The organism is Cognatishimia sp. F0-27, assembly GCF_020667845.1.
Classification (GTDB): Bacteria; Pseudomonadota; Alphaproteobacteria; order Rhodobacterales; family Rhodobacteraceae; genus JAFMPQ01.
The window spans coordinates 1-115,343 of record NZ_JAFMPQ010000012.1 but is presented as its reverse complement, the minus strand read 5'-3'; the positions used below and the strand labels follow the sequence as shown (position 1 = coordinate 115,343).

The 115,343-nt window shown below is 63.4% G+C and carries 97 protein-coding genes and 2 tRNA genes (1 of these 99 running past the window's edge); 50 read left to right on the top strand and 49 right to left on the bottom strand.

Features of this window, described 5'->3' with window-relative positions; all coding sequences use genetic code 11:
- A protein-coding gene (locus tag J1C49_RS08775) for a SufE family protein (protein WP_227445441.1) crosses the window boundary here: on the top strand, nt 1-34 show its 3' portion. Its footprint begins 377 nt before the window's first position; the window shows 34 of its 411 coding nt (coding positions 378-411); its start codon lies beyond the left edge, outside the window; the stop codon is at nt 32-34.
- A gap of 305 nt (nt 35-339) precedes the next feature.
- On the opposite strand, the gene trpE is transcribed toward J1C49_RS08775, so the two are convergent.
- From trpE to fabI, 7 genes are all read right to left on the bottom strand, one after another.
- Nucleotides 340-1,854 carry an anthranilate synthase component I gene (gene trpE, locus J1C49_RS08770; RefSeq protein WP_227445440.1) on the bottom strand — a complete coding sequence of 505 codons (1,515 nt, stop codon included), beginning with the start codon at nt 1,852-1,854 and terminating at the stop codon, nt 340-342.
- Between the two features lie 10 nt (nt 1,855-1,864).
- Nucleotides 1,865-3,712, bottom strand: coding sequence for a peptidylprolyl isomerase (locus J1C49_RS08765; protein WP_227445439.1), 1,848 nt, complete (start codon nt 3,710-3,712; stop codon nt 1,865-1,867).
- Between the two features lie 29 nt (nt 3,713-3,741).
- Nucleotides 3,742-4,941, bottom strand: coding sequence for an aminotransferase (locus J1C49_RS08760; RefSeq protein ID WP_227445438.1), 1,200 nt, complete (start codon nt 4,939-4,941; stop codon nt 3,742-3,744).
- 151 nt (nt 4,942-5,092) lie between these two features.
- Nucleotides 5,093-5,599, bottom strand: coding sequence for a xanthine phosphoribosyltransferase (gene gpt / locus J1C49_RS08755; RefSeq protein WP_227445437.1), 507 nt, complete (start codon nt 5,597-5,599; stop codon nt 5,093-5,095).
- 13 nt (nt 5,600-5,612) lie between these two features.
- Nucleotides 5,613-6,224 (bottom strand): LysE family translocator, encoded by a 612-nt coding sequence (locus tag J1C49_RS08750; protein ID WP_227445436.1) that lies wholly within the window; start codon nt 6,222-6,224, stop codon nt 5,613-5,615.
- Entirely contained in the window at nt 6,221-6,823 is a 603-nt protein-coding gene (locus tag J1C49_RS08745) for a LysE family translocator (RefSeq protein WP_227445435.1), read from the bottom strand. Before J1C49_RS08745 ends, J1C49_RS08750 begins: the two co-directional genes overlap by 4 nt.
- 6 nt (nt 6,824-6,829) lie before the next feature.
- Entirely contained in the window at nt 6,830-7,636 is an 807-nt protein-coding gene (gene fabI / locus J1C49_RS08740; RefSeq protein WP_227445434.1) for an enoyl-ACP reductase FabI, read from the bottom strand.
- Between the two features lie 121 nt (nt 7,637-7,757).
- On the opposite strand from fabI, the gene pdxH reads away from it, so the two are divergent.
- The 6 genes from pdxH to J1C49_RS08710 all read left to right on the top strand — a co-directional run bounded on the left by pdxH (nt 7,758) and on the right by J1C49_RS08710 (nt 15,047).
- Nucleotides 7,758-8,363, top strand: coding sequence for a pyridoxamine 5'-phosphate oxidase (pdxH, locus tag J1C49_RS08735; RefSeq protein ID WP_227445433.1), 606 nt, complete (start codon nt 7,758-7,760; stop codon nt 8,361-8,363).
- A gap of 150 nt (nt 8,364-8,513) precedes the next feature.
- Nucleotides 8,514-9,047 (top strand): cold shock domain-containing protein, encoded by a 534-nt coding sequence (locus tag J1C49_RS08730; protein ID WP_227445432.1) that lies wholly within the window; start codon nt 8,514-8,516, stop codon nt 9,045-9,047.
- Nucleotides 9,017-9,541, top strand: a complete 525-nt coding sequence (locus J1C49_RS08725; RefSeq protein WP_227445431.1) for a DUF192 domain-containing protein — start codon at nt 9,017-9,019, stop codon at nt 9,539-9,541. The genes J1C49_RS08730 and J1C49_RS08725 overlap by 31 nt, the downstream gene beginning before the upstream one ends.
- Nucleotides 9,542-9,657: 116 nt before the next feature.
- Nucleotides 9,658-9,734 (top strand) — tRNA-Pro (locus tag J1C49_RS08720).
- Between the two features lie 805 nt (nt 9,735-10,539).
- The gene (locus J1C49_RS08715; RefSeq protein WP_227445430.1) at nt 10,540-14,211 is read left to right on the top strand and encodes a vitamin B12-dependent ribonucleotide reductase; all 3,672 of its coding nucleotides are present in this window, start codon (nt 10,540-10,542) and stop codon (nt 14,209-14,211) included.
- A 593-nt stretch (nt 14,212-14,804) separates the two neighbouring features.
- The gene (locus J1C49_RS08710) at nt 14,805-15,047 is read left to right on the top strand and encodes a hypothetical protein (protein ID WP_227445429.1); all 243 of its coding nucleotides are present in this window, start codon (nt 14,805-14,807) and stop codon (nt 15,045-15,047) included.
- Nucleotides 15,048-15,145: 98 nt separating this feature from the next.
- On the opposite strand, the gene J1C49_RS08705 is transcribed toward J1C49_RS08710, so the two are convergent.
- The 4 genes from J1C49_RS08705 to J1C49_RS08690 all read right to left on the bottom strand — a co-directional run bounded on the left by J1C49_RS08705 (nt 15,146) and on the right by J1C49_RS08690 (nt 19,911).
- Complete coding sequence (locus J1C49_RS08705) at nt 15,146-15,766, bottom strand: YitT family protein (RefSeq protein WP_227445428.1); 621 nt, start codon at nt 15,764-15,766, stop codon at nt 15,146-15,148.
- Nucleotides 15,767-15,967: 201 nt separating this feature from the next.
- Nucleotides 15,968-17,179 carry a multidrug effflux MFS transporter gene (locus J1C49_RS08700; protein WP_227445427.1) on the bottom strand — a complete coding sequence of 404 codons (1,212 nt, stop codon included), beginning with the start codon at nt 17,177-17,179 and terminating at the stop codon, nt 15,968-15,970.
- Nucleotides 17,180-17,446: 267 nt separating this feature from the next.
- A complete protein-coding gene (locus J1C49_RS08695; protein WP_227445426.1) occupies nt 17,447-18,088 on the bottom strand; it encodes a DsbA family oxidoreductase in 642 nt (213 codons plus the stop codon).
- A gap of 293 nt (nt 18,089-18,381) precedes the next feature.
- Complete coding sequence (locus tag J1C49_RS08690) at nt 18,382-19,911, bottom strand: class I adenylate-forming enzyme family protein (RefSeq protein ID WP_227445425.1); 1,530 nt, start codon at nt 19,909-19,911, stop codon at nt 18,382-18,384.
- A 66-nt stretch (nt 19,912-19,977) separates the two neighbouring features.
- Between J1C49_RS08690 and J1C49_RS08685 the strand changes: the two genes are divergently transcribed.
- The gene (locus J1C49_RS08685; protein ID WP_255670634.1) at nt 19,978-20,601 is read left to right on the top strand and encodes a helix-turn-helix domain-containing protein; all 624 of its coding nucleotides are present in this window, start codon (nt 19,978-19,980) and stop codon (nt 20,599-20,601) included.
- A gap of 356 nt (nt 20,602-20,957) precedes the next feature.
- Here J1C49_RS08685 and J1C49_RS08680 read toward each other — a convergent pair whose 3' ends face one another.
- The 6 genes from J1C49_RS08680 to J1C49_RS08655 all read right to left on the bottom strand — a co-directional run bounded on the left by J1C49_RS08680 (nt 20,958) and on the right by J1C49_RS08655 (nt 26,963).
- Nucleotides 20,958-22,331, bottom strand: a complete 1,374-nt coding sequence (locus J1C49_RS08680) for a branched-chain amino acid ABC transporter permease (RefSeq protein ID WP_227445424.1) — start codon at nt 22,329-22,331, stop codon at nt 20,958-20,960.
- A complete protein-coding gene (locus tag J1C49_RS08675) occupies nt 22,328-23,338 on the bottom strand; it encodes a branched-chain amino acid ABC transporter permease (RefSeq protein WP_227445423.1) in 1,011 nt (336 codons plus the stop codon). The genes J1C49_RS08680 and J1C49_RS08675 overlap by 4 nt, the downstream gene beginning before the upstream one ends.
- A gap of 3 nt (nt 23,339-23,341) precedes the next feature.
- On the bottom strand, nt 23,342-23,776 hold the full coding sequence (locus J1C49_RS08670) for a hypothetical protein (protein WP_227445422.1): 435 nt from the start codon (nt 23,774-23,776) through the stop codon (nt 23,342-23,344).
- An 8-nt stretch (nt 23,777-23,784) separates the two neighbouring features.
- A complete protein-coding gene (locus tag J1C49_RS08665; RefSeq protein WP_227445421.1) occupies nt 23,785-24,612 on the bottom strand; it encodes an ABC transporter ATP-binding protein in 828 nt (275 codons plus the stop codon).
- 244 nt (nt 24,613-24,856) lie between these two features.
- Nucleotides 24,857-25,636 (bottom strand): ABC transporter ATP-binding protein, encoded by a 780-nt coding sequence (locus tag J1C49_RS08660; RefSeq protein ID WP_227445420.1) that lies wholly within the window; start codon nt 25,634-25,636, stop codon nt 24,857-24,859.
- 130 nt (nt 25,637-25,766) lie between these two features.
- Nucleotides 25,767-26,963, bottom strand: a complete 1,197-nt coding sequence (locus J1C49_RS08655; protein WP_227445419.1) for an ABC transporter substrate-binding protein — start codon at nt 26,961-26,963, stop codon at nt 25,767-25,769.
- 174 nt (nt 26,964-27,137) lie between these two features.
- Between J1C49_RS08655 and J1C49_RS08650 the strand changes: the two genes are divergently transcribed.
- Together J1C49_RS08650 and J1C49_RS08645 are read left to right on the top strand one after the other, a co-directional pair.
- Complete coding sequence (locus J1C49_RS08650) at nt 27,138-28,280, top strand: PQQ-dependent sugar dehydrogenase (protein WP_227445418.1); 1,143 nt, start codon at nt 27,138-27,140, stop codon at nt 28,278-28,280.
- A 141-nt stretch (nt 28,281-28,421) separates the two neighbouring features.
- The gene (locus J1C49_RS08645; protein ID WP_227445417.1) at nt 28,422-28,859 is read left to right on the top strand and encodes a hypothetical protein; all 438 of its coding nucleotides are present in this window, start codon (nt 28,422-28,424) and stop codon (nt 28,857-28,859) included.
- 39 nt (nt 28,860-28,898) lie between these two features.
- On the opposite strand, the gene J1C49_RS08640 is transcribed toward J1C49_RS08645, so the two are convergent.
- Nucleotides 28,899-29,405 carry a GNAT family N-acetyltransferase gene (locus J1C49_RS08640; protein ID WP_227445416.1) on the bottom strand — a complete coding sequence of 169 codons (507 nt, stop codon included), beginning with the start codon at nt 29,403-29,405 and terminating at the stop codon, nt 28,899-28,901.
- Nucleotides 29,402-30,430 carry a GlxA family transcriptional regulator gene (locus J1C49_RS08635; RefSeq protein ID WP_227445415.1) on the bottom strand — a complete coding sequence of 343 codons (1,029 nt, stop codon included), beginning with the start codon at nt 30,428-30,430 and terminating at the stop codon, nt 29,402-29,404. The genes J1C49_RS08640 and J1C49_RS08635 overlap by 4 nt, the downstream gene beginning before the upstream one ends.
- Nucleotides 30,431-30,695: 265 nt before the next feature.
- On the opposite strand from J1C49_RS08635, the gene J1C49_RS08630 reads away from it, so the two are divergent.
- On the top strand, nt 30,696-32,066 hold the full coding sequence (locus J1C49_RS08630) for a class II 3-deoxy-7-phosphoheptulonate synthase (protein ID WP_227445414.1): 1,371 nt from the start codon (nt 30,696-30,698) through the stop codon (nt 32,064-32,066).
- A 409-nt stretch (nt 32,067-32,475) separates the two neighbouring features.
- Here the strand turns inward: J1C49_RS08630 and J1C49_RS08625 are convergent, their stop codons facing one another.
- Nucleotides 32,476-33,198 carry a PAS domain-containing protein gene (locus J1C49_RS08625; RefSeq protein WP_227445413.1) on the bottom strand — a complete coding sequence of 241 codons (723 nt, stop codon included), beginning with the start codon at nt 33,196-33,198 and terminating at the stop codon, nt 32,476-32,478.
- A gap of 270 nt (nt 33,199-33,468) precedes the next feature.
- Between J1C49_RS08625 and J1C49_RS08620 the strand changes: the two genes are divergently transcribed.
- The 11 genes from J1C49_RS08620 to phoB all read left to right on the top strand — a co-directional run bounded on the left by J1C49_RS08620 (nt 33,469) and on the right by phoB (nt 44,492).
- Nucleotides 33,469-34,359 carry a YicC/YloC family endoribonuclease gene (locus J1C49_RS08620; protein ID WP_227445412.1) on the top strand — a complete coding sequence of 297 codons (891 nt, stop codon included), beginning with the start codon at nt 33,469-33,471 and terminating at the stop codon, nt 34,357-34,359.
- Nucleotides 34,349-35,014, top strand: coding sequence for a guanylate kinase (gene gmk / locus J1C49_RS08615; RefSeq protein WP_227445411.1), 666 nt, complete (start codon nt 34,349-34,351; stop codon nt 35,012-35,014). The genes J1C49_RS08620 and gmk overlap by 11 nt, the downstream gene beginning before the upstream one ends.
- Nucleotides 35,011-35,532, top strand: coding sequence for a gamma carbonic anhydrase family protein (locus J1C49_RS08610; protein WP_227445410.1), 522 nt, complete (start codon nt 35,011-35,013; stop codon nt 35,530-35,532). The genes gmk and J1C49_RS08610 overlap by 4 nt, the downstream gene beginning before the upstream one ends.
- Before the next feature lie 138 nt (nt 35,533-35,670).
- Nucleotides 35,671-36,858, top strand: coding sequence for a PLP-dependent aspartate aminotransferase family protein (locus J1C49_RS08605; RefSeq protein ID WP_227445409.1), 1,188 nt, complete (start codon nt 35,671-35,673; stop codon nt 36,856-36,858).
- A 50-nt stretch (nt 36,859-36,908) separates the two neighbouring features.
- The gene (locus J1C49_RS08600; RefSeq protein ID WP_227445408.1) at nt 36,909-37,967 is read left to right on the top strand and encodes a cell wall metabolism sensor histidine kinase WalK; all 1,059 of its coding nucleotides are present in this window, start codon (nt 36,909-36,911) and stop codon (nt 37,965-37,967) included.
- Between the two features lie 207 nt (nt 37,968-38,174).
- Nucleotides 38,175-39,212, top strand: a complete 1,038-nt coding sequence (locus tag J1C49_RS08595) for a substrate-binding domain-containing protein (protein WP_227445407.1) — start codon at nt 38,175-38,177, stop codon at nt 39,210-39,212.
- A 133-nt stretch (nt 39,213-39,345) separates the two neighbouring features.
- Nucleotides 39,346-40,809, top strand: coding sequence for a phosphate ABC transporter permease subunit PstC (gene pstC, locus J1C49_RS08590; protein WP_227445406.1), 1,464 nt, complete (start codon nt 39,346-39,348; stop codon nt 40,807-40,809).
- Entirely contained in the window at nt 40,806-42,161 is a 1,356-nt protein-coding gene (gene pstA / locus J1C49_RS08585) for a phosphate ABC transporter permease PstA (protein ID WP_227445405.1), read from the top strand. Before pstC ends, pstA begins: the two co-directional genes overlap by 4 nt.
- Nucleotides 42,162-42,233: 72 nt before the next feature.
- A complete protein-coding gene (gene pstB / locus J1C49_RS08580; protein ID WP_227445404.1) occupies nt 42,234-43,031 on the top strand; it encodes a phosphate ABC transporter ATP-binding protein PstB in 798 nt (265 codons plus the stop codon).
- Between the two features lie 6 nt (nt 43,032-43,037).
- A complete protein-coding gene (phoU, locus tag J1C49_RS08575; RefSeq protein ID WP_227445403.1) occupies nt 43,038-43,787 on the top strand; it encodes a phosphate signaling complex protein PhoU in 750 nt (249 codons plus the stop codon).
- 9 nt (nt 43,788-43,796) lie between these two features.
- Nucleotides 43,797-44,492, top strand: coding sequence for a phosphate regulon transcriptional regulator PhoB (phoB, locus tag J1C49_RS08570; RefSeq protein ID WP_227445447.1), 696 nt, complete (start codon nt 43,797-43,799; stop codon nt 44,490-44,492).
- A 45-nt stretch (nt 44,493-44,537) separates the two neighbouring features.
- On the opposite strand, the gene J1C49_RS08565 is transcribed toward phoB, so the two are convergent.
- On the bottom strand, nt 44,538-45,458 hold the full coding sequence (locus J1C49_RS08565; protein WP_227445402.1) for a LysR substrate-binding domain-containing protein: 921 nt from the start codon (nt 45,456-45,458) through the stop codon (nt 44,538-44,540).
- 123 nt (nt 45,459-45,581) lie between these two features.
- Between J1C49_RS08565 and J1C49_RS08560 the strand changes: the two genes are divergently transcribed.
- Nucleotides 45,582-46,805, top strand: a complete 1,224-nt coding sequence (locus tag J1C49_RS08560) for an acyl-CoA dehydrogenase (RefSeq protein WP_227445446.1) — start codon at nt 45,582-45,584, stop codon at nt 46,803-46,805.
- Nucleotides 46,806-47,406: 601 nt separating this feature from the next.
- Here the strand turns inward: J1C49_RS08560 and J1C49_RS08555 are convergent.
- Nucleotides 47,407-47,619 carry a DUF1127 domain-containing protein gene (locus tag J1C49_RS08555; protein ID WP_227445401.1) on the bottom strand — a complete coding sequence of 71 codons (213 nt, stop codon included), beginning with the start codon at nt 47,617-47,619 and terminating at the stop codon, nt 47,407-47,409.
- Between the two features lie 217 nt (nt 47,620-47,836).
- On the opposite strand from J1C49_RS08555, the gene xylB reads away from it, so the two are divergent.
- Nucleotides 47,837-49,276, top strand: a complete 1,440-nt coding sequence (xylB, locus tag J1C49_RS08550; RefSeq protein ID WP_227445445.1) for a xylulokinase — start codon at nt 47,837-47,839, stop codon at nt 49,274-49,276.
- A gap of 595 nt (nt 49,277-49,871) precedes the next feature.
- Here xylB and J1C49_RS08545 read toward each other — a convergent pair.
- A complete protein-coding gene (locus J1C49_RS08545; RefSeq protein WP_227445400.1) occupies nt 49,872-52,346 on the bottom strand; it encodes a hypothetical protein in 2,475 nt (824 codons plus the stop codon).
- A 281-nt stretch (nt 52,347-52,627) separates the two neighbouring features.
- Nucleotides 52,628-54,193 carry an ABC transporter substrate-binding protein gene (locus tag J1C49_RS08540; RefSeq protein ID WP_227445399.1) on the bottom strand — a complete coding sequence of 522 codons (1,566 nt, stop codon included), beginning with the start codon at nt 54,191-54,193 and terminating at the stop codon, nt 52,628-52,630.
- 382 nt (nt 54,194-54,575) lie between these two features.
- Here J1C49_RS08540 and aroQ point away from each other — a divergent pair, with 382 nt between their 5' ends.
- Nucleotides 54,576-55,019, top strand: coding sequence for a type II 3-dehydroquinate dehydratase (gene aroQ / locus J1C49_RS08535; protein WP_227445398.1), 444 nt, complete (start codon nt 54,576-54,578; stop codon nt 55,017-55,019).
- Nucleotides 55,016-55,780, top strand: a complete 765-nt coding sequence (locus J1C49_RS08530) for a LuxR family transcriptional regulator (RefSeq protein WP_227445397.1) — start codon at nt 55,016-55,018, stop codon at nt 55,778-55,780. The genes aroQ and J1C49_RS08530 overlap by 4 nt, the downstream gene beginning before the upstream one ends.
- Before the next feature lie 803 nt (nt 55,781-56,583).
- On the opposite strand, the gene tsf is transcribed toward J1C49_RS08530, so the two are convergent.
- The 5 genes from tsf to glgB all read right to left on the bottom strand — a co-directional run bounded on the left by tsf (nt 56,584) and on the right by glgB (nt 64,961).
- Complete coding sequence (gene tsf / locus J1C49_RS08525; RefSeq protein WP_227445444.1) at nt 56,584-57,459, bottom strand: translation elongation factor Ts; 876 nt, start codon at nt 57,457-57,459, stop codon at nt 56,584-56,586.
- A gap of 163 nt (nt 57,460-57,622) precedes the next feature.
- The gene (gene rpsB, locus J1C49_RS08520) at nt 57,623-58,423 is read right to left on the bottom strand and encodes a 30S ribosomal protein S2 (RefSeq protein ID WP_227445396.1); all 801 of its coding nucleotides are present in this window, start codon (nt 58,421-58,423) and stop codon (nt 57,623-57,625) included.
- A gap of 351 nt (nt 58,424-58,774) precedes the next feature.
- Entirely contained in the window at nt 58,775-60,079 is a 1,305-nt protein-coding gene (locus J1C49_RS08515) for a HupE/UreJ family protein (protein WP_227445395.1), read from the bottom strand.
- 212 nt (nt 60,080-60,291) lie between these two features.
- Nucleotides 60,292-62,679 (bottom strand): glucosylglycerol hydrolase, encoded by a 2,388-nt coding sequence (gghA, locus tag J1C49_RS08510; RefSeq protein ID WP_227445394.1) that lies wholly within the window; start codon nt 62,677-62,679, stop codon nt 60,292-60,294.
- 74 nt (nt 62,680-62,753) lie between these two features.
- Nucleotides 62,754-64,961, bottom strand: a complete 2,208-nt coding sequence (gene glgB, locus J1C49_RS08505; protein WP_227445393.1) for a 1,4-alpha-glucan branching protein GlgB — start codon at nt 64,959-64,961, stop codon at nt 62,754-62,756.
- A gap of 287 nt (nt 64,962-65,248) precedes the next feature.
- On the opposite strand from glgB, the gene J1C49_RS08500 reads away from it, so the two are divergent.
- The 3 genes from J1C49_RS08500 to J1C49_RS08490 all read left to right on the top strand — a co-directional run bounded on the left by J1C49_RS08500 (nt 65,249) and on the right by J1C49_RS08490 (nt 68,028).
- Nucleotides 65,249-66,178, top strand: coding sequence for a PfkB family carbohydrate kinase (locus J1C49_RS08500; RefSeq protein WP_227445392.1), 930 nt, complete (start codon nt 65,249-65,251; stop codon nt 66,176-66,178).
- 107 nt (nt 66,179-66,285) lie between these two features.
- On the top strand, nt 66,286-67,212 hold the full coding sequence (locus J1C49_RS08495) for a pseudouridine-5'-phosphate glycosidase (RefSeq protein ID WP_227445391.1): 927 nt from the start codon (nt 66,286-66,288) through the stop codon (nt 67,210-67,212).
- Between the two features lie 75 nt (nt 67,213-67,287).
- Complete coding sequence (locus J1C49_RS08490; RefSeq protein ID WP_227445390.1) at nt 67,288-68,028, top strand: DUF502 domain-containing protein; 741 nt, start codon at nt 67,288-67,290, stop codon at nt 68,026-68,028.
- A gap of 357 nt (nt 68,029-68,385) precedes the next feature.
- Here the strand turns inward: J1C49_RS08490 and J1C49_RS08485 are convergent, their stop codons facing one another.
- From J1C49_RS08485 to J1C49_RS08475, 3 genes are read right to left on the bottom strand one after another with little or no spacing between them, the layout of a single operon-like run.
- Complete coding sequence (locus tag J1C49_RS08485) at nt 68,386-69,426, bottom strand: patatin-like phospholipase family protein (RefSeq protein ID WP_227445389.1); 1,041 nt, start codon at nt 69,424-69,426, stop codon at nt 68,386-68,388.
- On the bottom strand, nt 69,419-69,769 hold the full coding sequence (locus J1C49_RS08480) for a pentapeptide repeat-containing protein (protein ID WP_227445388.1): 351 nt from the start codon (nt 69,767-69,769) through the stop codon (nt 69,419-69,421). Before J1C49_RS08480 ends, J1C49_RS08485 begins: the two co-directional genes overlap by 8 nt.
- Nucleotides 69,766-70,539 (bottom strand): 3-hydroxybutyrate dehydrogenase, encoded by a 774-nt coding sequence (locus J1C49_RS08475; RefSeq protein ID WP_227445387.1) that lies wholly within the window; start codon nt 70,537-70,539, stop codon nt 69,766-69,768. The genes J1C49_RS08480 and J1C49_RS08475 overlap by 4 nt, the downstream gene beginning before the upstream one ends.
- A 728-nt stretch (nt 70,540-71,267) precedes the next feature.
- On the opposite strand from J1C49_RS08475, the gene J1C49_RS08470 reads away from it, so the two are divergent.
- The 4 genes from J1C49_RS08470 to J1C49_RS08455 all read left to right on the top strand — a co-directional run bounded on the left by J1C49_RS08470 (nt 71,268) and on the right by J1C49_RS08455 (nt 77,655).
- Complete coding sequence (locus tag J1C49_RS08470; protein ID WP_227445386.1) at nt 71,268-73,088, top strand: extracellular solute-binding protein; 1,821 nt, start codon at nt 71,268-71,270, stop codon at nt 73,086-73,088.
- 437 nt (nt 73,089-73,525) lie between these two features.
- Nucleotides 73,526-74,218 carry a response regulator transcription factor gene (locus J1C49_RS08465; protein ID WP_227445385.1) on the top strand — a complete coding sequence of 231 codons (693 nt, stop codon included), beginning with the start codon at nt 73,526-73,528 and terminating at the stop codon, nt 74,216-74,218.
- Between the two features lie 40 nt (nt 74,219-74,258).
- Complete coding sequence (locus tag J1C49_RS08460) at nt 74,259-75,443, top strand: FIST N-terminal domain-containing protein (RefSeq protein ID WP_227445384.1); 1,185 nt, start codon at nt 74,259-74,261, stop codon at nt 75,441-75,443.
- Between the two features lie 4 nt (nt 75,444-75,447).
- Nucleotides 75,448-77,655: a PAS-domain containing protein gene (locus J1C49_RS08455; protein ID WP_227445383.1), complete on the top strand. Its 2,208-nt coding sequence runs from the start codon at nt 75,448-75,450 to the stop codon at nt 77,653-77,655.
- Between the two features lie 52 nt (nt 77,656-77,707).
- Here J1C49_RS08455 and J1C49_RS08450 read toward each other — a convergent pair whose 3' ends face one another.
- Both J1C49_RS08450 and J1C49_RS08445 read right to left on the bottom strand, forming a co-directional pair.
- Nucleotides 77,708-78,133, bottom strand: a complete 426-nt coding sequence (locus J1C49_RS08450; protein WP_227445382.1) for a thioesterase family protein — start codon at nt 78,131-78,133, stop codon at nt 77,708-77,710.
- A gap of 278 nt (nt 78,134-78,411) precedes the next feature.
- Nucleotides 78,412-79,713 (bottom strand): ATP-binding protein, encoded by a 1,302-nt coding sequence (locus J1C49_RS08445; RefSeq protein WP_227445381.1) that lies wholly within the window; start codon nt 79,711-79,713, stop codon nt 78,412-78,414.
- A 54-nt stretch (nt 79,714-79,767) separates the two neighbouring features.
- Here J1C49_RS08445 and J1C49_RS08440 point away from each other — a divergent pair, with 54 nt between their 5' ends.
- Nucleotides 79,768-80,679 carry an MBL fold metallo-hydrolase gene (locus tag J1C49_RS08440; RefSeq protein WP_227445380.1) on the top strand — a complete coding sequence of 304 codons (912 nt, stop codon included), beginning with the start codon at nt 79,768-79,770 and terminating at the stop codon, nt 80,677-80,679.
- A 74-nt stretch (nt 80,680-80,753) separates the two neighbouring features.
- Nucleotides 80,754-80,828, top strand: a tRNA-Asn gene (locus J1C49_RS08435).
- Nucleotides 80,829-81,387: 559 nt separating this feature from the next.
- On the opposite strand, the gene J1C49_RS08430 is transcribed toward J1C49_RS08435, so the two are convergent.
- The 4 genes from J1C49_RS08430 to J1C49_RS08415 all read right to left on the bottom strand — a co-directional run bounded on the left by J1C49_RS08430 (nt 81,388) and on the right by J1C49_RS08415 (nt 84,120).
- On the bottom strand, nt 81,388-81,984 hold the full coding sequence (locus tag J1C49_RS08430) for a hypothetical protein (protein ID WP_227445379.1): 597 nt from the start codon (nt 81,982-81,984) through the stop codon (nt 81,388-81,390).
- A 70-nt stretch (nt 81,985-82,054) separates the two neighbouring features.
- Nucleotides 82,055-82,534, bottom strand: a complete 480-nt coding sequence (locus J1C49_RS08425) for a hypothetical protein (protein ID WP_227445378.1) — start codon at nt 82,532-82,534, stop codon at nt 82,055-82,057.
- Between the two features lie 236 nt (nt 82,535-82,770).
- Nucleotides 82,771-83,220: a hypothetical protein gene (locus J1C49_RS08420; protein WP_227445377.1), complete on the bottom strand. Its 450-nt coding sequence runs from the start codon at nt 83,218-83,220 to the stop codon at nt 82,771-82,773.
- Nucleotides 83,221-83,295: 75 nt separating this feature from the next.
- Nucleotides 83,296-84,120 (bottom strand): class I SAM-dependent methyltransferase, encoded by an 825-nt coding sequence (locus J1C49_RS08415; protein WP_227445376.1) that lies wholly within the window; start codon nt 84,118-84,120, stop codon nt 83,296-83,298.
- A 282-nt stretch (nt 84,121-84,402) separates the two neighbouring features.
- Between J1C49_RS08415 and J1C49_RS08410 the strand changes: the two genes are divergently transcribed.
- Together J1C49_RS08410 and J1C49_RS08405 are read left to right on the top strand one after the other, a co-directional pair.
- Nucleotides 84,403-85,359 (top strand): LysR family transcriptional regulator, encoded by a 957-nt coding sequence (locus J1C49_RS08410; RefSeq protein WP_227445375.1) that lies wholly within the window; start codon nt 84,403-84,405, stop codon nt 85,357-85,359.
- A 300-nt stretch (nt 85,360-85,659) separates the two neighbouring features.
- Nucleotides 85,660-86,301: a sulfotransferase family protein gene (locus J1C49_RS08405; RefSeq protein ID WP_227445374.1), complete on the top strand. Its 642-nt coding sequence runs from the start codon at nt 85,660-85,662 to the stop codon at nt 86,299-86,301.
- A 59-nt stretch (nt 86,302-86,360) separates the two neighbouring features.
- On the opposite strand, the gene J1C49_RS08400 is transcribed toward J1C49_RS08405, so the two are convergent.
- The 3 genes from J1C49_RS08400 to J1C49_RS08390 form a co-directional block, all read right to left on the bottom strand.
- The gene (locus J1C49_RS08400) at nt 86,361-87,266 is read right to left on the bottom strand and encodes a LysR family transcriptional regulator (protein WP_227445373.1); all 906 of its coding nucleotides are present in this window, start codon (nt 87,264-87,266) and stop codon (nt 86,361-86,363) included.
- 77 nt (nt 87,267-87,343) lie between these two features.
- Nucleotides 87,344-87,637, bottom strand: coding sequence for a Dabb family protein (locus J1C49_RS08395; RefSeq protein WP_227445372.1), 294 nt, complete (start codon nt 87,635-87,637; stop codon nt 87,344-87,346).
- An 84-nt stretch (nt 87,638-87,721) separates the two neighbouring features.
- Nucleotides 87,722-88,696 (bottom strand): LysR family transcriptional regulator, encoded by a 975-nt coding sequence (locus J1C49_RS08390; RefSeq protein WP_227445371.1) that lies wholly within the window; start codon nt 88,694-88,696, stop codon nt 87,722-87,724.
- Nucleotides 88,697-88,796: 100 nt separating this feature from the next.
- Between J1C49_RS08390 and J1C49_RS08385 the strand changes: the two genes are divergently transcribed.
- Entirely contained in the window at nt 88,797-89,462 is a 666-nt protein-coding gene (locus tag J1C49_RS08385) for a sulfotransferase family protein (protein WP_227445370.1), read from the top strand.
- Between the two features lie 234 nt (nt 89,463-89,696).
- Here the strand turns inward: J1C49_RS08385 and J1C49_RS08380 are convergent, their stop codons facing one another.
- Together J1C49_RS08380 and J1C49_RS08375 are read right to left on the bottom strand one after the other, a co-directional pair.
- The gene (locus J1C49_RS08380) at nt 89,697-90,863 is read right to left on the bottom strand and encodes a CynX/NimT family MFS transporter (protein ID WP_227445369.1); all 1,167 of its coding nucleotides are present in this window, start codon (nt 90,861-90,863) and stop codon (nt 89,697-89,699) included.
- An 11-nt stretch (nt 90,864-90,874) separates the two neighbouring features.
- Nucleotides 90,875-91,288 carry an ester cyclase gene (locus tag J1C49_RS08375; protein WP_227445368.1) on the bottom strand — a complete coding sequence of 138 codons (414 nt, stop codon included), beginning with the start codon at nt 91,286-91,288 and terminating at the stop codon, nt 90,875-90,877.
- A gap of 198 nt (nt 91,289-91,486) precedes the next feature.
- Here J1C49_RS08375 and J1C49_RS08370 point away from each other — a divergent pair, with 198 nt between their 5' ends.
- Entirely contained in the window at nt 91,487-92,281 is a 795-nt protein-coding gene (locus tag J1C49_RS08370; protein WP_227445367.1) for a LuxR C-terminal-related transcriptional regulator, read from the top strand.
- 557 nt (nt 92,282-92,838) lie between these two features.
- Here the strand turns inward: J1C49_RS08370 and J1C49_RS08365 are convergent.
- Nucleotides 92,839-96,231, bottom strand: a complete 3,393-nt coding sequence (locus tag J1C49_RS08365) for an AAA family ATPase (protein WP_227445366.1) — start codon at nt 96,229-96,231, stop codon at nt 92,839-92,841.
- A complete protein-coding gene (locus tag J1C49_RS08360; protein WP_227445365.1) occupies nt 96,228-97,421 on the bottom strand; it encodes a DNA repair exonuclease in 1,194 nt (397 codons plus the stop codon). The genes J1C49_RS08365 and J1C49_RS08360 overlap by 4 nt, the downstream gene beginning before the upstream one ends.
- Nucleotides 97,422-98,219: 798 nt before the next feature.
- Between J1C49_RS08360 and J1C49_RS08355 the strand changes: the two genes are divergently transcribed.
- The 9 genes from J1C49_RS08355 (at nt 98,220) to J1C49_RS08315 (ending at nt 107,657) form a co-directional block, all read left to right on the top strand.
- Nucleotides 98,220-100,994: a DUF4114 domain-containing protein gene (locus J1C49_RS08355; protein ID WP_227445364.1), complete on the top strand. Its 2,775-nt coding sequence runs from the start codon at nt 98,220-98,222 to the stop codon at nt 100,992-100,994.
- Between the two features lie 267 nt (nt 100,995-101,261).
- The gene (locus J1C49_RS08350) at nt 101,262-102,182 is read left to right on the top strand and encodes a homocysteine S-methyltransferase family protein (RefSeq protein WP_227445363.1); all 921 of its coding nucleotides are present in this window, start codon (nt 101,262-101,264) and stop codon (nt 102,180-102,182) included.
- A 182-nt stretch (nt 102,183-102,364) separates the two neighbouring features.
- Complete coding sequence (gene pcaF, locus J1C49_RS08345) at nt 102,365-103,567, top strand: 3-oxoadipyl-CoA thiolase (protein ID WP_227445362.1); 1,203 nt, start codon at nt 102,365-102,367, stop codon at nt 103,565-103,567.
- A 24-nt stretch (nt 103,568-103,591) separates the two neighbouring features.
- Entirely contained in the window at nt 103,592-104,569 is a 978-nt protein-coding gene (gene paaA, locus J1C49_RS08340) for a 1,2-phenylacetyl-CoA epoxidase subunit PaaA (protein WP_227445361.1), read from the top strand.
- A complete protein-coding gene (locus J1C49_RS08335) occupies nt 104,566-105,036 on the top strand; it encodes a DUF3291 domain-containing protein (protein WP_227445360.1) in 471 nt (156 codons plus the stop codon). Before paaA ends, J1C49_RS08335 begins: the two co-directional genes overlap by 4 nt.
- Entirely contained in the window at nt 105,033-105,317 is a 285-nt protein-coding gene (paaB, locus tag J1C49_RS08330) for a 1,2-phenylacetyl-CoA epoxidase subunit PaaB (RefSeq protein ID WP_227445359.1), read from the top strand. Before J1C49_RS08335 ends, paaB begins: the two co-directional genes overlap by 4 nt.
- Entirely contained in the window at nt 105,317-106,096 is a 780-nt protein-coding gene (gene paaC, locus J1C49_RS08325; RefSeq protein WP_227445358.1) for a 1,2-phenylacetyl-CoA epoxidase subunit PaaC, read from the top strand. The genes paaB and paaC overlap by 1 nt, the downstream gene beginning before the upstream one ends.
- Nucleotide 106,097: 1 nt before the next feature.
- A complete protein-coding gene (paaD, locus tag J1C49_RS08320; protein WP_227445357.1) occupies nt 106,098-106,577 on the top strand; it encodes a 1,2-phenylacetyl-CoA epoxidase subunit PaaD in 480 nt (159 codons plus the stop codon).
- Nucleotides 106,578-106,589: 12 nt separating this feature from the next.
- On the top strand, nt 106,590-107,657 hold the full coding sequence (locus J1C49_RS08315; protein ID WP_227445356.1) for a 2Fe-2S iron-sulfur cluster-binding protein: 1,068 nt from the start codon (nt 106,590-106,592) through the stop codon (nt 107,655-107,657).
- Nucleotides 107,658-107,806: 149 nt separating this feature from the next.
- On the opposite strand, the gene J1C49_RS08310 is transcribed toward J1C49_RS08315, so the two are convergent.
- The 3 genes from J1C49_RS08310 to paaI all read right to left on the bottom strand — a co-directional run bounded on the left by J1C49_RS08310 (nt 107,807) and on the right by paaI (nt 110,326).
- The gene (locus tag J1C49_RS08310; protein WP_227445355.1) at nt 107,807-108,400 is read right to left on the bottom strand and encodes a TetR/AcrR family transcriptional regulator; all 594 of its coding nucleotides are present in this window, start codon (nt 108,398-108,400) and stop codon (nt 107,807-107,809) included.
- Between the two features lie 4 nt (nt 108,401-108,404).
- Complete coding sequence (gene paaK, locus J1C49_RS08305) at nt 108,405-109,715, bottom strand: phenylacetate--CoA ligase PaaK (protein ID WP_227445354.1); 1,311 nt, start codon at nt 109,713-109,715, stop codon at nt 108,405-108,407.
- A 185-nt stretch (nt 109,716-109,900) separates the two neighbouring features.
- Complete coding sequence (paaI, locus tag J1C49_RS08300) at nt 109,901-110,326, bottom strand: hydroxyphenylacetyl-CoA thioesterase PaaI (RefSeq protein ID WP_227445353.1); 426 nt, start codon at nt 110,324-110,326, stop codon at nt 109,901-109,903.
- Between the two features lie 223 nt (nt 110,327-110,549).
- On the opposite strand from paaI, the gene paaZ reads away from it, so the two are divergent.
- On the top strand, nt 110,550-112,586 hold the full coding sequence (gene paaZ / locus J1C49_RS08295) for a phenylacetic acid degradation bifunctional protein PaaZ (RefSeq protein WP_227445352.1): 2,037 nt from the start codon (nt 110,550-110,552) through the stop codon (nt 112,584-112,586).
- Between the two features lie 14 nt (nt 112,587-112,600).
- Entirely contained in the window at nt 112,601-113,389 is a 789-nt protein-coding gene (locus tag J1C49_RS08290; RefSeq protein WP_227445351.1) for a PaaX family transcriptional regulator C-terminal domain-containing protein, read from the top strand.
- An 829-nt stretch (nt 113,390-114,218) separates the two neighbouring features.
- Here the strand turns inward: J1C49_RS08290 and J1C49_RS08285 are convergent.
- Nucleotides 114,219-115,238 carry an Ldh family oxidoreductase gene (locus tag J1C49_RS08285; protein ID WP_227445350.1) on the bottom strand — a complete coding sequence of 340 codons (1,020 nt, stop codon included), beginning with the start codon at nt 115,236-115,238 and terminating at the stop codon, nt 114,219-114,221.
- Nucleotides 115,239-115,343: the final 105 nt, after the last annotated feature.

Below are 115,343 nucleotides of genomic sequence, written 5' to 3'. Positions count from 1 at the left end.
ACGGATCCGCAGCGACGCCAAGGCCGCCGCCTGAGCATCCGGCGCCATTCAGGCGCGGCCGGCCCTCGGCGCACATGACCGCCATCGGTCAGAACAGCCGGGAGCGGCGCTCCATCCCTCATGGCCGTGCAACCCGTCCCCATATCCCTGTCGCGCGGCCCCGCTGCCGCCCGCGCCGCCCGATGAGCGCGGTCCGACACGCCGCCGGCCAGCGGCACCGCTAGACGCAACAGGCAGCATCGCCCTCCCCAAGGCGGTTGCAGGGTTTCTTCTGTCTCGAAATACTCCGGGGGAGTCGCGGCTTGCCCGCGACGGGGGCTGGCCCCCATTGCCCGCGGATCAGATGTTGCCAGACCCGGTAAACCGCGCCGCATCCGCCGCCGCGCGCCGGATCGCGTTCGATTTGTGCACGGTCTCCTGGTATTCCGCTTCCGGATCGCTGTCATAGACCACGCCGCCGCCGGCCTGGATATAGAGCTTTTCGTCCTTCACGATCGCCGTGCGCAGCGCGATACACATATCCATGTCGCCGCCCGCACTGAAATAGCCGACGCCGCCACCATAGACGCCGCGCTTTTCCGGCTCCAGCTCGTCGATGATCTCCATCGCCCGCACTTTCGGGGCACCCGAGACCGTGCCCGCCGGCAAGCCTGCCAGCAGCGCGGACAAGGCGTCATGATCCTCGCTGAGCTCTCCCACGACGTTGGACACGATATGCATCACGTGGCTGTAGCGCTCGATGATGAACTCCTCGGTCGGGCGCACCGTGCCGATCCGTGACACCCGGCCGGTGTCGTTGCGGCCCAGGTCGAGCAGCATCAGGTGCTCGGCAAGCTCTTTCTGATCGGCCAGAAGATCCGCCTCAAGCGCGCGATCTTCCTCCGGCGTGGCGCCGCGCGGCCGGGTGCCCGCGATCGGGCGGATCGTCACCTCGCGATCGAACACCCGCACAAGGATTTCCGGGCTCGCGCCGATCACCTGGAACCCGCCGAAGTTGAAATAGAACATGAAGGGCGACGGGTTCGTGCGCCGCAGCGACCGGTAAAGCGCAAAAGGCGGCTGTGGGAAATCCTGCGTCCAGCGCTGCGAGGGCACCACCTGGAAGATATCACCCGCGCGGATATACTCTTTGGCGGTTTCCACCGCTTGCTTGTAGGCCTCATGGGTGAAATTCGACACCGGCGGCGCGGCCTCGCGCGCCTCACCCAGATCGCGGGCCTGCTGGGGCAGGGCGCGTTCGAGATCCCGCACCGCGTCCATCACCCGCTCCGCCGCCTGCGCATAGGCCGCGCGCGCCGAGAGGCCCGGCTGGACCCATGCCGGCGAGACCACCGTCACCTCGCCCTTCACCCCGTCCAGCACCGCCACCACGGAGGGACGCAGCAGCATCGCATCGGGCAGGCCGAGCGGATCGGGATTGATGTCGGGAAGGTGCTCCACCAGCCGGATCATGTCATAGCCGAGATAGCCGAAAAGCCCCGCCGCCGCCTGCGGCAGCCCATCGGGCAAAGCGATCCGGCTCTCCGCGATCAACGCGCGCAGCGCAGTGAGCGGATCGCCGTCCTGCGCCTCCCAGGCATCCGGATCAAACCGCGCCATGCGGTTCAACCGGCTCTCGGTGCCATGGCATTGCCAGATCAGGTCCGGTTTCATGCCGATGATGGAATAGCGCCCACGCACCTCGCCACCGGTCACCGATTCGAGCATGAACGCGTCTTTTGCCGCCCCGGTGAGCTTCAGCATGAGCGAGACCGGCGTGTCGAGATCCGCCGCCAGCCGCGCATAGACGACCTGGTTCTCGCCGGCGTCGAAGCCGGTCTCGAAAGCCTCGAAACGCGGTGTCAGGAGCGACATCGACCTCTCCTTACTGGAAGTTCACATGCACGGCGTTGATCGCCGCCTGGTCGATCTCCACGCCTGCGCGGGTCTGGATATCCGTGGCCAACGCCCGGAACAGATCCTGCGCCACCGAGGCCGAGGCCCGGTCCCGCAGGGATTGCGCCAGCATTTCGGCCTCTTCGCCATCGAGATCGGCCGGGGTAATCGCATCGAGACGGACAATCAGCGCCGTGCCGTCGCCGGGCAGAACGGTGGTCTCGCCCTCGCTCAGCGCGAACACCGCGTCGAGCACACCCGGCGGCAGATCCGAGGCAAAGGCGGTCCGGGTCAGGCCGGTTTCGGTCAGCGGCGTGAGCCCCGTCTCCTCGAAACCCTCGCCCGCATCGAGCCGCGCTGCAAGCGCCTCTGCATCGGCCACCAACGCGGCGACGCGCTGTTCCAGCTCCCACCCGGCGCGCACATCGGCGCGGGCCTCGTCAAAGGGCAGGGGCGCCGGTTCGCGGATCTCTTCGAGCCGAAGCGCAAAGACCCCGCCATCACCAAGCTCTGCAACCTGCGGAAAATCCTCCGCCGTGACCTGAGCCGCCGCGGCGCGGAACGCGTCATAGCCCGCAATCCCGTCGCTGCTCTGACGGGTCCATTCGATGGTCCCGAGGCGCAGATCGCTCTCGCGCGCGAGATCCTCCAGCGTGGCACCCGCGGCCATCTCATCGTCGAACCCCTGCGCCTGCGCCGCGATGACCCGCCGCGCACGATCGAGCGCCAGCGTGTCGCGGAGCATCGGCTGCGCCTCTTCGAAGCTAACATTCGACGCCGCAAGAATGCCGTTCACCCGGTAGAGGGCCGGCCCCAGATCGGACGGCGCGGGCCCGACCACATCACCAACCTCGGCGGCAAAGACTGCATCCGCCGCTGCCCCGAGATCTTCACGAGCAACATCGCCCATATCGGTATCGGCAAGGGCCAGGCCGCGGGACTCGACCTCCGCTTCAAAACTGCTCTCGCCCGCAACGATGGCGTCACGCGCCGCCGCCGCACTGGCCTCGTCGGAATAGACCAGACGCTCCACCAAGCGCCGCTCGGGCTGGTTGAACTCCGCCGCCTGCTCGTCATAGGCGGCGCGCAACGCGTCCTCATCCACCTCGACGCTGTCGACGATCATGTCGGGTGTGAGGGAGACATAGGTGAGAACCTTGGTCTCGGGCACCATGAACCGGTCGAGATTGGCCTCGTACCAGGCGGTCAGCGTCTCATCGGTCGGCTCCTCAAGGCCGGTATCGACCAGCGGCTGGGCCAGTTCCGCCCAGGTGAAGGCGCGCCGTTCGTTGGCATAGGCGATCAGGGTGTTCACATAGGTGTCGGGCAGGCGGGTGCCGGCCAGAACCGCGCCCTGCAACAGCGTTGCCGCGGATTCGGCGCGCAGCTGCTCTTCGAATTCCCGTTCGCTCAGCCCGGCATTCTGCAGCGCAAAGCGGTAGGCTTCGCGGTTGAAGCTGCCATCGGAGCCACGGAATGCGGAGATGTTCTGAAGATCGTTGGCAAGGGTTTCGTCGCCGACCGAAATGCCCAATGCGCCAGCCTCGTGATCAAGCGCCGCTGTCACCACAAGCTGGCTCAGGACCCGGTCGGGCAGACCCATGGCCTGCGCCTGCGGGAACGAGATCGCCTGACCGGTCTGCGCCTGCAAGGCGTTGATTTCATTTTGCAACGTGCGCGCGTAATCGGTGGTGGAGATTTCGCTGTCACCCACGGAGCCCACGCTGCGCACCGTGCCGGAGAAGCTGGTCGCGCCAAACCCCGCCAACCCCACGATCAACAGGGCCAGCAAGATCCAGACAAAGGTCTTGGAAATGGAGTTTGTCGCCTTGGCCATCGGTATCCTCCCGCTCGGTTCGGCCCTTGTTAGACGCGCGCGGCAGGCCCCGCAAGGGGCCGCTCGAGACTGGCCAGCCGCGCAAAGAGCGCCGCGATCCCGGCGCGGTCCACATTGGCAAAGGCAATGCGCAATTGCCGGGCGCCGGCGGGGTCGTCCGGCGGGCAGAACATCGTGCCGGGCAGGCACAGGACGCCGATCTCCCGCACCATGTCCGGGGCGAGATCTGCGGCGCTTTCGGCAAAGGGGTGCTCGAGATAGGCAAAATAGGCCCCGAGCCCCAAGAGCCGCCAGCCGCGCGCTTCCAGATCGGGCATCGCCGCCTCGATCGCCGCGCGGCGGTCGAGGATTTCGGCGCGCTCTCCGGCCACCCATTGGTCGAGATTCTCGAGCCCCCAGAGTGCAGCTCGCTGACCAAGCTGCGGCGGACAGATGGCGACGGTGTCGAGGAATTTCTCGATCTCTGCCAAAAGCCCGCGATCGGCGATCACCGCCCCGACCCGGTGGCCGGTCAGCCGGTAGGCTTTGGAAAAGCTGTAGAGCTGGATCAGCGTCTCGTCCCAGCCCGCGTGATCGCGCAGCAATCCGTGCGGCGGGGTCGGGCGGCTGTCGAAGTCGCGGTAGGTCTCGTCGACGATCAGACGCAGACCGGTTTCGCGCGCCAGCGCCATGAACGCGTCAAGCGTGGCAGCGGGGTACTCGACCCCGCCGGGATTGTTCGGGGTGACCAGCGTGATCGCGCGGGTGCGCGGGGTGATCAGGGCGCGCGCGGCCTCGGCATCGGGGATCAGGTCGCCGCCCGTCGGCAGCGGGATCGCGCTGACCCCGGCCATGTCGAGCCACATCTTGTGATTGAAATACCAGGGCGTCGGGAGGATCACCTCATCGCCTTCGGTACACAGGGCCGAGATCGTGGCGGAAAATGCCTGGTTACACCCGGAGGTGATCGCCACCTGATCGGGTGACACAGGGCCGTGATAATGCCGCGCCCAATGCCGTGCGAGCGCATCGCGCAGGGCCGGCAGGCCCAGCACGGGCCCGTAGAGATGTGTTTCCGGCAGGTCCAGCGCGTCGGCCATGGCCGCCCGGAGCGGGGCCGGCGGCGGGTCGACCGGAGCGGCCTGGCTGACATTGATCAGCGGCCGGTCGTCGCGGAACGGGACCCCCTCCAGCCAGCGCCGCGCCTCCATGACAGGCGGCGCGAAGGTGTTTTCCGTGCGTGTGGTCATGGGGCATGTCTCCGGTCTGGGTCCTGGGTCGTCACGGGTCGGTCTTGCGTCGGGCGCATCGTCGCGGGGGGCCAGCCCCCCGCACCCCCCGGGATATTTGAGGCCCAAAGAAGCCGGGCGCTGGATAGGCGGTCAGGGGCAGGCGTGGGGGTCAGTCATCGGACCCGTGATAGGGTTTGACATATTGCAGCGCCATGTCCCACGGGAAGAAGATCCACGTGTCCTGGCTGACCTCGGTCACGAAGGTGTCGACCTGGGGACGGCCCTGCGGCTTGGCGTAGACCGTGGCGATACGGGCCTTGGGCATGTGTTTGCGCACCACTTCGAGGGTGCGTCCGGTATCCACCAGATCGTCCACCACGAGGATTCCCGCGCCGTCGCCGACCACGTCCATATCGGGCGACTTGATCACCACGGGCTCGGACTGGGTCTGGTGGTTGTAGCTCTTGACGGAGATCGTATCGACGGTGCGGATATCGAGTTCGCGGGCCACGATCATCGCCGGCGCCATGCCGCCGCGGGTGATGGCCACAACCGCGCGCCAGGTTTCGCCCTCGGGCAGCTCCCCTTGCAGCCGCCACGCCAGTGCGCGGGCATCGCGGTGCAGCTGGTCCCAGCTGACATGAAAGCCTTTTTCATGGGGGAGACGGTCGGTCATGGGGCGAACTCCTTCAGGACAGGGCGATCTTGACGCCGAACAGGGCGATCAGCGTTCCGAACACGCGATCAAGCGTGGCCTTGATCCGGCCATAGACGGATCGGGCACGCGGGTGGGAAAAGACACGGGCAACCAACAGATACCACAGGGTTTCATTGGCAAAGACGATCAGCAACACCGCGCCGCGGTCGAGAAGCGACGCGTCCTGCGGCAGCAACCCGGCGAAGACCGCGCCGAAGAACACGGCGGTTTTGGGATTGCTGGCAAAGGTGGCAAAGCCCAGCCGCATCGCGGCCAGGGGCGTCTTCGGCCTGTCGGAACCGGCAGCCGGAAGGGGCGCGGTCGCATGGCGCCACATCATCGCGGCGATGTAGAGCAGGAACGCCGCGCCGATGATCTTGATGGCCAGAAAGAGCGCGGGCACCAGTTCGAAGAGCAGCGTCAACCCGGCCATCGCGGCACTGGCCCACAGCACCGCCCCGAGCCCGAAGCCGAGCGCAAGGGCGGCGGCGCTGCCGAACCCGTCGGTCACCGCAAGGCGCACACAGACCACGAAGCTGGGCCCGGGGCTCATGGCCGCGACCAGATGCACCAGCGCGACCGAGACAAAAGCCGCAAGCGTCATCGGCCCGCCAGCAGCCGCAGACCCAATGCCCCGAGGATCACCGCGGCCGCCCGGTCGATGCCGGGCTTCAGGCGCAGGTATCCGGACCGCGCCGCAGGCGTCGCAAGCGCCGCGGCAAAGACGGCATAGACAGTGAGTTCCACCAGCAAATGATTGAGCACGATTGCCAGCGTTTCGATCGCGCTCAACCCGGGAGGAAAGATCACGACAAGCACCGAGGCGGCAAAGAGCACCGATTTGGGGTTGGACAGGTTCACGAGCAAACCGCCGACAAAAGCGCGCCGCCCCGGTTGGGCGCTGTCGGCCACCGGCTGCGCCGCATCCCGCCAGAGTTGCACCGCCACCCAGATCAGGTAAAGCGCGCCGCCCACCCGCACCAGGACGAAGGCCCAGGGAAACAGCGCAAAGACCACATCGAGCCCAAGCAGCGCCGCCGCCGTCCAGCCCGCCGCAGCGCAGGCGAGACCGGCCCCGGTCGCAAGACCCGCGCGAAACCCGCCGGAGATGCTCTGACGCAGCGCAAAAAGCAGCGCGGGGCCGGGGGCCGCCATGGCCGCCAGCAGCGTCAGGTTGAACGCCAGGATATGGGTCCACTCCATCGCCGGTCAGTCCTTGGACATGTCCGGCGCATCCACCGCCTTCATGCCGACCACGTGGTAGCCCGCATCCACGTGATGCGTCTCACCGGTCACGCCGGAGCCGAGATCGCTGAGCAGATACAGCGCCGATTTGCCCACATCCTCGGTGGTCACGTTGCGGCGCAGCGGGGAGTTGTATTCGTTCCACTTCATGATGTAGCGGAAATCGCCGATGCCGGAGGCGGCCAGCGTCTTGATCGGCCCGGCGGAGATCGCGTTGACGCGGATGCCGTCCTTGCCAAGATCTTCCGCCAGATAGCGTACCGAGCTTTCCAGCGCCGCCTTGGCCACGCCCATCACGTTGTAGTGCGGCATGATCCGCTCGGCACCGTAATAGGTCAGGGTCAGCGCGGAGCCGCCTTGCGTCATCATCTTTTCCGCGCGTTGCATGACGGCGGTGAAGCTGTAGACGGAGATGTCCATCGTCATGGTGAAATTGGCGCGGCTGGTGTCGACATAGCGTCCACGCAGTTCTGACTTGTCGGAAAATCCGATCGCATGCACGACGAAATCGAGCCGGTCCCACCGCTCCTGCAATTGCGCAAACAGCGCATCGATCGACCCTTCATCGCCCACGTCACAGGGCAGCACGATGTCGGACCCGAGCTGCGCGGCCAACGGCTTGACGCGCTTGAGCAACGCGTCGCCCTGATAGGAAAACGCCAGCTCCGCGCCCGCATCGGCGCAGGCCTTCGCGATGCCCCATGCGATGGACTTGTCATTGGCAAGCCCCATGATCAGACCACGCTTGCCAGCCATCAATTCGTTTGACATCGGTGCCACTCCGCCCATTCTTCGATGCAGCGTGCTTAGGGTATCGCCCTTGCTTCATCAAGACATTAGGAACCCGAGGCACCGGTGATCGGGCAACGCGGCAAGATGAGGAAACAGGACCATGAGTGATCGCGACGGAATTTTTGAAGGCGACGATCCGTTTGCACTGGCGCAACGCTGGCTCAGCGAGGCCGAGGCCAGCGAAGTCAACGACCCCAATGCCATCGCCCTCTCGACGGTCGATTCGAACAGGTTGCCGAACGTGCGCATGGTGCTGCTCAAGGAAATCGAGCCTGATGCCTTCGTGTTCTACACCAATTACGAAAGCCGCAAGGCGCAGGAGATCGACCAAGCCGGCAAGGCCGCGTTTGTCCTGCACTGGAAATCGCTGCACCGGCAGATCCGCGTGCGCGGGCTGGTGGAAAAGGAAGACGGCCCCAAGGCAGACGCCTACTATGCTTCGCGCTCGCTCAAGAGCCGTCTCGGGGCCTGGGCCTCGGCGCAATCGCGGCCGCTCTCCTCGCGCGCGGCGCTGATGGCGGAGGTCGCAAAGGTCACCGCAAGCAAGGGCACGAACCCCGCCCGGCCGCCATTCTGGGGCGGCTATCGCATCTGGCCTCTCGAGATCGAGTTTTGGGCGGATGGCGCCTTTAGGTTGCATGACCGCTTCCGGTGGGAACGACCCACGGTTGACGCGCCTTGGACGATCTCCCGCTTGAATCCCTAAAATTCAGCATGTAGGCGCAGGGAAATGGCAGAATCGCGCTCGAATCCCGCGTTGGCACAAAAAAACCTTACCCGTTTGACGGGAAAAGGGCATTGTGGTTGTGCAAACCCGCGCCGGGGCGGGAGAGCGTTGGTAACCGGAAGTAATGGTGTGACGAGAGACACGACACAGCCCGTCCGCGTCGATGGGACGCTGAAATGGTTTGACCAGGTCAAGGGCTTCGGCTTCGTGGTCGCCGATGAAGGCGGACCGGACATCCTGCTGCACGCCAATGTCCTGCGCAATTTCGGCCAGAGCTCCATCGCCGACGGCGCGCGCGTGACAATCCATGTGCAGCAGACCGAGCGCGGCAGCCAGGCGACCGAAGTTCTCAAGATCGATCCGCCGCGCGATCAGGCCGGCACGGGCCTGTCGGATTTCGAAGAGATCGACCCCGCGGAAATCGCCGCCGCCCCGGTCGAGCCTGCCCGCGTCAAATGGTTCGACAAATCCAAGGGATTCGGCTTTGCAAATGTTTTTGGCAAGTCGGAAGATGTCTTCATCCATATCGAAGTGCTGCGCCGTTCCGGCTTGTCGGATCTGCAACCGGGCGAGGCGCTCGCGATCCGCGCCATCGATGGCAAGCGCGGGCGTATGGCCATGGAGGTAAGTGCATGGGAATCCGTGATCGAAAAACCGTCCTGACCGGCATCAGTGCCGCAATGGGAGCGGCGCTGCTTGGGCTCTTTGTTGTCACCAGTTTTTCAGCACCGCGCCCGGTGGCGGCATCCATCTCCTGTAGCGACAGCACGATCTGGTTGCGCGGGGCATTTGGCACGGCGCGCTTTTCGGTCGATGTGGCCGACGATCCAGAGGCGCGCGCGCAAGGGCTGATGTTTGTCGAGAGCATGCCGGCGTCCAAGGGGATGCTCTTTGTCTACCCCAGCCCGCGCAGCGTCGCGTTCTGGATGAAGAATACGCTGATCCCGCTCGACATTCTGTATGCCGATGCCGCCGGTGTGGTGCGTCACATCCATCCCGAGGCGATTCCGGGCGATGAGACCCCGCTTCCCGGTCAGCATGACGGCATCCAGTATGTGCTGGAGATCAACGGCGGTCTGGCCGAAGACATGGGGATCGGTGTCGGGGCGGAAATGCATCACCCGGCCATCTCAGACGCTGCCTGGCCCTGCGACTGATCGGGCAGGGGGCCACCCGGCCTCATCCGCTGCGACCCGGCTGCGGCAAACAACTTCGTCCAAAGGCCGGATTTGCTCTTTTCAAGCGCGGCGTGCGGCGCTAAACGGCTCCGTGTCGGGGCGTGGCGCAGTCTGGTAGCGCACCTGTTTTGGGTACAGGGGGTCGTAGGTTCGAATCCTGCCGCCCCGACCACTTTCAAGAAAATGCGATGCGGCGTGCCGGGCCGATTCAAGGGGCGGAATGCTTCCGGGTCAGGCGCCCGGCCTCGTTGCCCTGTCGTCAGAACCCGCACCAAGGCAACCGCGCCGGTGCGTGCCGGCGTGCCGGAGCGGCCCGCGCCGTGGTGCCCGGCGCCCACCATTGGGCCAGCCCGATGTCCGCGCTCCATCGCCCTTAACGCCGCTCGGAACCGGCTCTCCGCCAAAGGGCGGGAGATGCCATAGAACCGGTCTGCTTATTCCCGTGTTCGCCGTCATCACTGCTACGCAATGCACCGGCGGCGTGTCGCGCGCAGGCGGGGCGATTCTCTGTCTCACGCCACCGCTAATCGGTATGACGTGGAGATCTGGCCACAAGATGTGGTGTGTGTTTACGAATCCTAACAAAGGGTGAATCTTCACAGCAAAGATCAACACCTGTGGATAACCCTGTCGATAACCGTCAAAAATCCCGATCTTCGGCGTGAATTTCCTGCGGAGGAATCCGGGTATGAATCACCTCGCCAAACCGCGCTTGTCGCTCTGTCCCGCGTCAACACAAAATATGTAAAAAATGCCGTTGACCGAACCGCCTCTGCGCTTCAGTTTGTGGCTTGTCGAAAGGGACACCACTAAATGTAGTGGCGGTTCGGCAAAGCGAGAAGAGACACCGCCTGCATCGCGTTCGGGCGGACCATGGATATCGCCGCAGGGTCACCTTGCGGCGCCACGGAAGTCGTGTCTCCGCGCCGCAGACCGCCGCATGCAGGCAAAGCAACGCTTGGAAAAGGGCGACGGGGATGAAGATCGAAAGAAAATACACCACCGCAGGGCAGGATGCTTACGAAGGTGTTGAGTTTCTCACCACCACTTCGGAGATCCGCAATCCGGATGGCACCACCGTCTTCAAGCTGGACGCGCTCGAAGTGCCGGCCAAGTGGAGCCAGGTCGCCTCGGACGTGATCGCCCAGAAGTATTTCCGCAAGGCGGGCGTGCCGACCGCGCTCAAGAAGGTTGCCGAAAAGGGCGTGCCGGAATTCCTCTGGCGCTCCGTGCCGGCCAAGAAGGACACACCGCGCACCGGCGAGACCTCCGCCAAGCAGGTCTTCGACCGTCTCGCCGGCGCCTGGGCATACTGGGGCTGGAAGGGTGGCTACTTCACCACCGAAGAAGACGCGCGCGCCTATTATGACGAAATGCGCCACATGCTGGCCACCCAGACCGCCGCGCCGAACTCGCCGCAATGGTTCAACACCGGTCTGCACTGGGCCTACGGCATCGACGGTCCGGGGCAGGGCCACTACTATGTCGATTACAAATCCGGCAAGCTGACCCGCTCGACCTCCGCCTATGAACACCCCCAGCCGCATGCCTGCTTCATCCAGTCCGTCTCCGACGATCTGGTGCAGGATGGTGGCATAATGGATCTCTGGGTCCGCGAGGCGCGCCTGTTCAAATACGGCTCCGGCACCGGCACCAACTTCTCCTCCCTGCGCGCGGCCAACGAGCCGCTGTCGGGCGGCGGCAAGTCCTCCGGCCTGATGGGCTTCCTCAAGATCGGCGACCGCGCCGCCGGTGCGATCAAGTCCGGCGGCACCACGCGCCGCGCCGCCAAGATGGTCATCTGTGACGTCGATCACCCCGACATCGAGGAGTTCATCAACTGGAAGGTAATCGAGGAGCAGAAGGTTGCGTCCATCGTGGCCGGATCCAAGATGCACGAGAAGATGCTGAACGCGATCTTCGAAGCCATCCGCAGCTTTGACGGCTCCGAAGAGGGCGCGGTCGACCCCAAGGCCAACCCGGCCCTGAAATCGGCGATCCGCGATGCCAAGCGCGTGATGATCCCCGAGACCTATGTGAAGCGGGTGCTCGACTACGCCAAGCAGGGCTACGCCTCGATCGAATTCCCGACCTATGACACCGATTGGGACAGCGAAGCCTACGCCTCGGTGTCGGGCCAGAACTCCAACAACTCGATCCGGGTCACGGATGCCTTCCTGAAGGCGGTCCGCGAAGACAAGGACTGGGAGCTGATCCGCCGCACCGACGGCTCGGTGGCCAAGACCGTCAAGGCGCGCGACCTGTGGGAAAATGTCGGCCACGCCGCCTGGGCCTGCGCCGATCCGGGCATCCAGTTCCACGATACCGTGAACGCGTGGCACACCTGCCCCGAAGACGGTCAGATCCGCGGCTCGAACCCGTGCTCGGAATACATGTTCCTCGATGATACGGCCTGTAACCTGGCCTCGATGAACCTGCTGACCTTCCTCAAGGACGGCAAGTTCGACGCAGAGACCTATGTGCATGCCACGCGGCTCTGGACCCTGACGCTGGAAATCTCCGTCACCATGGCGCAGTTCCCGTCCAAGGAAATCGCGCAGCTTTCCTATGACTTCCGCACCCTCGGCCTTGGCTATGCCAATATCGGCGGTCTGCTGATGAACATGGGCTATGGCTATGACAGCACCGAGGGCCGCGCGCTGTGCGGCGCGCTGACCGCGATCATGACCGGCACCTCTTATGCCACCTCCGCCGAGATCGCCTCCGAGCTGGGCGCGTTCTCCGGCTACGAGCGCAATGCCGACCATATGCTGCGGGTCATCCGCAACCACCGCAACGCCGCCTATGGCGCCAGCGAGGGATATGAGGACCTGGCCGTCAAGCCGGTGCCGCTCGACCACGCCGGATGCCCGGATGCGGAGCTGGTGGAACTGGCGATGAAGTCCTGGGACGATGCGCTGCGCCTTGGTGAGAAGCACGGCTACCGCAACGCCCAGACATCCGTGATCGCGCCCACCGGCACGATCGGCCTCGTGATGGATTGCGACACCACCGGCATCGAGCCCGACTTTGCGCTGGTGAAGTTCAAGAAGCTCGCGGGCGGCGGTTACTTCAAGATCATCAACCGCTCCGTGCCGGCCGCGCTGGAGAAGCTGGGCTACGGTTCGGCCCAGATCGAGGAGATCGTCTCCTACGCGGTGGGTCATGGCACTCTTGGCAACGCGCCCGGCATCAACCACACGGCCCTGATCGGCCACGGCTTCGGCCCGGCGCAGATCGAGAAGGTCGAGGCCGCTCTGGCCACCGCCTTCGACATCCGCTTTGTCTTCAACCAGTGGACGCTGGGCGAAGAATTCTGCCGCGATGTGCTTGGCATCCCTGCGGCCAAGCTGGCCGATCCGACCTTTGACCTGCTCAAGCATCTGGGCTTCTCTAAGGCCGATATCGACGCCGCAAACGACCATGTCTGCGGGACGATGACGCTGGAAGGCGCGCCTTTCCTCAAGGAAGAGCATTACAGCGTCTTCGATTGCGCCAACCCCTGCGGCAAGAAAGGCAAGCGGTTCCTCAGCGTCGAGAGCCACATCCACATGATGGCCGCCGCGCAGAGCTTCATCTCGGGCGCGATCTCCAAGACGATCAACATGCCCAACGATGCCACCATCGAGGATTGCCTGAAAGCCTATGAGCTGAGCTGGTCGCTCGGCACCAAGGCCAATGCGCTCTACCGCGACGGCTCCAAGCTGAGCCAGCCGCTGGCCGCCGCGCTGGTGGAGGACGACGACGAGGCGCTGGAGACTCTCGAGAGCGGCTCACCGCATGACAAGGCCACCGTTCTGGCCGAAAAGATCGTCGAGAAAATCGTGGTCAAGGAGGTCGAGCGCGCGCAGGCCCGCGCCAAGATGCCCGAGCGCCGCAAGGGTTACACCCAAAAAGCGATCGTTGGCGGGCACAAGGTCTATCTGCGCACCGGCGAATACGAGGATGGCAATCTCGGTGAGATCTTCATCGACATGCACAAGGAAGGGGCCGGCTTCCGCGCGATGATGAACAATTTCGCCATCGCCGTGTCGGTTGGCCTGCAATACGGCGTGCCGCTGGAGGAGTTTGTCGATGCCTTCACCTTCACCAAGTTCGAGCCCGCGGGCATGGTGCAGGGCAATGACAGCATCAAGAACGCCACCTCGATCCTCGACTATATCTTCCGCGAGCTGGCGGTGTCCTATCTCGACCGCACCGACCTTGCCCATGTGAAACCCGAAGGCGCAAGCTTCGACGATCTCGGGCGCGGCGAGGAAGAGGGCGTGAGCAACGTCAAGGAGCTCTCCGAGAGCGCAGCAAGCAAATCGCTCGAAGTGCTCAAGCAGATCAGCTCGACCGGCTATTTGCGCAAGCGTCTGCCGCAGGAACTGGTGGTGCTGCAGGGGGGCGGCATGCAGGCGACGGGAACCGATCCGGCGGCGTCACTGAGCACGCTGGTGCCGGAAACGGGCGGCGGTCTGAGCATGACCGCGACCACGTCCACGGTGGCGGTCTCCAGCGGGACCCTGTCGATGGATGAGCGCACCAAGGCGCGCATGCAAGGCTATGAGGGCGATCCCTGCGGCGAGTGCGGGAACTACACGCTGGTGCGCAACGGCACCTGCATGAAGTGCAACACCTGCGGCGGCACGTCCGGCTGTAGCTGATCCGGATCGGACAGGCGCCAAGCGGCGCCTGTCCACAGGGTTTGGTTCCGGGGGCGGTGAGCCGCCCCCTGACGAGGACAAGGCCGCAGGCAGAAAACAAACGGGCGGTATAATCACGAGCCTTGTCAGCGAACCTCTACAAGGGCCCCTTCGGGGCCCTTTTTTTTGGAATCGAGGCAGGGACCGTGGCCAAGCGTTTGGCGACCGGTTGGCGCACTGGGGCACCGGCTGGGGGCGCTGCCCCCAGACCCCCGGGATATTTCCAGCCCAAAGAAGACCTGGCGTGGGGGCGGGCCGGGTGCGTGTTGGCGTTCGGGGCGGCGTTCAGGGCGGTGCGTGGGTCGGCCTTTGGGGCGGAGGTGATCCGCGCGGGCGTGGTGGCCGGTTTCCGCCCGTTTGACCGGCCGGGCACGGCAAAGCTCTGCCGGACGGCGTCTTGGTGGTTTGGGTGAGCGGAGCTTGTCCCATGTCGGGGCCCGATTCCGGCGAGACGGCGCCCGTTTTGCGAGATATTGGACAAGTCTGTTCCCGCATAGGCAGCGTTGCGGCACGGTCTGACGGTGTCTTGAACAACCACTCACGGAGGACAGACAATGACTGCTTGGACAACCACGTTCTACGCGCTGATCGGCCTTGTGGCCGCACCGGCCATTGCCATGGCACAGACAGCGCTGGATGGCGATGGGGACGGCATGGTGACGCTTGAGGAGCTGCAGGCGGTGCATCCGGATGTGACATCCGATGCCTTCATGCAGGCCGATACCGATGGTGACGCCATGCTCAGCGCCGAAGAGTTGGCAGCGGCGCAGGATGCGGGGGTGATCCCCGGCGCCTGATGCCAAGGCGCCCCGCCAGCCTGGCAGTGGGCGGGGCGCCCGTATCGATCCGCATGGGCCACAAGGGGACTGGCCGGGTCCGGACGCGGCAGGCGGGATCAGGAGCGCGCGATATAGCGGTCGCGCCGGTGGTTGATCGTGATGATGGCATTCAGGATTACCGCGCCAAGGAGCGACCACGCCACCACGCGCCAGTCAAACAGTGCAAGCGCCGCAGCGAAGACGCACAGGTCAAAGGCCAGCTGCGTGTTGCCGGCCTTGATGCCGCGCCGATCCTGAAGCCAGAGCGCCACGATCCCCACACCGCCCAGCGTCGCGCCGTGACGGAAGAGCGACAGCAAACCCACGCCCGCACAGACCCCGAAGAGCGCAGCCCCGACCGCCGGGTGCAGCGGCTCCACCGTCAACACCAGCGGCAAGGCATCGGCCATGCTGGACATCACCGTCACCGCCGCAAAGCTCTTGAGCGTGAAGGTCCAGCCCATCTGGCGGATCGCCAGCAGGTAGAAGGGCAGGTTGAGCACGAAGAAAAGCGCGCCGAAAGACCATCCGGACGGGTAGCTGATGATCAGGGCAAGACCGGCGATCTGGCCGGTAAACAGGTCTGCGGCGCGCAGGAACTGGATTGAGACGGCAACCAGTGTCGCGCCAATCAGGATGCCTTGAATGTCTTCGCTGGCGCTGTGACGGTCGGCGGGAGGGGTATCGAGCAACAACATACGTCAGCAATTATGACCTTTATGCGCGATGTCAACCGGGAATGCGCGCGCGGGCGTCGCGGCGCGCCACCGCTGCACAGGGATTGAGCACATGGCACCAAGACCAGACTTTTGCCGCAGCGCCCGAGCAGTGACGGGGCGGTGACGGGGCGCACCAAAGGACCGGCCCGGCGGAAAGGCTCCGACACCTATTCGTCCCGCTCAGGCCGGGCCATCCAGGGCCAGTTCGGCCTGTTTCATCTGCATCATCAGAAGCACGCTGAGCGCGGAGAACAGGAGAATCGCCAAGGCCAGCGGCAACGGTGTGCCATCGAACATCAACCCGACCGGCGCGGCAAAAAACACCGCGATCACGGTGGCAAAGGAGCCGATGATCGAGGCCGCCATGCCCGCGATATGGCCCATGGGCTCCATCGCGATGGCGTTGAGATTGCCGATCGTCATCCCGGCCTGAAAGAACACCGTGAACTGCCAGAACAGGAAGAGCGCGAACAGCGCGGGCCCGCCAATGCCGCCCACCAGAACCACCGCCATGGCACCGCTGAAACACAGCTGGGCGATCAACATGCCGGTCACCATCCGGCGCATGCCGAAGCGCACCACCAAAGCCGCGTTGAGCAGGCTTGAGGAGGCTGCGCAAACGGCGATGACGCCAAACCAGAAGGGGAAGCTCTCCGCCTTTCCGAAGGTCTCCGAAAAGATCTGCTGAACAGAGGAGATCATTGCAAAAAGCGTCCCGAATCCAAGGCCTTGCACCGCGATGCTCAGGCGAACGACGGGGTGTCTGAGCATCTCGGCAATGGCGGCACGCAACGCTGCCGCGTTTAACGGCCGGCGGTCCTCGGGCGCGAGGGTTTCCGGCAATCTGCGCGCCAGCCACAGGCTCGACAGCAGCGAAAACACCAGAAAGACCCAGAAAATCGCATGCCAATCCGCGACGGTCAGCACAAGCGCCCCCATGGCCGGCGCCAAGGCTGGCACCGTGGTGAAAACGATCATGATGAAGGACAGGATGCGCGCCATGCCGCGCCCCTCGTAACGGTCGCGCACGATGGCAATGGCGACGACACGCGGGCCTGCCGCGCCCAGCCCTTGCAGCACCCGCGCGGCCAGCAGTGCTTCGAGCGACCAGGACAGCACCGCAAGCACGGTGCCGATGACGTAGATCGCGGATCCGGCCAGAACGACAGGCTTGCGCCCGTAGCGGTCCGAAAGCGGGCCCGTGAACAGCGTCCCGACCCCCATGCCAAGCACAAAGCTTGTCACCACCAGCTGCGCGCGGTTGATGTCCTCGGGCGTGAGATCGGCGGCGATCTCGGGCAAGGCAGGCAACATCCCGTCAATGCTGAGCGCGACCGTGGCCACCAACATCGCGATCATGGCGATGAATTCTGTGCGACCGGGAAAGGGCATAAGGGAATCCTGTGTGTTCAATCCCAAAGCGTTACCACCGGACATTGTGCCGGAACAGTGGGGTTTTCCTGTGCGTGTGCGTGCGGCGTAGGGCGCTTGGGGTCCGGGATCACGGCCGGGCAGGCATGGCGGCGCGAAAGCCCCCAGGTGTCGCGCGGCGGCAGACAGGCCGTGGCCCGCCGGGGCCACCCGGCCTTGTGCCGCAGGCAGCCCTGCGGAGGATCCGGTGGAGAGGGCGGGAGCCGCTCCGAGCCACGCAGGCTCTCGTCAGAGCACCTCGGCGCCTGCGCTCAGCTCCGCGATGACCTTGGCCCAGAGATCGGGCGGCTGTGCGCCGGGCACCGCGTGTTTGCCCGCCACCACGAAGGTTGGCACCGCCGTGACCCCCATGCCGCGCGCCGCGGCGTCGCGTTCGACGATCTCGCGCCGATCCTGATCGGAGGCAAACAGACGCTGCACCACCGCCGCATCGAGCCCGGCGCTGTCGGCCAGATCCGCCAGGACTTCCACATCGCCAATATCGCGGCCCTCGACAAAATAGGCCCGGAACAGCGCATCGACCACCTGCGTCTGGCATTGCTCAAGCTCGGCCCAATGGATCAGGCGATGCGCATCAATCGTCTGTGGCGTCCGCTGGATGGCTTCGAGATTGATCTCCAGCCCGGCGGATTCCGCGTGCTGAGACACCGGCAGATAAGCGGACACCGCGCCCTCCTTGCCGCCGAACTTGCGTTCGAGATACTCGCGCCGATCCATGCCTGCGGCGGGCATATCCGGGTTCAGCATGAAAGGCAGCCAGCGGATGCGAAAGGGGTTTTCCCCGTGCGCCTTCAAGGCCTTGTCGAGGTGAGCCTTCCCGATATAGCACCACGGGCAAATCGGGTCGGAGAAGATATCAAGCTGGATCATACGGTGTCCTTTCTGTCGCGTCTTTAACAGCATGATGCCGGGATGGCGAGCGTTGGCGACCCGACATCCGCGTGATCGGGCAACGCGCCGCAGTCTCGCGCCTCAACCTCGCGCCGCATGACACCAAAGCGGCACGCCGAGCGCCCCGCGGCGCGCCCGTCCGCACCGATGGCGGGGCGCATGGGCATGGGTGACCACAGACTGATGCGCAAAGCAGAGCGCGCGCCGCCCGCCCGGCCCGAAGCGCACGCCATCCGCGCCGGGCAAACGCCCCCCGACGCCCGCGCGCGGCCTCAGCCGGCGTAAAGCGCGCGCAACCCCTTGCGCAGGAGCTTGCCATTGGGATTGCGCGGCAGCGCCTCGACCCGCACCCAGGCGCGCGGGCATTTGTATCGCGCCAGCCGGTCGGCGGCCTGCGCAGCAAGCGCCGTCTCGTCCTGCGAAGCCTCCGACACGTAAAACGCCACAATGACCGAGACGTCATCCTTGATGCCGATCTCCGCCACGGCGACCTCGTCGACCCCCTCCAGCGTGGACAGCGCCGCTTCGACCTCCAGCGGCGACACCCGGTAGCCGCCCGCATTCATCATGTCGTCACCGCGCCCGTCATAGGCGATCTGGCCATCCGGGCGCATCACCGCCCGGTCTCCGGTCACGAACCAGTCCCCGGCAAAGCGCGCCGCGGTTTCCTCCGGCGCCTTGTGATATCCCAGCATCAGGCCCGGATCGCTGCGATGCACCGCGATGACCCCGGCCGCGCCGCGCGGCACAGGGTGGCCATTCTCGTCCAGAAGCGCGACGCGACGTCCGTCCTGCGGCCAGCCGAGGCAGCCGGGCGCGGCCTGACGTCCTGGCGGGGCGGAGATGAAGGTCGAGCATTCCGACAGCCCGTAAGCTTCGCAGATCACTCCGCCGCCGGTTGCTTCGGCCCAGCGGCCCCGGATCTGTTCGGACAGCTTCTCCCCGGCGGCAAGGCTGTGGCGCAGCTTGGGCAAGGCGAACAACGGATATTTCAGGATCTGCCGGAACACGCCCGGCGCTGCGGCAAAGATCGTTGCCTCGAACCGTTTGATCAACAGGCCAAGCTGCGCAGGATCGGTGCCCGCCGCCGGGATCAGCGCCGTCGCTCCGATTGTCCACGGATCCATCAGCCCGGTCCCGAGCGTGTAGGTCCAGTTGAAGGCGCCCGCATGCAGCACGCGGTCTTCCGCGCGCAGATCGTACCAGCCGTCCAACATCATCCGGCGCGCCCAGATCGCGCGATGCGCATGGGCGACCGGGCGCGGCCGTCCCGAGGTTCCGGAGGTGTAGACGATATAGCCCAGCCGCTCTGGATCGCCGCGATGCCACGGCGCGGCAGGCAGGTCGTGCCAGGATTCGAACGTGGCCGCGTTGATGACCGGGCAAGGGGCTGGCGGGCAGGCAACGCCGTCGCCACGCAGGATCGCCGCCGGGCCAAGCTCGTCGATCATGACCGCCACTTCGGGCGCCGTCAGCTGGGAGGAGGTTGGCACCGGCACCAGTCCCGCGGCCAGCGCGCCGAGATAGGCGATCGGGAAATCCACCGTGTTGCCGAGCCGCATCAGCACGATGTCGCCCGGTGTCAGCCCCGCTTCGATCAATCCCGTGGCGGTGCCGCGCACCGCCTGTGTCAGCCGCGCATAAGACCAGCGCTGCGCGCCGGTGGGCCGGACAACCGCCAGGGCGATCTTGTCCGGGGTCGCCTGTCCGGCGGCAAGCACGTGTTCGGCCATGTTGAACGGGGCCGGTGGGGGCGGGTAGCCCCCGTTGTCGTGGAGGGAGTCTGGGATCGAGGCTGTCATGCGCCCGTGTTTGGCCGCAGCGCGCGCGTCTTGCAAGGGGCGCCATCACCCCCTAAGACCGCGATCATGGCCAAAGATCCCAAATCCCTGATCCGTATCGCGCGGGAAAACGGCGACGCCGCCACCGAGGCGGAACCGCTCGATCTGGGCGGGCGCGTGCGCGACCTGCGCAAGGCCCGTGACCTCACGCTGGAACAGGCCGCGCGGCAAGCCGGTCTGGCACGCTCAACCCTGTCCAAGATCGAGAACGGACAGATGTCGCCCACCTACGAGGCGCTCAAGAAACTGGCCACCGGGCTGGAAATCTCCATTCCGCAGCTCTTTACGCCGCCGCAGGCGGAAAAGGTCAACGGGCGTCTGGCGGTCACGCGCGCAGAGAGCGGTCAGCATCACGCGACCACCACCTACGAGCATGACCTTCTGGCCGAGACTTTGACCAAGAAGAAGATGCTGCCCTATCGCGCACGGGTCCGCGCCCGCTCGCTGGAGGAGTTCGATGGCTGGGTGCGCCATGACGGGGAAGAGTTCCTCTACGTGCTGACAGGGATCGTGCGGCTTTACACGGAGTTTTACGAGCCCATCGAGATGCGGCGCGGCGACAGCGCCTATTACGATGCGACGATGGGCCATAACGTCGTGTCCGTGTCCGACGACGACGCGACCATCCTCTGGGTGACGTCGCTCGCCTGAGCGCGGCGGTGCTGGCGTTTCGGGAAGCGGGAGGCTGCGGCGGCTGCCGCTCCGGCACGGGAGCGCGCGTGCCGCGCGTCCCGCCAGTGCGTCTGATCGTGCCTTTGCGATTGTGACCGGCTGTCGCAGGGCTCGGGGACTCACCAAAGCGAAGTCTCGTCTTCGCGTCCCCGGCGCGCCGTCAACTGCCCCTGATGCCCTGACAGGCTGCGTGCCGTGCCGCAAGCACAATGGCCGTATCCCGCGTCGGGCGGGTTTCCCCGCCCAGGCGGGTCCCTCGGCAATTCTGCTTGCGGCCCGTCCCACTGCCCGTCCGGTCGGGGGCAGGCGACGGGCGGCTCCGAAGCGAAGACGGATCAGCGTTCGGGCAGCAACCCGCGCGGCGAGAAGCGCAAGACAACCAGCAGGATCACGCCCATGGTCAGAAGCTTGAGATGCTGCGCGCTGTTGGTGAGGTGGGCGGCGAGCGCGCTGTCTTCGGCCATGCCGGAGGTCACAGCCCCGACCAGCCATTGCGCCATCGGATCGACCTGCACCCAGAGGAACCAGATCACGAAGCCGCCCAGCACGGCGCCAAGATTGTTGCCCGACCCGCCGACGATCACCATCACCCAAACGAGGAAGGTGAAGCGCAGCGGCTGGTAGCTCGACGGTGTCAACTGGCCGTCCAGCGTCGTCATCATCGCCCCGGCGATGCCACAGATCGCGGAGCCAAGGATGAACACCTGCAGATGCCGCGCCTTGACGTCCTTGCCCATGGCCCGCGCCGAGGTCTCGTTGTCGCGGATCGCGCGCATCATGCGCCCCCAGGGCGAGTTCAGCGCCAATTGCGCGAGGATCAGGAGCACGATCAGCACCGAAGCAAAGAGCAACGAGTAGCCGAGCTTCACGGTGATCGTCGACGCCGTCGTCACATCCGTGCCCCAGCCCGCCGCGCGCTCGATGAACCCGGGGTCCTGCTGCAAGGTCACCTCGTAGGGCACCGGGCGGGGCAGGCCGGTCACGTTCTTGACGCCGCGCGTCAGCCAGTCCTCGTTTTTGAGCACGGCAATCACGATCTCCGCGATCCCCAGCGTGGCAATCGCAAGGTAATCCGAGCGCAGGCCGAGCGCCGTCTTGCCGATGATCCACGCTGCCCCCGCCGCCAGCAACCCGCCCGCGGGCCAGGCCAGCAGCACAAACAGATCCGCCAACGGCAGACCGTCCTCGGTGCGCGGCGAGCCGCCGAAATTCAGCCCGCCGAGATAGCCGGTGGACGCCGGGTTGATCGATTCAATCGCCTCAACGCCCGCGTCATAGACCGCCCGGAACACCACGAACCCGACCACCAGAAGCCCAAAGGTCATCCAGCCGCGCCAGCGTTTCGGCCCGCGGTTCCAGACCATCACAGCGCCCACGATCACCGCCGCGCCCACCGACAGGCCGCCCAGCACCCGCGCGCCGCCCGCGGCCCATGTCTCGCCCACCGGCGGCATGCCCATCAGCACGACGGCTAGTCCGCCCAGCGCCACGAAGCCCATCACGCCCACGTTGAAGAGCCCCGCGATCCCCCATTGCAGGTTCACGCCCAGCGCCATCACCGCCGAGATCAGCCCCATGTTGAGAATGATCAGCGCAGAGTTCCACGACTGCACCAGACCCGTTCCGACGATCAGCACCAAAACCAGCGCAAACATTGCCGCCGTGCGCGCAGGGCTTGCCCCCGCCGTATCGACCCGGTTCCCGCTCATACCGATTTCCCTTTTGTCAGACCCGTCGGCTTGAACAGCAGCACGATCACGAGGATCACGAAGCTGACGGCAAATTTGTAATCGGTGGACATCAGCTGCACGAGCCCATCCGGCTCAAGGCTCTCGGGCAGCGCATGGCCCAGCACCTTCTTCCACGCATAGGTGATCCCGACCTCGGAGAACGCGATCACGAACCCGCCGAGGATCGCACCCAGCGGGTTGCCCAGCCCGCCCACGATGGCGGCGGCAAAGATCGGCAGCAGCAGCTGGAAATAGGTAAATGGCTTGTAGGATTTGTCCAGCCCGTAGAGCACCCCCGCAATGGTCACGAGCGCCGCCACAATGAGCCATGTGACCCGCTCGACCCGCTCCGGGTTGATGCCCGACAAAAGCGCCAGATCCTCGTTGTCGGAATAGGCCCGCATGGATTTGCCGGTGCGGGTCCGGTTCAGAAACCAGAACAGCACCGCCACGACAATCACCGCCGTCACAACCGTGATGCCCTGCGTGGTGCGGATCGCCAGCCCTTCCTCCAACCCCGTCAGGTTGCGGAACTCCCGTGCGGAGATGATGAACCGCTCGCCATCGGCAAAACGCTGGTCGTCGGGGCCAAGGATCACCCGGGTCAGCCCGTTATAGATGAACATCACCCCGATGGAGACGATGACAAGGATCACCGGTTTGGCCTTCTGCGCGCGATAAAACCGGTAGACCGCCCGGTCCGTCCCGAGCACCAGCGCCGCCGTGGCCGCTATCCCGAAGGGAATGGCCAGCAACGCGGTCGGCAACGGCCCCAACGAGATCCCCCAGGACTGGAACAGCCATGTCACAAGGATCACCACCATGGTCCCGAATGCCATCGTGTCGCCATGGGCAAAGTTCGAAAACCGCAGGATGCCATAGATCAGCGTGACCCCGAGCGCGCCAAGCGCCAGCTGACTGCCATAGGCAATCGCCGGGACCAGCACAAAATTCGCCAGCGCCACAAAGGCGTTCAACAGATCCATTCCCTAGCTCCCCATCCGCACGCAGCGGCCCGTCAACGTCTCGCCCGGCCCGGTGTCGCTGTAGCGCGCAGCCCCGTCCGGCGCGATCACCAGCATCCTCTGACCCACGGCGCCCGCGTCCTCGTGAAACCCGACCGTGCCGTCGGGCATCACGAACGGCTCCGGCCGGAAGATCCCGCGCCGGAATTCCGCATCGCCCAGCACCCGTCTTGGCGGCTCGCCCTCGATGCCGGGAAACAGATCGCCGCGATCGAAGCCAAAGGTCAGAACCTCGCCCTCCAGATCGCAGGACCACCGCTCCTGCGCGCCCGCCATGCCGGTCCAGAGCGTGGCCCAGAGCGCCGCCGCGATCCACACCCACATACCCGAACCAAGACCGGCAAGGCGCCCATCGCCCTGTTTCTTCTTGGTCCAAATACCCCATCTGCCTTTTGCCACCCGCGCCTTCATCCGCCCAGAAAGCTCCGCCGCACGTCATCATCGGCCAAAAGCGCCTTGCCGGTGCCGGTATGCGCGTTGCGCCCCTGCACAAGCACGTAGCCCTTGTCGGCAATCTCCAACGCCTGCCGCGCGTTCTGCTCCACCATCAGGATCGAAATGCCGGTGCGGGCCACCTCGATGATCCGGTCGAACAGCTCGTCCATCACGATGGGCGAGACCCCGGCGGTCGGCTCGTCGAGCATCAGCACCTTGGGCTGGGTCATCAGCGCGCGGCCCACGGCCACCTGCTGGCGCTGACCGCCGGAAAGCTCGCCCGCCGCCTGGCGCCGTTTCTCGCGCAGGATCGGGAACAGGTCGAACACCTGTTCCATGGTGTCGCGATAATCGTCCTCCCGGATGAAAGCCCCCATCTCGAGATTTTCCTCCACGCTCATGGAGGTGAAAATATTGGCCACCTGCGGCACGAACCCCATGCCCGCCCGCACCCGCGCCTGCGGGCTCAGCGCGGTGATGTCGGCCCCGTCGAGCCGGACCGCGCCTTCGCGCAAATCCAGCATGCCAAACACGGCCTTCATCGCGGTGGATTTTCCGGCCCCGTTCGGGCCGACGATGACCGCGATCTCGCCTTTCTCGACCGCGATGGTGCAGCGATGCAGGATGTCGGCCCCCTTGCCATAGCCGCCCGTTATCGCCTCGCCGATCAGGAACGGCCCGCCCGGAGCGGCCTTCGCCGCGCCCTCGGGGCGGTACTTGGCAGCATCTCCCATGCCGTCGGGATTGCCTATGGAGCGATCGCGCTGACCGCGCGTCGTCTGGTAGGGATCACCGCTCATCACACAGCCTCCCGGATCGCAAGCCGCCCGCGCCGGCAAACCCATGCGGCGCCGGTCGCCCGAGCGCGCCGCGCCCCCGGCTTCTTTGGGCCTGAAATATCCCGGGGGAGTCCCGCAGGGACGGGGGCAGCGCCCCCTGATGCGCCGCGCTTGACGGCCAGCGCGCCGCATGGATCATGCGCATGGTTTGTGCATGCAATGTGCATGGACTGTGCATGCCCGGTTTCCGGGCCGAAACGCCGCCTCAAGACACCGCCTCCTTGTTCTTCAGACCGGTGCCGAGATAGGCCTCGATTACCGCCTCATCGGCCTTGATCTCGTCGATCGTTCCCTTGGAAAGCACTTTGCCCTCGGCCATCACGATCACCGGATCACACAGACGCCCGATGAAATCCATATCGTGCTCGATCATGCAGAACGTGTAGCCGCGTTCCTTGTTGAGCCGGAGGATGGCGTCGCCGATCGTGTTGAGGAGCGTGCGGTTCACACCCGCGCCGACCTCGTCCAGAAACACGATCTTGGCGTCCACCATCATCGTGCGGCCCAGTTCGAGAAGCTTCTTCTGACCGCCCGAAAGATTGCCCGCCCGCTCGTCCTTAAGATGAGAAATCGTCAGGAAATCAAGAACTTCATCCGCGCGCTTGAGAAGGCTCGCCTCTTCCTGTGCAATCCGCGCGCGGTGAAACCACGCGTTCCAGAGGCTTTCGCCGGATTGCCCGCCCGGCACCATCATCAAATTCTCGCGGCAGGTCATGGAGGCAAATTCATGCGCGACCTGGAACGTCCGCAACAGGCCCTTGTGGAAAAGCGCATGTGGCGGCAGGCCGGTGATGTCTTCGTCATCCATGAACACCCGGCCGGATGTCGGTGGAAGTGCGCCGGCGATCACGTTGAAAAGCGTTGTCTTTCCCGCGCCATTCGGGCCGACGAGCCCGGTGATCGACCCGGTTTCGATTTCAAGGCTTGCGCCATCAACGGCACGAAAGCCGCCAAAATGGCGGTGCAGGGTCTCTACCCGGATCACGTCAAAGCTCCCCCAGAATGGCGCGCGCCCCGGGCGGCGTTCGAAGCCGCCTGAAGACGCGCATCATTGTATCGAAACGGCGCAGGGTTGATGGCCCCGCGCCGCATCATGTTACAGGTTTCTCAAGCGTTTAGCGATAGCCAACAACGGTCAGCGCACCATCCTGGATCGCGTATTCCGCATAGGAGCCACCGGCTTCGCCCGGACCGACAAGCTCGATCCCGGACGCGCCTTCGAAGTTGACGTCGCCGCCGCCTGCGATGATCTCAAGCGCCTTGCCAAGCTCACCGGGCAGGATCACCTCGCCGGGCGCGTTGGCCACCATTTCGATCTTGGAGGCATAGTCGCCGGGCTCGGCGCTGCCTGCTGCGGCCATGGCCAGAAGGATCAGCGACGCCGCGTCATAGCTTTCACCCGCATAGACCGAGGTGCCGTCGATGCCGGCGGCGGAGGCCATTTCCTGGAACAGCGCACCGCCCTCGTTGTCGGAGCCCGGGGCCGTGCCGATGGTGCCGTCAAGATCGGCGCCGAACGTATCGGTGAGCGAGTCGCCGATCATGCCGTCACCCAGCGCGAACATGTCGAACGCGCCGCTGTCGAGCGCGCCCTGGATGATGCCAGCGCCGCCCTGATCCACATAGCCCAGAACCACAAGCGCATCGCCACCGGCCGAGGCAAGCGAGCCGACTTCGGCGGCATAGTCCGCCTTGCCGTCCTCATGCGCGGCCGACAGGGTCACGGTGCCGCCCGCGTTCTCAAACGCCGCCTGAAACGCGTCCGCAAAGCCCTTGCCATAGTCGTTGTTGGTGTAGGTCACGGCGACTTCGCCCATGCCCTTCTCGCGCAGGATGTTTGCCAGCACTTCGCCCTGGCGCGCATCGGAGGGCGCCGTGCGGAAGAACAAGCCGTTGTCTTCTGCGGTTGAAAGCGCCGGCGAGGTGGCCGACGGGGAAATCATCACCACGCCGTTCGGCACGGCGACATTCGCCAGCACGGCGGTGGTCACGCCGGAACAATCCGCGCCCATGATGCCTTTGACGCCTTCGTCGGTGACAAGCCGTTCGGCGGCAGCGGTTGCTGCGGCCGCGTCAACGCAGGTCGCGTCGCCGCGCACCGGAACGACGGTCGAGCCACCAAGGAAGTTCTCGTTCCCGGACACTTCGGCCATCGCCATTTCCGCGCCGGCGCCCATGGCCGGGGTCAGGCTTTCGATGGGCCCTGTGAAGCTGAGCAGCACACCAAGCTTTACTTCGGTCGCGTGACCGGCTGCAAAAGCCGCGGAGGTGGCAAGCGCTGCAGTCGCTGTCGCGGCGAGCAGATGTTTCATTTCATTCTCCCTGATTGTACCCTGAACGGGTTGACTTATGTGCGACGAAAGTAGGCCACGCCCGGAGAAATGAAAAGACCTCTCAGCGCCTTGCGACAGTGGTTTTGCACCATCCCATCCCCTTGCCGCGGCGTCATTGCCCCCCATATGCCAAGCAAGCAAAAGGAGTTGATGATGCCACATTCCGGCCCGCGCACCGTTTTTTCGAGCCGCACCCTCTTTGGTCCCGTAGCGGCCCTATCTGTGGCCTTTGCCACGGCTGCCACGGCAGATCCGATCGAGACGATGGCGGGGCCGATGACCGTGACATCCGTGGTGGAAGACCTCGATGCGCCGTGGTCCTTCGGGTGGCTGCCGGACGGCACGATTCTCGTGACGGAACGGGGTGGGCGGCTGTTGTCCGTCAAGGATGGCGAAACGCGCGAGATCGGCGGGCTGCCGGATATTTCCGTGGACGGGCAGGGCGGCCTGCTCGACATCCTGATCCCCTCCGACTTTGCGCAGACACGCGAGATCTTTTTCACATTTGCCCGCGACCAGTTCCTGCGCGGCAATGGCACTGCGGTGTATCGCGCGACGCTGTCACAGGACGGCAGCCGGCTGGAAGACGGCGAGACGATCTTTGCCATCGCCCGCGGCACCGGCGGCGGTTTTCATTTTGGCTCCCGGATCGTCGAGAGCCCGGACGGCTATCTGTTCGTGACGGTGGGCGACCGCGGCAACCCCGACCAGGCGCAAGACCTGTCGATGCACAATGGCTCCGTGCTGCGCATCGACCGAAACGGCGACGCGCCCGCAGACAATCCCTTTGTGGACACGTCGGGCGCGCAGGGTGAAATCTGGTCCTATGGTCATCGCAACCCGCAAGGCATGGCGTTTGATGCCTCTGGCCAGCTTTGGGTCAACGAACACGGCGCACGCGGTGGCGACGAGGTGAATCGCATCGAAAAGGGCGCCAATTACGGATGGCCGGTCATTGCCTATGGGGTGAATTATGATGGGTCATCCATCGGGATCGGTCGCGAACAGGCGGGTATGGAGCAGCCGGTGCACTACTGGGACCCGTCCATCGCGCCCTCCGGCATGACGTTTTACGATGGCGTTGTGGCCGACTGGGACGGGAACGCCTTTGTGGGCTCGCTGAAATTCGACTACATCGCGCGTCTCGACGGAGATCCCCTGACCGAGGTCGAGCAGATCTCGGGGCCCGAAACGCTGCGCGTGCGCGACGTGCGGCAAGGTCCGGACGGTGCATTGTGGTTCCTCAGCGTGGGCCATGGCGCGCTTTACCGTCTCGCACCCGACACCAACGGGTAAAGGCCGCTTGGCACATGCGCGGTCCGGCGGCCGCTGCTTCGGTAGGGTTCGAATAGCCGGCAACCGGGCCCGGCGTAAAAACAACTAGGCGCGGCACGGTGTCTTTGGCACAGTAACGCCACTGTGTCACAGGAGCTTTTGATGCGCCCATTGCTTTGTCTTTACGCCGCGACCATCGCCGTTGCAGTGCTATTCGCCTTGCCGAAAGCGGCTGCCGCGCAGGATCGCGCCAACATCTTCCAAGACTACGCCAGCTATTCCGCCTATGTGGATCGCACGATACGATCACGGGATTTTTCCGGTCTGATCGTGCAACTCGGTGGGGCCGATGAATACACGTCGGAACAGATCGCCCAGATCAACCAGCAGTTTCTGAATCTTTATCCACGCGATTTTACCAACCAGACCGTGTTCCGTCAGGAGGATCTGGGCGGCGGGATCTCGCAGGAAGGGCGGATGTATTGGATCGGCGAGAACTACGTCTACTACTACGCCATCCTGCACGAGCGCGGCGATGCATTCGTGGTGATCAATTTCTCCCTGAACTCGAACATCACCTCGATCATGTCCCGCTTCTGATCGGCGCTTTCGGGTGTCCGCCAGGGCAGGGGCGCCGGGTCAGCGCCCGGGGGGGCGCCGCAATGCGTAATAGCCCGTGTCCGTCCACTCGATGCCTCCATAGAGGAAGTTCTTTTCGGCCACGCGTACGCATGTAAAGCCGAGCTTTTCCAGCACCCGGACTGACCCGACATTGCGCGGATCGAGCTCCGCGGTCATCACCTGCATGTCCGGCCAGCGGGCCCACGCACGCGGCAGAATGGCGCGCAACGCTTCATGCGCCAGACCCTGGCCCCAGTGGTCGGGATGCAGGATGTAGCCAAGCTCCGGCTTGCGCCAGACACCGGCCTTGCCGATGCAGAGCCCCTCCCGTTCGAGCACATACTCTTCGCGCAGATCCAGCGGCGCCTTGACCAGATGATCGACCACGCGCTCCGTTTCGGCCAGGCTTGTATGCGGCGGGCGGTCCCAGTAGCGCATGGCGCGCGGATCGGTGAAAATGGCGTGCATCGGGTCCAGATCGTCTGGACGGGCCGGGCGCAGAACCAGCCGCTCCGTGCGAATCACACCGACAGGCGCGAGGCATGCGCGCCGCGCTCGCGATAGGGCGTGGTTTCATAATGCGCCCGGTAGCATTTGGAGAAATGCGACGGGGAGGCAAAGCCGCATGCCAGGGCCACGTTGATGACGCTCATGTCGGTCTGCATCAGCAGGTTGCGGGCTTTCTGCAACCGCAACTCCATGTAGTAGCGCTTGGGCGAGCGGTTGAGATAGCGGCGGAACAGCCGTTCGAGCTGGCGCGTCGACATGCCGACATCCGCCGCGAGGATCGAGGGGCTGATCGGCTCCTCGATATTGGCTTCCATTTTCTGGATCACCTGGCTCAGCTTGGGATGCCGCACGCCGATCCGCGTCGGCACAGAGAGGCGCTGCGTGTCCTGGTCGGTGCGGATTGCGCTGTAGATCAGCTGATCGGCCACCGACGAGGCCAACTCCTCACCGTGATCATTGGCGATCAGCTTGAGAAACAGGTCGATGGAGGCGGTGCCGCCCGCCGTTGTCATCCGGTTTCCGTCGATCACGAAAACCGACTTGGTCAGCTCCACCTCATCGAATTCTTCGGTGAAGCCGTCCTGGTTCTCCCAATGGATGGTCGCCTTGCGACCGTCGAGCAAGCCGGCCTTGGCCAGCGTGTAACCGGCGGTGCAAAGCCCCGCGATCGGGATCCCGCGCCGCGCTTCCCGGCGCAGCCAGTTGAGCATCCGCTTCGTCGTGGCTTGCTGCACGTCGAGCCCGCTGCACAACATCACGGTGTCGTCACGGTTGAGTTCCGGCAGAACCATATCGAGCGCGAAGGACACACCCGCCGAACAGCGCACCACACCGGGCCGGCCGTCGTCCATCTCCGCTTCACCGGTGATCACCCACTCATAGAGCGGCTTGTTGGCCATGCGGTTGGCAATCCGCAACGCTTCCACGGCCGCCGAAAAGCACAGCATCGTGAAATCGGGCATGAGCACAAACACGAACCGGCGGGGTTTCGCGGGTGCCGTGTCGATTTCGACGATCTGACGCTGTGTCGGAGGCAGCATGAGGGTCCTTGTGTGGTAGCCTCCCCCCGGATCCGGGGCGGGGAACAGGAATCGTCAACAGGTGAGCGGTTACGCCCATGTCCAGATGGTCAGAAGGGGCCAGATGCGTCAAGAGCGGAGCTTTGGTGACCTGCGCGGCAATCCCCCTCTGGTCACCGCTGACCGGATTGGCTAAGGATGGTGTCCGTTATCGCTCACGCGCGGCCCTGCGCGCGTGTGGGTGCCATCTGGAAGCGCAGGGCCTCAAGGGACCGGAGACAAGACAATGACCGAGTGGCAGAAATCGACCTGGCGCAATAAGCCGCGGGTTCAGATGCCCGATTATACGGACGCCGCCGCGCTGAATGCCGTCGAGGCACAGCTGACGCAGTATCCGCCGCTCGTCTTTGCCGGAGAGGCGCGCCGGCTCAAGCATGAGCTTGCGGCCGCATCGCGCGGCGAGGCCTTTTTGTTGCAGGGCGGCGATTGCGCCGAGAGTTTCGACCAGTTCAGCGCCAACGGCATCCGCGACACCTTCAAGGTGATGCTGCAAATGGCCATGATCCTGACCTTCGGCGCCAAGGTGCCGGTCGTCAAGGTGGGCCGCATGGCCGGTCAGTTTGCCAAGCCGCGCTCGGCGCCCACGGAAACCGTGGATGGGGTGGAACTGCCCAGCTACCGTGGCGATATCATCAACGATCTGGCCTTCACGCCAGAGGCGCGCATCCCCGATCCGAACAAGATGCTTCAGGCCTACACCCAAGCCGCCGCAACGCTGAACCTGCTGCGTGCCTTTTCGACCGGCGGCTATGCCGATGTGCACCAAGTGCACAGCTGGACGCTTGGCTTCACCGAGAGCGAGAAGGCCGCGCGCTTCCGCGACATGGCGAATCGGATCTCCGACACGCTCGACTTCATGAAAGCCGCCGGCGTGGACAGCGACGGCACTTCCGCTCTGAAGACCGTCAGCTTCTACACCAGCCACGAGTCGCTGTTGCTGGAGTATGAAGAAGCCCTGACGCGGATGGATTCGACCTCGGGCAAGTGGCTGGCCGGGTCTGGCCACATGATCTGGATCGGCGACCGCACGCGGCAGCCCGACGGCGCGCATGTGGAATTCGCACGCGGTGTGATGAACCCGATCGGCCTCAAATGCGGCCCGACCACCACCGCCGAAGACCTCAAGGTGCTGATGCCCAAGCTGAACCCGGAGAACGAGGCGGGCAAGCTGACGCTGATCGCGCGGTTTGGTGCAGGCACGGTGGCCGAGCACCTGCCGCCCCTCATCAAGGCGGTGCAGGAAGAGGGCGCCAACGTGGTTTGGAGCTGTGATCCGATGCATGGCAACACGATCAAGTCTTCCACCGGCTACAAGACGCGACCCTTCGACAGCGTGCTGCGGGAAGTGCAGGAATTCTTTGGTATCCATGCCGCGGAAGGCACTATCCCCGGCGGGGTGCATTTCGAGATGACCGGTCAGGACGTGACCGAATGCACCGGCGGCGTCCATGCGGTGACGGACGAAGACCTCTCTGCGCGCTACCACACCGCGTGTGACCCACGCCTTAACGCATCGCAATCGCTTGAATTGGCCTTCCTCGTGGCTGAAGAGTTGACCAAGCGCCGCGAAGCCCACGCCCAGCAGGCGACTGCGTAAGCGGCCGGGCGGAACGCCGCCCGAACGCGTGAACACAAGCCAGAAAACCCCGCGCCTCTCTCTGAAGGGCGCGGGGTTTTTGCGTTTTGGGATTTGGCGGCGCATACGGCACCGGCTGGCTCAAGGCCCTGTGAAGCGGGGTTCTCCCTTGAGAATTCGGGCAGGCGTGGTGCGTCGTCCGTCCACGGTGGTCTGCGTCTGTCGAAGCAAGCGTGATGCCGCCGCCCGGATCGGCAGTTGTCCGGGTTGTCGGTTGTTCGGGTCGCCTGTCGCCTGGATCAACAGTCGTTCGGGTCGCCAATCGTTCGGATCGTCAGTCGCCCGGATCACCGGTCGTCCCGGTCGTCAGTCGGTCGGGTTGTCGGTTTTCCCGGTCAGTAGTCCCCCGGATCACCAGTCGTTCGGGTCGTCAGTCGTTCGAGACCACCAGGCGCAAATGCCTGCGCCCCCTTGGTTGAAACCCTGCCTGGTCTTCTGCGAATCCGCGCGCCTTGTCGCTGTGAGGCGGCGTGCTGTTGACGATGGGAAGCAGCGGCCCGGAGGCGGCTTCGGGCCGTGGGGTGGCGAGCGCGTCTTGCGGCGTCCGGCGCAGAGCGTGGGTCACCTTGAACCGCTCGACCCGAAAGCGTCGCGGTGCGCGGCCGATCGAGCCATGGCTGACAATGGCGCCCAGCCCGCGTGTGACATCCCCGAAATCGGAGCGCAGCGGCATCAGCACCGCATGGGCGGTCATGCTCGGCTTGCCAAAACCGCCTTCGCCGACGAGGTCGAGATGAATGATCGCCGGGTCCCCGAAAAGCCGTTCAATGGCTTCACCGAACTTGTCGCGATTGTCAGGAGCGATGATGGTCGAAACCGGCATTCCGGCCACCGCCATGCCCATCAGATCGTTGACGTGAGACCCCGCCACGCGGAATTTGGCCATGCTCGGCGCAATGCGCTCGATCAGGAATGCGTGCTCCAGCGCGTCTTCCATACCGCGCGGGTCCACCTCGCTGCGCAGGGGCACTTGGTCGACGCCGCACAAGGCGTGCCAATAAGCCTCTACCAGCCGCAGGGACGCGAGCCGCCGCTCTTTTTCCCGTTCTGTCATGGACACCACATCGCGACCGTTTCCACCTCCGCCCAGCATGATCATCGCTCCGTTTTCAGAGACAGCGCATCTGGACACCCATCCGGTCCCAAGCTGCACAATCTTCGTTACTAAGTTCTTAACTAGCAAAATTGCGCGCAGATTTCTCTGCATTTCCTGTCTCGTGGTTAACGTCTGTTTGAGACATGTCGGGTCATGATGGCGGGTTGCGCCGCATCGAAGTCGCGTCCGGGGGCGACTGCGCCGATGGCTTGCCTTGATCGGCACAAGTCATTAGCACGAGGCTCAAGCCACAGGGGACACTCCGGAATGCGCCAATCCATGACAGGTTTTGCCGCCGCGCAGGGCGAACACGCCGGCCATGCCTGGACGTGGGAATTGCGCGGCGTCAACGGCAAAGGTCTCGACCTGCGGCTGCGCCTGCCTGATGGCATCGACGGTCTGGAGGCCGAGATCCGCGCCCGCACCGCCAAGGCGCTCAAGCGTGGCAATGTCCAGATCACTCTCAAACTCTCCGCGCAGACGGACGAAAGCGCGGCGCATCTCGACGAGGCGTATCTTGCAGCGGTGCTCGACGCCATGGCGCGCATCGAACAGAGCGCGCTGGATCGCGGTTTGTCGCTGGCGCCCGCCAATGCGGCCGACATCGTTGCGCTTCGCGGCATGATGAGCGCCGAACCCGCGCGACCCGACGACGCGGCGTTGCGGGACGCGCTTCTTGCGGATTACGACCGGGCGCTGGCGTCTTTCGTGGACATGCGCAAGAGTGAAGGCGCGCGTCTGGCGCATCTTCTGCACGCTCAGATCGACTCGGTGGAGGCATTGGTCTCGGAGGCGGTGACTTTGGCCGAGGCGCGGGCCACCGCGCAGCCCGCGCGACTGCGGGCCCAGCTGGACAAGATCCTGAATGCCTCCGATGGTGTGGATGATCAGCGGCTGGCGCAGGAATTGGCGCTGATCGCGGTGAAGGCCGACATCACGGAAGAGCTCGACCGGCTGCGGGCCCATATCGCGGCGGCCCGTGACCTGCTGCGCGCCGCCGGCGCCGTCGGTCGCAAGTTCGAATTTCTCACGCAGGAATTCAATCGCGAAGCCAACACCTTATGTTCCAAGGCCGCGGACCCTGCGCTGACGCGTGTCGGTCTCGCCTTGAAAACGGTTATTGATCAGATGCGGGAGCAGGTCGCCAATGTCGAATAACGAGACACGTGGCGCACAGCTGCGCCGTGGCTTGCTGATCATTCTCAGTTCGCCTTCGGGCGCCGGCAAGTCGACCCTGTCGCGCAGGCTTCTGGAATGGGATCCGTCACTGACATTTTCCGTGTCCGCCACAACCCGCGCGCCGCGTCCGGGAGAGCAGGATGGCGAGCACTACCATTTCCTGTCCGAGGAGCAGTTCAAACGCTCGGTCGCGGAGGACGGGATGCTTGAACACGCCCATGTCTTCGGGAATTTCTACGGCTCACCCCGCGCGCCGGTGGAACGCGCGATCAATGCCGGGTGTGATGTGCTTTTCGATATCGACTGGCAGGGCGCGCAACAGATCGTCAATTCTGCGCTTGGCGTGCATACGCTGTCGATCTTCATCCTTCCGCCATCCATCGCCGAACTGCGTCGCCGTCTGGAAAGCCGCGGCCAAGACAGCGCTGACACAATCGCCAAACGGATGCAGAAAAGCTGGGACGAGATCAGCCATTGGGGCAGCTATGACTACGTGCTCGTCAATGACGATCTCGACAAGACATTCGACGATCTCAAGACAATCGTGACCGCAACCCGATTGCGCCGCCTTCAACAGCCTTCGCTGATGGCCCACGTGCGCGGGTTGCAATCGGAATTCGAGGAAACACCATGAGCCTATATGCTTTGGACGGGCTGCGCCCCGAAGTCGCCGACACCGCATGGATCGCCCCGGGCAGTTCCGTGATCGGCAATGTCGTCATCGAAGAGCTGGCAAGCGTCTGGTTCGGCGTTACGATCCGTGGCGACAACGAGACGATCCGGATCGGCGCCGGTTCCAACATTCAGGAAAACGTCGTGTGCCATACCGATCCGGGCTGTCCGCTCACTGTCGGTCGCAACTGCACCATTGGCCACAAGGTCATGCTGCATGGGTGTTCCATCGGCGACAACAGCCTTATTGGCATGGGGGCGACGATCCTGAACGGGGCCAGGATTGGCCGGAACTGCCTCATCGGCGCGGGGGCACTGATCACCGAAAACAAGGAAATCCCCGATGGCAGTCTGGTCATGGGCATGCCCGGCAAAGTGGTGCGACAGCTCGATGAGGACGCGATCGCCGGGTTGACCCGCTCCGCAGAGCATTATCAGGAAAACGCCCGTCGCTTTGCAGCGGGGCTCAAACCGCTCTGACGAGACCCAGAGACCGTGCGGCACGCGCCGCGTCGGGCTCGCCGGCGCAGGCGGCGCGCCATCGCGCTGCGCGCGTGCCGACGCTTTTCACCTCATACAGATGCCGGGCCGATCTGCGCCCGTCTTAACGGAGAGAGCATGAAACCCACCCTTCAACGTCCCGTCGTGCCCGAACTGGGCCGCTCCCGCATGGTTGGCACGCCGATCATGCCGTCGGTTGTCTATGCCGCCGATGATCCCGATGCGCTCGATGCGCAATATGAGGGCGGCGGGGCAGGGTATACCTATGCGCGCGAAGGCCACCCCAATGCCGACATGCTGGCACAGCGGATCGACGCCCTTGAAGGCATGCGGGGCGGTATGGCTGTCGGATCCGGTATGGCTGCGGTCACGGCGGTGCTCATGGGGCTGTGTCGCGCCGGGGATCACGTGGTGGGGGGCAACCAGCTTTATGGACGGTCACTGCGCCTGATGAACGAGGACTTGCCGCGTCTCGGTATCACCACCACGCTGGCCGATCCCACCGATGCGCAAGCGATCGCGGCGGCAATCCGTCCGGAGACCCGCTTGGTGCTGATCGAGGTCGTCTCAAACCCGACGCTGCGGGTGGCCGATCTCGACGGAATCGCGGCCGTCTGCAAGGCGCATGACGTGTTGCTCGTGGTGGACAACACCTTCACCACGCCGCGCGGCATTCGCCCGGCGGAGCATGGTGCCGATATCGTGCTGCATTCCGTCACAAAACTCCTTGCGGGGCATTCCGACGTGACGCTTGGTTGGGTCTGTGCCAGCGATCCCGCGCTGATGGATGCCATGCGGGTCTTTGCAGTCACCACCGGGATGACCGCAAGCCCGTTTGATTGCTGGCTGGCGGAGCGCGGCATGATGAGCTTCGATCTGCGCTTTGACCGCGCGGAGACCACGGCGGAACGGCTTGCGGCGCATCTCGCCGGAAAACCGGGCGTGACCCGTGTGCTGTATCCCACCCGGCCCGACCACCCCGATGCCGCGCGGGCACAAGGGCTTCTGAAGGGCCACGGTTGCAACATGGTCAGCTTCGAAATCGCGGGCGGTCGCGCCGCGGCCAATGCCTTTGCGCGCGGCGCTGCGGGCATCGCCTTTGCGCCGACGCTGGGCGATGTCGGCACCACGCTGTCGCATCCTGCATCATCCTCTCACCGCGCCATGACCGAAGCGCAACGGGCCTCTCTGGGTATGACCGAAGGGTTCTTCCGTGTCTCTGTCGGGCTGGAGGAGCCCGATGCGCTGCTTGCCGAATTCGATGCCGGTCTGCGTGCGGCGGCAGAAACGACGCAATCCGGCTAAACCGTGACGGCACGGGCAAAACAGAGCTGGACAGGACAAGGACCGCCCCGATGACGCTGATCGCCGATGAAGTTGTCGAGGCCATACCGCTTCCGGCTCTGCTGATCCGGGCCGATGAACGCATCGCCGCCATCAATGCGGCCGGGGAGGGCTTGCTCGGAAAATCGCTGTCGGGGCGCCATTTCATCACTGCATTGCGCCAACCGGCATTGCTCGACGCGATTGAGGCGGTGCTGCAAGGCGGCAGCGCACGGCAGGCACAGTATCTGGCCGGTGACGCGGTGCGTGCGACGACCTATGCGGTCTCCATCCGGCCGCTCAGCCTCATGGCGCATCCGGCCGTTCTGGTCACCTTCACCGATGTCAGCGCGGTGGAGGAAGCCGGTCAGATACGCCGCGATTTCGTTGCCAATGTCAGCCACGAGCTGCGCACGCCATTGACCGCGTTGATCGGATTCATCGAAACCCTCAAAGGCCCCGCGGCAAATGATGCGGCGGCCCGTGAGCGGTTTCTCGGGATCATGGCCACGGAAGCGGCGCGGATGACGCGGCTGGTGGATGATTTGCTGTCGCTCAGCCGGGTCGAGGCAGAAGAGCGCGTGCGTCCGACCACCCGGATTGACCTTGCCGCCCTGGTGAACTCCGTGAGGCACGGGCTTGAAGATGTGGCCCGCAAAGCGTCCGTCTCGATGGAGAGCCTCACGCCGGAAGCGCCGGTCATGATCACCGGCGATGGCGATCAGCTACGCCAGGTGCTGACCAACCTGACCGAGAACGCGATCAAGTATTCCGGGGCCGGCGCGCGGGTCTGCGTGACGCTGAACACTCCGGCTTACGAGCCGGGATTGCGGGCCGAAGGGGTCCGCGTCAGCGTCCAGGACACCGGGCCGGGGATCGATCCGCACCACATCCCCCGCCTGACGGAACGGTTCTACCGGGTCGACATGCACCGGTCGCGCGAAGCGGGTGGCACAGGGCTCGGGCTGGCGATCGTAAAACATATCATCGGGCGGCACCGGGGGCGATTGAGAATCGAGAGCACACCCGGCGAGGGCAGCAATTTTGTCGTGATCCTGCCGGTTGATCAGGCCGGCACGGAGTCCGCATGATCTGACGTTACGTCAGCGCAGAAATCATATCTGAATAAAATCAGATATTTGCGATCAAATCTGGCGAGATTTCCGCAAAATTCCACACGCGCCCCGCATTGTCATAAACCTGTTACGTGGCTGTCACAAAACCATTGCTCAGCGGCCATAGACCGCCCCATGAAGATCATCGTGGGGATGATCGGATCTGACATTTCAGGAGGACCCATGTCCGTCAAATTGTCCGTTTCTGCACTGGCCATCGCGGCCGTGTCTGCAACCACCGCCGCCGCGCGCGACAATGTGCAGGTTGCCGGCTCGTCGACCGTGCTGCCTTACGCGTCAATCGTGGCCGAAGCTTTTGGTGAGAACTTCGAGTTCCCGACACCGGTCGTGGAATCCGGCGGCTCCTCGGCCGGCCTCAAGCGCTTCTGTGAAGGCGTGGGCGAAAACACCATCGACATCGCCAACGCCTCCCGTGCGATCCGCGAGCGGGAAATCGCGGTCTGTGCTGAAAACGGCGTTTCCGACATCATCGAAGTGCGCATCGGCTATGACGGCATTGTCTTTGCCAGCCAGATCGACGGCCCGGACTTTGTCGCTTTCGAGCCTTCCGACTGGTTCCTTGCGCTTGCCGAAAACATCGTCGTGGATGGCGAGATCGTGGCCAACCCGAACATGACCTGGGCCGACGTGAACGCCGACCTGCCGGCGGTCGAGATCGCGGCCTTCATCCCCGGCACAAAGCACGGCACCCGCGAAGTCTTTGAAGAAAAGGTGCTGCTTCAGGGCTGCGAAGACACGGGCGCGATGCAGGCGATGATCGACGGCGGCATGAGCGAAGATGACGCAGAGCATGCCTGCATGTCGGTCCGCACGGACGGCAAGTCGGTGGATATCGACGGCGACTACACCGAGACCCTCGCGCGCATCGACAGCAATTCCGAAGGTGTTGGCGTCTTTGGGCTCGCGTTCTACGAAAACAACACCGACACGCTGAAGGTTGCCACCATGTCCGGCGTCGCGCCCTCGACCGAGACCATCTCGACCGGCGAATACCCGGTGTCGCGTCCGCTCTTCTTCTACATCAAGAAGGCGCATATCGGCGTGATCCCCGGCCTGAAGGAGTTTGCATCCTTCTTTGTGGCCGATGAGATCGCTGGCCCAGATGGTCCGCTTGCAGAATACGGTCTCGTCTCCGACCCCGAGCTTGCCGCCACACAAGCCATGATCGAAGCCGAAGAGACCATGGGCGAAGGCATGTAAGCGCCTCCGACGGATCCCGTTTCACGATCCGGACACCAAGAAACGGAGCGGCATATTTCGCCGCTCCGCATTCCTTTTAGGACATTTATCGCAATTGGCCTCCCGTATCGGGGGGCTTTCGTCTGGGGGTCACATGCCTGTTTTCTGGCTGTCACTACTGATTGTCGCGGTTGCAGCCGTCGGCTTCGTCCTCGCCCGGGGGCGGGCGCTTGCGGCTGTTGACGGAGATCGGCGCCACCTGCACAGCCTGCCGAATTATTATGGTTGGAACGCCGCTCTGAAGGTTCTGACGCCGGCTTTCGCGCTGCTGTTTGTCTGGCTGATCGTTCAGCCCATCTGGATGAATACCCAGATCGCGGGTGCGTTGCCCGATACCGCCGTGAGCGAAGACAGCACGCTTGCCCTCGTGATGTCGGATGTGCGCCGTGTGGCCGATGGTCTGGATCTTGCCGTGGCGCAGGGGATCATCTCCGAAACGAACGCTGCCGCGATCGAAGCCGGTGCCACGGATGTGCGGGGGGTCCTTGCGCAGGCGGGTGTGGCACTCGGCTCTGATGTGGATCCGACAGTGCTCGCCGCCGCCCAGTCATACCGGTCGCTGTCGGGGGTTGGCGATGCCGCCATGACGGTTGCGGTGCTGCTGTTGGCTCTTGCGGGGATGGGTTGGGCGCTCCGCCAAACCACTGCAGAGTTCCGTGCCCGCAACGTGGTCGAGCAGGGCGTGCGCGCGATGCTGCTGTTTGCGGCGTCCATTGCGATCCTCACCACGGTGGGAATCGTCTTTTCGCTGATCTTCAACACGGTGGAGTTCTTCCGGATCTACCCGGCGTCGGATTTCTTTGGCTCCCTGACATGGTCGCCAAGCTTCGGCGGCGGGTCGGAGCTCGGCATCTGGCCGCTCTTGTGGGGGACGCTCTATATCTCGTTGATCGCCTTGCTTGTGGCCGTCCCGATCGGACTGTTCGCAGCGATCTATCTCAGCGAATATGCCGGGTCCAAGGTCCGGGCTTTTGCCAAGCCGACGCTGGAGCTCCTCGCCGGCATCCCGACCATCGTCTACGGCCTTTTTGCGCTGTTGACGGTGGGGCCGCTTTTGCTGAGCGCGTTTGGCCGCGACGGGTTGAACTGGATGCAGGCCGGCACCGCGGTCATGACGGCGGGGCTTGTGATGGGGATCATGCTCATCCCGTTCGTTTCATCGCTTTCCGATGACATCATCAATGCCGTGCCGCAGGCGATGCGCGACGGGTCTTACGGGCTTGGCGCGACACAGTCGGAAACGATCCGCCAAGTGGTGATCCCCGCCGCCCTCCCGGGCATCGTGGGGGCAATCCTGCTGGCGGCGTCGCGGGCCATCGGCGAAACCATGATCGTTGTGCTTGGGGCAGGGGCCGCCGCCCGCCTGAGCCTCAACCCGTTTGAAGCCATGACCACCGTCACGGCCAAGATTGTCAGCCAGCTGACCGGAGATGCGGACTTCGCCTCGCCCGAGGCGCTGGTGGCCTTTGCCCTTGGGATGACGCTCTTCATCATCACCCTTGGGCTCAACGTTCTCGCACTCAGCATCGTGCGCAAATATCGGGAGCAATACGAATGAGCGACGCAAGCCTCGCCCCCGCCGCCAGCCCGCGCGCCCGGCGCTCGCTGATGGAGACGGATGCCCACACCGCCAAACGCAACGCCGCCGAAAAGCGGTTCCGCCTTTATGGGGTTGCGGCGATCTGCGCGGGCCTGTTTTTCCTCGTGGTGTTGCTGACCTCGATCCTCGGGAACGGGCTGTCCGCCTTCCAGCAGACCTTCATCACCACGCAGGTCTTTCTCGATCCGGCCAAGCTCGACAAGGCCGGGAACCGCGATCCGGACGACATCCGGAAGGTCTCGACCTTTGGCTATACGCCACTGATCCAGAATGCCGTGTTCGAGGAGGTGACATCGCGCAACATCGAAACCCCGCTGGACAGCGCAAAGGACATGAAAGCGCTAATCTCGGCTTCTGCGGCGGCGCAGGTGCGCGACTTTGTGATCGCCAACCCCGACCGGATCGGCGAGACGGTAGAGTTCCGCATTCTCGCCGCGTCGCGCGTGGATGGCTATCTCAAGGATCGGGTGTTTCGCGAAGACGTCGCGCGTGACAAGAATATCGACGCCGAGCATCTCGATCTGACCGACGCGCTGGTGAGCGCCGGGGTCATCGCCAAGCAATTCAACACCTCCTTCATCTTCGGGTCTGACGCGTCGGAAAGCCGCGCGGAATCCGCAGGTCTCGGGGTGTCGATGCTTGGGTCCTTCTTCATGATGCTTGTGGTGCTGGTCCTCGCACTGCCCATCGGGGTGGCGGCCTCGATCTACTTGGAGGAATTTGCGCCACAAAACCGGTTTACCGACCTGATCGAAGTCAATATCTCGAACCTCGCCGCCGTGCCGTCGATCGTGTTCGGTATCCTCGGTCTGGCGGTGTTCATCCAGTTCGCGCATCTGCCGCAATCGGCGCCAATTGTCGGGGGCTTGGTGCTGACCCTGATGACCTTGCCGACGATCATCATCTCGACACGCGCCTCGCTCAAATCGGTGCCGCCCTCGATCCGGGACGCGGCTCTTGGCGTGGGAGCGTCGAAGATGCAGGCGGTGTTCCACCATGTGCTGCCGCTGGCCATGCCCGGCATTCTCACGGGGACCATTATCGGCCTGGCCCAGGCGCTCGGCGAAACCGCACCGCTGCTTCTGATCGGGATGGTCGGCTATATCGCGACAAACTACCCGGACGGATTCGTGTCGGGGTTCATGGATCCCAACTCCGCCATGCCCGCACAGATCTACGAATGGGCCAAGCGCGCGGATCCGGCCTATTACGAGCGCGCCTGGGGCGGGATCATCATCCTTCTGGTGTTCCTGCTCACCATGAACCTGATCGCCATCCTGCTGCGGCGGCGGTTCGAACGGCGCTGGTGATCCGGCCCCGACTGCCATCCCGTTTTACCCGATGCCCATGCCGGCCCCGCTCTGGCAAGAAAGGGACAGACAATGTATGACGCCCCCCTGACGAGAAGAGAGGCCGCTGTGGACGACGTAAAGATTTCCGCCCGAGATGTTCAGGTGTTCTACGGCGACAACCACGCCATCAAGGACGTGGACGTGGACATTCAGGACAAGACCGTGACTGCTTTCATCGGGCCGTCGGGCTGTGGCAAGTCGACCTTCCTGCGCTGCCTGAACCGGATGAACGACACGATCGACATCTGCCGCGTGGAAGGCCGCATCACGATTGACGGCGACGATATCTACGACAAGCGCGTCGACCCCGTTCAGCTGCGCGCCAAGGTGGGGATGGTGTTTCAGAAGCCGAACCCGTTCCCCAAGTCGATCTATGACAATGTTGCCTACGGTCCCAAGATCCACGGCATGGCCAAGAACAAGGCCGAGCTTGACGAGATCGTGGAACGCGCCCTGCGCCGTGGCGCCATCTGGGACGAGGTCAAGGACCGCCTGCACGCGCCCGGCACCGGCTTGTCCGGCGGGCAGCAGCAGCGCCTGTGCATCGCCCGCGCGGTGGCCACGGAGCCGGAGGTGCTCTTGATGGACGAACCCTGTTCCGCCCTCGACCCGATTGCAACGGCCCAGGTCGAAGAGCTGATCGACGAGCTGCGCCAGACCTACTCCGTCGTGATCGTCACGCATTCCATGCAGCAGGCCGCCCGTGTGAGCCAGAAGACGGCGTTCTTCCATCTCGGCCATCTGGTGGAATTCGGCGAGACCGGACAGATCTTCACCAACCCCGAAGACAAGCGGACCGAAAGCTACATCACCGGTCGGATCGGATAAGGCATCATGGACAAGCTGACGCAACATATCTCCTCTGCGTTTGATCGCGACCTTGAAGGCATTCAGGCCCAGATCATGAAAATGGGCGGGCTGGTGGAGGCCGCCATCATGGGGGCGGCGACCTCGCTCGAGACCCGTGACGAAGAGCTCGCCGAAAAGGTGCGGGCGGGCGACAAGGCCATCGACGCGCTCGAAGAGAGCCTCAACGAGGAGGCGGCACGGGTTATCGCGCTGCGTGCGCCCACGGCGATCGACCTGCGGGTGATCCTGTCGGTCATGCGCATGTCGGCCAATCTCGAACGGATCGGAGACCTGTCCAAGAACATGGCCAAGCGGACGTCGGTTCTGGTGACCATGCCGGCGATCGGCGGCACGGCGACCTCGCTGCGTCGCATGGCGCGTGAGGTCGAGCTGATGCTCAAGGACGCGCTCGACAGCTATATTCAGCGCGATGAGGTGCTCGCGCTCGATGTGATCGCGCGCGATCGGGATGTGGACCAGATGTATAACACCCTGTTCCGCGAATTCCTGACCTTCATGCTGGAAGATCCGCGCAATATCACGCCCTGCATGCACCTGCATTTCATCGCCAAGAACATGGAACGCATGGGGGATCATGTCACCGCGATTGCGGAGCAGGTGGTGTTCCTGACCTCCGGTGCCAAACCGGAAGAGGCGCGCGAGAAGGCCGACCGGACATCGAGCGATCCGCGCCTGAGCAAAACGCCGCCTTTCGACACGCCGCAGGAGACCTGATCCATGGGCATGGGAGCACAGACCGGGCAACCGCTGGTTCTCGTGGTTGAAGACGAGCGCGCACAGCGCGAGGTCCTGGGCTACAATCTCGAAGCGGAAGGGTTTCGCGTTGCCTGTGCCGCGGATGGCGAAGAGGCGCTGTTGCTCGTCGAGGAAGAACAGCCAGACATCATCGTTCTGGACTGGATGCTTCCGACCGTGTCGGGGATCGAGATCTGCCGGCAGATCAAGACGAGACCCGAAACGCGCAGCACACCTGTCATCATGCTATCCGCCCGATCCGAAGAAGTGGACCGGGTGCGCGGGCTCGAGACGGGGGCGGATGATTACGTGGTCAAACCCTATTCGGTTCTGGAGCTGATGGCACGGGTCCGTGCCCAGCTGCGGCGAGCGCGTCCTTCGACCGCCGGGATCCGTCTGGAATTCGACGATATCGTGCTCGACAGCGAAACCCATCGCGTGACCCGTGCCGGCACCGAACTCAAGCTCGGGCCGACGGAGTTTCGGCTGCTCTCGACCTTCATGGAGAAGCCCGGTCGCGTTTGGACACGGGATCAGTTGCTCGACCGGGTCTGGGGGCGCGACATCTATGTCGATACCCGCACCGTGGATGTGCATATCGGGCGGCTTCGCAAGGCGCTGGGCCAGCATGGTGGCAGCGATCCGGTGCGCACGGTGCGCGGCGCCGGCTACGCGCTCGGCTGATCCCGCCGGGCTGGGATGCCGGGCGCTCCGGCCCTCGCACAGTGATCAGCGGGGCAGGGCATCCTCGTCTTCTGTGATCAGGGCGAGCCAGTCGCGGAAGGCTGTCAACGCTGCCGAGGCTGGCCGGTCATCCGGCCAGATGAGGTGGTAGGCGCCCAAGGTCATCGGAGCGCTGTCTGCCGCGGGCACCAGCGCGCCGCTGGCACGGTCCGTTTCGGAAAGGTAGTCAGGCAGAAGCGCGATGCCGAGACCGTGGATCGCGGCCTGCAGGATGGTGGTGAACTGGTCAAAACTGGTGCCGGGCAGGGGGCCGGGATCGACCCCTTGCGCCGTAAACCAAGTCTTCCAGGCATCGGGCCGCGTCTGAATATGCAGCAGCGGCAACCGCGCAAGCGCCTCAAGCGACACCGGCCCGTCAGGCAACAGGGCGCGGGCGGCCAGCGGGCGCACCCGCTCGGGCATGAGCCGGAGATGGCGTGTGCCCGGCCAGGCATCGGGGGAGCCGAAATGGATCGCCGCATCATAGGGCGCGTCGGCAAAGGCGAAGGGGCGCAGTTTGGTTGTCATGTTCACGGTGACATCCGGGTGACGGCGCGCGAAATCCGGCAGGCGTGGCACAAGCCAGCGCATGCCAAAACTCGGCAGGATCGCCAGGTGCAGCGCGCCGCCGGAGGGATCCAGCCGCAGAGCAAGCGCCCCTTGTGCAATCCGGTCCAGCGCATCCCGGCAAGTGGCGGCAAAATCACGGGCTTGCGGCGTCAGCCGCAAGGCGCGCCTGTCGCGCAGGAACAGGGTCACGCCCAGTTGCGCCTCAAGCGTCTTGAGCTGGCGCGACACGGCTGATTGCGTGAGATCGAGCTCTTCGGCCACGGCCGTGGCACTGCCCAAACGATCCAGCGCTTCCAATGCGCGCAGGGCAGGCAGCGGCGGCAGGGTGCGCCGGGCCAAGCTTAGGGGCTCTTTCATGCGGTTTCCTCATGTATTCTTGCAATAATGTCGTTTTACCATGCGTCCTGCGCAAGGTATACGCTGCGCAACGCCGCTTCCATATCGGACGCGCTGGAACAAAGGATGACCCCGATGAACGAGATGTCCTCAGTCAAACCAAGTCTGAAAGCAAAAGACGCCCCCGATCTGGGACAGTTCGACTGGGAGGACCCGTTCCGCCTGCAAGATCAGCTCTCCGAGGAAGAACGCATGCTGGCCGAGGGCGCGCGGGCCTTTGCACAGGAAAAGCTTCAGCCCCGGGTGATCGACGCCTTTCAGAACGAAACCGTTGAACCGGAGATCTTCCGGGAAATGGGTGAAATGGGTCTGCTCGGTGTGACAGTGCCCGAGGAATATGGCGGGATCGGTGCGGGCTATGTCAGCTACGGGCTTGTGGCGCGGGAAATCGAGCGCGTCGACAGTGGATACCGCTCGATGATGTCGGTGCAATCGAGCCTCGTGATGTATCCGATCTATGCCTACGGATCCGAAGAGCAGCGCAAGAAATACCTGCCCAAGCTGGCGAGCGGTGAGTGGATCGGCTGTTTCGGCCTGACCGAACCGGATGCCGGATCGGATCCCGCCGGGATGAAAACCCGTGCCGTGAAAACCTCTGACGGCTATCGTCTGACCGGCTCCAAGATGTGGATTTCGAACAGCCCGATCGCGGATGTCTTTGTGGTCTGGGCCAAGTCGGATGCCCATGACGGCAAGATTCGCGGATTTGTGCTCGAAAAAGGCATGAAAGGCCTGTCCGCGCCCAAGATCGGCAACAAGCTCAGCCTGCGCGCATCCGTGACCGGCGAGATCGTCATGGATGGTGTCGAGGTTGGCGAGGACGCGCTCTTGCCGCATGTGCAGGGGCTGAAAGGACCGTTCGGCTGTCTCAACCGCGCCCGCTACGGCATCAGCTGGGGGGTCATGGGGGCTGCGGAATTCTGCTGGCACGCCGCGCGCACCTATGGTCTGGACCGCAAGCAATTCGGCAAGCCGCTGGCCCAGACACAGCTGTTCCAGAAAAAACTCGCCGATATGCAGACGGAAATCGCGCTGGGACTGCAAGGTTCGTTGCAGGTGGGGCGTCTGATGGATGCGGCCAATGCCGCTCCGGAGATGATCTCCATCATGAAACGCAACAATTGCGGCAAGGCGCTCGATATCGCGCGAATGGCGCGGGACATGCATGGCGGCAACGGGATTTCCGCGGAATTCCAGGTGATCCGGCACATGGTCAATCTTGAAACGGTCAACACCTACGAGGGCACGCATGACGTTCACGCGTTGATCCTCGGACGCGCCCAAACCGGCCTGCAAGCGTTTTTCTGACGCGAGACACGATCGACGATCACACGGGTCGGGCCATCCTGTCAGGGTGGCCCGTTCTCATCTGAACTCTCTGATCGCGAAAGTAACTTGCGCCAAGCGGGCGTTTTCATGTGGAGTTCCAGCCAAACACCTGGCACAGAGCGACGAGAAGCGTTCAGACGCCTGTGGTGCGTGGCACAAGGCCCCGCAAGAGGAACGTGCCCGCCATCGAAACCGAGGACCAACAGCTGACCGCCCAAAACAGGCCCGGCCAGAACGGTCACGCGATCCAGTTGGACAGATAGCGGGACAAAAGGCGGTAAGGAATCATGGACCGCGCCGGGCACGCATGGGCACCCGGCGGCGGTCAGATCGACTTCTTGTGTTCTTTGCTTGCGCTGGCACGGACTGCACATATGCCACGCGGGCCCGCAAGGCGCCTGCCTCGACCACCCCGAAGAGATTGCTAGGGAGACCGATCCCTTCGTTGCGGGCCACATCATCCGATTGAACACCGAGCCTTCGACAGTCTGCGGCTGGCGGATCGGATGAGACCGCCAGCCGCAGAAACCCGAATTCCGCGCGCCACCCGTGTCGCGTCGCGAAACTATGTGCCCTGACCCTAGTCTTTCCAGAAGGGTTTGGCCGCTTCGATCATTGCCTCTGCGGGGCTGACGCCGATATCGTCAAGCCGGGCGCGGTCGAGAGTCGACAGCATGCGGCGCTGGCGGGCCCGGGCGATCCAGAAGCCGATCTTTCCGAATACCGGCTGGCTGGAGGGTTCAACGAAAAGGGTGGCTGCCGAGGTGGCGTTGGGAGCGATTGACTGTTGCATGGGGTATCTCCGTTTGTTGATGACACCGTTCTGACAGTCTTCGCGCCCCATCTCTGTGAAGCGGTTCACACAGCGCGGGTTTTGATGCGTTTTTTATCTCGAAGCCGGCTTCAAGGTTTTGTTTGGGCCATGACGCACGTGTTGCGCGGCGCCATCTCGCCGCGCTCGACAAGGCAATGAACGCGCCGTGCGCGGTGCAGAAGGGGAGGACGATGTGATGTTTCTCGGTCTCGATCTGGGCACATCCGGTGTCAAGGCAGTGCTCATCGACGATACCCAAACCCTGTGCGCCGAAGGTCACGGCGCCTTGACGGTGTCGCGCCCCCATCCCGGATGGTCGGAACAGCAGCCAGACCACTGGATCGAGGCGGCAAAGACCGCGATTGCAGCGCTTGCGGCGGGGCAGGACCTGTCATCCGTTGCCGCCATCGGACTTTCCGGACAGATGCATGGCGCGACACTGCTGGATGCACAGGACCGTGCGCTGCGTCCGGCGATCCTCTGGAACGACACGCGCGCGCATGCCGAAGCGGCACAGCTTGATGCCGACCCCCGATTTCGCGCGACAAGCGGGAACATCGTCTTTCCCGGCTTCACCGCACCAAAGCTGCTTTGGGTGCGCCATCGCGAGCCGGAGGTCTTTGCGCAGACGGCCAAGGTCCTGTTGCCCAAGGATTACCTGCGCTTGTGGCTAACCGGAACGCATGTCACGGATATGTCCGACGCGGCCGGAACAAGCTGGCTCGACACCGGGCGCCGGGATTGGAGCGATGATCTGCTGTCAGCCACCGGCATGTCGCGCGCGCAGATGCCCGATCTGGTGGAAGGGTCCGCCATATCCGGCACATTGCGACCCGAGGTGGCCTCACGGTTCGGTATGCGCTCCGGCATTCCTGTCGCGGGAGGTGCCGGGGACAACGCGGCCTCGGCCATTGGCATGGGTGTGACGGAACCGGGGCAAGGCTTTGTGTCGCTGGGAACGTCTGGCGTGCTCTTCGCGCCAAGCGCCGGCTATGCCCCGGCGCCGGACTCGGCCCTGCACAGTTTCTGTCACGCTTTGCCCGGATACTGGCACCAGATGGGGGTCATCCTTGCGGCCTCTGACGCGCTGACATGGTTTGCCAATTTTGTCGGATCAACCCCGGCTGCGTTGACGGCGGATCTCGGTTCGCTTCGCGCACCTGGCAGGACGTTGTTCCTGCCGTATCTGGGCGGTGAACGCACACCGCATAATGACGCCCAGGTGCGCGGTGCGCTGCTTGGTCTTGACCATGCCACCGACGGTGAGTCCGGCGTGCGCGCCGTGCTTGAGGGGGTGAGCTTCGCGCTGCGGGATTGTCTTGACGCCATGCAGCAGAGCGGCACGCGGCTCGATGGGTTGATCGCCGTCGGCGGAGGTGCGCGCTCGGACTACTGGTTACGGGTTCTGGCGACGGTGCTTGAGTTGCCGATAGACGTACCGGCCAAGGGCGATTTCGGCGCTGCGTTCGGGGCAGCGCGCTTGGCCATGATGGCCGCGGGGCAGGGTGGTCACGAACTGGCCAAGCCGCCACGCATTGACCGGACAATCGATCCCGACCCCGGTCTGACCGATGCATTCTCTGCCGCGCATAAGCGGTATCAGTCTGCCTATGCTGCGCTCCGAAGCCTATCGTGAAGCGATGATTACCGCTCCCGCGTGCTCAAAGTGCCGGGCTCCAAGCGTGAAGATTGCGCGGCAAGACGCTGACATTCATCGACAAGTCTGGATCGCGAGACGCAGCGCCCGAACAAACCCACCGACAAACCCGGCAGTTTCGGAACAGCATTCTCGGTCATGTGCCGCGGAGTCCACGGCCGATCTACCGCCGGGACGTTCCGCGCGCATGACTTCTGCTTTTGTGGGGTGGCTGGGGGCTCATCAAGATGGCGCGTCCGTTATTCGATAAGTGTGAGAACTCTCCTGGCCACGGTCGCAAAACAGGCGCCCGCGTTCGACCTGCGCAGAGCGTGTTGGGCCCTCGACATTCGGTTTGGGGCCGTCCACCTTCATTCAAGTTTCAGCGCCCATGGAAAGGGGTGTTCCGCCACCAATTGTCTTCTTGGCTGGGTGCAACTGCTTTGGGTTTGTCGGTCCGGACGTCGGTGCATTAGCCCCACAGCAATATCCCATAATCAGTATTATGGTAAAATTGAACATATGAAGAGACCCGTAGCCTTGCGCCAAAAGCTTGAGAAAATCCCCTCAAGCATCTGTTAAATAACCCAATTCTCTAAAGAAGAATGTCTGAGCCGTCAAAACTGCCAACGACCGTTATCGTGGCGTCGACACCAGGGTCGCTATTCACATGAAGCTCTACAACGCTGACCCCAGCCGTGCTTGAGATCACAAGCTCGCCCGGTCCGGGACTGCCTGACGTTGATATCGTGAACGCCTGATTGCCCGGAATCGTCGCGTTGGCGTCCATCAGATACAGATTGAGGATGTCGCCCTCTGATCCGTTGAAATCCTCGATGACGTCGCTGGCATCGGTCGGCGAACGGTAGACGAAATTATCCGCACCATCTCCGCCGAGGATGGTGTCACTGCCCGGACCGCCCTCAAGGAAGTCGTTCTGTGGGCCACCGACAAGAACATCCAGACCGGACCCGCCATAGAGCCGATCCTCACCAGATCCACCGCGCAGCGTGTCATTCCCGTCCAGCCCGTAAACCCGATCATCTCCAAGGCTTCCTTCAAGCACGTTGCCATGTGCGCGCGTGCCATAGATTGTGTCGTGCGACGCACCGCCAAAGACGTGTTCAACCGCGATGATCTGGTCCATCCCGGCACCACCGGTGGCGAATTCATTCTCAAGATTGACCGTTACCGGGCTGAAAATACCGGAGAAAATAACCTGATCAAACCCTGGTCCACCATTGATCAGATCGTCGCCCGGCCCGCCGTCCAACACATCAGGGAAAGCCTCGCCAGACAGCGTATCATCGCCCGCTTCGCCCACCAGTCGGTCCGCATCATGCCCGCCAAACAGTCGGTCATGACCCCGGCCACCGATGAGCGTATCCGCATGATCGCCGCCATAGAGCCAATCGCCATCGTCACCTCCCAGAAGCGAGTCCGCACCGTCCTGACCCAAAAGCGAGTCACTTCCGCGCAAACCGAACAGCGTGTCGTTGCCGGCGTCGCCCTCGATCCGGTTGCCGTGGATCTGGGTGCCGTAAATGCTGTCGTCAAACGCCGATCCTGACACAAATTCAATATTTGTCAGAACGTCACTGCCTTCGCCGCTGGCCGTTCCGGCTTCGAGGTTAACAGCGACCGCGCCGGGAGACGCGGCGAAGAACACCCAATCGAAATTGCTCCCACCATCCAGCGTGTCGTCGCCGGGCCCACCCAGAAGCGTATCGCTTTGAGATCCACCAAAGAGACGATCGGAGTCGCGCCATCCGCTGAGAAAGTCTTCTCCTGCGCCGCCATAGAGCCAGTCGCTGCCGGCGCCCCCGTAAAGATCGTCATCCCCCGCCGCGTTCTCATAGGCCAGGATCTCGGTCAGGAAGTCCCGGTTCAACCGATCAAACGCGCCTGTAACCGTCGTGTAAGGCACATAGCCGCGTTCAAGTCCCGCAAGCGTGGAGTGCAGCCGGTCCTCGACGGAAACACCGCTGGCATCCAGCGACAGGATCGTCACATCGCCCGCCTCGGCATAGAATATATCCGCCTGATCCATGGCGATGGTCAGGTTGCGACTGACGTAGTTTTCAAGCAGCATCGCATCTATGGCACCGTAGAACGCCAGAGACGTCGGATCGGTCGGAAGCGCGGCAAGCTCCGGGCCGGTGGCAAACTGCCCGTCTCCGCCAATCAGGGCATTTTGAAGGATGTAAGGATCGCCATTGATCACCAATCGGAAATCCTCTGGCAAGGGCACGTCCGCGCCCTGCCCGCGCAATCGGATCAGCTCGGTGTCGATATGATCCGCCAGGTCGATGATCAGGTCCCGCATGTCTCGGGCGTTTTGCCCGACGAGCACGTTAAACGCTATGCTGCCTTGCGGGTTTTCGGCCAGCGCGTAATCGTAATAGGCCGCAATGTCGTCGAGAAATATGCCCGTTGCGCCAAGCTCGAGCAGCGCTGTCGCGCGGGTTTCAAGCACCGTTTGCCAGTCGCTTGAGCCAAAATCCACTTGCCGCGCATTGGTAAAAACCGGATCGGCATCGCCCATCCATGGCGGCGCCGCAACGGCCATGCCATCGGCAAACCCGGTGTCTGTCCAGGCCGGGTTCCAGTTGGTCTGATAATCGTTGATGCGCGCAGCGCTGAGGTAAAGAAGCGCCTCCTTGCCGGAAGACTGGATCGTATCGATCTGCGCCGTGGTCCAGAGCACTTCATCTGCCGGGACCGCACCGATGATGAGGCTGGACGCACCGATGATGACCATGTCATGCGGCGCGTCGCGGAGATCCTGGGCATTGTAGTTTTGCGGCGATCCGCCGGCGGTGCCGTTTTGATACAGCAGGCCCCATGTTTCAAACGGGCTCGGCGCATACCCGTCACCCGCTGCAAGCGCCGCGAGGATCGCGTTTTCTGAGCCGAAAGGGGTAAAGACGAGGTCGCCCTGATCGCCGTAAAGCGTGTCGTTCCCGTCGTTCCCGACAAGCGTATCGTCACCGTCGCTCCCGGTCAGTGCGTCCGCACCACTGCCGCCGCGCCATTCATTGATCGGGTTCCAACCAAAATCCGGTGCCATTCCACCCTGCCCTTCGCTTCGCAATCCATGCAAGAAGCAGCCAAATCGGTGCTGCATGCTGACTCAGATTGCCGCTCAGGCCCGTGCGAGGCAAATGCAAAATCAATTTCTGGTCGAGTTGTTGAGGGGTCTTTGTCGCTGAGCGTGTTTTTCCGGCGGCGATTTTGTGCGTGGGGCTCAACGCAGCAGGCTCGCCCGCGGTCGCCGGCACCCATACGCAAAACGGGCAGACCGCATGGATCTGCCCGTCAGGAAACGTAGGGTATTTCGACGCTGACCCGTTAGTTCACGGTCACCCAACGCAGGATAAAGAAGTTATCGGGCCGTTGTGTCAGCGCGATGTTTTCTTGTGTGCCCCAGAGCAATGGCTGCACATACATCGGCACATACGCGGCCTCGTCCTGATAAATGGCAACGATCTCATCCATCATGTCCTGACGCTTGGCTTCGTCGATTTCCGATTGAACCATGGGCAGGAGTTCGTCCACCCGCGCATTCGAGAACCCGCCGAAGTTCCAGCTTCCAAGCCGCTTTTCCGCGTTCGGCGTGGTCACGAGGAACCGGATCGGGTGTTCATGGTCAAACGTGCCCGGCGACCAGCCAAGCAGATACATATCGAAGTTGTCCGCACGCAGTTCGGGCCAATAGCCGGCGACCGGCATCGCGTCGAGCTGCGCCTCCAGACCGACCTGCGCCAGCATCGAAACCACCGCCTGACAGACGCTTTCATCGTTGAGATACCGGTCGTTGGGGCATTTCAGACCGAACGAGAACCCGTTCTCATAGCCGGCTTCGGCCAGTAGAGCGCGCGCGCCTTCCGGATCGTAGGCGTAACGCGCCGCGCGGGCCTCCGAGTAGCCACGCATGGCCGGGCTCACAAGCTGGCTGACCGGTTCGGCGGAGTTGCGCATGATCGTCTGGCGGATTGCATCCACGTTAATCGCGTGATTGATGGCCTGACGCACGCGCGCATCGGCAAACGGGTTCGGATCCCCGGCATTGGCGCCATATTTCAGCACGTCGTGATCATGCGCAAAGCCGAGCATGATGACGCGCGCCTCAATACCGCGAATGACCTTGGTTCCGTCACGCTCGTCGATCCGCGCCGCATCCTGAACCGGCACCGGGTTGATCATGTCCACATCACCCGACAACAATGCCGCCACGGCGGTGGCTGAATTGTCGATCGGCGTAAAAACGGCCTCGGTGATGTTGCTCTCCATCTCGTCCCACCAGCCGTCAAACGGCACCAGCGTCGTGGACAGTCCCGGCTGACGCTCCGACACCCTGAAGGCCCCGGTTCCGTTGGCGTTCAGCGTCGCGAAATTCCCGTTTTCCTTGTCCGGGCGCGCGGCATCATTGCTTTCGGCCCAGCCGCTATCCATCATCATCCAGTTGGCGATGCTGTCCGGGAAGATGGGGTTTGGCGCATTGGTCAGGATCTCGACCGTGTAGTCATCCACGACCCGAAGATCGGAAACCGGGGCGAACCAGCTTCCGGTATCGGCCTCTTCGGAACTGGCGCGCTGATAGCTGAAAAGCACGTCTTCGGCGGTAAAGGCCGAGCCATCGTGGAACGTCACGCCTTCCCGCAAGGTGAAACGCCAGCCCTCGCCGTTGCCGATCGGCTCCCACGCGGTTGCCAGGGCCGGCTCGATGGCCATGTCCTTGCCGCGTCGCACGAGGCCTTCATAGACGTTGTTCAGAAACCCGAGGACTGCCCCCGAATTCACGGCATGTGGGTCGAGCGTCTGCGGGTCCGTTGTTCCGGCCCATTGAAACCGTTCCGCCTGAGCTCCGGCAGTCAGCGCCACCGTTGCAAGTCCGGCAAGTGCGATCGTCCGCATGGCCTGCCCCTTTCCTGTTGTGGTTATCACTTCGTTATTGCGTGCCGCGTTTTCGAACCGATCCGAGGTCTGTCGCAGCGACCGCGGGATAGTGCCCAAATGGGTCAAGACCGGGCTTCTGGACCCCGTCACCGACCCCCTGCGGCAATTTGGCAGGGTAGCGTCAATGACCGGGCATGCAACTCACGAATCCGCGCAGACGGGCGAAGTTTCGGATGTCGTGCCGCATGGGTGGTGAAACCTTGCGCCAAAGCGGTCTGAAATGGCGCGGGAGTGACATGTGACGCAACAAAGTTGCCCCTTGGCCCGAGAAGCCGATAGACAGTTTCCAATGCATTCTTTACCGTTTGGTCAACTCTCGCAGGACAAAGACCCGCTCTCCATGCGCAAAATGCTCATCCTCAATGGACCCAATCTCAATCTGCTGGGATTGCGCGAGCCTGAAATCTATGGCCACCGAACCCTGGCCAATGTGGAAGCGCTGTGCGTGGCACATGGCGAACGGCTTGGTGTGTCCGTGCGCTGCGTGCAGTCGAACCATGAGGGCGCGCTTGTGGATGAGATCCACGCGGCACGCGGCACGGTTGACGGCGTGGTTCTGAACGCCGGCGCGTATACGCACAGTTCCATCGCCCTGCATGATGCCATCGCCGGTACGCAGGTTCCGGTGGTGGAACTGCATCTGAGCAATATTCACGCCCGCGAAAGCTTTCGTCACCAATCCTTCATCGCGCCGGTTGCCATCGGGATGATTTGCGGCTTCGGGGTGCGCGGCTACACGCTCGCAATGGACGCCTTGCTGAGCCATCTGGAGGGGGATAGATGAGCGCGCTCGATCCTGATGCCTTGATCGCATTGACCAATATCGACACGGTCGAAGAGCTTTGGGAACGGCATTGCGCTGCAATGCGCGATTACGGGTTCGACAGGTTGATCTACGGGTTTACCAATTTCAAGACGGAGACGTCGCTGGGCGATCCCAACGATTTCGTGGTCCTGTCCAATCACAACCCGGAGTATCGCAAAGGGTTTGTGGAAGACGGGCTCTACCGGCACGCCCCGATGGTCCGGTGGGCCCTGACCAACGAAGGCTTCAGCAGTTGGCGCGTGATGGGCAAAGAGATCGAGGCCGGCAATCTCGACGCCAAAACCATGGAAGTGGTTGCGTTCAACCTCAGCCATAAGGTCGTCGCCGGCTATACCATCAGCTTCCAGTCGGTCTCCAGGCGGTCGAAAGGGGCGATTTCACTGACCGCGGCGGAGGGCATGACTCAAGACGATGCAGATGCGGTCTGGGAGAAGCATGGCAAGACCATCGTATTGCTCAACAACCTCGTGCATCTCAAGTTGCTGACGCTGCCCATCACGCTGCCCAACCAATCCCTGACCCCCCGCCAAAGAGAGGCGCTCGAATGGGTCGGTGATGGCAAGACGATGCAGGACATCGCGCAGATCATGGGGCTGACACAGGCGACCATCGAAAAGCACCTGCGGCTCGCCCGAGAGACCTTGAACGTGGAGACTACCGCGCAAGCGGTCGCCAAAGCGTCCTTTCTCAACCAAATGTATGTGATCCACGCAGCCTGACCGAATTGGCTCGCAGGCTGACCCGCTGACGGGAACGGGAGCGTCTTTTTTGTGGACCCCGTCAATTTGCGCGCCATTGACACGGCGCCCGTTGGATTGCGAGCGCAAGGCCGCCGAATTGAGTCGCACGGCAATTGTCCGGCAAAAGCGAACAGTCTTTTCGTCTGAAGCGGTTTAGATCACCCCCAAACACACTGGAATTAGAAAAATTTTATAAAATTTTTTATATATTTATCAGTGAATTATGGTGAGCATGCCGTGATTTTTTGTGCGGTCTGGAAATCCCTACTTTCAGTGAATCTGAGCACGGGTCATTATCTGATTGTTCCGTGAGTGGTGGCTTTAAGCCATGGGACGAAGAGGCCGCACCCCGACGATATTCGGGCCATGTGGTTTCGCCGGTGTCAAAGCCGGAGCTGGTTTCCCGGGGTGCAATTTTCGTGCCTCGGGGCCGGCATCTTTCCGGGGTTGCAATCATCCCCAATGTCTCGTGCGAGCCCGGAAGGACATCTTCTCGAGCCGGAGTCCAGCCCGTCCTGCTGGGGTCCGGCTCGTTCCGTTTCTCACCGCTCCATCGAGGCGGCATGTGCGGGACACGCCTGCTCCTGGAATCGTCGTGCCCCGTCCGATCCGCATTTTCGGGCAGCCTATACCCGCGCCCACCGGCCTCTGACTTCATGAAGCTTTGGTGCAGCCCTCCATCCAAATCGAACGAACTCGAAAAAACCGGCACAAAATGCGCCGGTTTCTTGTCTTGTCTCGCTTACCCAATCCCTGCCCCCGAAAGGGGCGAAGGGGCGGGATCAGCCCTGAACGGCTTTCGCAACCTCGGCTGCGAAGTCTTCTGCTTCTTTCTCGATGCCTTCGCCGACCTGCAGACGCACGTAGCCGGTGATCGTGGCGCCGGCTTCTTCTGCGGCCTTTTCCACGGTCAGGTCCGGATTGACGACGAACTGCTGCCCAAGAAGCGTCACTTCCGCGAGGAATTTCTTCATCCGACCGACGATCATCTTCTCGATCACCTGCTCGGGCTTGCCGCTTTCGCGCGCAATGTCGATCTGGACCTGGCGTTCCTTCTCGACAACCGCCGGATCGAGATCCGCTTCGGACAGCGACTGCGGGTTTGCCGCGGCGATGTGCATCGCAACCTGGCGGCCAAAGGCTTCGTCACCACCGGTCATGGCGACGAGCACGCCAATCTGACCCATGCCCGGCGCGGCAGCATTGTGGATATAGGTCACAACGGTGTCGCCGGAGATCTTCTCCATGCGGCGCAGCGACATGTTCTCGCCAATCGTGGCGATCTTATCGGTGATCGTGTCGGCCACGGTCTTGCCGCCGATATCGGCAGCCTTGAGCGCCTCCACATCATCCGCGCCGATCGCGGCATCCGCGATCTTGCCAACCATCTCCTGGAACTCGGCGTTCTTGCCGACGAAATCCGTCTCGGAGTTGACTTCCACGGCAACGCCGGTGCCACCTTCGACCTTGACGGCCACGAGGCCTTCGGCTGCAGTCCGTCCGGACTTCTTGGCGGCTTTGGCCAGACCCTTGGTGCGCAGCCAGTCAATGGCCGCATCCATGTCGCCATCTGTCTCGGTCAGCGCCTTCTTGGCATCCATCATGCCTGCGCCGGTCATCTCGCGCAGTTGCTTCACCTGTTGAGCGGAAATCGCCATGGTGGTCTCCTCATGTCTCTGGGTCATCCGGCGCGCAGATCCGTCCTGCGCCGGGTTCAAACGGGGCGCCGGAGGCCTGAAACCCCGCGGCGCAACTGGCTGGCGTCAAACGGGCATGCCGCGGACACGACATGCCATGACCATGGGGCCGGAGCCCCCTGGCTTATGCGCCTTCGGCCGGGGTCTCTTCGGCTGCGGCGGGAGCCGATTCCTCGGCCATCGTCTCTTCGGCGGGGGCTTCCTCAAACGCGCCGAGATCAACGCCTGCGGCACCGAGCTGAGCGCTCATGCCGTCCAGAGCGGCCCGGCTGGCGAGATCGCAGTAAAGCGCGATGGCACGGGCCGCGTCGTCGTTGCCGGGGATAATGTAGTCAACACCGTCGGGCGAGCAGTTGGTATCCACAACCGCCACAACCGGGATGCCGAGCTTGTTGGCTTCGGCAACGGCCAGCGCTTCTTTCTTGACGTCGATGACAAAGAGCAGATCCGGCACACCGCCCATCTCGCGGATGCCGCCAAGCGAGGCTTGCAGCTTCTGCTGGTCACGCTCCATGCCAAGACGCTCTTTCTTGGTCAGGCCTTCGGCGCCCTGCTCCATCAGCTCGTCGATCTGCTTGAGGCGCGAAATCGACTGCGAGACGGTCTGCCAGTTGGTGAGCGTGCCACCGAGCCAGCGGTGGTTCATGTAATACTGGGCACATTTCTCGGCGGCATCGGCAACGGGCTGCGCCGCCTGACGCTTGGTGCCGACGAAGAGCACACGACCGCCCTTGGCGACGGTCTCACGGATCGCGTTCAGCGCCGCATCGAGAAGCGGCACGGTCTGCGTCAGGTCCATGATGTGGATGCCGTTGCGCGCGCCGTAAATGAACTCGCCCATGCGGGGGTTCCAGCGCTGCGTCTGGTGGCCGAAGTGCACGCCAGCTTCAAGTAGCTGACGCATGGTGAACTCGGGAAGAGCCATGTCGTCTATCCTTTTCCGGTTTATCCTCGGCGGGGGATCACGCATCGCCCGGGTCAACCCGAACCGCTGCGCAACCGGTGGACGAACCGGGATGTCTCCCCGGTGCCGCCCGCCCCCACCTGCGGGGTGTCGTGCCGCGCGCCTTAAGCCATCGGCCTGTCGGGCGCAAGCCCCTTTGCAGCGACGACGGCACGGTCAGCCAATTGCCGCGCGGTGCACCTGTCGGCCCGGGGTTGCGCGCATGGCAACACGGTCATCCCGAAATCACGCGAGCGACCGACCCCTTGCGCGCAGAGCGCGCGCGCGGGCATCTCCGGCGCAACGCCCTTTCCAGAGCGCGGAAGGCTGCCGTCAGGACCAGAAAAACACGCGCTGGATGAACCAGATCGCCCCGACACAGGCAATGGCCGCTGAGGCCGGCACGGCCACAAAGCGTCTGTATGCGGGGCCGTCATCGGCGTTGATGACCGCCAGGGCGCAGCAGAAACACAAGACGGCCAGCGGCACGAAGGCCGCTCCGGCGCTGATTCCCACAGCCGCTTCGAATGCGGGAACCGACAGCGCCCAGCCCAGACCGAGAAAGACCAGCGCCGAGGTTCCATAGGCGATCTGCCCGCTGCGCGCGTCAACAAGTCCTGCATCGGCCCGCTGCGCCATCCACACGATGGCAAAAGCAATGGCGATCACCGTCAACTGGCCAAATTCCACCCCAAGGTTGAACCCCAGAAGCGCGGGAACAAACTGCCCCTCGGGCAAGCCGAATTCCCCCAGCACGGAAGCAAAGCCAAGCCCATGCAAAAGCCCGAAAACAAAGATCACCACGGGCCGCCAGCGGTGCAGCTTGTCGGAAAGGATGTTTTCGACCGCCACATAGACGATGGAGGCGGCGATGATCGGCTCCACGATAGCCGCCGGCACGCTGACATATCCAAGCGCTCCAAGCGCAAGCGTCACCGTATGGGCCAGCGTGAAGGCGGAGACCTGCCAGATGAGCGTGCCAAGCCGCGATGACAAGAAGAACAGCCCCAGGACAAACAGGATATGATCGAGGCCCTTGGGCACGATGTGATCGAAGCCAACGGGAATATACTCGGCAAACACGCCGAACCCGCTCTTCGCATCGCCCCCTGCAATCTCGATGGGGCCGGACCGCTCGCCCGCGAGGTAGCCGGTATAGCCGTTCTCAGGGCCCTGCTGGCGCAGGATCAGCGTGCCAAGCTCTGCGGGCCATCCCATCGACACGGTCCTTGTGCCCTCTGGCAAAGCAGCGCCGAGAGTGACCACCGTATCGCGCGGCAGGTCGATGTCGCCGACCGGTCCCGGCTCGACTGCGCGGAAGCCCAGCGGAAGCGCTTCGCCATCGGCTTCGAAGGCAATGCCTTGGATCAGCCGCTCCGCCTCGGCCTCGAAGGCCTGCGCGATGGCATCCGGCGTGAGCGCGCGCAGCGCGTCCACGCGATCGGAGTCCTCGGTCGCATCTGTATCGTCGACGCCTTCGAGGTTGACGCCCGCGAGGAAGGTTTCGGCGTTCATGGTGATCGAAAGGGTCACGGAGCCTGCGCCGGCTTCCAGATCGGCGATGGCCGGACGCACCTCATGCGCCGTCGCGACGCTCGCGCATGCCAGCCAGACAAGTCCTGCCAAGATCAGACGCATCTTGCGTGCTCCTTCATTGTGTCGGCTTCGGGCCAGCCAGGACGGGGCTCACAGCCCGGCGGCGACGCGCTGCGCCCCCATCCGCCCCCTTTCGCCCCGAGGGTGCGGACGCGTGTAGCCTTGTGCTGAGCGCAGGTCAAAGCCCGACATGCCTGGCGCGGGACACGCGACGCGAAGATCGGCCCCCTGCCCTGCTGTCGCCGCGCATCGCCTTATGCCTGACCGGGCTTGCGCACAAAGACCAACGCCATGGCGTCGTGCAACACGATCGGACCGCTGACATAATCGCTCCCGATCGACGGCGTGCGCAGCGCAAGCTCCCATCCGAATCCTTCGAGGCCCGGCACAGGCAGTCGCAGCGGGTCGAATTCCTCCGTCGGCTTGCCCTCCATATGGGCGACCATGAAGACCTGCTCCCCGTCCGGCCCATGCCGCAACGCGGTAAACACCGTTCGGCCCCCGATCGGGTCGAGATAGTTGAACCGGTCCTTGGGGCCGTAATTGTCGCGAAGCCACGGGCGCGCCCGACGGAAATTGCGCACGTCGAGACAGAACCCGGCCTGGTCCGCATCCAGGGACGACAGCGAATTGGACACGTTGCAATATTCGTGCATGTCATCCATCCAGGCGCGCGCGATCTCCTTGAGCGTCGCATCCGAAAAATCGGGCCCGGCGAGAGGCGGTTCGGAAATGTTGAGCAACCTCGAAATCTCGTCGAGGTCATATTCCGTCACCTCGACCAGCGCGGGCAAAAACTCCATGAAGCGCGCAAGCGCTTCTCGGGTTTCGAATCCCAGCGCTTTGAGCCGCCGGAAATTGGCCGGAACCGAGTAGCTGTATTCGTCCACCTGCCACTTGAGGCTGATCGCCTCCTCTGCGACCACCTTGACGCCATAACGATCATCCTGATTGCGGATGAAGCCCCAACTGGCCCGCGCCATGGCGTTGAGGAAGTCCATCGGCACGCCGGGCATGGCGACATAGGTCAGCGCGTGCACGGCCGGATTGTCATAGGCCTTGTCGAGGATCTCCATCCGCGTGTTGCCAAGCCGCGTGTTGACGTTGAGCTTGGGGTTCACCTGCGTGCCACGCCTCAGCGTGTCGTGGTTGGAGGTGCCCGAAATCCAGTTTGCGCCAACCTGCACCATCTCCTTCAGACGCCAGAATTTCGACAGCCAGAACGTGTAGAGAAACGGTGTATTATGTGCGAAGGTCAAAGGGCCCCACTGGAACACGTCCTCGTCGCGCTGGGATTCGATCACCGCGCGATAGGTCGATGACAGCTCCCAGTCCTCTTCCGGCCAAGGGCGGCCATCCTCGAAGATGAACCACGGTCGGTAGTCGGTTCCGGCAACGGTCTGCACCACATCGGCCATCGATTGCAGATACTCGTCGTCATGGCGCAACGTCTGGGCGGCGGCATCCCACCATTTGAAATCCTGAGCACCGTCCACCCGCACGCCATCGGCGCCAAAGTTCACCTTGCGGCGCTGGATCTCCAGCAAGATCGCCCGCACGGCCGGGTTCTGGTAATCGAGGTTCTGACCATACATGTTCGGACCGGCAAAGAAATGCGAGTTCAGCGCGCGCATGCCCTGATTGTCCGCATGTCCAAAGACCACGTCGAGGATGAGCCGCTTGGGCTTCGACGGAAACCCGTGCAGCACCGCCGCAAGATCGACCAGTTCATCGGGTCTGCCGGTCTCGAGCAGGACCGGATTGACCGTCGCCATACCCGAGATCACCACGTCATAGCCCCAGTTGGTGGTGTCCGGCCGCAACAGCGACACCATGACATCGTCGCGGTCGCGCGCATCTTCGGCTTCGGCCTCCTCCCAGAAATCCGGCCCGGCCTCGTAAACCGTTGTCGGCTCGACGGGCAGCAACTGCACCGCGTCATACCCGAGGAACAGTTGATCCGCCGGTTCGAGCGGCAGATCATGCGCGACGCGCTCGGCAAGCCGCTGGTAATGGCGGGTCAGACTGGCGAGCGTGCCGCCGGCGGTTGCGGTGGGCACGTGGATCTGAAGAATGTTGGTGCAGGGCCCGAATTTGTGCGGTGTCTCGGCTTTGAGCGCTTCGAAATAGGCCTTGTCGGCGCGGTCCGCCTGCATCGATGCAAGATCGTAAAGCTCAGCCGGTGCCATGGCGCCAAACGGCAGGGACATGGCCAGCGGATCGAGGATGCGGTGCCATTGGTCTTCTGCATCCCGCCATGCCAGCGCGTAGAAATCGCCCACCGTGTCGCGGGTGCCCGCGCGCATGCCGCGCACCGCCGTGAAGCAATGCGCCTCTTCCCGGATCACCGGCACCCAGGTGCGTTCGAAGCGCAGGTGCTGATGCGACCGGGTAAGGTCGAGCGGTTCGGAGGGGCGCAGGATCTCAAGGAAAACATCGCTTTGCGGCACCCGCGCATCGAGGATTTCGGGCGTCCAGAAGCCGAAGACGGCGAGATCGTCTTCCACGCGCCCGCCCAGCCTGCGCGCCACCTGCATCTCTCCATCAAAGCTGGTAGTGGCCAAGGTCAACGCATCGCGTGCGGCCTCTGCCTCGGCGCGCGCGGCCGCTTCGACAAATTCGATGGTATCCTTCAGGGGCATTGCGGTTTTCCTTGTTGCTGTGACCCGCGCGGAATGATGCGGTTTTGTGGCCTATGAACCAAAGCGCTTTGGCCTTAGTCAATACGCCGTAGAAAGACGGTAGAGAAAGGGGCAAGTCGGATCGTGGTGCTGAAGGGCTGTCCCTGCCACGGTTGCGGCTGGAGCTCAATGGATGTCCTGCCTTCCTGCCGCCCGCCGCCATAATCCGCCGCATCGGTATCGAGCACGACCTGCCAGCGTCCTTCCTGCGGAAGCCCGATCCGGTAGCACGGCTGCGCTTGCGAACCGAAATTGCACAGGACAACAATCATCGGATCCGCCGGGGTGCCGTTGCGCCGCCAAGCGTACACGGAATTGGTGCTGTCATCCGCTTCGATCCAATCGAAGCCCGCCGGATCGGAATCGCGCGTGTGCAAGGCCGGCTCGGCCCGGTAGAGGCGATTGAGGTCACGCACGAGCCGCTGGACACCGGCATGGGCCGGCGTGTCGAGCGCGTCCCAATCAAGCGACCCATCGTGCCGCCATCCGCCGCGTGCGCCGAATTCCTGCCCCATGAACAAAAGCTTCTTGCCGGGATGGCCCCACATGAACCCGAAATAGGCGCGCAGATTGGCAAAGGCTTCTGCCGGCGTGCCGGGCATCTTGTCGAGCATCGAGCCTTTGTCGGGCCCAACCTCGTCATGGCTGATCGAGAGCATGAAGCGCTCCGAGAACGCATATGTCAGCCCGAAGGTCAGTTTGTGGTGATCGCGGCGGCGGGCCTCTGGATCTTTGCGCATGTAGTCGAGCGTGTCATGCGCCCAGCCCATGTTCCATTTGAACGCAAACCCCAGCCCGTCCTCGTTGGTTGATCGGGTAACGCCGGGAAAGGCGCTGCTTTCTTCCGCGATGGTCATGGTGCCGGGATGGAGCTTGGCGCACAGGTCGTTGAGCCGGCGCAGGAAGGCCGCGGCTTCGTGGTTCTCGCGTCCGCCATCGGGATTGGGAACCCAGTCTCCGGCGGCGCGGCCATGGTCGCGGTAGAGCATCGCCGACACCGCATCCACCCGCAAGACATCCACATGGTAGACCTCAAGCCAATAGAGCGCATTGGCCAGCAGGTAATTCTGCACCCCCGGTCTGCCGTAATCATACAGCAGGGTGTTCCATTCCGGGTGGCGTGCCGCGCGCGGGTCCTTGTGCTCGTAGAGCGCCGCGCCGTCGAACCGTCCAAGACCATGCGGATCGGTCGGGAAATGGCCCGGCACCCAATCGAGGATCACCCCCAGCCCGGCCTGATGCGCGGCATCGACCAAGGCCTGCAACCCTTCTGGCGGGCCATACCGCACCGTGGGCGCGTAAAGCCCCACCGGTTGATAGCCCCAAGAGCCATCGAAGGGATGTTCGCTGATCGGAAGCAGTTCGATATGCGTGAAGCCCATAGTCTGCGCATAAGAGACAAGCGCCGTCGCAGCGTCCGCATAGCTGAGCGGTGTGCCATCGCTGTTGCGCCGCCAGGACCCCAGATGCACTTCGTACACCGAGATGGGCGCCTCGACCGGGTTCCGGCGCCCGCGCTCTTCCATCCAGGCCGCGTCGTGCCACTCGTGTCGATTTACACGGCGCACCACGGACGCATTGGCGGGCGGATGCTCCGAGCCGAAGCCCACCGGGTCGGCTTTCGGCGGCAGCAGCGTGCCATCGCAGCCCAGGATTTCATACTTGTAGCGCGCGCCCTCCCCGAGACCGGGCACAAACAACTCCCAAACGCCGCTTGGATCGTGGCGCCGAAACGGATAGCGGCGACCGTCCCACTGGTTGAAATCCCCGACCACGGAGACCCGCTGCGCATGAGGCGCCCAGACTGCAAAATGTGTGCCTCGGACGCCTTCGTGGTCCATGACATGCGCTCCGAGCTTCTCCCAGAGCCGTTGATGCGTGCCCTCCGCGATGAGGTGCAGGTCGAAATCGCTCAGCACGGGCCCGAACCGATACGGATCGTCAAACGCCCAGGTTGCGCCATCCGCTGCGCGCGCCAGAACCCGATAGGCCCCGGGCGCAGCCACGACGCCCGAAAACAGACCGTCACACCCGTCGACAGAAGGCAGCGCGGTTGCGCGCGCGCCGGACTCCGGATGGATCTCCAACGCATCCGCCCCAGGCGTAAAGACGGTGATGACCGTGCCCTCCTCTGTGTCCTGAGGGCCGAGAATGGAGAACGGGTCAGAATGCGCGCCTTTTGCAAGACGCAAGAAACCGTCCATCCCATGCGGGCTGGCGCGCGATGCGGATCTATAGGTCATGATGAAAGGATAAGGTCATTGAGGCGCGCTTCAACCGGGGCGATCAGAAAGGGCCGCGGTCATCCGCATCGTTGCCCCGCGTGAATAGCCCTGCAAGGACGGGTCGTTGCAAGGTCCAGGACTCCGGTCATCGCGGCGGCGCGGGCCGTATCGCCCCGATTGGGGCTGACACGGCCCGCGTTTTCAAGGGCCGGGCGCGCAAGCGTTCCAATCAGGGACGCGGGATGCGGCCGTTTACCCGACCGCCCCCTTGCCAAGGCCCGGTCGCGCGGGTCAAAACGAGCCCCATGACCCATGCGCCCGCCGCCCCCGATACGACCGCTGTCTCTCTGCGCCCCGACATCCTGTGCATCGGGTCGGTGTTGTGGGATATCATCGGGCGGTCCGCATCCGCGATGCGCGCGGGATCGGACGTGCCCGGACGCATCACCCGGCTGCCGGGGGGCGTTGCCATGAACATCGCCATGACCGTCACGCGTTTTGGGCTCACCCCGTCACTTCTGACCTTGATCGGGCGCGACGCCGAAGGCGATGAACTGGTTGCAGAATGTGGCCGGTTGGGCTGTTTGACACAGCATGTCTACCGCTCCGACGATCTGCCCACGGATTGCTACATGGCCATCGAAGGCGCAGGCGGTCTGGTGGCGGCGATTGCCGATGCGCATTCCCTTGAATCGGCGGGCGCCAAGATCCTGCGCCCGCTCAGCGATGGCACGCTCGGCACGCCCGATACACCCTGGGACGGGCTGATCGCGCTGGATGGCAACCTGACCGAAGCGCTGCTCAACGACATCGTCTCAAGCCGGGCCTTTGCCCGGGCGGATCTGCGAATCGCGCCGGCCTCTCCGGGCAAGGCAGAACGGCTGACACCCTTTCTCAGGGCGGGTCGCGGCACGCTTTACGTCAATCTCGAAGAAGCCGGGCTGCTTTGTCAGACACCGTTTCAAAGCGCACCCGAAGCGGCCGAGCGACTGATCGCGCGCGGTGCCCATCGGGTGCTTGTCACCAACGGCGCGGATGTCTGTGCCGATGCGACGGCCGACGGCACGATTGACGCCCGCCCGCCCGAAGTGCTGGTCACCCGCGTCACGGGCGCCGGAGACACGTTCATGGCCGCGCATATCGCTGCCGAACGCGCCGGAGCCCCGCGTGCCGAAGCGCTTGAAGCCGCACTCTCTGCGGCGGCCGCCTATGTTTCAGGCGATATCGCCACGTGATCGCAAACGCTCCCGCGGCCACGCCCGGGCCTTTCAATCGCCCATCCCGCGCCAAGCTGACCCATGCAGCGCTTGTTTTCGCCACACACCAAGGATAGCCATAGCCCATGACCGGCCCGATCACCCTCTCGCCCGAAGTTGCCGAAGCCCGCGCCAACGGGGCGCCAATCGTGGCACTGGAATCCACGATCATCACGCATGGGATGCCCTGGCCGCAAAATCTCGAAGTTGCGCGACAGGTCGAAACCGCAATCCGCGAGGGCGGCGCGACACCCGCGACCATCGCGGTGCTGGATGGCACCTTGTATGCAGGTCTCACCGATGACCAACTCGAGACACTTGCCCGGGCCAAACATGCCGCCAAGCTGAGCCGCGCGGACATGGCCGTGTGCATGGCCGAGGGCCGGACCGGCTCCACCACCGTGGCCGCCACCATGATCGCCGCGCATCTGGCCGATATCGACGTCTTTGCCACCGGCGGCATTGGCGGCGTGCATCGCGGCGCAGACCAGAGCTTTGATATTTCCGCCGATCTTCAGGAGCTTTCGCGGACGCCTGTCACCGTCGTGGCCGCTGGGGCCAAGGCGATCCTCGACCTCCCCAAGACGCTTGAAGTGCTCGAAACCCTCGGGGTTCCGGTCATTGCCTATGGGCAGGATCAACTCCCCGCCTTCTGGTCCCGTGAAGCCGGGTTGCGCGCGCCGTTGCGCATGGACGCTCCGATGCCGATCGCACGGGCGCATCTCACCCGCGCCGCGCTGGGCATTGGGGGCGGCCAACTCGTTGCGAACCCGATCCCTCCGGAAGCGGAGATCCCGCGCGAGACACTGGCTCCGATCGTGGCCCAGGCGACAAAGGATGCCAACCGCCACGGGATCACCGGGAAAGGCGTGACGCCCTACCTGCTTCAGCGCATTTTCGAGCTGACAGACGGGCGTTCACTCGATGCCAATATCGCGCTTGTTCTCAACAATGCCCGTCTTGCGGCCGCGATTGCCTCTGAAATAAGCGATATGAGGACCAAACCTGCGTGATCTCGGTGCGCGCCCATTGTCGAACCGGCCCGGAGCGCTTAGCTTCGCACACGACCCCGGAGAGCACAGCGCCCCATGACCACCCCGTTTGATACCGAACCAAAGCGCCCCGGACTGTTCGCCAGCCTGCGCGCATCCTTTTTGACCGGCATCGTCGTCATCGCGCCCGTCGGGCTCACCGTCTGGCTCATCTGGACGGTGATTGGCTGGGTGGACGGGTTTGTCTGGCCCTTTGTTCCGGAAGCCTATCAACCCGAAGGGCTGATCAACCGGTTCCTCGGCAACACGGACCCGAATTCAGAGAGCTGGATCAACGTCAATATTCGGGGCGTTGGCGTCATCGTTTTCCTTCTCTTCACGCTTGCGGTGGGCTGGGTCGCCAAGGGGTTGATCGGTCGGTCCATGATCCGGGCCGCGGAAGGTCTGGTGGATCGCACACCGGTGGTGCGCTCGATCTATTCCGGCATCAAGCAGATCGCCGAGACGGTCTTTGCACAGTCGGAGCGCAGTTTCGAGAAAGCCTGCCTGATCGAGTACCCAAGGCGCGGGATCTGGGCGATTGCGTTCATTTCAACCGATACGCGCGGCGAAGTCGCCCAGAAAGCGACAAACCAGAACGGCATGGTTTCGGTCTTTGTGCCAACCACGCCCAACCCGACCTCCGGCTTCTTGTTGTTTTTCCCCAAAGAAGACGTGATCGAACTCGACATGTCCATTGAGGATGCCGCCAAGCTCGTGATTTCGGCGGGTCTGGTCTATCCCAACCCGGACAAGGCGCGCGAAGGCGTCGAAGAACTGGCGCGCAAGGCCTCCTGACCACGGGGCGCGCCGTGGGTAGCTGCCGTGGCGCGCCACACTCGCACGACCGTGACGGCAAACCGCTGCGCAGCGGTTTGCCGAGCCCAGGCTTCGGCCAGGGCGCTTTTGACCGGGTGGTTTGACGGGATCGCCAAGCCCCTCCATCCCACCCGCAAGTGACACCCCGCATAGCACTGCGTCGTCACCCTGTCCCGCAAAACAGCGACGCACCGGGACAATGTCGCGAGGTCGCCCCCACAAACACCTGACGTTCCGACATAAATCGCCACTTTGTCAGGCTTTGCGCTCCCTGCCCCGAATGATGGCCACACCGCAGCACCGCGCGATCACGGACTCCGCCGCGCCGCGCCGTGCTCAAGCAAACATGCTGCGCAAATCTGCGGTCTGTTTCCGCCCAAGATCGTCCTTGTGTGCAGACAAAAAGTCTCCCGCGGCGCGCCGCCCGGCCTCCTTCAGCTGGGCGATCACCGAAGGCACCGGAACCAGCTTGGTCGCCACGGACAGGGCGTTCATGAGACCGTCATCGGCAATCATATGAACGAGGGGCCGCTTCATCGCGTCTTTCGAGATGGTGCCGCCATCGATCAAGCGCTGCACGAAGTCGATGGCGCGCAATTCTCGCAGAAGCGAGGCGTTGAAGCTGATCTCGTTGATCCGGTTCTGGATCTCCTGCGCCGTGACAGGCAGCTTGTCGCGTTTGAGCGGATTGATGTTCACGACAATAATGTCGTCCGGCAAGTCTTTCTCGAACAAAGGGAAAAGCGGAGGGTTGCCCGTGTAACCCCCATCCCAGAACGCCTCGACCAGCCCGGTCTCCGGGTCTTCGACCTCCACCGCCTGAAACAGGGTCGGCAGACAGGCAGAGGCCAACACCACCTCCGTGTTGATCTGACCGCCTGAAAAGACCCGGATCTTGCCGTCGCGCACGCAGGTCGCGCCGACGAAGAAACGGGGGCCCTCGGCGGCGCAGACCCGGTCGTAATCGAAGCGCTCGACGATCCGTCTCAGGGGATTGTCGTAAAGCGGGCCCCAGTGATAGGGCGACATCATCCGGCCCGCGCTCTCCGCCCAGATATAGGGCACCGCGTTTTCAAGCGCGCGGCTGACCACCTCGGGATTGGGCATCCAGGCTTTCATCCAGCCCGGCATGGCGGCGTGTTCCACCGCTCCGATCTGCCGCCAAAGCCAGTCGAGGTTTTCCCGCGCCGCTTCGCGGCCACCGGAAATCAATCCGGCCTTCACCGCCGAGCCGTTCAATGCCCCTGCAGATGTGCCTGAAATCGCAGCAATTTCGAGATCTGTCTCTTCAAGCAAACGATCCAGAACGCCCCAGCTATAGGCGCCATGCGCACCGCCTCCTTGAAGTCCGATATTGATCCGGATCGGCTTAGCCATCGTCGCGGTCCTTCTGTGCCTCATAGGCGGCAATCATGTCGGTTACGGCGATGCCGTTGATGGTCATCCCATCGCAAAGCGCCTGCGTGATCGTGAGCCCGGAAAGGTTTGCGTTCTCGATCGCGCCCCCCTGAAACGACACGTTGTGAAACCGCGCGCCCCCGAGATTGGCGTTGTCGAACTGGAGACCGGCGCCATTCACATCCTCGAAGCGCGCGCCCATGAGATGCGCGTCGCTGAATGTGCTGTCTTTGAGGCTGACCCGCGTGAATTGCGACCCACACAGATACATGTTGTCGATCACCAGCTTGTCGCGTCCCGCTTCGGGCTCCTCCGCGCTCATTGCGTGGTCCAGCCGCCGTCAACGCTGATGGCCGTGCCGGTGATCTGTGCAGCAGCATCGGAACACAAGAACTGCACGGTGCCGGCAAGCTGTTCGACGGTGACAAATTCCTTCGAGGGTTGCTTGGCGAGGATCACCTTGTCGATCGCTTCATCTTCGGAGATCCCGTATTGTGCCGCGGTCGCCGGGATCTGCGATTCCACCAAAGGCGTCAGCACATAGCCCGGGCATACCGCGTTGCATGTGATCGGCTCCTTGGCCGTTTCGAGGGCAACCGTCTTGGTCATGCCTACCACGCCATGTTTGGCCGAAATATAGGCGGATTTGTAAGGGCTCGCGCGCAAACCATGGGCGGAGGCAATGTTGACCACCCGTCCCCAACCCGCCTTGCGCATCATCGGCAGCGCGGCAGCGGTGGTATGGAACACGGAGCTGAGATTGATGGCGATGATCGCGTCCCATTTTTCGGTGGGAAACTCGTCGATGGCCGCCACGTGCTGAATGCCTGCATTGTTGATCAGGATGTCACAGGCCCCGGCCTTTTCGATCAGCATCCGGCACTGGTCGCCCTTGGACATGTCAGCCTTGATGTAACGCGCCTCCACGCCGCACTCATCGGCGATGCTCTTGGCCAATGCGTGATCCTCGTCGCGATCCGTGAACGAATTGAGCACCACCGACACGCCCGATTTTGCAAGCTCTCGCGCGATCCCCAATCCGATGCCCGAGTTCGATCCGGTGATGACGGCGGTTTTTCCCTTGAGCGACATGGCGCTTCCTCTTCTTGTCAGAACGCATTTGCGATTTGCCCGCATGCTGCACATGCAAAGAGGAAAAGGAAAGGCCCCAAACAGGGAGACTGCCCCGCACGCCTGATGCGAACAACCCGTGACCCGGTCCGACCGCGCCTGATCGTGCACGCGGCGGCAACACAGCCCCTCGATCCCGTCGGACTGGTCGGATACGATCCGCGAGGAGAAACCGCGCAGCAGCAGCAGCAGCATGCGTGATCGCGAGGCGGACCGGCGTCGCCTCCATACGAGGCGCGACCGGATGACGGACCATGCACTACGCGAGATCGATCGTGCAGATTCCCGTCTGCGCCACCGCCCCCCTGCCGGAAGCGGCCGCGGCAAGACCGGGGGTCACGCGATTCCCGGTCCTGACCGGCACGCATCCAGCGTCCAGAGAATCGATCAACCATACGCACCCCGGCTCTGCCGCCGCCCAAAGTGCAAGACCCGTGCATTCAGCGACAAACCGCCGTCAAAGTCCTTAATTTCTTGAGGATGCGCGCAAAACCCGGGCAGAAAAAAACCCCGGCCGAAGCCGGGGTTAAGTCATTGAGGCAGGTTTCATACAGGCAAGAAACCTATCGAGCAGTGATCTCTTTATAAGCGTTTAGTGGCTGATCGCCAAGCTAAAAGTTTGAATTGCCCACACGCCCGGGATAGCGTCATGGTAAATAAAACAAGGGCTAGCAGGGATTGTTGCCGATATGGGCGTTAACTTTTTCCACAAATCCACAGCAGGCACGGCCGCCGCCGCGGCACTGATTCTGTCAGGCGGTCTGGCGATGGCCGAACCGATGCACGGAATCGCGATGTACGGGGAGCCGGAACTGCCTCCTGATTTTGCGCATCTGCCATACGCGAATCCGGACGCCCCTACCGGCGGACGGATTGTCACCGGCGAAGTGGGCGGCTTCGACAGCCTCAACCCGCATATCCTCAAAGGTTCGGTCCCGTGGCAGCTGCGCTTTCTGGCCTACGAGTCGCTGATGGGGCGCAGTTATGACGAGCCCTTCACGCTTTATTGTCTGCTGTGTGAGACAATCGAGACCAGCCCCACGCGGGATTGGGTCGAGTTCACCCTCCGCGAAGAGGCTGCGTTCTCCGATGGCACCCCGGTGACCATCGAAGATGTCATGTGGAGCTATGAAACGCTCGGCACGCAAGGGCATCCACGGTATCGCGGCACCTGGGCCAACATCGCCTCCATGGAGCAGACCGGACCACGCAGCATCCGCTTCACCTTCGGCGTGGCGGACCGCGAGCTTGCCCTCATTGTGGGGATGCGACCGATCCTGAAAAAAGCCCAGTGGGAGGACAAGGAATTCGGCGAGAGCGGGCTCGATACCATCCCGATCAGCTCCGCCGAATATGTGATCGACGATTTCGAGCCCGGGCGCTTCGTCTCTCTCAAGCGCAATCCCGACTACTGGGCACGCGATCTGCCCCTGCGCGCCGGATTTGGCAATCTAGACGAAATCCGCATGGAATTTTTCGGTGACGGCACTGCCATGTTCGAGGCGTTCAAGGCCGGAATTCTGAATTCCAACCGGGAATTCAATTCGGAGAAATGGGAAAGCCAATACGACTTCCCTGCCATCGACAGCGGCGCGGTGGTCAAGTCCGTCGTTCCACATGAGCGCCCGTCCGGAATCACCGGCTTTGTCATGAACACCCGCTCGGACGTGTTTGCCGATTGGCGCGTGCGGGACGCGATGCTGCACGCTTTCAATTTCGAGTTCATCAACGAAACCATGACCGGCTCCGCGCAGCCGCGGATCACCTCCTATTTTTCCAACTCCGTGCTGAGCATGTCGGACGGCCCCGCCGAGGGACGGGTCGCCGAATTGCTTGAGCCGTTCAAGGATGAATTGCTGCCGGGCGCGCTTGAGGGATATGCCCTGCCCGTCTCGGACGGCACCGCGCGCAACCGGGGCAATCTGCGCCGCGCCATCGCCTTGATGGAAGAAGCCGGCTGGACGGTTCAGGACGGCGTCATGCGCAACGCCGATGGGGAAGATTTCACATTCGAAATCGTTCTGGCACAGGGGTCCACGGAAGAAGCCACCATCATCGACATCTATGTCGAGGCGCTGCGCCGCTTGGGCATTGAGCCGACAGTCACCATCATCGATCCCGCGCAATACAAGGAGCGCACCAACGGGTTTGATTTCGACATGACCTATTTCCGGCGCGGGATTTCGCTGTCGCCCGGCAATGAACAAAAGCTGTACTGGAGTTGCGAGGCGGCGGAAACGGAAGGCTCCCGCAATTGGATGGGCATGTGTTCTCCGGCTGCCGAGGCCATGATCGACACGCTGCTCAACTCCGAGAGCCGCGATGATTTTCTCGCGGCCGCCCGCGCACTGGACCGGGTTCTGACCACCGGACGCTACGTGATCCCGATTTATCAATGGAATATCTCGCGGATTGCGCATGCCAAGGAACTGACATTCCCGGAGGCGCTGCCGATTTATGGCGACTGGATCGGATGGCAACCGGATGTGTGGTGGTGGCAGGAACCGTAACCCTTTCGGAGTGCCGGATGGCACGCACCACGGTGGGTCACGCTGGTGACACGCCCCGGACAAGAGGACGCGCGGGTGGTCAAACAGCCCGCGCGTTTGCGGTATCGTGGTGAACGGATCCGCTGTGCCCTGCAACGCGCGACACGTGGCACAGGTCAACAACAGCGGCCAGGAAGGCTTGGTATCCGCGCGATAGTGCAACTGAGCCACATCGGCACGGCTTTGGCCTTTCTCCCCCGGGCCTTCGGCCTGCGCAACCGCCAAAGGGATCGGAAAGGACATCTCCGCCGGCACGCGAGCGGTGCAGGGCTGGTTCTGAGCCTGCCGCGATCGGTGCCCGGCCTTGCCTGAAGCGACGCCTCATAAGACCTTTTGTCTAGAGACCGTTTCGCCGCCAGGGCCTATGCTGAGATGAGGAAGCAGGGAAAGAGACGGCCATGGCTCAAAGCGCCAGATCCACATCCATCGACAGCATGAGTACGGCACTTGTGGTCGACGATCACCCGCTGTTTTGCGACGCTCTCACGCTCACATTGCAGTCGATTGCCGATTTCGAGGAAATCCGCACCGCCGGCACGCTTGAAAAAGCGCTGGAAATCGTGACGCAGAACGATGAGATCGGCCTCATTGTGCTCGACCTCAACCTGCCTGACGTGAACGGGCTCGACGGGCTTGTGCGGTTGCGCAACGCGGCGCCGAGGGCCGCCATCCTGATTGCCTCGTCCATGGCCGAGAATCGCATGATCAGCCATGCGCTCAAGGCGGGCGCCAACGGATTCGTTCCCAAACATTCGCAGCGCTCCGTGTTTCGGCGCGCATTCGAAGCGGTGTCCAGCGGGCAGCCTTTTGTGCCTGACGGGTATATCGACCCGCAAGCCGGGCAGCAAAGTGATGGCGGCGACGCGCTCGCGCGCCTTGCTTCGCTCACCAATCAGCAGGCCCGCATTCTCAATCTGATCTGCGAGGGCAAGCTCAACAAGCAGATTGCCTTTGACCTGTCGATCGCCGAGACGACGGTCAAAGCGCATGTGACCGCCATCATGCGCAAGCTTGGCGTGCACTCGCGCACCCAGGCCGTGCTGATTGCGCAAGAGGCGCATTTCGCGAAAGTCTTGCCAAACGATATCTGAGCCTGCATCCTGTCCACAGCCAACAATAGGGACAGACGGATTGGACGGAACGATACATCGTTCCGCCGGGGAGGAGGCGCGGCGAACGCAGACATTGCGGGTCGCGCAGGTTGCAGCCGATACGGATCATGCGGCGCAGGCTTTATCTGACGCGCTGGGGGACGGTCCGTTTGCGATGGTTTGCCTGTTCGCCGCTCCCCGAGCGGATTTCACGGCTTTGACCCACGAGGCCTTGTCGGTCTTTGGAGGGGCTGAGGTTCTGGCCTGCACGACAGCGGGCGAGATCGGTGCGCACGGCTACGAAGACGATCAGATCATTGCGGTGGGTTTTCCGTCGGCATGGTTCGACGCGAGGGTCATCGCTGTCGACAATCTCGACCAGATCGATGAGCAGGCGCTCGTGGATGACGTGGTGCAGATGCGCATGGCATTGACCACGGCAGCACCGGGCATGGCCTCGGAATTCGCCTTTCTTCTGGTTGATGGTCTGAGCCTTCGCGAAGAGCACCTGACGGCGGTTCTGGCCGCAGGATTGGGGCCGATGCCGCTGTTTGGCGGGTCAGCCGGAGACGGCACGTCATTCCGGAAAACACGGCTGTCCCACAACGGGCATGTTCTCGACAATGGCGCGATCCTGAGCCTCGTCCGGTCGCATTGCCCCGTCCGGGTGTTCAGCCTCGACCACCTGCAGCCGACCCAGACGCGCATGGTGGTTACCGGCGCAGAGCCGGAGAAGCGCGTTGTCACCGAAATAAACGCGGAACCCGCCGCCGAGGAATATGCCCGCCTGCTCGGGAAGGACCCGTTGCAGCTTTCACCTTTCATCTTTGCGGCACACCCGGTCGTTGTGCGCCTCGGCGACACGCATCATGTGCGCGCCATCCAGCGCGTCAGTGACAGCGGCGAACTGATCTTCTTCTCGGCCATCAACGAGGGCATGGTTCTGACGCTGGCGGAACATCTCGATATCGCCGAACACCTTGATCAGGGGCTGACGCTTTTGGGCCGGGAGGTCGCTCCCGATCACATCATCGGGTGCGACTGCATTCTGCGCCGCATCGATGCCGGACAAGCGCAGAAGACCCAAGAGATTTCGGAAATACTCAAGCGGCACAACGTGACCGGGTTCTCCACCTATGGCGAGCAGATCGGGGCGCTGCACGTCAACCAGACCTTTACCGGGGTCGCCCTTTACCCGCCTGCCAGCTCCGATCCGGAGGACTGACGCCATGTCCCTGACCAACCCGGCCGACAGCCTCGAACGGCAGAACGCCAAGCTCAACAAGATTGCCCAGGCGTTGATGAACCGGGTGGAGTTTGGCACACACGAGTCCTCAGCGGCCTATGCGCAGTTCGAACGCGCGGCATTGCTCGAGAAGCGCGTGCGCGAGCGCACTGCCGAGCTGGAACGCACGTTGGATCTGCTGCATGAAGCCAATGGGCAGCTGGCCTCCGCCAATGCCGAAACAGAAGCCGCGCGCCGCAATCTGGCAGATGCGATCGAGACCGTGTCCGAAGGCTTTGCCCTGTTTGATCCCACGGATCATCTCGTCATGTGCAATTCGCGCTTCTGTCGCGACTTCCGGGATACGGCCCAGAACCTGTCACCCGGGCTGTCGTTTGAACATTACGTGACGAAAGTGAGCCATTCGCGCTATCTCGCCCTGCCCGACGGGCTGCGCCCGGAGGCTTGGGCCGCCAAGCGGATGCGCCGTCATAAAGACCGGCATGTGATGTTCAACGTCCGCCTGACAAAGGACCGCTGGTTGCAGGTTTCAGAACACCGCACCGGCAACGGCGGAACGGTTGTGCTTCAGACCGACGTCACCGACCTGATCCGGATGGAACGCCAGGAACGTGACAAGCTCAAGGACAAGCAGGCCAAGATGATCCGCGCGACGCTGGATCATCTCAATCAGGGGGTGGGCATTTTTGACGAAGCCGCGCGGTTGATCGGCTGGAACGAGAAGATCGGCGCGCTGCTCGGCCTGCCCGCCTGGCGGTTGCAGCTTGGAGCATCCTTCTTTACGATCATTGATCAGCTGGACGACGATGTGGACTTCACACGCGGCATCAGCCGGGATGGCTTCCGACGCTGGGCCCGTGGCCAGCAACCGCGCAAACCTATCAGCTTTGAAATCCGCCGCGGCGCGCGCATCACGCTGCAGATCTTCGGCCAGTCCATGCCCGATGCGGGTTTCGTGATTTCGGTCACGGATGTCACAGCGGAGCGCGAGGCGGCGCAGAAGCTGTTCGAACTCAACGAAATCCTCGAACAACGGGTCATGGATCGCACACTCGAACTGGAGGATGCGCTTTCGGCAGCGGAGCGCGCCAATGCCTCCAAGAGCCGCTTTGTCGCTGCGGCCAGTCACGACCTGTTACAGCCGCTCTCCGCGGCCAAACTGTTCATCTCGTCAATTGGGGATCGCACCACCAACGAGGCCGACCGCGCCGTGCTCGACAAGGCGCAGACCGCCCTTTCCGGCGCAGAGGAGATCATCGACGCCCTGCTCGACATCTCCAAACTCGACGCGGAAGGGATCAGCTTCGACATCCGCGCTGTTGCGCTGCGCGACATCCTCAGACCGCTCTGTGACGAGATGGGCGCGCTGGCAAGCAGCAAAGGATTGGCCCTGCACTACGTCAACACGGATCTGGTGGTCGAGAGTGACCCGGGCTACCTCCGCCGCATCGTGCAGAACCTGATCGCCAATGCAATCCGATACACCAACGAAGGCCGCGTGCTGATCGGGGTGCGACGCAATGGCGGGTCGGCCCGCATCGAGGTCTGGGACACAGGTCCGGGCATCGCGGAAGAAGATCAGAGCACCATTTTCGAGGAATTCAAACGTCTCGACACTCGCTCAAGCACCAATGAGGGCCTCGGCTTGGGATTGGCTATTGTCGAACGGGCCTGCGCACGGTTGGGCCACCCGCTGGGGCTTTGGTCGGAAGTGGGACGCGGAAGCTGTTTCATGCTCAACGTGCCGATCGCGGGTGAGGTCGCACCGCGCCGCGTCGGGAAAAGCGACGCGCCACGCCCGGTAACGCTGTCGCAAGCAGGCATGATCGCCCTTCTGGTGGAGAACGATCCTCAACTGCGTCGTGCGATCACCGTCCTGATGGAAAGCTGGGGCGTCAGCGTGCTTGAAGCGGAAAATGCGGCGTCGGCCCTCGAGCTTCTGGATGATCTTCAGATCAGCCCGGACGCTCTCTTGCTGGACTACCAGCTTGGGGCGGGTCTCAACGGTGTGGCACTCTATCAGACGGTGCGGGCGCAATATGGTCCGATACCCACCGTGATCATCACCGCCGATCGCTCTCCTGCATTGCGGCAGGAATGCCGGGATCTTTCGATCGGGTGCCTGTCCAAACCGATTGATCGTCAGAAGCTGGGGATCTTCCTTGATCAGGCCGTGTCGTGGATGGAATGAAGCCTGAGGCGAACCGCCTGCCTGAGGGTGACCGACGCGCCGGGCAGCAGTGTCAGTCTGCGGCGATTCCGGTGATGTAATCGGCAATACGCGCCCGCGCGGTGTCCGGCCACGCACGCGGCTTGGTGAAACCCACCTCGGACAGCACCAGCGACATGTCTATCGAGGCCCGCGCTTCGCCGCCGCATGTCGCTGAGAGCGACAGATCGAGGCTGGAGCGACCGATGCTGACGACGCTGAGACGCCAGATCAGGTGATCGCCGGACCGGGACGCCGCGGGAAACGAACTCTGCGCCGAGACAATCGGCACCGCAAGATCTTCGCCGTGATGCATGCGCCAAAACGACCAGTCCAACGCTTCGTCGAACCACCGTTCGACCACTTCATAGGCCATTTCCCCGTAACGCGAGAAATTCACGACCCCGGTTGCGTCGCAGTGATGAGTAAGCACTTGGATGTGCGTGCGGTAATCAGCCATGGAGTGTTCGTTCAGCAATAGATTGTTGGTCGTGATGCCCGCAATCGGTCACCGAACCTGTGGGTAGCATGGAATGACACGCCCGCCAATTCCGAATTGTATACGATCGTATTGCGAGACGTTTGAGCCACGGTATTGGCGTTGCAGCCCGGCAAACCACGCACGCCGTCCGGGGCCATGCCGGTCGCGCTGCGCGCAAGCAGTCCGGCGGGCGGTAAAGCTTACGGCATGACCGTTCTGGCCGAGCGGAAAGCGGCAATGGCGCCTCTTCCGTCGCCCTACCGGGCAATCACGATATCCACACGCAAACCGCCAAGGGCCTCGCTCTCCCCGAGACGGAGCAAGCCCCCATGCGAGCGCGCAATATCTGCGGCAATGGCCAGTCCCAAACCCACGCCACTGCCACGATTCTGGTTGCGCGCAGGATCGAGGCGCACAAACGGGCGCAGTGCATCCTCGCGCCGATCCGCGGGAATACCCGGCCCGTCATCCTCGACCCGGATGCGCAGCGACTTGTCCGATAGCTGCACGGACACCTCGCAATGCGTCCCATAGCGCACGGCATTGCCGATCAGGTTCTCGATCGCGCGGCGAATGGCCGCTGGACGCACCGCAACCGTGCCCGCCCCTTCACACAGCGTCAGCGTGACGGACTGTCCGCCCCTTTGGCAGTCCTCGACGATCTCCTGCACCATGGCGCAAGGTTCGACCGGTTCGGTGTTGCCCGCTTCCGCATCGCCGCGCGCGAAATCGAGAAACGCATCGATCAGGGCCTGCATGTCTTCAACATCGCGCTCCAGTGGCTCGCGGTCAGCATCCTCCAGCAGTGACAGCCCAAGCCGCATGCGGGTCAGCGGCGTCCGCAAATCATGGCTGACACCGGACAGCATCATGGTGCGTTGTTCGATCTGACGTTCGATCCGCGCGCGCATGGACAGGAATGCCCGTCCCGCCGCCCGGACCTCCGTGGCGCCGGAGGGAGAATACGGCAGGATCTGCCCCTTGCCGAAGGCCTCGGCCGCATGGGCCAGCCGTGTGATTGGCCGCAGCTGGTTGCGCAGATAGAGGAACGCCACAATTGTGATGAGAATGCCAAACAAGATCATGTTGACGAATAGCTGATGCGGGTTGGACGCCGACGTGCGGCCCCGGCTCAGCACCACTTCGGTCATGGAGGCGCCATCGCGCAGGTAGAGGATCACGGCATCATCATCGGGCAGCGACACCCGCTCAAGCGTCTCGATCCGGCTGTGCAAGGTCCGGATCACGACAATCCCGGTGAAATCATACCAGCGGCGCCGATCTTCGTCAGGGATGGTTCGGGGATCCACGTTTTCGGTCACGCGCAACGCCAACGCATCGGCAAACGCCTTGCGCGTAACGGGGTCCTCCGCCTGCATCATGGCCGTTACCGAGCGGGCGGCCTCGCGGCTCAACTGGTTCGTCACGCCTTCGAAATGACGTTGGATGAATACGATGGACACCACCAGTTGCAGCGTCAGCACCGGAAGCAACAGGATCAGCGCCGCCCGCGCATAAAGGCTGCGCGGCATGTAGTGTTTGAGCCATTCGAACGACATGCGCTAGATCCTATGCAAAGCGCCGATGCTGCGCCATGACCAAAGCGAGTCGCCATGACCGATCCTGATCCAGATTTCCGCCCCCTGCCCGGCATGGTCGAGACGCTTGAGCCCGGATTGCGCCGTATCCTGGCGCCGAATCCGTCCCCAATGACCTTTCGCGGCACGAATACCTATATCATCGGAGAAGGCGATATCGCGATCATTGATCCGGGGCCGGCAGATCCAGGGCATCTTGAGGCCCTTCTGGACGCCATCCGGAAGGAGAAGGTGCGTTGCATCCTTGTCACCCATGCCCATCTCGACCACAGCCCACTCGCCCCTGTTCTTTCAGAACACTGCGGTGCGCCTGTTCTGGCATTTGGCGACGCAGAAGCAGGCCGCAGCGCAACAATGCAACGCCTTGCCCGGACGGCCATGATCGGCGGCGGTGAAGGCGTGGACAGCGCGTTCCGACCCGATATCGCGCTTGCGGATGGAGACCCCATTTCCGGCCGGGACTGGACACTGCATGCGCTGCACACGCCGGGCCACATGGCCAACCACCTTGGATTCGCATGGGACGATGCGTTGTTTACCGGTGATCTGGTGATGAGATGGTCGACCTCCTTGGTGTCGCCTCCCGACGGAGATATGAGGGCCTTCATGGCATCCTTGCGCGCCCTTTCGGAACGCAAATGGGACCGGTTCCATCCCGGCCATGGCGCAGCGGTGGACAAGTGCTCAGAAAGGCTTGCCGAACTCATCAGCCATCGAACAGCCCGGGAAACGGCGATTCTCTCGGTGATCGAAGACACGCCCTGTACCGTCGAAACCGTGACACGCCGGATTTACACGGAACTCCCCGAGGCGCTGTTTGCTGCTGCTGAGCGCAACGTTCTCGCGCACCTGATCGACCTGTGCGAACGCGATTTGGTGGTTTCGGACACCCCGTTCACACCCTCGGCACGCTACGCCCGACCCTGACGGCCCGGGAGTTGAAAAAATTGCAAAACCCCTCTGGACGCGCTGATTCCGCGTTGCTATACGCTGCCTCGTGTTCCGGCGTAGCTCAGCGGTAGAGCAGTTGACTGTTAATCAATTGGTCGTAGGTTCGATCCCTACCGCCGGAGCCAAAAATCGAGATAAATTAGACACTTGCTGAGACTTTCAAGTGCGAGCGATCTTGGTTTTTGGCCTTGTCACCGGATTGATCAAGGATTTCGCGGTATACCCTGAACCCGAAAAGCGTTTCGCGACACGGTGCCGAACGCCTTGGCCGGCTTCCGCGTCGGCACGACGCCGGATAGTTACGCATGCCGCGCCCCGCCCGTGTCGAGACGCCGCTCAAGACCAACACCCAATCCCATCCTGTTGATCCTCGGAAAGCGTCTGCCATCCGGGACGTCCCAAAAAAGCTTCTCCTAACGACCAATCGAAAAACTCCACCCTCGGCGGAGACATGACACTCTCCCGCGTGTGGCGCCTCCAGCAAAAAAGCGTCCACGGCTCGGGGAACAATACGCAACGCCCCTTAACCGCAAAGAGACGCGGGCACCGGACAGACATGCGAGAACCACAGACGGGCTGTCGGGACCAACCAAGACTGCCCTTGTCCGCGGCCAAAGCATTCTGTCCCGGCCCCAGATACAATTATCGCTGAGCGCGCAATTTCCGTCACGGCGCAGCGTCGCATCAAAATCTCAAACCAAGAAATATCATTGCCAAGGGGACGGGAGAGACAGCCAGGATGATCGTCAAGAATGTCGCGACCGGGGAGAAAATGCCGCTCAGACCGGCGATCATCATGATCCCCCCGCCCCCGCCGATCAGTGAGTTTCCGGGTGTGTTCACCGCCAAGGCCAAGGCGATATAACGATACCGCAGGCCCAGGGACACGGCCCGTTTCGAGTGACCGTCAAGCAGCATTGCCAAGCGCGCTTCGCCAGATAAGGGCGCTACACGCGCAACGAGGGCCGCCGCCCGCGTCATATGCAGCAGCGACAACAGACGCTCCAATGCACCAATCGGAAGAAACCGCCCGATGGTGAAAGCAAGCATCATCGATGCAACCGTTGCGATGTAGATCAATGGAGCGATACTGGGACCAAAAGCTGCCAGCATGGCAATCCCGATCTCGGCACCGGGGACAAAAGGCAGCGCCAGCAAACCGATATAGGCAACCGATCCCAGCATAATCGCCCAGTGAACCTGCTGTTCGTTATCCGGGCGAATCTGCAGGTTCAGAGCGTCACGGATTTCATGCGCACCCCAGGTCGCGATGATGATCACTCCGACAAGCAGGGCAAACCGCACGAACAGGGCGCGGCGGCTCAAGCTGGGTCGTGACATGGGCTCCGCCTTATCCGGCGGCGTCTTCGACCGTCGGAACAGAATTACCCGTCGCCGTGATCGCGATCTGGTTGGTCCAGTACCACCGTCGCGTGGTCCAGGTGCCCTCGACTTCAACCGCATCCCCCTCAACCGTGCCATACCAGACCACGGTATGCGGCGCGTCAGGGCATATGGTGCGGGCGGTGAAATGGATCACGCCGTCAATCTCCTTGGTTTGATAATCCGACCAGCCAAAATCGCAGTAATTCTGGCAATCCACGGACTGAAAGCTCCCATCCCGAAACACAATGAGATCTTCAAGAACGGCTCCGCTTCCGGGGTCGATTCCCAATATGTCAAACGACCGCCCATCAAGAGCGCCATTGTCTGCCCACGCCCCTTCGGGCACCTGGAAATCCGGGATGTCTTCGTTCAGGACCGTCATTGTCGCGGCACCGGTTCCGACCGTAGCCAAAGCGATGGCCGCGACTTGCATGATCTGGGGCATGGGTGGTCTCCAAATGACCAAAAGGATTTGTTCGGGAACGAATGCTGAAACGATACCGCGCAAGACCCTTCATTGCAATCACGGGACAAATGCGGCGCGCCCCATCGAAGACAGTTCGCAGGCGCTCCGGTCCAGCAGACGACACCGCCTCGGAGTGCGCGTCCGGCCCAAGGATTTCGGGCCGGAGCAGACCGTGTGGCGCCCCCGCGTAACGACCGCGCAAGGGACAGGACAGCCTATTCGACGCCAAGGACTTCGCTGAGCATCGCAGCGTAGGCCGGACGCGCCAAGGCGACACCCGCTTCCATCTCGGGATGCGGCGAAAGGACCGTGAGATACCCGACATCGAGCATCGACAGGTATGACACACCGTCCTCTTCGTACAAAGCGAGGTTGCCGCACGGCATCATCGCGAGGTTGTGCAAGCCCGCTGCGGCGACATAGCCGCGCATGGCGTTGAAACAGATCTTCATGCCAACGGCCGCGCCGCCCATCATGTCGAATTCGCCGTTGAGCGACCAGTCATCGCTCATTGCAATGAAGTCGCGCACAAGCGTCGCGGCTTCCTGCGGTGGCTGGTCCAACTTGTGAATGATGAAGTGTTCGGACACGTCCGCGCCAGCAATTGTTGCGGAAGAAAGGCCGATACATGCGGCCACCGACAGGGTCTTGAGCATAGTGTTCATTGGGTGCAGTCCTTTTGATTGGATGGTTCCAGAGAGATCCTGCGCCGATGGCCTCGGCGCAGTGCGAGGGTGCTCTTAATGCGGGTTTTCGGCCATCAGGACGCGGAATGTCGCCCCGATCCGGTAGCCGCCATCGGGCTTGCGGAACGGTTCGAGCGCCGCGGCGTGGGCAGCATCCAGCGCCTCTTGCCCGCTGACTTCCGCGGCGCGGGCGGCGACACCGGACGAGCCCAGCCCCTTTTGCGCGGTGGCAAGATCCGGGTAAGACCACGGTGACTCGACGTCGAACACCTCCCGAGGGGTCAATCCGGCCGAAGCCGCGAGCCCTTCCAGCTTGCCCGGCACGGAGAGCGCAAAGGGTCCGTTGGCATGCGGCGGCGCGGGCGGCAGAAACGGTTTGAGCGCCGCGACGAGGGCTGTGACCTCCATGGTTTCGGGCGCGCCCCATGTCATGATGAAAACCTTGCCCCCTGGTCGGGTGACACGGCGGGCCTCTTGCAGGGCGATTGTGGGATCGGCGGCAAACTGGAAAGAATTGAAGCCGGTCACAACGTCGAAACTGTTGTCTTCGAAAGGCAGGTCTTCGAGATCGCCATGCGCCAGATGGGCGTCTGGCAACCGGCTGCGGGCCACCTCCAGAAGCGCTTCGGAGGCATCGATACCGGAGACGCGAGCGCCAAGTTCGGCAGCAAAAGACAAAGCCATGCCCGCGCCACATCCAGCATCCAGCAACCGCGTTTGCGACCCCACAACCGCCTTGTCGAAGACGGAATGATACGCCGCGGAACACTGCCCTTCCTGAATGCTGGCCCAATCAGCGGCACGCAACCCCCAGATCCGTCCGTTGGTCTCTCCGCTACGCGTGGATTGGTTCGTCTTGGAGGCTTCTATAACAGTCATTGGTCTCTCCTCGGGTTTTGACGGCGCACGCAGACAAATCTGTCCCGTTCGGTCGAAACCGACGCGCTGCGGATGTCCCGCCATGATTACAATTCAGGTCTGTTCCTCGGCCTCCCCTCACGGGGTCGGCACGCCGGTCTTCAAGACGTCAAACTCAAGAAGCCGCATTTCATTTCAGCGCCTTGACCAGAGAATTCTGCATTCGCTGATGCTTTTCTCTGGACGTGGAAACATCATCGGCGCGATGATTGATTCAGTCCAGCGAAACGATTTCAGGCCAGCATGAGCGAAATTCAGTTACACAGAATGGATCTGAACCTGTTGGCGACGTTCGAGGCTCTGATCGAGGAAGGCAGCGTCGCGGCGGCAGCGGACAGGCTTCACCTGACACCCTCCGCGGTCAGCCATGCTCTCGGGCGGATGCGCACACAGTTTGACGATCCGCTTTTTGTGCGGGTTGGCGGCAAGATGCAGCCCACGGCCAAGGCCGTTCTTCTGGCCGATGAATTGTCGCCGGTGCTGCGTGGTTTGCGCCGGGCGCTGGAGCCACAGGCGCCCTTCGATCCAGCCACCAGCGATCGTGTCTTTCGGGTCGCCCTGCACTCATCACCCACCTTCATGGCGCAGATGACGGCCGATATTCTAAAGGCTGCGCCAAATGTCATGATCGAGTGGGTGCGGATCAAACCCAGCAACCAGAATGATCTGGCCGACGGATTGATCGACCTGCTCCATGTGGGAGGCCCGGCGTATCTGATGGACGGGATTGCATCCATCGACCTCGCGCCCGTCACGTTTTTCAGTTTCGTGCGCAAGGACCACCCTGTCGCTGCGGAGTGGAGCGCAGTAAACGCCGCGAAATACAGGTATCTTCAAGTCGCGGTCGAGGACACCGGAGGCACACCCATCGAGAAAGAGCACAGAGTCGTCAACCGTCCAAGAACGCTGGGCGGCAAGGTGCAGGATTTCTCCCTCGTCGGATCCATGCTGGACGCGACTGACTTCATCAGCACGCAACCGAGTTTCGTCATGGCAGAGATGTGGCTCCGCTATGGCCTGCAGGTGCTTGAACCGGTGGCGGCCCCGAAGGATTTTCCAATGCGGTTTGCCTGGTCTGCGCGCAATGCGTCCGATCCCGGCAATATCTGGCTGCGCGAAACCATTTTCGCCGGGTATGAACAGCATCAGGCCGATATCAACCGCAGGCTTGCCGAGGTCATGATCCCGCTGCGCGACTAGGACGGGGTGCCATCGCTCCGACCGCTACCGATATGACGCGCGTGAGAGGCCGTTCTGGCTTCCTAATCCGCCCAAGAAGAGCGGGTTACACACCGCCAGTGGGCGGCAGGCATTTCTGCAATCCGTGTTTGCGATCTTCTCCGGCGCGCTGTGAGGGCCGGTGTCGTAGGGTCTGAACATCGCTGAACCAACACGGCTCCAGCTTCGGAGAAACGGTGCGCGGCCCATGGGTCGTCACCGCCCGAAATCCTGCGGCCAGCCTTCGGCGATCACGCAAATGACGCTGCACTGGAGATCGAAATGCCCCTCAAGATCATTGGAACCGGAATGAGCCGGACCGGCACCCTGTCCACCCGGACCGCCCTCGAAACGCTGGGCTTTGGCCCGTGCCACCACATGATGGCACTTTTTGAAAATCCCGATCAGGTCGAGACATGGGCCGCCGTCGCGCGATGCGAACCCGTGGACTGGAACGCGGTCTTTCATGGATACAGCGCGCAGGTCGATTTTCCGGGGGGGCGTGTCTGGCAGCAGACGATCCAGGCGTTTCCGGAGGCGAAGGTTCTCCACACAGAGCGCCCCGAAGAAGAGTGGTGGGCAAGCTTCAGCAAAACGGTGCTGAAGGTCTGGGCCAATCATCAAAGGCTGACACAGAACATGCCGCAGCATATCCGCGACATCTTCGTGAAGCTCACGCCGTTCTACATTGACGACACCTTCGGCGGATTGCCCGACAAGGACATGGCCTTGGCGGCCTATCGGCGCAACAACCGCCTTGTGCGCGAGCTTGTCCCGGCTGACCGCCTGCTGGTTTTCACGCCCTCTGACGGCTGGTCGCCGCTATGTGCGTTCCTTGGTGTCGCGGTCCCGGAGACCCCGTTTCCACGCAGCAATGCGCGCGACGAGTTCTGGGAAAACTTCGAGGAAGAGCCCGCCGATTGATCCAGGTCTCTTCCAGACGGCGGCCGGGCGGCGGGGCGGCCCGGCCATATCCGCCGGGGTCAATCCGCGCCATCCAGACCCGACAGCCAGCCGCGCCGGGCCTTGAGATAGGCCACAAGACTGTCGAGCACGGCGCGCACCCGCGCGGAGCCACGCGCAGACTCGTGGTAAAGCACCCAGGATTCCATCTGGTCGAAAGGATCCGGAAACACCCGTTCGAGATTGACACAGCCGTCCCCGACGACGCAGAACAACGCGCCGATCCCACCGCCCTGCTCTAGAATGATGCGTGCGGAATCGGTGTTCTCGACCCGGGTCGCGGGCCGGTCCGGATCGGCAAATTGCTCGATCCAACCAAAGGCCCTCGCCGGAAGGAGCGGTGTGCCGTAACGCACCAGCTGATGCGCGGCGAGATCCCCGGCGGTTTCGGGGCGACCCTGCGTCGCGAGATAGTCTTTCGACGCGTAAAGGCAGCTTCCCCAGGTGAACGCATGGGCAATGACAAGCCCGGGGTCTTTGGGCGCGATGGTTCTGACGGCGATATCGGCCTCACCCTTCACCAAGTCCACGGGCGCGATGGAGCTCATGATCTCGAGACGCAAGTCCGGGTGCGCCCTCGCCACCTCATCAGCAAGCGGGCGCAGAACGTGCACTGCGGTCTGAACACAGGCGATCCGCACCGGTCCCGTCAGGGTTTGCCGCATCGACCGCACAGAGCTGGTCGTTTCGCTGATCGTGGTGTCCATCGCCCGGGCGGCATCGAGGATCGCCTGCCCTTCCGCTGTGAAACGGAAGACGCCCCCGCCGCGAATGATCAGGACTGCGCCAAACGCGTCCTCCGCCGCGGCAAGCCGTCGGCTGACGGTCGACGCGTCCACGCCAAGAAGCTTCGCTGCCCCCGTCACGGACCCGCCATTGGACAAGGCCAGGATGATGCGGAAGTCGCTCCAGTTCGGCTCCGCCATCTACGCCACGCTCCCCTGGCGCCGGCCCTCAAACATCCGCCGAATGCCGACAGGGTTGCTCAAGAGCACCGCCTGTCTCACATCTCATGCTGGATCGCGGCGAGCCTGTCGGTGACATGGCGCGCGTGGTTGTCGACATAGGCCTTGTGGGCATCGCTGCCGACATAGCGTCGAAACGCGTCCATATCCTCGAAATCGGCGACCAGAGCGGCGTCATGATGATTGGGTCCCTGGCCGATATTCATCCCCAGCGAGAAGGACAAGACCTCGGCATCGGATTCGCACAGGCCGGTAACGGCATCCCGCCAGGCCGCGATCTGATCGGCGGAGGCTTCGGATTTGAACGAGACGAGCACGATATGGCGAAGCACGGCGCTATCCTTTGGTGAAAGACAGAGCGTCCGCGATTTCCCGCGGGCAATCAAGTGCTTATCGGCATCCTCCTGCGTCCCGGGTCACTTTCCGTCACCCGTTGGCTCCGACAACTCCACGATCTGCGCCGCGACCTGCGCCGTGGCCTCGGCCTGCACCATGTCATACACCTCCATCAACGCGGTGCGCAGCCACAGGTTTCCGGGATCGCGATGCAGACGGGACGACCACACAAACCGCACCCGGAAGCGGTCTGGTGATACCGCGGGGCGCAGCGCGCACAAATTGTGCAGCTTCATCTGGCTGGCCATCAAGACCGTGGGCAAAGTGGTCAGAAAATCGGTTTCGGACAGCACGGCACCCACGGCAGAAAACTCGCCGATCTTGGCGCCGATGCGCCGGGTTGTCGTCGGGTCGTCCTGGCGCGCATCGACGGGGCTCAGGGTATTCGTGTCGATCTTGACCTGCAGATGTAGCCAGCGCACCCACGCCGCGCGTCCCCAATCCGTCGCCGCGGGATGATCCGCGCGGGCAAAGCTGACCCAGGTGAACGGCTCCATGTCTTGGTGTTCGAGCCCCTCGGGCATGCGCAGATCGCCGCCCACATGCGCAATGTCGATCAGACCATCCGCCACCGCATCATACACCCCTGCGCTGACATTCACCCATTCCAGCGTCACGCCCGGCGCTTCGGTTCCGATCCGGGCGAGAAACGCCGTCACCACGGCCGGGAAGGACGGCATCATGACCCGAAAGACCCGGTCGCTGGTTGCCGGATCGAACGGATGGCGCGGCGCGAGCATCCGGCGCAATCCGCGCAGAACCGGGCGCACTTCCTCGATCAGTTCAAGCGCGTAGGGGCTGGGCTGCATCCGCCCGCCCACCCGCACCAGAAGCGGGTCATTGAGCTGCGTCCGGAGCCGCCCGAGCGCATGGCTTACCGCTGACGGCGTGACCGCCAAACGGTCCGCAGCGGCGGTCAGCGTGCTTTCCTCCATCAGCGCCTCGAAGGTCACGAGGAGGTTCAGGTCGATCCGGTGAAGATGAATCTCGCTCATGGGCCCTGAAATCGTTTCGTTTCCTGAAATCGGTGTCCCATGAGACAAGGAAGAGGCTCCGGAGCGCAACAGCAAACAATCAATCACAAGGATTACGGCAATGACCCTCAAGGTAATTGGCTCCGGCTTTGGACGCACCGGCACGATGACGATGAAACAGGCCCTCGGCATGCTGGGCTTCGGCCCGACCCACCACATGACCGAAGTGATGGCCCATCCCGAACAGCTCGACCACTGGAAGGCGATCTTTGCCGGGCAGGAGGTCGACTGGGCCGAGGTCTATAAAGGCTACGGATCGCAGGTCGACTGGCCGGGTGCCGCGTTCTGGCAGGAAGCCTCGATCGCCTTCCCCGATACGAAAGTGATCCATACCGAACGCCCCGAGGACGATTGGTGGGCCAGTTTCAACGGCACCATCGGCAAGTTCTTCGCGCTCATGGACAGCTTCCCGCTCCCGCCCGAATTTGCGGAATTCTTTGCCACCATGAAGACCGGCGTTCTGCCCCGCGCCTTCGGCGATTTCACCGACCGCGACAGCGCCATCGCCGGATACCGCGCGAACAATGCCCGCGTCCGCGAGATCATCCCCGCAGACAGGCTCCTCGTGTTCAACGTCGCCGACGGTTGGGAGCCGCTGTGTTCTTTCCTCGATGTGCCTGTCCCGGAGACGCCCTTTCCGCGCACCCATGCCCGCGATGAGTTCTGGGCGCATTTTGGTGGCGAGCCCGAGATGCCGTCGCGCCAGGCCGTTGCTGCCGAAGCCTGAGACACCTCTCGACGGCGACGAGACCCCAATCAAATGGCGGCACCGGGTCCAAACCGGAGCCGCCTTCGCGGTTTGACCGGCCGCGGCCCCAAGGCGGCGAGCCCTCGACGCCGAAGCGGCCCGGACTTGCGGTCTCGGACAGCGACAATGCCCCCGGGCGGATCATGCGCACGGAGCGTCCGGCCGCCGCCCCGCCCGCAGTGACACCGTTGAACGGCATCATCCTGCGCTTGGTCATCGAGACGCTGCCCGGAAGGAGCCGGGCCCCGGCATGGTCTTGATCACCGTGAACGCCAGCGCGCATGGCAGAACCAGCGCAAAGAGCCCCATCGCCAAAAGGATCGGCGCGTCTGCCTGTCCTGTCTGATCAAGGAGCCTCCCGGCAATGGGCGGCGTCGCCATCATCACGGCGTGATAAATTGAAAAGAAGACCCCCATTCCGAAAGCACGCACCTGCGGTCGCAGGGCCTGTCCTGCCATGGCCATGATTACACCGGCAGGCGCCATGCCGATCAACCCGAACAAAAGGCTGCCCGCCAGCCCGAATCCGGGCAATCCAATCAAAAACAGCGCGCTCACGGCGCCCGCCATACAGACAGCGAGAATGACCATCGGATGACCGAACCGGTCTGCGAGCTGACCGCAGACCGCTCCGGACAGGATCATGATCCAGCTCGCGACGCTGATCAGACCAGCCGCAGCAATGGCGCCATGACCGAGGCCTTCCAAAAGCACCGGGCCAAACGAGAGATAGGTCACATAGCCCGCGTTGAACACGGCCCACGCCAAGCCTGCGCAGCCGATCAGCAGCCATTCGCGGGCTGTCAGATGCGCACTTGCGGCGCTGCGCCCGGCTGCCATGTGCTCTGGCGGTGTGTAGAGGGCAAAAACCGCGACCGCCGCGCCCAAGCAATACAGCGACGCGACGATGAACGGCATCTGCCACCCATACAACCCGGCGAGCCAGACATGGCCGATCTGGCCCATCGCAATGCCAAACGGCCAGGACATGACGAAAATGCTCATCGCGGTTGCGATTTCGCGGCCTTCGAACCAATCGGCAACCATCTTGCTGCAATACAGCGTGACAAAGAGAAAACCCGCACCGGCGATCAAGCGGCCTGCGCCGATCGTCGCGCTGTGCGTGGCAATCGCAGACAGCACACCGCCAATGACAAGCAGCAAGAGGCTGCCAACAACCATCGGACGATCCGGGACAAAGCGCCCGAGATAACCGGCCGGCAGTGCTAAGACCAAACCCGGCGCCATGAACAGACCGATCAGCAAGCCGATGTCGGACCAGTCCAATGCGAAGGCCATAACCAGTTCGTCGCCAACCGCCCCCAATGTCTGAAACTGAAATCCCAGCCCGACCCGGGCCAGGAAGAGAAGCGCAAGCATGCGCCACCGCATTACGCCCAACCCAGGCCGCGCAGGGCGTGCAGGTCATTCCAGATCTTGGTCATGTGGCTGATCTTGCCGCCGTCGAACGTCATGACATAGGCGTAATCGGAAACGACAGCCTTGCCGGTGGGTGCAACCGGGCCGCCTTCGCCGGTTTGTGTGCCGTGGAACTGCGCCGCCGCGACAGCCGTGCCGCGCTCCGCGTCCATTGCGAAAGAGGTCAACTCATACCGCCCGTCCGGTATCGGTGTGAGCAGGCCTTTCATCCATTCGGTGTAGGCGGCGAGCGTCGTCGTTGAGGCAAGCGCGTCGGCCTGACACGCAAAACCTGCGTCGGCGGTGCAATATGCCTGACACACGTCCCAGCCTTTGCCGGTCTCACACGCCTCAAAAAAGGCTTTTGCGGTTTCAAAATCTGACATGATCCACTCCGTTGATCTGTTGGGGTGTCGACGACCCTAAGACAGGCGGATTTCGTTGCGTATCGCGCAGATGCAGTATTCTGGACGCAGGGCCTGCAGTATTTTGATCCCGCATCTGCAGGATTGCGCGCCTTGGTGGTTTTGATCACAGTCGTGAGATCCAAAGAATGGTTGAAATTGATGCCGAACCACGATGACTTGACCACCAGAGAACTTGAGATCGCGCGCAGTTATGCGTCGGGATCGAGCTATCAGGAGATTTCAGCGGCGCTGTGCATCGCACCGTCAACCGTCAGGACACATTTGGCAACGATCTATCGCAAGCTCGAAGTGTCTTCGAAAGTAGAGCTGGCGAACCGTTTGAACGGGGCTGTCGCACCGGCACGCAGCCAAACGGAATTGAATTCGGTCATTTCGGAACTGGCGCTCAGCCTCGAAGAAGCCCTGAGCCGCGAGAAGGCCCTGAGCGAAGTCTTGCGGATCATCAGCGCGTCGCAGGGCAATCTCGACCTCGTCATGCCGTCCATCCTCGGCTACGCGCTCGACCTCTGCGACGCTGAATTCGGAATCCTGTTCGAGTACCACCAGAATGCGCAATTCCGAGCGCGCTTTACCTCCGGGATTCCGTCGGCCTTTCAAGACTGGCTGGACAACCACGGGACCTTCGGCGTCAGCCCTCAGACCGGGCTTGGCCGCATGCTCAACCAACGTCAGGTCATCAACATCATCGATGTGAAATCGGAAGCGATCTATCGATCCGACGATCCGTTGCGCTTTGCGACCGCGGATCTTGGCGGCGCGCGGTCTTTTGCGGCCATTCCGATGGTTGCGGCAGACAAGCTTGTCGGGGCGTTCACGATCTATCGTCAAACCGTCCGCCCCTTTTCGGACGAAGCGTTACACCTCGCACAGATGTTTGCCTCGCAAAGCGTGATCGCCCTGGAAAACGCGCGCCTGATCAGCGGGTCGCGCGACCAGGTCACGCCAGTCTGAGCGCCTTGGACCGGCCACGCAAACCCCTCTTCGAGCGGTGCGGCGGCATATCTAAAAAATGTCTGGCGGCGGCGTGGTTCCACGGACGGTCAGTGCAATCCTGTTCAGCGGTCGGCAGCCGCGCTTGGGAGAATTGACAGCCCGAGACCTGGCACCTTGTGACCCGCTCAAATCAGCATCGAGCAGGTCTTCATCGGTGCGCCCATATGCGTCGGTTCCGCACAACGCGCGCTTGGCCGGCACAAGCCGCCTCCCGCCCGTTCGCGCGCATGACCGCGCCCTGCCCCGGTCGCCGGATCCCATGCTTGCGGGGATCACACAGCCGGATGACCGCGCGCGGCAGGCACAGGGGGCGGGTGCAATACGCGGATGACTGATACGCCGCGCAGCACACCCCGCCAAGACCATCCCATCCGCGCGCGTTACCGGACGCCCTGGCCGTCGCCGCGGCGTCGCACTGGCCGGTGACGGTCGTGGGGGCCGCAATCCACCCGAGCCTAAGCGCCCCGTCTCGCGGCGTCACCGCCGGGTCCGGACATCACAACGGGACGCCGCGGTTACTCCAGTTCCACCACATGGAGGTCCGGGATCACCGCGCGCCCCAGATCCACGAGATGGCGGTGATGCGTGAACATGATGGCCTGTCCCGTCCGCCCCATCTCGGCTGTCAAGGACAGCGCGGCGGCCGCCCGCGTGTCATCGAACGTTTCAAGGATGTCGTCCGTCAGAAACGGCAGCGCCCCGTAGCGAGCGGTAAAATCCGCATGGCCAGCGACCCGCAGCGCGAGGTAGAGCTGCCCGCGCGTGCCGGTAGACATCGCGTCTGCGGCGACCGGCTGGCCATTGCGGATGCCAACGAGGCGCTCTCCCGTTCCGGCGGGTTGCGCCTCGAGCCGTGGCCATTCTCCGCCGGTCATCCGTGCAAAGGCCCGTTCCGCAGCGTCGAGCATCGGGCCGCGCCGGTCCTCCCGCAAATGACGCAAGGCGCCAGACGCCGCCATCAGGCCAATGCGGGTTTCGGCGGCGTGGCGCGCCGCTTCACGCAGTTCCTCCAGCAAACTCGCACGGGCCTGCCTGTGATCGACCCCGCCGATCGTGCCAAGCGCCGTGTTCAGCGCCTGCCGCGCCTCACCGCGCAACCCGATGGCCTGCTCATGCTCGGCCTCGGCCTCTTTCACCGCGTTTTTCAATGTCTCCGTGCGAATGGGGTCGCTGTTTGCTTCCTCTTCGGCGAGAGCACCGGCATCATGTCCCTCGGCAGCGGCCGCACGACTGTCTTCGAGTGCCGCGATTTCGGACCGCACCCCGTCCCGGTCCAGAAGCCGTTGCACGGCGCTCAGAGGATCGTCGCCGGGGTCGATCTGCTGTCCGCGAAACACCGCGACAATCTCTTCGGAGGCCCGCTGGATAACACGGGCTTGACGGTCGCGCTCGATCTGTTGCTGCGCGCGCGTCTCGCGGGCCTGTTCAATCCGTTGTGCCGCTTCCGTCGCGGTCCCGGCTCGGTCGCGGGCGCAGCGCAGCGTCTCATCCACCGGGCTGTCCGGCGTCAGCCCGAGCGCGGCGCGCAGCCCCTCTGCCCGCGTATCAAACGCCTTGCGGGCTGCGTCCAACCGCTCCACCCGCCGGTCAAGATCAAGGGCCTTTCCGTGCAGATCGTCGAGTGCGCCAAGATCGTCGGAGATTCGCAAAACATGGTCGGCATCCAGATCTGCGCACCACAGCCCGGATATCCGCTTCGCGAACGCGGCCACGGCATCGCCATGCGCTTTGGTTTTGAGGGTCTTCTGATCCTGAAAGCCAAGGATCAGCTTTTGCGCGTCCTGCCGCCGGGCGATGCGCTCCCGCCGCGCATCGAGCGCCGCGCGCAGGCGCCGCGCGGCGGATAGGGCATCCTGTCCCTCCGGGAGATCCCCGGCGATGGCGGAGGCAGCCCGCACGACGCGATCCTCGGCCTGGGATCGGGCCTTTCGTGCCGCCGTCAGGTCCTGCAACGCGCGCTCTGCCGCAAGCGCCGTGTCAAGCGCGTGCTGCATCGCTTCCAGACGCTCGCCGAACACCGCGGGGCCGACGCCAACCTCCAGCCCGAGCCGCAGGGCGATCCGCTGCGCCATCTTGTCCGGTGCCGCGCGCCTGTCCCGTGCGTGCCCGAGATCGACTTCGCGCCGAGCAAGTTCGGCGGCGCAGGTCACGCGTTCAGCCTGCATCTGTGCCAGTCGCACCCGGCCCTCAACGCTGTTTGCGTGACGGGCATGGGCCTCGTCATCGGCGCGCATGGCGGCCTCGAACGCATCGGCCGTGGGCGCATCAAGGGACGCGCGGTGCGATGTCCACCGTCGCTCGCGCTCGGCGCGTGTGGCGACGATTTCCTCATCGGTGACCACGGACGCCGCCAGCTTTTCGCCTTCGAGTGCGGCGTCAAGGCTCGACAGCTTCTCCCGCGCGTCGCGCAGGGTTTGCTCGGCTTGGGCAACGGCGTCATCGGCGCTTTTCAGCGCCCGCTCCGCCTCCCGCAGTTCGGCGCCGGTCGGCAGCCCCGCATCCGCCAGCGCGCGCCAGTCCGGCGGCAGCCCTGCCGCCGCAAGTTTTGCGTCGGCATCGCGATCTGCAAAAGCGCGGGCAAGCGTGTCGGGATCGTCCGTCAGCGCATCCAGCGCGTCAAGCGCATCGTCCAGAGCAACAGCACCCTCCGGCATTTCCTCCACCGCCCCAAGCCCGGCGCGCGCTTCGTCCAATGCCTGCCCGGCCTGATCGCGGGCACGCGCGGTATCGCGGACAGCCTGCGCCGCTTCGCGCAACCCGTTCCGCTGCTCGCGAGACAAAACGAGGGCGGCAGGGTCGGCGCCATCCCCCGCCAGAGCGGCGGCGAGACGGCGCGCAGTGTCCCGGGCGCGATCCCGCTCGTCCCGCCTGCGCCCAAGATCGGCATCCGCAAGGCTTGCGCGGGCGACAAGGGACTTACCATCGTCGAACTCGGCCGCTTCGAGCGCGGCCAGCATCTCGCCGATGGCGATGCCTTCGGGATCGGGCGTGGTCTGGTCAAGCAAGTCATCGGCCTGAGCGATGCTGGTCTCGGCCACCGCTTTGGCGTCCTGCGCGGTCGCGGCCGCGTTGAGTGCCACGCTCACGCGGGCAAGCGCGTCTTTCGGCAGATCGGGTCCGCAGGGACAGGCGGCAAGCGTTGTTTGCGCCGCGGCGATACGGGCAGCAAGACCGCGACGCTTATCGGCCGCCTGCCGCAGCGCGAAGCGGCGCATGGCTTCCTCGCGGCGCGCGGCAGCCGCGCGGCAGGCTTCCTCGGCGCTTTCAAGCGCCGCCTGCAACGCGTCGAACCGGCGCGGATCAAGCCGCGCTTGCGCCAACGCCGCATCGATCTCCTTCAGCCTGTTCCGCCCCTCGGCGAGGATCGTGGTGCGCCCGCGCGGTTTGTGGAATGCGTCCACCTCGTCCCGGGCTTGCTTGAGCAGATCGGCAAAACCCGACAACCCCGAAGACCCCGCATGAAGCAGCTGGCCAAGATCTCCCTTGGCCCGCGCGATCTCTTCGCCGCCCTCGCGCAAGACCGCGTCGTCCAGCGAAAACCGTGTCCGGTATCCATCCCGGTCGAGACCGTGGAGCAGAACGGAAAGCCGCCTCTCATCGACGACGCGCCCGTTTTCATCGGTCAGTGAACCCTGCCGCTGGCCGGTCCGGCGCAGCGTCAAGGGGCCCTCATCCGTGTCGAGCGTCGCGCCGACCATAAGATCCTTCCGCGCGTGGATAAAATCGTAGGGGTGCTGGATCGGCAGGCCAAAAAGAAGATCGAGCCATGCAGAGAAAGCCGTGCTCTTGCCCGCCTCGTTCTGACCATAAACAATGGTCACGTCGCTCTCGCCATCGCCTGCGCCAAAGTCGAGGCGGCGGTCGGTAAAACGGCCATACCGGATCAGGTCGAGGTGACGCAGCCTCATTGATCTGCCCTCCCAGCGCCGAGGCGCAACGCCATCGTTTCAACACCGGCCTCGATCAACGCGTCCAGACGGTCCTCTGCAAGGACATCGCGCAGCTCTTGCGGCAGTGCCGCGCGGAGGTCCTTGAGCTGTGCAAGCACCTCGTCGCGGAACCCCGCGGTGGCGGCGTCGGCGCGCATCAGTGTCACGAGATCCTCGGCCATGTCGCTGTCTGGCGCATGGGTCGCCGGGCGCAGTTTCAGGCGGTTCACGAAGACCCCGGCAAGAGCGCCGGCGGCCTCTCGCGCCTGCGCCTCCAACATCCGCGGATCTCCCAGTTCCGCCGGGCTGCCCACCGCGTCCAGCCGCACCGCGATCATCACCGAGCGCGTCGCCACAGCTTCCAGCGCGGCGCGCAGCCTTGCGTCGCGCCCGGCCTGATCCCCCACTCCGGAAAAATCCACCACGACGCGTGTAAACCGGAGCAGCTCCAACGGCACCTCGCGTTGGCGCACACCGTGCAGGTCGATCTCCATCAAAGTGGCCGACCCGCCCTCTGTCTCCCGGATGCTGCGCCCCTGTGGAATGCCCGGCATCACGACGAGCGCGCCCTCCCCCTCGTGGACAGCGCGTTTGTGGATATGCCCCAGCGCCCAATAGTCGTAGCCATGGCCAAGCAGGTCCGACAGCGCGCAGGGCGCATAAGGGTCGTGCCCGACCGCGCCGTCCAGCGAGGTGTGCATCATCCCGATGTTCCAGCGCCCCGGTTCCGGCGCCGGGTAACGGGGCAAGAGGCTCTCAGCCATATGCGGCGCGGTGAAGCCCATGCCGTGAATCGACGCGTCTCCGACCTGCACCGTGGGCGCATCCGGCGTCAGAACCGTGAGCGCCTCCGAAACCGGGCCGTATCGGTCGAGGTCGAGCAACGCGTCATGGTTGCCCTGGATCAGGACCGCCGGAATGCCGGCGCGCGCAAGACGCGCGAGTTCCGTGGCCAGCGCGGCGCGGCTCGCCACGTCGGCCACGTCGCTGTCGAAGGTGTCACCGGCAAACAGCACCGCATCCACGCCCTCTGCGATGGCCGCATCGACAAGCCGGGACAGAACCTGCCGCGATGCGGCCCGGAGGCTTTCGCCCATGACGCTGTCACGCGCCGCTTGCGTTTTCAGCGGCGAGTCGAGGTGGAGATCTGCAACATGCAGGAATTTCATGCCTTTTGCCTTTCGCTCCGGGCCCATTCTTGCGGGCAGGCAAGCATTCTGCGGGACGCTGTGCAAGGGCTGCCATCGCCTGCGCTTTGCGTGCGGGAAAGCCACCGAGGAGTGGTATCGAGCCGGGAGATTATGGCAAGACCCGCGTGCCTGCCAGCGCCAATCAATGCCTGAACATCCCGGACGGATCCCCTGTCGCGACGACCACGGGCCTGTCGCGATGCGCCGATGTCTCGACAAGGATTGCCCTGTTGCCGGTGCGGATACCCTTGGCAGGCGGCGCAGGCCGCGTGCGTGAGGCACGGTGCCAGACATAAGACTACCGGACCGGTAGAGCCAACCCCATGACGCGCGGCTGCGCGTGCCGCCTGCACGATCTCCCCGACCACGCCCCGACGCGTGCCGGTCCGGCCTGAAACAACCGCAGCCAACGCGCCGCGCCACATCGTTTGCACCCGCCCCGGCGCCCCACTCGGCCGACACGCGCCAAACACACCATGCGCCTGCCATCCCGGCACGATGCAGCGGTCCACGCCGCAGTCCCCGCGTTCTGCAGGGCGGTGCTGCGCTGCCGCCAAGAGATGTGCGAGAGCGCAAGCCGGGACCGAGACGCCGCCGCTTCCCACCGCTGATGGGGCATTCGGCGTGCTCTGCATATCCGTTCGGATCACGCGCCCCGCTTTTGGATCGTCACTCGCCCCCGATGCCCGCTCCGGCATCTCTTTGCGCCGTGGGAGACACGGGCAAGCCGCCGTAGTGACAAGCTTGTTTACGCAACCAACCTCCGAGGACTTGTTCATGCCAACCGAAACACCCGCCGCGACTGACGGATCGTCGGCGCCAATGATGCCCACCGTCACCTTTCTCGGAGGCGAGGCCGGCTTCCGCAACAGCTTCGGGATGTACAAGATTGCCGAAGACGGCGCGATCCATGACGTGCAGATCCTGTTCGCCAACGCCTCGTCCACCGGCAATGGCGGTCCGCTCGAAGCGGGCCAGTCTCAGGTCGTTCTCGACGTCGATGCGGGTGATCAGATCGGCTTTTTCGTGCTGCCCGACGCCTACACGCTCAACGATATCGGCGTTCTTGAGGCGGACAATCTGGAGTTTCGCGACTGGGGCGGCGGTCCGGCAAATGTGTTCGACGATACCGGTCTGCGTCTCTATGCCATTGACGCGGAAACCGGCGCGGAAACGCTCGTCGATGCGCGCTGGAACGCGGCAAGCTGGCACATGGCCCACAATGCCGAAGCCGGGATCACCATGAACGTGGACGGCGTCGACCACACCCGCGGGCATCTGCAATATGATGGCAGCGTCACGCTCGGCTTTGCGGACGTATACGGAAGCGACAATGGCCGCTTTGACAGCCTCGTCGTGAACGTCAACCTGGCCAGCAGTGGTGCTCGGATCGTCGACGACAGCATTTATCATGGCACAGACCAGACCGCGCACGCCTGGATCGCGCCGTTTGACATTGCAGAGTCCCGTCCCGCCGGGCCTGTCGCGGTGCAGCCCCGCGCCGAACGTCCTGACCTGAGCGACGAGGCGGCCATCGGCGGCGATGATGCGGCGACCCCGGCAACGGTGACCTTCATGGGCGAAGGCGCGTGGTATCAAAGCACCTTCGGGATGTACAAGATCGATGACCAGGGGATGATTTACGACATCGAGATCATCTTTGCCAATTCGTCCAATGTCGGCAGCGGCGGTGATCTGGTCGCAGGCGAAACCACCGTCGAGATCGACGCCGCGCTGGGGGACACTCTTGGCTTCTTCATCCTGTCGGACGGCTGGCGGATGAACGCGGACAAATCCGTTTTCGAGGCCGACTCCTATGTCTTCCGGGATTGGGGCGGTGGCGCGGGCAACGTCTACTGGAGCACCGGGCTGCGTCTTTTCGCGGTGGATGCGGAAACCGGATCGGAAACACTCGTGAACGCCCGCTTCAACGCGGCCTCGTGGCATATGCATCATCGTCCGGAAGACGGGATCGACATGAATGTCGACAATTTCGATCATTTGCGCGGTCAGCTCAAATTCGACGGCAGCATCACCGTTGGCTTCGAGGATATCAGCGGCGGCGGCGATCGGGATTTCAATGATGTGATGTTCAACATCGATCTTGGTGACAGCGGCGCGGTGATCGAGGATGAGGGCATCTTCGACGGCACCGACCAGACCGAAGGCGGCTTCTTCACCGAGGATCGCGAACCGGCAAAGGCCATCGTCACCTTCCTCAGCGAAACCGCCGACTACAAGAACACGCTGGGCATGTACAAGATCGCCGAAGACGGCACGATCGAGGATGTGCAGATCATCTTTGCAAACGCATCCAAATACGACAATGGCGGCACGCTCATCACCGGCGAATCACGGGTGGATATCGACGTTGACGCAAGCGACACGCTCGGCTTCTTCATCCTGCCCGATGGCTATGCGCGCAACAGCGACAAGAGCCTGTTCGAGGGCACCGCCTATGTGTTGCGCAACGCCGACGGCGAGATCGGCAACGTGAACACGGACCAAGGGTTGCGCCTCTTCCATGTGGATGCGGAGACCGGCGTGGAAACACCCCTGCTTGCGCGCTATGGCAACACCACCTTCCACATGAGTCACGACCCCGAACGCGGTATTTCGCTCAATGCAGACGGGCTTGACCACGGGCTTGGCGAAGCACGGGACGGCAATGCCGTCATCCTCGGTTTCGAGGACATCCAGAACAACGGCGACTGGGATTTCGACGACGTGGTGGTGCAGGTCGATCTGTCAAACACGGGTGCAACCGTGGCCGACAGCAATCTCAAAAGCGATGCCGACGCCGACCAGAGCCTTGTTGGCTGGCTCTTCGAAGCCAATGACGAGGTTTTCGACATCCAGCCGTGGCGTGGAGAGAACGACCGCCTGAGCGTGACCCAGAGCGCCGCATGGATTGACGCGCTTGCCGGTGACGACTTAGTCTATGGCGATCGCACCGCCAACAGCTTGCGCGGCAATGACGGGCATGACGTGCTTTTGGGTCGCGAAGGCGACGATACGCTCGATGGCGGCGATGGCGATGACCACCTCAACGGCGGGATAGGCGACGACCGTTTGTCGGGCGGCGCCAATACCGATCTGCTCTGGGGGCAACTGGGCAATGACACGATGTCCGGCGGTTCGGGTGCGGACAAGCTCTGGGGCGGTGGCGGATCGGACGACCTGTCCGGGGGTGCAGGCGCCGACCGGCTCTACGGTGGCAGCGGCGCCGACACGCTGCTCGGCGGCGCGGGTTCAGACACGCTGATGGGCGGCACCGGGTCGGATGTGTTTGTCTTCGGGCCACAAAGCCGTGCGGCGGATATCGATGTGATCACCGATTTCAGCCTGTCGGGCAATTCCGCAGACGTGATCGATCTGTCGGCGCTGGGCCTTCTCGCACCGGAGCAGACCGCGACCAGCTGGCTGGCAGAGAACACCCTGCGCGAGGGCGTCAACCTTGCGCTCGATCTCGATGGCGCGACCCTTGTGCTCGAAGAGGCGGGGCTCGAACCGGACGCGCTGCACGCGCTTGAGAGCGTTGTGATCTTCTGAGTGTTCGACGCCCGACCACATTGACCGAACGGGCGGCATGCCGGTGCCGCCCGTTTTCATTCGGGGCTCCCGGTCCGGGCCGTCGTCTCGTCAGGCAACCGCCAAGAGTATCGCAAACAGCCCGCCGCGGGACACCAACACAAACCGGTCCCGCCCGACTGGGATTATTCGCGCAGGACGCTTTACCTTTCCCAAAGACAGTTTATCTGCGATCAGATCCAAGGCGGTCAGCGCGTGATCCCGCCTGCAAACCTGGAGCGATTGAACATGGCTGTGACACTTCTGGATGGCGGCATGGGTCAGGAGCTGGTCCGCCGTATGGGCAAACCAACGCCGCTTTGGTCAATGCAGGCCCTGATTGATGCGCCTGAACTCGTGCGCGCGGTGCATAACGATTTTTTCGCCGCCGGGGCAGAAGTGGCCACGACCAACAGCTACGCGGTCTTGCCCGATCGCCTCGCCGCTTTCGATCTGTCGGACAAGCTTGCCCATCTGATCGAGACGAGCTGTCGTCTTGCCACCGATGCCCGCGATGCCGCAGGCGGCGGATGCGTGGCCGGCTCGCTTGGGCCCTTGGGGTTTTCATACCAGCCGGACAATGCCCCCGCGCCGGAAATTGCCGCGGAGATCTATGCCGATGTGGCGCGGCTTCATGCACCTCTTGTCGACGTGCTATTGCTCGAAACCATGTCCTCGGTCGCGCAGGCACGCGGGGGCCTCATGGGGGCCGGTGTTCCGGGCAAACCGATCTGGCTGGCGCTGAGCGTCGATGACACCGACGGAACCCGGCTGCGCTCGGGCGAGCCGCTTGACGACATCGCCCCGTTGCTGGCGGAGTTCGCGCCGGACCGGGTCTTGCTCAACTGTTCGCGGCCAGAGGCTATCTCGCAAGGTCTGCCCGTGCTTGCCGGGATGCACCCGCATGTGGGCGCCTACGCCAACGGGTTCACGCGGATCGCCGAGGACTTCAGCAGCATCGGTGCCACCACCGACCTGTTGAGTGCCCGACAGGATCTCGGGCCTGAAGAGTATGCGACCTTTGCCGAGGCGTGGGTCGATGCCGGTGCGCAAACGGTTGGCGGGTGTTGCGAAGTGGGCCCTGACCACATCGCCGTGCTGGCGCGGCGGTTTCATGGCGCCAAGGCTGCCGCACCCCTGCCCGTCACCCACGCCGCATCCGCCAATTAAACGAATTACGCCCGTTCACGGGGATGCGGCGAGGCATGCGCCCCCGATCCCGCAAAGCCATGCCTGTCCCGATATGTTACGAATTTCGCCAAAAGGCGGATTTCGCGTAACGATATTCTTGCCTGAACACATCGGACCGGCTACCGTGCGCACACGACAGGATGACCGGGAGGCGCGCCGCTGTGGATGCATTTGTTTGTGACGGGTTACGCACGCCCATTGGGCGCTATGGCGGTGCCTTGTCCTCGATACGACCGGACGACCTCGCGGCGCTGACCATTGCGGCCCTGCTGGAGCGCAATCCCGGGCTCGATCCTGCGGCGGTAGACGAGGTTGTCTTTGGCAACACCAACCAGGCGGGCGAAGACAGCCGGAACGTGGCCCGCATGGCGGCGCTGCTCGCGGGCCTGCCGGAAACGGTGCCCGGTTTCACCGTCAACCGGCTTTGCGCCTCGGGTATGGATGCTGTCGCTTGCGTCGCGCGGGGCATCAAGGCCGGTGACTATGCGCTTGGGATTGCCGGCGGCGTGGAGAGCATGAGCCGCGCCCCTTTTGTCATGCCCAAGGCGGAAACCGCGTTTTCCCGCGCCAACGCGGTCTATGACACCACCATCGGGTCGCGCTTCGTCAACCCGAAGATGGACGCGCTCTATGGCACCGATGCCATGCCCGTGACGGCCGACAATGTCGCCGAAGATTACAACATCAGCCGCGCCGATCAGGACGCCTTTGCGAAACGGTCGCAGGACCGCTGGCACGCCGCGCAACAGGCCGGGCGGTTCGCCCGCGAAATCGTGCCTGTGCCTGTTCCCCAGCGGCGCGGGGCACCGATCGTTGTGGAAACGGACGAACATCCCCGCCCGGACACGACGCTTGAAAAGCTCGCCAAGCTGCGCGGGATCAACGGGCCGGACAAGAGCGTGACCGCGGGCAATGCGTCTGGCGTCAACGATGGCGCGGCCGCCCTTATCGTGGCTTGCGAAGCCGCGGCGCAAGCACAAGGGCTGACGCCCATGGCGCGCGTGGTCGGCTCTGCCTCCGCGGGTGTCATGCCCCGCGTGATGGGGATCGGACCGGTTCCGGCGACGCAAAAACTGCTGGACCGCACGGGCCTCAGCATGGACGACATGGATGTGATCGAACTGAACGAAGCCTTTGCAAGCCAGGGCCTTGCCACGTTGCGCGCGCTTGGCGTCGCCGATGACGACCCGCGCGTGAACCCCAATGGCGGTGCAATCGCGCTGGGCCATCCGCTTGGCATGACCGGGGCGCGGCTGGTTCTGACCGCGGCGCATGAGCTGCAAGACCGTGGCGGGCGCTACGCGCTTTGCACACAATGCGTGGGTGTCGGACAGGGTGCCGCGCTCATTCTGGAACGGGTCTGACCCCAGCGAGAGGACGGGATCGCGATGTATGCACAAATGATCAAATCCGAGGCGACGCAGGACGACCCCGACAAGCTGGCGGCCTTCCAGGCACGCATTGACGCGGGCGAAAAGATCGAGCCGAAGGACTGGATGCCCGAAGGCTACCGCAAGACCCTGATCCGCCAGATCGGACAGCATGCCCATTCCGAGATCGTCGGGCAGTTGCCGGAAGGCAACTGGATCACCCGCGCACCGACGCTGGAACGCAAGGCGATCCTGCTGGCAAAGGTGCAGGACGAGGCGGGCCACGGGCTTTATCTTTATTGCGCCGCCGAAACGCTGGGCGTGAGCCGCGATGAGCTGACCGAGATGCTGCTGGATGGGCGCATGAAATACAGCTCGATCTTCAACTATCCCACGCTCACATGGGCCGATATGGGCGCCGTGGGCTGGTTGGTCGATGGCGCTGCCATCATGAACCAGGTGCCGTTGCAGCGCACCTCCTTCGGGCCCTATGCTCGCGCGATGGTGCGGATCTGCAAGGAGGAGTCCTTCCATCAGCGGCAGGGCTTCGACATCATGCGCGCCATGGCCAACGGGACCGAGGCACAGCGGCGGATGGCGCAGGATGCGCTCGACCGTTTCTGGTATCCGGCGCTGATGATGTTCGGCCCGTCCGACAAGGACAGCGTGCATTCGGCGCAATCCATGGCGTGGAAGATCAAGATGAATACCAATGACGAGTTGCGTCAGAAATTCGTCGATCAGACCGTGCCACAAGCCGAATATCTGGGCCTGACCGTCCCCGACCCGGCGCTGTGCTGGAACGACGAAAAGGGCGGCTACGACTTCTCCGAGCCGGACTGGTCGGAGTTCTTTGCCGTGATCTCCGGCGATGGCCCCTGCAACGCAGAACGCCTGGCCGCGCGCAACAAGGCGTGGGACGATGGCGCGTGGGTGCGCGACGGGCTCATGGCCCATGCGGAGAAAAAACGCGCCAGCAAGGTGGCCGCGGAATGACGCAGCTTGCGGAGATCAACGTCGCGCGGCTTCTGCATCCGTTGGAAGATCCGCGGGTTGCGCCTTTTGTCGCTGCGATAGATCGGATCAACCGCCTGGCCGAACGCTCAGACGGGTTCGTGTGGCGCAATGCCGAAGAGACTTCCGGTCCGATTGGTGGCGATCCGCAGATGATTGCCACCGTGTCGGTATGGGCGTCACCGATTCAGTTTGAGCGCTTCGTGTTCGGCACCCTACACCGGCAATTCTACGAGCGGCGCGCCGAGTGGTTCGGCATCCTCGACAGCATGCATTTCGCGATGTGGTGGGTTGCTGACAAGACCCACCCGAGCCTGTCGGACGCGCTTGCCCGGCTTGCGCATCTCAATGCGCATGGGGACAGCGACCATGCGTTTGGCTGGGACCATCTCGCCGCGGATCAGCGCTGGCACAAGACACCATCTCCAGTTCAGGGAGCGTCGACATGAGCACCGAATGGCCCCTTTGGGAAGTGTTTATCCGCGGCCAGCACGGGCTGAGCCATCGCCATGTGGGCTCGCTGCATGCGCCTGACGCGGAAAAGGCGATCCTGAACGCGCGCGACGTGTATACCCGCCGCAACGAGGGCGTCTCCATCTGGGTGGTTGAAGCCGCCCATATCGCCGCCTCATCGCCATCCAGCAAGGGGCCGCTTTACGAGCCATCCGAAAGCAAGGTCTATCGGCATCCGACGTTCTTCGACATCCCCGACGATGTGGGGGCCATGTGATGACGGGCGCGGAACTGGCGGTGCCACGGGAAACGCTGTTCGAATTCCTCTGCCGCATGGGTGACAACACGCTTGTTCTGGGCCATCGGCTGTCGGAATGGTGCGGTCATGCGCCGGTGCTTGAAGAAGACATTGCGATCGCCAACACCGCGCTCGACCTGATCGGCCAGACGCAGATGTGGCTTGGCCTTGCGGGCACGATCGAGGGCAAGGCGCGCGATGCCGACGCGCTTGCCATGCGTCGTGATGTCTGGGATTTCCGCAACATCCTGCTTGTTGAACAGCCCAATGGCGATTTTGGCCAGACGCTGATGCGGCAATGCCTGTTCGACCACTGGCACCTTCTGCTCTTGCAAGCGCTGGAACACAGCTCCGATGCCCGGATCGCAGAGATTGCGGCAAAGTCGGTCAAGGAAGTGACCTACCACGCTGAACGCTCCTCGGAATTGGTGGTCAGTCTGGGCGATGGCACCGAAGAAAGCCGCGCGCGGATGCAGGCCGCTCTGACGCTGCTCTGGCCCTATGTCGCGGAAATGTTCGAGACGGACGCCCACGACACGACCTTGTCGGAGGCCGGGATTGCGCCCACGCCGGAAAGCCTGCGCGCGCCCTACATGGACGCCATGACCGCTCTTCTGACCGCCGCGACGCTGTCACCGCCCGACACCCGCACCGGTCAGACCGGCGGGCGCAGTGGCAAGCGGCACAGCGAGCATCTCGGGCACATGCTGACCACCATGCAATGGCTGCAGCGGGCCTATCCGGATGCGCGGTGGTGACATGAGCACCCCGGCCTCCAGCGCGATGCCTACCCTCGACCAGGTCCGTGACTGGCTCGAAAGCGTGCCCGACCCGGAGATTCCGGTGATCTCGGTGATGGATCTGGGTATCGTGCGCGGGCTGCGCTGGGATGACGATCTGCTCGAAGTCTCGGTGACGCCGACCTATTCGGGCTGTCCCGCCACCCGGGTGATCGCGCAGGATATCGAAGCCGCTCTCAGGGAGAAGGGCGTGTCGAAGCTGCGTATCCGCACACAGCTTTCGCCGCCCTGGACCACGGATTGGCTTTCGGACAAGGGCCGCGCGCGGCTTGAGGAATATGGCATAGCCCCACCCTCCCCATCCGGCGGCCCCAAGGCCTGTCCGCGCTGCCAGAGCGACGATCTTGAACGGATCAGCCAGTTCGGCTCGACGCCGTGCAAGGCCCATTGGCGTTGCCGGACCTGCCTTGAGCCGTTCGACTATTTCAAATGCCTGTAGCCGAGACCTGCCATGCCCCGCTTTCACCCCCTTGAAGTGACCGATGTGCGCAAAACGATCCGCGATGCCGTGGTTGTCACGCTGCGCCCTGTGGAGAGCGGCGATTTCCGTTTCACCCAAGGCCAGTATCTGACGTTTCGGCGGGATTTTGATGGCACCGAAATCCGCCGCTCCTACTCGATCTGCTCGGGCGTGCAGGAAAACACGCTTCAGGTCGGCATCAAGCGTGTTGCCGACGGGGCGTTTTCAAGCTGGGCCAATGACACGCTTGCCCCCGGCATGGTTCTGGAAGCGATGGAACCGATGGGCGCGTTCCACACGGCGCTGGACCCGGACTCGGCGCGCCAGTATCTGGGTTTTGCAGGGGGGTCCGGGATCACGCCGATCCTGTCGATCATCAAGACGACGCTCGATGCCGAACCAAATGCACGGTTCACGCTGGTCTACGCCAATCGTGGCGTTCACACGATCATGTTTCGCGAAGAGCTTGAAGACCTGAAGAACCGCTACATGGGGCGGTTTTCCGTGATCCATGTGCTGGAAAGCGACGCGCAGGAGATCGAGCTTTTTCACGGGCGGGTGGACGAAGCAAAATGCGCCGCCTTGTTCGAGCACTGGATCGACGTTTCTGCCGTCGACGTGGCCTTTATCTGCGGCCCGGAACCGATGATGCTGGGCATCGCGGCGGCGTTGCGTGCCCATGGGCTCACCGACGCACAAATCAAGTTCGAGCTGTTTGCATCGGGGCAGCCCGGACGATTGCCGAAACGCGCAACAGCCCAAAATGCGGGTGAAGCAAAGCCAACGCGGCTCGACGTGATCATCGACGGCGCCCGGCGGACGATCGAAACCACTCGTGACAGCTCGATCCTGCAAGCGGCCATCGACGCCTCGCTTGATCCGCCGTTCTCCTGCACGGCAGGGGTCTGTTCGACCTGCAAATGCAAGGTTCTCGAAGGCGAGGTCGAGATGGTGGCAAACCATGCGCTCGAAGATTACGAGGTGGCGCAAGGCTACAGGCTGTCCTGTCAGTCCTATCCGATGAGCGCCCGGGTCGTGGTGGATTACGACCTGCATTGACGCGCAACCGTGCCAGCCTTGCCGCGCCATGCGTCGAGCCCTCCCGCAAAACCGGTGAGTTGGTCGCGCGCATACCGCTTCCCGACAACGGGCCCACAGCCGTCTACACCCACTGTCCGAACGCGACCGTCGCCCCCCGCAACGCCAGCCTAGAGCGCGCCAACCCCGCCCAGCATCAAGCGCGTCACAAGGTCCGCGTGGCGCGCGCGTGCGTCGGCGTCGGCCTGCGGCGCCCATTGCGCAAAGCTCGTCAGCATGGAAAATGCCAGCCGGCTCACGGCACGCCGTTGCTCTGCGTCCTGTTCCAGCGTTGGCGCGCAGCGCGACAGCACGCGGCCAAGCTGGGCCTCCGTATCGGCCACATAGCTTTGAAGGATGTCCTGCTTCTCCCGCGGCAAGGCGCTGCGTGCTTCGCGATACACCGTTTGCTCCGCGTCCCTCCCGTCGAAGGCCAGCAGGATCTCTCCAACCATGCGCCGCAACGCTTCCTGCGGGCTCAGGTCCTCCACCGACAGCCAGATCAACCGGTCGCGCAGCGCAGAGAGATACCCGTCGAGGATATCAAAAAGCAGTGCGTCCTTGCTGTCATAGTAGTGATAGAGCGTCGCCTTGGACAAACGGCACTCTGCCGCGATCCGCGCCATGGACGTTCCGGCCAGTCCGTGCGCGGCAAAGCTGTGCGCGGCGGCTTTGAGGATCCGCCCCCGTTTTGCGTCATGATCCGCCGAGATCGTGCGCGCCATCGCGTCAGCCTGTGTCGCGATTGTCGACCACACGCACCGCTTTGCCTTGGCTGCGGGGCACGGACCCCGGCGCCCCCACCACCGCCTCGACAGAGATGCCAATCAGGGATTTGATGTGGTGGCGCAGCTCCGCGCCGAGACGCGCGCGGCTTTCGGGATCGGCGGATGCCGGGTCTGCCTCCACATGCACCCGCATCGCATCAAGTCGTCCGTCCTTGACCAGTTCGATCTGGAAATGGGGTGCCAGCCCGTCGGTTGCCATCACGCGTTCCTCGATCTGGGTCGGGAAGACGTTGACCCCACGCAGGATGATCATGTCGTCGCTGCGCCCGGTGATCTTTTCCATCCGCCGCATGGAGCGCGCGGTTCCCGGCATCAGCCGTGTCAGATCGCGCGTGCGATAGCGGATGATCGGCATGCCCTCCTTGGTGAGCGTGGTAAAGACAAGCTCGCCCTCCTGCCCGTCTTCGAGCACGGCGCCGGTCTCCGGGTCGATGATTTCAGGATAGAAGTGGTCTTCCCAGATATGCAGCCCGTCCTTGGTTTCGACGCATTCATTGGCCACTCCGGGCCCGATCACTTCGGACAGCCCGTAGATATCGACCGCGTGCATGTCGAAGGCGTCCTCGATCTCCGCGCGCAATGCGTTGGTCCATGGCTCGGCGCCAAACACGCCCACCGCCAGCGCCGTCTCGCGCGGGTCCTTCCCTTGCGCCCGGAAAGCCTCAAGGATGTTGAGCATATAGGACGGAGTTACGAGAATGCCGCGCGGCGAAAAATCCTCGATCAGGGAAATCTGGCGCTCGGTCTGCCCCCCGCCCATCGGGACCACCGTGCCGCCCAGACGCTCAATGCCGTAATGCGCACCCAATCCTCCGGTGAACAGCCCGTAGCCATAGGCATTGTGCACCACATCCCCCGCGCGCAACCCCGCCGCCCGCAAGGAGCGGGCCACCACATCCGCCCAGAGGTCGATGTCGTTCTTGGTATACCCGACCACGGTCGGCTTGCCGGTCGTCCCCGAGGACGCGTGCAGCCGCGTGATGCGCTCACGCGGCACGGCAAACAGCCCGAACGGATAATTGTCGCGCAGGTCGGACTTATGCGTGAAGGGAAACCGGGCCAGGTCTTTCAGATCGCGGAGGTCGTCGGGATGCACCCCGGCCGCGTCGAACCGTGCCCGATAATGGGGCACGGAATTATAGGCATGGCGCAGTGACCATTGCATGCGGTCCAGTTGCAGCGCGCGTATCTCGTCAATCGACGCTGTTTCGATCGGGTCAAGATCGCCCGGTCTCGGGCTGAGATCTTCCATATCCGGACCTCCCTCTGTTCTGGTCAAAGCCGGGCTTCTGCGCGCCCTCGCATCGTGACTGTCATGCTATGCGCAGCGCGGCTGGCGGGGCCAGCCGGGAATATCGGGTGTGACCCGCTTTTTCACGCGCGGTGGCGCTTTCCGGCATCGGGTCGCGGCGGCGCCCGCCACAGGAACCGGCCTCGTCACTCTGCAAAGAGCTGACCCCGAAGCGCCCGCGAATGCCCCCGAAATTGCGCGATCACGATTCCGTCCTGGTTGCGCACGCACACGTCATAGATCCCCGACCGACCGCTCAGCGACACTTCGCGCGCGCAAGCGGTCAAGACATCGCCCTTCCGGGCGGGCGCCAGATAGGTGATGCTGTTGATCTGGGCCACGCTGATCTGGTTGCGGCTGTTGCAGGCAAAGGCAAAGGCGCTGTCGGCAAGCGCAAACGAAACGCCGCCATGGCAGGTGCCATGCCCGTTGCAGTGATGCGCGGCAACCGTGAGGGACATTTCCGCCGTGCCCTCGTCCACCGCGTCCAGATGCATGCCCATCCATTGCGACGCGGCATCCGTCTCCCACATCGCGGCGGCCGCGCGCGTTGCACGCTCTTTCGGCGTCATCTGGCGCAGGTTCCGCCGACCGGCGCACCGACAGCGGGGCAATACATCACGCTTTGCCGTGCAGGCATTTGAAATCTCATTATTTCCACCACTCCGTCCCAATCCCTAAAAACCCGCTGGTCGAGGAATGATCCGCCATGTCAGACTTGCATAAACCAACCGGTCGGTCATTGATAACAAGATGACAGGCCCGGAAAAGACCCAATTGGCGGAGCAGGTTGCGATGACAGAGATCAGGGATGTATCGAGCTATCTGATCGGGGCATGGTGCCCGCCAGATGCGGAGGCGCGCCCGATCCACGATGCCGCGACCGGCAGGCAGCTTGCACGGGCCGGGCACGGGTCGCTGGACACGGCCGGTATCCTGCGCCACGCCCGCGAGGTTGGCGGTCCGGCGCTACGACAATTGTCGTTTCATGACCGGGCCCGGATGATCAAGGCCCTCGCACAGCATCTCGATGCGAACAAGCAAGCGCTTTACGATCTGAGTTTTTCCACCGGGGCAACCCTGCGGGACCACGCCTTCGACATCGATGGCGGCATAGGCACGCTGTTCGTGTTTGCCTCGAAAGCCCGGCGCGAGATGCCCGATGCCACGGTCTATGTTGACGGCCCCGTCGAAGCACTGTCGCGGGACGGCTCCTTTGTGGGGCAACATATCTGCACCCCGTTGCGCGGTGCCGCCATCCATATCAACGCGTTCAACTTTCCGGTCTGGGGGATGCTCGAAAAGCTCGCGCCGACCTGGCTTGCGGGTATGCCGGCCATTGTGAAGCCAGCCACGGCGACCTGCCACGTGACCGAGTTGGCGGTGCGGATCATGCTCGACAGCGGACATGTTCCCGACGGCGCATTGCAACTTGTCTGTGGTGGGATCGGTGACATGCTCGACCACGTGTCAGGGCAAGACGTGATCAGTTTCACCGGCTCGGCCGAGACCGCCGCCCGGCTGCGCAGCACCCCGGCGATCCAGCGCGAAGCCACGCGTTTCAGCGCCGAACAAGACAGCCTCAACGCCACGATCCTCGGGCCGGACGTGCCCCCGGATGCCCCCGAGTTTGATCTCTTCGTGTCGGAAGTGATCCGCGAAATGACCGTGAAGGCGGGCCAGAAGTGCACCGCGATCCGACGGATCCTCGTGCCGGCTGACGCCATCGACCCCGTCATCACCGCACTGTGCGCACGGCTGTCGCGGATCACGATTGGCGCAGCTGACGATCCGGAAACGGATATGGGGCCGCTGGTTTCGAGCGCGCAATGCGCCGACGTGCGCGCCAAGGCGGCGCTGATCGCAAGCGAAGCGGCCTGCGTCTTTGGCGACCCGGATGCGCCGCCGCCAGTGCCGGGTGGCGCCTTTTTCGCGCCGCTGCTCTTTTTCTGCCGCGATCCCGACGCGGCGCATCTCGTCCATGAAACCGAAGCGTTCGGTCCTGTCGCAACCCTCATGCCCTATCGCGATCTGGATCACGCGGTGGCATTGGCCAATCGCGGTCAAGGCTCTCTGGTGGCGTCGTTGATCACGCATGACCCCGAAGTGGCCCGAACCGTCACGCTTGGGGCGGCGGCGTGTCATGGCCGCATCTACCTGGCGGATCGCACCACGATGAAAGCAGGCTCGGGCCATGGCGCCCCGCTGCCTCACATGATCCACGGCGGTCCGGGGCGCGCGGGCGGCGGCGAAGAACTTGGCGGCATCCGAGCGGTCCTGCACTACATGCAACGCACGGCCGTGCAAGGCAGCCCGGACATGCTGCGGGCCATCACGGGACGTCACGTGCCCGGCGCGACACCGGTTCCCGCACCCGCGCATCCCTTCACCAGGGGCTTTGACGCGCTGCACATCGGCGAAACGCTTGAAACCGAGGCCCGCACGGTGACGCTCGACGATATCGAGACCTTCGCGCATTTTACCGGCGATACGTTTTACGCCCATATGGACGACGCCGCAGCGGCACGAAACCCGTTCTTCCCGGGGCGTGTCGCGCATGGTTACCTGCTTCTGAGCTTTGCCGCCGGCCTGTTTGTCCACCCGGAAGAAGGCCCTGTTCTGGCCAATACCGGTCTTGATGCGCTGCGCTTCCTGAAGCCCGTATCGCCCGGGGATTCCGTTTCCGTCCTGCTGACCGTGATGTCCAAGACGCCTCGCAACCCGGCCTATGGTGAAGTCCGCTGGCATGTGAAGATCAAAAACCAGAACGCGGAGCCTGTTGCAGAATACGAGCTTCTGACGATGAACGCGTTCGACACCCCCGCCGCGTGACCCGGTCCGGCGCGATGCCCGCCCCTCCGCCCGATATCGCCGCCCTGTTGGCCGCCCGAGACACACCACGCGTCTGGTCCCTGCTTGTGAGCCTGTTCGGCGACGTGGCGCAAAGCCCCGATGCACGTCTGAGCGGCGCCGCGCTCGGACGGATGACAGAGCCGTTTGGCGTCAAACCCGAGGCGCTGCGCGTGTCGCTGCATCGGTTGCGCAAGGATGGTTGGATCGAAAGCACGCGCGAAGGGCGTCGCGGCTTCTATCGTCTCACAGAAACCGGGCACCGTGAAAGCCGTCGCGCCAGTCCGCGGATCTACAGTGGCACGGCACTTGCCGAAGAGGCTTTTGTGCTTCTCTGGGATCCCAGCGCAACGCCACCGGACGCGCTGACAAGCGCCGCCGTCACGCTTTCTGCAACATCCGCGCTGTCACCGCGCCCGGCAGAGGACGCAGGGGTGTTATCACTCTTGCTGGCGCCCTCTGAGCCGGTGCCTGCCTGGATACGTGCGAAGGTCTGCCCAAAAGCGCTTGTCGAGCAGTCCCGCGCGCTGCTGACACTGCTCGAAGCGGTTGCCGCTTGGCGCGCAGCGACTGCTGAACACCAGAACGCAAGCGCGTCTGCGGTTGCCCGTCTGCTGGTTCTGCATGAATGGCGGCGGCTAGTGTTGCGTCAACCGACCCTGCCGGACTTTGTGTTCCCGAAGGGCTGGCAGGGTCCGGCGTGTCGCGCCCGCGCGCGGGCATTGCTCGCCAGCCTTCCTCGCCTGACACCCAAGCAGATCGAGGCGTTGGGTTCGCTGTGCTGACGCCTTTGGAACGGTCACCGACCCGATGCGAAAACCGGTTGGCCAGACGGTCCCCGACATCCACTCCGCATGACCTGTTTGCGAGGGCAACACCCTTGGTCTTGAGACAGGGTCGGTGACATGTCCCCGGTGCCACCGCATCGATCTCCGCCGAGATGCGCGATCTTTTCCCGGTCGGCAAGGTCGGATCAAGTTCGGCATGCAAGCCTCTGTCATTAATGTGAAAATTGCTCTTTTCTGTCGACAATGACATATGACATAGCCTCCGAAGGCATCCTACGTGACGGATTGGCAAGCCGAGGTCCCCGACATGATCGGCCGAAGCGCTTGCAGCATGTCATCATACGACCACCGCGCGCTGTGTCGCTGGGGCCAATCACCAAGCAGGCGCGTGAGCGCATGTTCCGCCGTTGGAGGATGGATGTCTGCGTCACGCTCGCTTTGATCGGGATCCGCGTCAAAAAAATTGGAGCGATGCGATCGATACTCCGATTTCCGCCGCATGGACAAAATCGACCTCCGCCTACTGCGTCTGGTCGCACCTGGGGGCCATCGCACTGCGTTACAGTTGCCGCGCGAGGAGAGCAGACCGGCTCCGCGGTCTACCATGGGAGCCTGTTTGAGGCCGATCTGATCGAAGATCGTGCCCATGACCGGTTTCACGCATTTCGCAGACAGGACGCAATTTGGAACAAGGCGGGTGGTTCTTGACGACCGGGCCTTGCGGTGCACGCGGTCTGACCTTTTTAAACAATGTGGTCGGTTGGTGCCTTCGAACAGCACCAACCAGCCCATTTGCCCCTTTTCGGTGGCGGGTCTTGGTCGCCGGTCAGCCGCCTGCTGCGAGGTCCCGCGCCAGCTCGAGATAGCGTTTTGGCACGAACACGCCATCCGACAGGGCGCGTGCTATTGCTTCGGCCCTGCGAGCGCCCGGCAATCGTGTCCCCTCCATCTCGGCAATCCGGCCAAGAAGGGTTTCCATGCGTTCGCCGAACCTGTCCGCCCCTTCCGGTGGAGACCAGAGGGTGATGAACTGGCCAACACCCGGCCGCGCGCCCTCGCCCGAAAAAAAGGACCCGGCATCTGCGCTGAAATTGGCGCCGGTCATGGCCGCAGAAAGCACCTCGACCATCAATGCCAAGGCTGTTCCCTTGGCGCCACCAATCGGAACCATCGAGCCATCGAGCGCCGCCTTGGGATCGGTCGTCGGACGCCCTTCCGCATCGAGCGCCCACCCTTCCGGGATATCGGCTCCCGCCTTGTGCGCGTTCATGACCTTGCCGCGCGCCACAACGCTGAGCGACAGGTCGATGACAAGCGGCGCTCCTTTCGCCCGGGGCGCTGCAAATGCTATGGGATTGGTTCCGAAAAGCGGATCACGCGCACCCCAGGGCGCGATGGCAGGCGGCGAATTGGCAACCATCATCGCCGCGACGCCCTGCTTGGCTGCGCGCTCCACCTGTAGCGACAATGCACCGCAGTGATGGGAGCGGTGGATCGCAACAAAGGCCGCACCCAAATCCTGCGCGGTTTCAACAGCGGCGTCGATCCCGGCCTCCATCGCTGGATAGGCGAAACCAAAACCGGCATCCACATGCACGATCGCTGGCTTGGGCCGCGTGATGACCGGCATGGCGTGACCGATCACCTTGCCGGTTTTGACTTGCGCGATGTAGTCACCCAGCCGGGAGAACCCATGCCCGACCTGTCCCTCCGCTTCAGCCGCCACAAGGGCGCGGGCGACAGACCGCGCCGTCTCCTCGGGAACCCCATGCGCCACAAACGCGCGCTCCATCAAGTCTTCTGCCTCGCTCAGAGGCAAGAAGGCACCGTCATCCGCACCCTGCATCGGACCCCTCACGCGGATCTGTAGAGTTTTGTCATTGAGAACTCTCTGTGTCCGAGGGCTTCAGCGGCGGTGTTTCTGCCGTTTGCGGTGCGCCGGATCATGTCG

Coding starts and splice junctions, on each gene's coding strand:
- trpE (WP_227445440.1), bottom strand. CDS start 1,854: ATGTCGCTCCTGACACCGCGTTTCGAGGCTTTCGAGACCGGCTTCGAC.
- J1C49_RS08765 (WP_227445439.1), bottom strand. CDS start 3,712: ATGGCCAAGGCGACAAACTCCATTTCCAAGACCTTTGTCTGGATCTTG.
- J1C49_RS08760 (WP_227445438.1), bottom strand. CDS start 4,941: ATGACCACACGCACGGAAAACACCTTCGCGCCGCCTGTCATGGAGGCG.
- gpt (WP_227445437.1), bottom strand. CDS start 5,599: ATGACCGACCGTCTCCCCCATGAAAAAGGCTTTCATGTCAGCTGGGAC.
- J1C49_RS08750 (WP_227445436.1), bottom strand. CDS start 6,224: ATGACGCTTGCGGCTTTTGTCTCGGTCGCGCTGGTGCATCTGGTCGCG.
- J1C49_RS08745 (WP_227445435.1), bottom strand. CDS start 6,823: ATGGAGTGGACCCATATCCTGGCGTTCAACCTGACGCTGCTGGCGGCC.
- fabI (WP_227445434.1), bottom strand. CDS start 7,636: ATGTCAAACGAATTGATGGCTGGCAAGCGTGGTCTGATCATGGGGCTT.
- pdxH (WP_227445433.1), top strand. CDS start 7,758: ATGAGTGATCGCGACGGAATTTTTGAAGGCGACGATCCGTTTGCACTG.
- J1C49_RS08725 (WP_227445431.1), top strand. CDS start 9,017: ATGGGAATCCGTGATCGAAAAACCGTCCTGACCGGCATCAGTGCCGCA.
- J1C49_RS08715 (WP_227445430.1), top strand. CDS start 10,540: ATGAAGATCGAAAGAAAATACACCACCGCAGGGCAGGATGCTTACGAA.
- J1C49_RS08710 (WP_227445429.1), top strand. CDS start 14,805: ATGACTGCTTGGACAACCACGTTCTACGCGCTGATCGGCCTTGTGGCC.
- J1C49_RS08705 (WP_227445428.1), bottom strand. CDS start 15,766: ATGTTGTTGCTCGATACCCCTCCCGCCGACCGTCACAGCGCCAGCGAA.
- J1C49_RS08700 (WP_227445427.1), bottom strand. CDS start 17,179: ATGCCCTTTCCCGGTCGCACAGAATTCATCGCCATGATCGCGATGTTG.
- J1C49_RS08695 (WP_227445426.1), bottom strand. CDS start 18,088: ATGATCCAGCTTGATATCTTCTCCGACCCGATTTGCCCGTGGTGCTAT.
- J1C49_RS08690 (WP_227445425.1), bottom strand. CDS start 19,911: ATGACAGCCTCGATCCCAGACTCCCTCCACGACAACGGGGGCTACCCG.
- J1C49_RS08685 (WP_255670634.1), top strand. CDS start 19,978: ATGGCCAAAGATCCCAAATCCCTGATCCGTATCGCGCGGGAAAACGGC.
- J1C49_RS08680 (WP_227445424.1), bottom strand. CDS start 22,331: ATGAGCGGGAACCGGGTCGATACGGCGGGGGCAAGCCCTGCGCGCACG.
- J1C49_RS08675 (WP_227445423.1), bottom strand. CDS start 23,338: ATGGATCTGTTGAACGCCTTTGTGGCGCTGGCGAATTTTGTGCTGGTC.
- J1C49_RS08665 (WP_227445421.1), bottom strand. CDS start 24,612: ATGAGCGGTGATCCCTACCAGACGACGCGCGGTCAGCGCGATCGCTCC.
- J1C49_RS08655 (WP_227445419.1), bottom strand. CDS start 26,963: ATGAAACATCTGCTCGCCGCGACAGCGACTGCAGCGCTTGCCACCTCC.
- J1C49_RS08650 (WP_227445418.1), top strand. CDS start 27,138: ATGCCACATTCCGGCCCGCGCACCGTTTTTTCGAGCCGCACCCTCTTT.
- J1C49_RS08645 (WP_227445417.1), top strand. CDS start 28,422: ATGCGCCCATTGCTTTGTCTTTACGCCGCGACCATCGCCGTTGCAGTG.
- J1C49_RS08635 (WP_227445415.1), bottom strand. CDS start 30,430: ATGCTGCCTCCGACACAGCGTCAGATCGTCGAAATCGACACGGCACCC.
- J1C49_RS08630 (WP_227445414.1), top strand. CDS start 30,696: ATGACCGAGTGGCAGAAATCGACCTGGCGCAATAAGCCGCGGGTTCAG.
- J1C49_RS08625 (WP_227445413.1), bottom strand. CDS start 33,198: ATGCTGGGCGGAGGTGGAAACGGTCGCGATGTGGTGTCCATGACAGAA.
- J1C49_RS08620 (WP_227445412.1), top strand. CDS start 33,469: ATGCGCCAATCCATGACAGGTTTTGCCGCCGCGCAGGGCGAACACGCC.
- gmk (WP_227445411.1), top strand. CDS start 34,349: ATGTCGAATAACGAGACACGTGGCGCACAGCTGCGCCGTGGCTTGCTG.
- J1C49_RS08610 (WP_227445410.1), top strand. CDS start 35,011: ATGAGCCTATATGCTTTGGACGGGCTGCGCCCCGAAGTCGCCGACACC.
- J1C49_RS08605 (WP_227445409.1), top strand. CDS start 35,671: ATGAAACCCACCCTTCAACGTCCCGTCGTGCCCGAACTGGGCCGCTCC.
- J1C49_RS08600 (WP_227445408.1), top strand. CDS start 36,909: ATGACGCTGATCGCCGATGAAGTTGTCGAGGCCATACCGCTTCCGGCT.
- J1C49_RS08595 (WP_227445407.1), top strand. CDS start 38,175: ATGTCCGTCAAATTGTCCGTTTCTGCACTGGCCATCGCGGCCGTGTCT.
- pstC (WP_227445406.1), top strand. CDS start 39,346: ATGCCTGTTTTCTGGCTGTCACTACTGATTGTCGCGGTTGCAGCCGTC.
- pstA (WP_227445405.1), top strand. CDS start 40,806: ATGAGCGACGCAAGCCTCGCCCCCGCCGCCAGCCCGCGCGCCCGGCGC.
- pstB (WP_227445404.1), top strand. CDS start 42,234: ATGTATGACGCCCCCCTGACGAGAAGAGAGGCCGCTGTGGACGACGTA.
- phoU (WP_227445403.1), top strand. CDS start 43,038: ATGGACAAGCTGACGCAACATATCTCCTCTGCGTTTGATCGCGACCTT.
- phoB (WP_227445447.1), top strand. CDS start 43,797: ATGGGAGCACAGACCGGGCAACCGCTGGTTCTCGTGGTTGAAGACGAG.
- J1C49_RS08565 (WP_227445402.1), bottom strand. CDS start 45,458: ATGAAAGAGCCCCTAAGCTTGGCCCGGCGCACCCTGCCGCCGCTGCCT.
- J1C49_RS08560 (WP_227445446.1), top strand. CDS start 45,582: ATGTCCTCAGTCAAACCAAGTCTGAAAGCAAAAGACGCCCCCGATCTG.
- J1C49_RS08555 (WP_227445401.1), bottom strand. CDS start 47,619: ATGCAACAGTCAATCGCTCCCAACGCCACCTCGGCAGCCACCCTTTTC.
- xylB (WP_227445445.1), top strand. CDS start 47,837: ATGTTTCTCGGTCTCGATCTGGGCACATCCGGTGTCAAGGCAGTGCTC.
- J1C49_RS08545 (WP_227445400.1), bottom strand. CDS start 52,346: ATGGCACCGGATTTTGGTTGGAACCCGATCAATGAATGGCGCGGCGGC.
- J1C49_RS08540 (WP_227445399.1), bottom strand. CDS start 54,193: ATGCGGACGATCGCACTTGCCGGACTTGCAACGGTGGCGCTGACTGCC.
- aroQ (WP_227445398.1), top strand. CDS start 54,576: ATGCGCAAAATGCTCATCCTCAATGGACCCAATCTCAATCTGCTGGGA.
- J1C49_RS08530 (WP_227445397.1), top strand. CDS start 55,016: ATGAGCGCGCTCGATCCTGATGCCTTGATCGCATTGACCAATATCGAC.
- tsf (WP_227445444.1), bottom strand. CDS start 57,459: ATGGCGATTTCCGCTCAACAGGTGAAGCAACTGCGCGAGATGACCGGC.
- rpsB (WP_227445396.1), bottom strand. CDS start 58,423: ATGGCTCTTCCCGAGTTCACCATGCGTCAGCTACTTGAAGCTGGCGTG.
- J1C49_RS08515 (WP_227445395.1), bottom strand. CDS start 60,079: ATGCGTCTGATCTTGGCAGGACTTGTCTGGCTGGCATGCGCGAGCGTC.
- gghA (WP_227445394.1), bottom strand. CDS start 62,679: ATGCCCCTGAAGGATACCATCGAATTTGTCGAAGCGGCCGCGCGCGCC.
- glgB (WP_227445393.1), bottom strand. CDS start 64,961: ATGACCTATAGATCCGCATCGCGCGCCAGCCCGCATGGGATGGACGGT.
- J1C49_RS08500 (WP_227445392.1), top strand. CDS start 65,249: ATGACCCATGCGCCCGCCGCCCCCGATACGACCGCTGTCTCTCTGCGC.
- J1C49_RS08495 (WP_227445391.1), top strand. CDS start 66,286: ATGACCGGCCCGATCACCCTCTCGCCCGAAGTTGCCGAAGCCCGCGCC.
- J1C49_RS08490 (WP_227445390.1), top strand. CDS start 67,288: ATGACCACCCCGTTTGATACCGAACCAAAGCGCCCCGGACTGTTCGCC.
- J1C49_RS08485 (WP_227445389.1), bottom strand. CDS start 69,426: ATGGCTAAGCCGATCCGGATCAATATCGGACTTCAAGGAGGCGGTGCG.
- J1C49_RS08480 (WP_227445388.1), bottom strand. CDS start 69,769: ATGAGCGCGGAGGAGCCCGAAGCGGGACGCGACAAGCTGGTGATCGAC.
- J1C49_RS08475 (WP_227445387.1), bottom strand. CDS start 70,539: ATGTCGCTCAAGGGAAAAACCGCCGTCATCACCGGATCGAACTCGGGC.
- J1C49_RS08470 (WP_227445386.1), top strand. CDS start 71,268: ATGGGCGTTAACTTTTTCCACAAATCCACAGCAGGCACGGCCGCCGCC.
- J1C49_RS08465 (WP_227445385.1), top strand. CDS start 73,526: ATGGCTCAAAGCGCCAGATCCACATCCATCGACAGCATGAGTACGGCA.
- J1C49_RS08455 (WP_227445383.1), top strand. CDS start 75,448: ATGTCCCTGACCAACCCGGCCGACAGCCTCGAACGGCAGAACGCCAAG.
- J1C49_RS08450 (WP_227445382.1), bottom strand. CDS start 78,133: ATGGCTGATTACCGCACGCACATCCAAGTGCTTACTCATCACTGCGAC.
- J1C49_RS08445 (WP_227445381.1), bottom strand. CDS start 79,713: ATGTCGTTCGAATGGCTCAAACACTACATGCCGCGCAGCCTTTATGCG.
- J1C49_RS08440 (WP_227445380.1), top strand. CDS start 79,768: ATGACCGATCCTGATCCAGATTTCCGCCCCCTGCCCGGCATGGTCGAG.
- J1C49_RS08425 (WP_227445378.1), bottom strand. CDS start 82,534: ATGCCCCAGATCATGCAAGTCGCGGCCATCGCTTTGGCTACGGTCGGA.
- J1C49_RS08420 (WP_227445377.1), bottom strand. CDS start 83,220: ATGAACACTATGCTCAAGACCCTGTCGGTGGCCGCATGTATCGGCCTT.
- J1C49_RS08415 (WP_227445376.1), bottom strand. CDS start 84,120: ATGACTGTTATAGAAGCCTCCAAGACGAACCAATCCACGCGTAGCGGA.
- J1C49_RS08410 (WP_227445375.1), top strand. CDS start 84,403: ATGAGCGAAATTCAGTTACACAGAATGGATCTGAACCTGTTGGCGACG.
- J1C49_RS08405 (WP_227445374.1), top strand. CDS start 85,660: ATGCCCCTCAAGATCATTGGAACCGGAATGAGCCGGACCGGCACCCTG.
- J1C49_RS08400 (WP_227445373.1), bottom strand. CDS start 87,266: ATGGCGGAGCCGAACTGGAGCGACTTCCGCATCATCCTGGCCTTGTCC.
- J1C49_RS08390 (WP_227445371.1), bottom strand. CDS start 88,696: ATGAGCGAGATTCATCTTCACCGGATCGACCTGAACCTCCTCGTGACC.
- J1C49_RS08385 (WP_227445370.1), top strand. CDS start 88,797: ATGACCCTCAAGGTAATTGGCTCCGGCTTTGGACGCACCGGCACGATG.
- J1C49_RS08380 (WP_227445369.1), bottom strand. CDS start 90,863: ATGCTTGCGCTTCTCTTCCTGGCCCGGGTCGGGCTGGGATTTCAGTTT.
- J1C49_RS08375 (WP_227445368.1), bottom strand. CDS start 91,288: ATGTCAGATTTTGAAACCGCAAAAGCCTTTTTTGAGGCGTGTGAGACC.
- J1C49_RS08365 (WP_227445366.1), bottom strand. CDS start 96,231: ATGAGGCTGCGTCACCTCGACCTGATCCGGTATGGCCGTTTTACCGAC.
- J1C49_RS08360 (WP_227445365.1), bottom strand. CDS start 97,421: ATGAAATTCCTGCATGTTGCAGATCTCCACCTCGACTCGCCGCTGAAA.
- J1C49_RS08355 (WP_227445364.1), top strand. CDS start 98,220: ATGCCAACCGAAACACCCGCCGCGACTGACGGATCGTCGGCGCCAATG.
- J1C49_RS08350 (WP_227445363.1), top strand. CDS start 101,262: ATGGCTGTGACACTTCTGGATGGCGGCATGGGTCAGGAGCTGGTCCGC.
- paaA (WP_227445361.1), top strand. CDS start 103,592: ATGTATGCACAAATGATCAAATCCGAGGCGACGCAGGACGACCCCGAC.
- J1C49_RS08335 (WP_227445360.1), top strand. CDS start 104,566: ATGACGCAGCTTGCGGAGATCAACGTCGCGCGGCTTCTGCATCCGTTG.
- paaB (WP_227445359.1), top strand. CDS start 105,033: ATGAGCACCGAATGGCCCCTTTGGGAAGTGTTTATCCGCGGCCAGCAC.
- paaC (WP_227445358.1), top strand. CDS start 105,317: ATGACGGGCGCGGAACTGGCGGTGCCACGGGAAACGCTGTTCGAATTC.
- paaD (WP_227445357.1), top strand. CDS start 106,098: ATGAGCACCCCGGCCTCCAGCGCGATGCCTACCCTCGACCAGGTCCGT.
- J1C49_RS08315 (WP_227445356.1), top strand. CDS start 106,590: ATGCCCCGCTTTCACCCCCTTGAAGTGACCGATGTGCGCAAAACGATC.
- J1C49_RS08310 (WP_227445355.1), bottom strand. CDS start 108,400: ATGGCGCGCACGATCTCGGCGGATCATGACGCAAAACGGGGGCGGATC.
- paaK (WP_227445354.1), bottom strand. CDS start 109,715: ATGGAAGATCTCAGCCCGAGACCGGGCGATCTTGACCCGATCGAAACA.
- paaI (WP_227445353.1), bottom strand. CDS start 110,326: ATGACGCCGAAAGAGCGTGCAACGCGCGCGGCCGCCGCGATGTGGGAG.
- paaZ (WP_227445352.1), top strand. CDS start 110,550: ATGACAGAGATCAGGGATGTATCGAGCTATCTGATCGGGGCATGGTGC.
- J1C49_RS08290 (WP_227445351.1), top strand. CDS start 112,601: ATGCCCGCCCCTCCGCCCGATATCGCCGCCCTGTTGGCCGCCCGAGAC.
- J1C49_RS08285 (WP_227445350.1), bottom strand. CDS start 115,238: ATGCAGGGTGCGGATGACGGTGCCTTCTTGCCTCTGAGCGAGGCAGAA.